Genomic DNA, 112,936 nt, shown 5'->3' with positions numbered 1-112,936 from the left:
GCGGCAAGCCATCGTAATTCTGCGAAATCTGTACGGCTTCCTTGTTAGTCAGAGTTACCTGATGGGCAACCCATGGACCGGCGTGACAGCGCCGACGAGCTCCACCCCTCAGATCAATCCCGGCCGGAGCTTCAGCGTTGCTCAATGGGCATTCATTAAGCAACGCATAAAGGAGTTGCCCGACACGTCCGCTAAGCATCGCCTGGACGTCGCGCTGACGCTTCTTTACGCCACCGGCCTGCGTCTGTCCGAGGTGGTCGCCGCACGCGCCGACGATCTGCGTTGGATGGAATACCCGCCAGATGCGGACGACAGCGTTCCGCTCGAGGGCTGGATGCTGACCGTGCTGGGCAAGGGCCAGCGTCTGCGCGAAGTACCCATCCCAACACACATTGTGGAGCGGATCGGCCATTACTTCGCAAAGCGGGGACTGAGCGACGATGTCACGTCCTCGTCTAACCGGGGGGCCTATCTCCTCGGCAAATCATACGATTGGGAAGAGCGGGTCCCTCAACTTGCCGCCGCGCGCCCGGAAATCCAACCTAAGGAAGGTATCGCCGCAGCCACCCTAGCACGTCAGCTGAAGAGCTTCTTCCAGGAATGCGCCGCCATTCACGGGGAAAACGGCGATAGCCGAGGTGCAGCGCGCTTTGAGAGCGCAAGCACTCATTGGATGCGCCACACTCACGCGTCGCATGCGATCGCGCAGGGCATGCCAATCGAGATCGCCCAGCAGAACCTGGGCCATGCTTCGCTCGCTACGACGACGATCTATGTCACGACGGAGAGGAAGCGCAGGATGAAAGCCGCGATGGTGATCTTTTCCGAAAAGAAACGATAGAACACGTGAGTGTCAGACTCTGACACTCACGCCTGAGGGGAACTCATCCGGCTACAAGCAGATCCCTTGATCGCGCTGCGGCCGACCGCAACCTGTTAGCTCGGCACCTCATCCTCGGAATTCAAAAAGCATCCGGGCAATATCGCGATCAAAGATCAATCTTGAACGGCTACAGGACATAGCTTCGGGTGCTGATACAGGTATGACCGGCGGCCAATGAACCAGAGATGCGCGCGTTAAATCCGGTGGCGAAAATAGCATGGTCGAGCCCACCCTAGGACGCTCAAGGAAGCGCAAGCTCGGCAAGGCCTCAAATGCGATGAGAAGCAGACCCCGCCTCGCGGATGGATAAGCTGACTGAACGCGAGGCCGCATGCGACTCGCTTTTGATCCGGCGCTACTCGGATAATTAGCTCTAGTAGCGTGGGGTACGCCGACTCCCAAATCGAGACGACCGGGCGTGCAAATATAATCGCCGGCGGCCAGGAAGCTCGTACACCTGAATCAGCCCACCTTGTTCAGACACCAGCATGTGCGGTCCTTGGAGCGTATCGGAGGCAAGTGTCCTGAACGCCAGATCGAAGTGCTCGCAAAACGTCGTGGTCCAGAACCCTCCGCTGGCGCTCTGAACAGCCTCACCCTGGCCATTTCCAGACCGCGCTCGATTGCCGTAACCATTCGCCTTTTGCGCGGCCTCTACGTGGCCGGCCGGCAGCGACCACAATGTGCGCACAGTGCAATGTTCGGAGGCCGTTCCTGGAAAGGAGACACTACGGCGCCCGTCTGACCATGGCAGCGAACCGGCGCCCGTTGGCACTCTTTCTGCAACTCAGAAGCATCGGACACCGAGGCGCTCACGCCCAAAGCGCAATATTGTCGCGGCACCGCTCCGGAGCGCCTCGCGCCAGACGAATGGTTACGCATCACCGGCCACTTCACCGCATATGAATCTCCGTGCCAAAGGGAGGACGATGAGGATCGTTATCGGCTACGAGAGAGCCTCGGATTGCTCAAGCTGAGTCGAATGGACGGTACAACGCCACTCAGATGTTTGGTGCCGCATCATTGATGCGGGCCGATACCCGAGTGGATTCGAAAACCAACATTTGCGAAGATAATTCGATCTTTAGTCCCGGCTAAGTATGCCTTTGCGCCTTGACCGCGAATCGGCTCTTTCGGCGCGGCACCGACAAGTAGCTCGCCTCCACGGCCCGATGCTGGACCAAGCTGTCAGAGTCTGACAGGCTCGCGCTATACCCCAGACCGGCGCTGTCGTCGGGACCCTCCGTTAGCTTCAATCTCCACGCAGGCCATCACATTACAAGCCTCGCGCAACGACCGTGCGAACTGCCGCAATAAATCGGGTCCAGCCGGTGCAGATCGGTGCCCTCACTCCAAGACTGCCCTCACTCCAAGACTGCCGTCGATCGCAGCGCCGTCTGCAGACTCTCATGCTAATGTTCGGCACCCACCAATCCCACTCGGACCCTGGTTCTCTTGCCTGCCACCGCGTGTCCCACAAAACGGCTCACCTTGCCGCCTTTTCCTGCTTCGATAATCAGCTTAGCGCTGAAAGAATTCCATGAGCGCCCGGAAGATCACGCACTTACGCGCTGCAGGATCGTGTCCTACGCTGCTGCGCGCCGGATGCGGCACGGTGGTTTGTGGTCTCACGACCAACAGCCCCGTGAGTGCTGTAGTCGGCAATAGAAGGTCTTCGCCCCATTTGCGACTTGGTCAACGCCGGGTACCTCCCACCGAGTTGAAAGACGGCTACGAATTGATACGGCTCTGCTGTTTCATTCGTTTAGGATGAGAAGACTTGTGCCGACGGCTCCTTCGCACAATTCGGCTCACCTTCCCTCGGCGACCGCTTCTTACCCTCTGGGGCACAAATTTTCTCACCTTCCTCGGGAAGTGGGCCTCGCTCATGCGGATGTGTCAGACTCTGACACAAAATCACATATTCAAGCTCCGCCAACCAGTATGCAGCGACCGCTCATTGCGTAAAGAACTTAGCAGCCTTGTCTTTCACAATTTACAGTATGGAATTTCCGAAAGGGCTCGCTAGTCCGTAGGTTTCAAAGGAAAGTGTAAAAGGGACGGCTTTCTATCCATATGGCATTTCATTAAGTTTTTGATCCCATTGCACTGATGACCGTTTGACGTCGCCGAATCGCACGCGCCGCTCGATTCCCAAACAGATCATCGGCAACACAAAGGTGAGCTGTATTGTGATCTCCTTGCTAACACAAAACTTCTCACCTTGAGGAGGCGTCAAGAGGCCATACAGGATCACAATTCGTCTCACCTTCGTGCCTCACACAAGCATTTACGCTCACCCAAATGCCGCACAGGCCCCTTTCGATCCCACGCCTAGGTGAGCTGCGACCGCCGCGGTGAGGCGTTTTGTGATCCCGACTCGAAAATGGGGAGCAGGGTCGACTGTCCAGCCCATTTTTCGTCGTCCCGATCACAAGAGTTCTCACCATCGAGCCCGAACGCCGGTACGATTTCTACCCGCACCGCCCGGTTTTGAGCAAAACGTGTGGCAAAGTCGCGCGCGTCTCGCCGAGACCACAAAGTTCCTCACCTTTCGGGCCACAAATCTCCTCACCGCCCACAAAACAGCTCACCCTGCTGCGACCGCACTTCGGTCATTTTGAGAATAAAAACAGTGGTTTGGGTACGTTGCACAATTCATCTCACCTCGAGCGTCTAGCGCTCAACAATAGTCCTCACCTTCCGACCAAAAGGCCTCACCCAGCCCCACAAAACCCCTCACTTAGCGCACAACATCTCTCACTTTTACGCCCCTAAGTCCTTGTTTTGCTGAGACGGCTGTATCCCTGTTAGTTAGTTGGTTTCTTTTAGTTTCTTAAAAAACCAACACCACCTAACCCCAACATCCCCCCACGGTGAGCCATATTGTGGCGGCCCCACTCGAATGAGTAGGTGAGGATTTTTGTGCGCGGCCAGCTGCGGAACGTGTGGAAATCCGGCAAAACGTCCAGGGAATTCCTGACGTTTTCGCCCCCTGCCCGCTCAACGAAAGGTGAGTCGTTTTGTGCAGAACCTGGGGCCGGTAAGTAAGGTGAGAGATTTTGATTTGACGTCTCACCTTGGGGCCGCTACCGTCCACTCCAACGCTCGGGGGGAGTATGGGGAACGAAATCGGGGCACGGGCAACACCGCGGCAAATGTCCTTGTCGATCTTTGAGGATATGTTCGCCAAGGGCCTGGCGATCACGGAATCCAAGTCGGAAATTGGCTTTCAGCGCAACAACGTCTTCGTCGATATCGGAGATCTTGGTGTCACCGCCCGCAGGGCCGTCGATGCGGCCTTCTTCGTCGTCGCCCAGGAGAAGGGAATCCATACTCTGTACGACGTCGAACTCAGCTATTTCCGCTGGTTGATGCGGTATGACAGCGCGAACTACAAGCATCTCCGTTCCGTGCTCACTGAAGCGCAAAAGGCTGTCGTTCAGGTGACCGATACCCCCGTCGGTGCCGTGCCATCGGAGTCCGACCGCTGGATATCGGTTCATTTGATCGGGACGGTGGCGATCGCGAACGGTCGGATCGTATTCGATGTCCCGACCGTGCTGCAACGGCACATCAAGGATCCGGTGAACTCGCATTGGCTCAGTCTCCGTGTTACGACGGCGTTTACACTGCTCTATGCACGTGCGATCTACGATCATGTCCTTCCTTTCGTATCCGATGGCGTGACGGAGTGGTTCTCAGTGGATGCGATCCGGGCCTGGCCGGGGAAATCTGCGGCGAGCACTGCGGCGTTTAAGTACTTCAAACGGGACTCGCTTGAGCCCGCTGTGCGGCAGATCTGCGAGAAGTCCGACATCGAGATTTCCTACGAGACGCGTACGGCGACACCGTCGTCAAAGAAGATCGAGTTCATCCGGTTCCGGCTGTCGCGCAAGGGTGACGCCCCTCCGGTGGTGCAGGCCCTGATGGGCGCCAAGGAGCTCTACACGACGCTCAAGAACGAGTTCGGGCTCAGCGACAAGCATTTCGATGAGATCCTTGCGAACCGGGAAATATGGACCGACGAATGGATCAACCAGGCGATCGAGTTCACGCGCTTCAACCTGCAGCGGGGCAAGGTCACAAAGAGCCCGGCAGGTTTCTTGATGAAGGCATTGCGTGACAACCTTCGTGTGTCGAGTGCCGAAAAGTTGATTGCCGATCAATTGGCGCAGCGCGAAGCAATGGCGGCGGCGGCGATCAGTGCCAAGGCCGAGGCAGAAAAGACCAAGGCGGACGCCCTGGCGAAGTCGGGAGCGCGGGTGGCGGCGAAACTCGCCGAGGAGGTCCGCGCGGGCCACGAAGCTTTTGTGCTGCTCGAGTCGATGAATGATCGGGAAGACCTGCTGCTCGAGTTTTCGAAGTCACTGCCGGCCGGGATCATCGCGAAAAGGCTGAAGCTGGATCTGTCGGGGCTGACCTATGAGGTGCTTACGGAGATTGAGCCTTTGCACGCTGCGTTTGGGCAGTTCATGTTCGGGAAGGCGAAAGCGGCTGCTGCGGTAGCGCGAAGATAAGGGGCCGGCAAGGGGACGGGCCGGAACTTGACGGCCCTATGCTGGTGTTCGACCGGTTCGTTCAATTGCCCGTATAGCGGGCGCGGCGTCTTTCGAGGAAGGCGGATACGCCTTCTGCAAAGTCCGTAGTAGCAGAGCAGGCCGTGAACGCGTCTCGTTCGGCTGCGAGTTGCGCGTCGAAGCCGTGGCTGAATGATTCGCGGAAAAGCCGCTTCAGCATGCCTTGAGCGAACGGAGCTCCGGACGCGAGCCTCGCGGCCAGCTTACGCGTTTCGTCGGCGAGCGACGCCACGGGTACCACCTTGTTGACGAGCCCGAGGCGCAAGGCCTCCATGGCGTCGATCGGCTCCGAGAGCAGAGCGACTTCGAGGGCGCGGCGCAGGCCGATGACCCGGGGTAGGTTCCAGGATGCACCGAGGTCGCAAGTCGTGCCCAAATTCATGTACGCGAGGTTGAAGCGGGTGTCTTCGGCCGCGATCGCGAGGTCGCAGGCGAGTGCGAGGCTCATTCCGGCGCCGGCGACGGCCCCCTGAAGGCTGGCAATGACCGGCGCGTTCAGGGTGGTGAGGATAGCCAGCGCTTCGTGCATCGGATCGATCAGCGTGGTCGGGATTTTGGCGGCGTCTTCGCGGAACTGCGCGATGTCACCGCCCGCCATAAAGGCACGTCCTTCTCCGCTGATGACGACCACGCGGATTTCCGGGTCGGCGGCGATCGCGCGGCAGGCTCGCAGGAAGGCTGCGGCCATCGTGCTGTCGATTGCATTGAGGACGGTCGGGCGGTTGAAGCGGATGTGGGCGACTACGCCTTCGCGGCCGTACAGGAGGGGAGCGATGGAATCGCTCATCGGGGTCTCCTCAAGGTGAGTGTTTTTGTGGCGCGCTTAGCGCGCGTTGTAGTTGCGGTGGATTTTCTCCATCACCATCAGGTGATGCCCGTCGCGGACGTGATCGTAAGCCGCGATATTCACCGCGCGGAGATAGGCACGCTGGAGACGGTCGTCGAGGATGTCGAGCTCGATGATGTTGATGCATGCCGGATCCTGCTCGAAAGCGCCCAGGCCCGCGAGGCCTGCCCCGACGACCGCGGACATCAGCACGCGATTGACGCCGTCGTGGGCGACGAGCAGCAGGTTGCACCAGTCGTCACGGGCGATCAGGTCGCGCCAGGCGGCGGTGACGCGAGTACCAAAATCGATCCAGCGCTCGCCGCCAATGAAGCGGCCTTCCGGATCGCCGGCCGACTCGTAAGCGTATGCGATCGTCTGCTCAGAGGCGTCCGCAGGGATGTCGGAGAAACGGCTGCCGCGCACTTCCTTGAGGCGCGCGTCTTCCTCGAGCGGAAGGTCGCGGTTACCGAGGACGATGCGCGCCGTTTCGATCGTGCGTGTGAGGCCCGAGCAGAGCGCAAGGTCGAAGCGCACGTCGGCGAGCAACCGGGCGGACGCTGCCGCCTGGCGACGGCCTTCGGCTGTGAGGGGTACGGTGCGCGGGTCGAGCGGTTTGCCCTGCGCATCGAAGTAGCTGACGTCCGCGTGCCGCATCAGATAGATGCGGCGACGGCAGCGCGTGCCGGGCAGCGCAGGCACTCGTCGGACGTTGTCGCTCATGACTTGAGCCCGAGGTATTTCGGGTTGCTTTCGGCGACCTTCTGCCTCGCCACGCTCGCGAGATGTGCTCGTACGGCGTCGCGCATCGTGCCGTCGTCGGCGCGGCCGCTGCGCACCCAGTGAGCCAGCTTGCGGTTCGCGGCAACGAGTGCTTCTCGCAGCGCCGCAGGGTTGTCACCATTGTCGCCGAAGGGTTCGGAAAGCAGCTGCTCCAGCGCCGAGAGTTCCATGCGCTCTGACGCGTCGCCGTTCTTCAACTGGCGCGCCGCGATTGCCAGCGCGTTCGCGATCATCAAGGCCGCATGGCGCTTGTCGGTCGGCAGCGCGGGCATCAGCTCATCGCGAAGCACGCTGCGGGCCGCATCGAGGAGTTCATCGCCGAGGGGGCGTTCGCGCATGTCACAATCCTCCCGTCATTTTCAGTATTTCGTATTCGAGTGCCGGCACGATGTGGCCAGTGAGGGCGAGGAGTAGCGAGTTTTCCTCACCCGAGACATGGCGCTCGACCTGCTGGATCGCGATGATCGCCCAGTGCATGTGGGCCATGACTTCCCAGTAGCTGACACGCTCGCGGTCGAGCGGTTTGCCGGCGACGCGCTCGTAGCCGCGATAGAAATCCTCCCGCGCGCCGATCCCCCCGGCTTCGCGTTCGATTGCCCCAAAACGCCAGCAGCGGGCGCAAAACCATCCGATGTCCTCGAGCGGATCGCTCCAGCCGGCGAACTCCCAGTCGAGGATGCCGGTGAGGCCGTTCTCGTCGACCATGTAGTTGCCGGTGCGGAAGTCGCGGTGGCACAGTACGTAGTCGCCTCGCGGCGGCGCGTCGAGTTCGAGCCAGCGCAGGCCCCATTCGAGGGCGGGATGCGGCGTGTGGTGCGCATCGAGATAGTCGCGGAAGCGCTTCACCGAATGCAGCGCGGGCGCTTCGTCGTGGGTGGGGAGGAAGGCGAGGTCGGCGCGCGGCGGGCGGATCGAGTGGATGCGTGCGAGTTCTTCGCCGAGGCGTTCGGCGAGTCGCACATGGTCGCCGCCGGTCTTCAGGTCCTTCACGAGAACGTGCCCAGCGGCAGTGCCGGCGATGCGGCGCATGACGAAGAACTGGCGGCCGATGATTTCGCGATCCTCGCACAGCCACAGCGGCTCGGGTACTGTGACGCCGGCGGCGAAAGCGGCGTTCAGCAGCGCGAATTCCTGCGCACGGTTGTGGCTCACGGCGACGCCGGAAGGCGAGTCGGTGCGGACGACGAACTCGTGTCTGCCGCCGAAGGCGCCGCCTTCGATCTTGGTACGCACGAGCCAGTTTTCCTGGATCGCGCCGCCCGACAGCAAGCGGGCATCGCTGATCGTGACGCCTCTCGCACCGGCGGCATGGGCGATGAAGCGCGCGAGCGCGTTTTGCATGATGTCGTTCATTGCCCTTGCCCCTCCTGCCGCACACCCTTGATGATCCGTTTGGCGATGCTCCAGCGGTGGACTTCCGACGGACCGTCGTAGATGCGGAAGGCGCACATGACCCCAGAGGTCGGAAGGAGACGAAAATGCTGAAGGTGTTCGTGCTAGGCGCAGTGTGCGCCTGCCTCGGTGCAGTGCGCTTGTCTGATGGCCTCTCGACCGACGCGTTCGACGCCGGCGGGTGCGTGGGTGAGCCAAATTGTGGCGTCATGCCTCTTCCCGTGCAGGCATCGGCCGACCGGGTCTTCGCTGCGTTGGCCGCGAATTGAGCCTTGTGCAGCCCGCGGGCATCTCGCAGCTGTAAAGTAACGGTTCCACCTGCCGCGGGAGCAGCGACGTGATCCATCGACTTCGTGAAGTCCTGCATTTCGTGGCCATATGCGTGCCCTGCCTGACGAGCGGTACGCAGCCATCGGCGGCCGGGGAGCAGTTCGACACCGCCGTCCGCTCCGTCGTGGCCGTGCGTTTTGAACATGCTCCGGGCGATTTCAGCGAAGGCATGGGCGTCTATGTCGGCGACGGCCGCATCTTCACCGTTGCCCATGTGCTCGGGAGCGTGAAGCCCTTGACGCCGGTGACCGTCCTGACGACGAACGACAGCGGCTACTACGGGACGAAGATCGATGCGGTTGTCGAGAAGGTACATCCGAAGATCGACGCTGCAGTCCTGCGCGTGGCTGAGCCGCGCGGCCTATTGCCGTTGCCGCCATGCAGGTCGGCGCGTTCCGGCGACCGCGTCAGCCTTGCACGGCTGAGTGAAGTCGAGCCGGAGCCGGGGAATGCACTCGGCGGCACCTTCTACGTGCTCGAGATCGAGGACCGCGCCTTCGTCGCGCTGCCCGGAATCGAGCATCCGGTGATCCTGGGGCGGGTGGAGCAGGGCTTTTCGGGCACGCCTGTCCTGAGCATGGAAGGCGAATGCTTTTATGGCATCGTCACCGGGAGCCTGGTGATGACGTCGCAGACGAAGGACCGCGTTCGCCGTTTCGAACGCGTAATGCTGCTCGACCCCGCGGTGCTGTCGGATTTCTAGCGAGGGGTGCGGCGTCCCTGACGCCGCCTTGCACAAGGATCCGGCAGCGCGTCGCAACCCGCGGCCCGCGCCGGCTTGGCAAGGTTATCAACACCCCTCTCCACAGCGCTGTCCCCAGCGAATGGGGATAACTTTGGCGATGGGACTATTTCTCCGCGAAGCAGTAGAACAGCCCGTCTCCGCCGGTGCTCTGCAAGGCCGCCTGATTGCAGCCGCCGCGGGTGGGATGGGAGGAGTTCCACGACGTAGACCACGGATGCGGAGTCGGTCCCGAATGGTCGTGATGGCCCAGCATGGCAGAGCCTTCCTCGCCGTTCTTCGTCCAGTTGCCGCAAGTCATGTCCTCGAATGGGGGGCTCGGCGGAAAGGCGGTGCCATCGGGCCGGGACCCCGTGAGCATGTCATGGCGATTCGGCTTTTCGGTCCGTCCGTTGACCATCTGGCCCTTCTCGTCCAGGGCGGTCTCCTTCGTCAGTCTGGACTTGGGCGAGTGGAGCTCCTCGACGTTCTTGGCGATCATGACGCCTTTCGCGTTGTACCAAGGGCCTTTGCCGATGCGGTCGCGCGCGTGGATTGCGCTCGCGTCGTCAAGCTTCGTGCCTTGGGTGCTCAGGTAGGCGCGCCACGTGTGCTTTCCCGCACCCGCGGCCGTGGCCAGTTCCTGGCAGTGCCGATCGGCGCCTTCGAGGCCGCCGAGATTGGCGCCGTCCCCCATGCCGACGCTCGTCACGAAGAACGACATGTCCTTGCCGCCCGCAATCACGCCGGTCGAGCCCAGCAGCAACGCGGCAACGAAGGCCCTTTTCCGTCTGTCCATGACACCCTCCTTCTTCTTGCTTGGTCGGGGAAAATTAGATGGATTCGAGGCCGATCGGTTCTGTCGCCTCCGGCCGGATCAGCGCTTCACTTCAAGCAGCTCGACGGCAAAGGTCAGCGTACTGTTCGGCGGAATAACGCCGGGAATGCCGCGATCTCCATATGCCGTTTGTGCCGGGCAGGTGATGCGTGCGGCGCTGCCGGGTTTCATGCGCTGCAGCGCTTCGGTCCAGCAGGGAATGACGCGATTGAGCGGAAACTCCGTGGGCGTGCCGCGGCTGTAGGAGCTGTCGAATTCCTTGCCGTCGCTTAGCGTGCCCTTGTAATGAACGCGGACCTTGTCCGTCGGGCCGGGAGGCGTGCCCGAGCCGTCGCGGCTAAATTCGATCGTGACGCCGGAGGGCAAGGTTTCGGTGGCGGGTCCCGCGGCCAGGACGGGCAATGCTGCGAGAGTAATCAGGGTGGCGGCGATGAGGCGCATGCAAGAGTCTCCAGTGGATGATCCGGGAGCGGATGTGCGCTCCGCGTGACGACTATAGCGAATATCCGCACGGCAATGCGGGGCCCGGGGCGAGACCACTTGTGACAAGGTTCATCGTGTGGGGCCGGTCGAGCGTAGCCGTCGCTGACGCTCATGGTATCGTATGCCGATACCATGAGCGTCAGCATGTTCTGCGTGCGGTGTTCGGGCACGATGAGGTCATGCTGCCGGAAACGGCTTTGTCGGAAGGTGACCTCAGGATATGAAAATCACACGCGATCTCGTTGCGTTGGTGGCGGGCCTGCTGCTGAGCGCGGCCGGGGGGCAGGCGGCCGAAGGGCGCTTGTCGCCGGAAGAGGTGCCGCAGCCGCTGCGGCCTTGGGTCGATTGGGCCCGCTTCAACGCTCCTCCGCCCGAGTGCCCGAAAGTGCCGGGCGCCTCGACTGAGGCGCAATGTGTTTGGCCTGCGGGACTCGATCTGCAGCTTGCCGCGGGTTCCGGCTCGTTTGCCCTTATGGTCGATGCCTTTGCCGACGGGGTGGTCGTCCTGCCCGGCGACAGCGACAGCTGGCCGCGCGAGGTGCGGATCGACGGGCAGTCTGCAGCGGTGGTCCCCGTCGATGGAAAGCCTGCGGTGCGCGTTGGCGCGGGGCATCGGGTCGTTACCGGGCGATTCGAATGGCGCCAGCCGCCGCTCAACCTGCTGTTGCCGCCGCAGGTGGCAAGGCTCTCCGTGAGCTTGGAGGGCGCGAAATTCGCGGGCCAACCGGACGCGGAAGGACGCTTGTGGCTGCGCGAAACCCAGGACAAGCAGGGTGCGGTCGATGCGCTTGCGGTCAGAGTGTTCCGGCAGTTCGTCGATGAAGTGCCGATGCAGTCGAGCGTACGTTACGAGCTGTCGGTCTCAGGACAGCCGCGCGAGCTTCGACTGCCGCGGGCGATGCTCGACGGCTTCGTGCCCTTGTCTCTGGAGTCAGACCTGCCGGCCCGCATCGAGGCGGACGGTAGTGTGAAGGTCCAGACGAGAGCGGGATCCTGGGCCGTGACCGTCAGTTCGCGCAAGATGAGTCCGACGACCGAGCTGAACCTGGCGGAGACGGCCGCCGAACAGGAAGTCTGGTCCTTCGCGCCGCACAACGAATTGCGCGTCGTGACCCTCGAGGGCGTGCCGGCGGTCGACCCGAAGTCGGTCGGGGTGCCGGCCGCTTGGGCGACGCTGCCCGCGTTCGTCGTGAAGCCGGGCGAGTCCTTGCGCATTACCGAGCGGCAGCGTGGCGACACCGGCGGCAGCGCGGACAGGCTGACCGTCAAGCGGACGCTTTGGCTGGATTTCGACGGCGGCGGCTATTCGGTGCAGGACAAAATCAGCGGGACGGTCGGCCGTAACTGGCGGCTTGATCTGCCCGAGGCCTTCGCGTTGGGCAGGGTGTCGATCAATGGCGTCGACCAGCCGCTGACCCGGAGTCCCGCGGGACGAGGAGTGGAACTGCGCGAAGCGGCGCTGGCGCTGGAAGCCGACAGCCGCATCGAATCGTCGGACAGGGAGCTTCCCGCGAGCGGCTGGAGCATTCCGCCGAGCGCCTGGTCTGCCGAACTCAATCTGCCGCCCGGCTGGCGCCTGATCCACGCATCCGGGGCCGACTCCGTGCGCGGCGAATGGCTGGCGTCCTGGACGCTGTGGGATCTCTTCGGGGTCCTCCTCATCGCGGCGGTGACGTTCCGCGTCGTCGGGTGGGGGACTGCGGCCATCCTGCTCAGCGGACTCGTGCTGACCTGGCACATGCCGCTCGCGCCGAAGTTCGCGTGGCTGGCGCTCGTCGTGCTGCAGGCCATTGCCCGTGCATTGCCCGATCAGGCGAGACTGCGGGGCTGGGCGACCCGGGGCAGTCTGGCGAGTGCCGTGCTGATCGCGATCCTGCTCCTGCCTTTCGCGGTGACGCAGGTGCGGCAGGCGATGTATCCCGCCCTGGAGATGAACTACGCGTATACGGCGAAGCACCAGTATGCCCCGCAGGCGGCGAAACCCGCGGCAGCTCCGGCACCGGCGGAGCTGGAAGGGAAGGCTGAGTCGGTGCTCAAGCGACGCAACGAAGTCGATGCGGCCGGCTCGCGGCTGGGTTCGAGTTCGGTCGACTACGGTGCTTACCGTCGCATCGATCCCAACGTGAAGGTGCAGACCGGACCGGGGATTCCGGATTGGCAATGGACCGTCGTGGCGATGTCCGCGCAAGGCCCCTTGGGGCCGGAGCAGGGACTGCGTCTGACGCTGCTGCCTCCCGCGGCTTCGGCGCTCTGGTCGCTGGCATCGATCGTGCTGTTGGCGATCGCGCTGTGGCGTTGCTGGCCGACCGATCTTGGGCGCCTTGGCGGGCTGGGGCAGCGACTGCGCGGGGTGCTGGGGCGCCGGGCCGCTGCCGTGCTCGTCGTGGTCGGAGCGCTGATGGGTAGCATGCCGGACGAAGCGCAAGCGCAGTCGGAGTTTCCCTCCGAAGCCTTGCTCCAGGAGCTGCGCGACCGGCTGCTCGCCCCGCCGGTGGCGCCCCCGTGCGCGCCCGCCTGTGCCGATCTCGCTGCACTGGACATCAAGGCGTCCGGGAACGCGATCACGCTGAAGCTCGAAATCCACGCCCAGGCCCGGACGCCGGTCGCACTGCCGAGCCCGGGCGCAAACCTGCGTCCGTCATCGGTACTCCTGGCCGGCAAGACGCCGCCGCTGTTCCGGGACGAAGCCGGGCGGATCTGGACCTCGGTCCAGGCCGGCATCAGCATCCTCGAACTAGTGATCCCTGCTCACGTCGATGACCTTCCCCTGCATCTGCCGATGGCGCCGCGTCGGCTCACAACCGAGCTCGACCGGTGGAGCCTCGCGGGGCTGGATGCGCGCGGACTGGCGACCGATACGCTGACGCTCTCACGCTTGCGTGAGGCGGCCGGACAGGGTCGGACCAGGGAATTCAACGGCGGCGCCGAACTGCCGCCGCTGGTCGAAGTCGAGCGTCACCTCGACCTCGGTCAGACCTGGACGCTAAGCACGACGGTACGCCGCCACGGCACCAGCGCCCTGCAGGCAAACGTGCGCATCCCGCTGCTGGAAGGGGAAGCCGTGACCGACCCGGGCGTCACGATCGATGGGGGCGAAGCCGTGTTCGACCTCGCACCGGGAGCCACGCGCAGTTTTGCAAGCGTGCTTGCTCCCGCCCAGGTCCTGAGCCTGCGAACCTCGACCTCTCCGGGCCAGATCGAGCGCTGGTCGGTCACTGCCACGCCGCTCTGGAATGTTCAGTCGTCGGGGCTGATGCCGATCGCCTGGACCGACGGCGCGCGGTGGCAGCCGCGCTGGCTGCCGTGGCCGGGGGAGACCGTCGAGCTGAAGGTGTCGCGGCCGGCGGTGATCGACGGGGCGACGCTGACGATCGACGACGTCAAGTTGGGCGCGAGAGTCGGGCAACGGTCGACAGACATGACCGCGTCCCTGCGGCTGCGCAGCAGCACCGGCGGAAATCATGTCGTCGGGCTGCCGGACGGCGCCGAGCTCTCGTCCGTGCGCATTGACGGCAGCGTGCAGCCCTTGCGTGCCGACGGGAACAAGCTGGCGCTCCCGGTGACGCCCGGCGAGCATTCGGTGCAGATCGACTGGCGCGACCGGGCGGCGATGGATGAGCATTACATTGCCCCGCAGCTCGACCTCGGAGCGCCCGCCGTCAATGCGAGCGTGACGCTTGCGGTGCCGCAGGATCGCGTGGTCCTCTTTACGCGCGGGCCGCTGGTCGGGCCGGCTGTTCTGCTGTGGGGCGTACTCGCGGTAGTGGTAGCCGTGGCATTGGTCCTGCCGCGCGTGCTGCCGACTCCGCTCGGCGTCACGGCATGGGTGCTGCTGGGGATCGGACTGGTGCAGGCTTCGGTCGAGGCGGCCTTCCTGATGGTGAGCTGGTTTGTGGTGTTGGTCGTCCGCCGCGCCTATCCGCCGGCGTCGCCCTGGCGCTTCAACCTGCTGCAGATCGCGATCCTGTTTCTGACGATGATGGCGGCCGGCGCCCTGTTCGACGCCCTGCGGCAGGGCTTGCTCGGTTACCCCGACATGCTCATCACCGGGAACGGTTCGAGTGCCTTCGAGCTCAACTGGTATCTCGACCGGCTCAAGTCCGTGACCCCCGTGGTCGAGGTCTACAGCATCCCCGTGTTCGCCTATCGACTGGCGATGCTCGTGTGGGCGCTCTGGCTCGCGGTTGCGATCACGCGCTGGGCACGGTGGGCGTGGGACTGCTACTCGGCGGGCGGCACCTACTGGCGGCCGCTCGACGGTCTGAGCCGGGCCGGCAAGAAGACCTCGGGCGCGATTGCGGCGTCGGTCGCCGAAGCGCCGCACAAGTCGGGAGACTGAGAGCTCGGCGACACGGAGGTAACGCAATGACGACCAGACCCGTTCCCGTCATCGCCATCCATGGCGGAGCCGGTTCGCGCGGCCCGGGGGAATTCGACCCGAACATCGAAACCGCCTACCGCGATGCCCTGGCGGAGGTCCTGCGCGCCGGACGGCAACTACTGGCCGACGGCGGCAACGCGCTTGATGCGGTCAGCCTGGCGGTGGACCTGCTGGAGGATTGCCCGCTCTTCAACGCCGGTCATGGTGCCGTGTTCACGCGCGACGGTACGCATGAGCTGGACGCCGCGGTCATGGACGGCGCGACGCTGCGGGCTGGTGCCGTGGCGTGTGTGAGCCGCATACGTCGTCCGCTCCGCGCCGCGCGCGCGGTGATGGAGCACAGCAAGCATGTGTTGCTCGTTGGCGCCGGTGCGGAGGCGTTTGCCGAGGCGTTCGGACTGGAGCTGGTCGAGCCGGAGTACTTCTCGACGGAGTTGCGGCGCGAGCAGCTGCGGCGAGCGCAGGCACCGGCGCTCCTCGTGCCGGGGCAAGGTGCGGCGGTGTCGCCGCTGGATGACGAGCTGAAACATGGCACCGTCGGCGCCGTCGCGCTCGACGCACGCGGCCATCTCGCCGCAGCGACCTCCACCGGCGGCGTGACGAACAAGCTGCCCGGTCGTGTCGGCGACTTGCCGCTGATCGGTGCCGGCACCTATGCCAATCGTGTCGCCGCCATCTCCTGCACGGGAACGGGGGAATACTTCATCCGCTATGCGGTCGCCCACGACGTGTGCGCGAGAATCGCCTACGGCGGTCTGACGCTGCAAGCGGCGACCGAGCATGTCGTGATGGAGGTCTTGCCTGCGATCGGCGGCGCGGGTGGCCTGATCGCCGTCGACGCCTACGGCAATGTCAGCCTGCCCTTCAACACCGAGGGCATGTATCGCGGCTACATGCGGGCCGACGATCCCGCGCCGTGGACGGCCTGTCTCGCCGACTAACCGCAGGCCCGGGGCTTCGACAAGGACGCGTCGAAGACCCTGACTTCGCCCCGGTTCTCCTTCGCCTTGTACATCGCGATGTCCGCGAAGCGCAGCAGCTGTTCCATGTTGCGGCAGTGGTCAGGATAGAAGGTGATGCCGACCGAGCCCGAGACCTCGACGACGACGCCGTCCAGATCGAAGGGGTGCTTCAGCGCTTCGAGGACGCGCGTGGGCACCTGCATGACGGGGTCGATGCGGTCGACATCGGTCAGGATCATCGCAAACTCGTCCCCGCCCAGCCGAGCCACGGTGTCGGAACGGCGGCCGCAGGCCACGAGCCGCTCTGCGACCTGCTTGAGGAGCAGGTCCCCTGCGTGGTGTCCGTACTGGTCGTTGACCGGCTTGAAGCGGTCCAGGTCGATGTACAGCAGCGCGACGTGATTGTGCCGCTCGTCCGCCGTTTGTAGCGCGGACTTGAGCTTCTGGTGGAAGAGCAGACGGTTCGCCAGGCCCGTGAGCGGGTCGTGGAAGGCCTGCTTCTGCATCATCTCTTCGAGGCGCTTGCGCTCGGTGATGTTCGTGAACACCGACACGACGCGATCGACGCGCCCGTCGTAGTTACGCACGGCGCTGATCGACAGCCATTCCGGGAAGACGCCGCCGCTGCGCGTGCGGCTCCACACCTCGCCTTCCCACCGACCGTGCTCCTCGACGGCCTGCCGGATCTCGCGGGTGAAGGTCTCATCGTGAGTGTCCGACGAAAACAGGAAGGCGTCGTCGCGGCCGGTCGCCTCGCCGGCCGGGAACTCGGTGATGCTCGTGAACGCCGGATTGACGGCGACGATCCGGTGTTCGCCGTCGGCGACCATGATGCCTTCGCTGACGCTGTCGAAGACGATGCTCGCGAGCCGTTGCGACTCCTCGGCATTCCGGCGCTCCGTGATATCGCGCAGCCATGCGACGATCTGCTTTTCGCCGCGGTCTTCCCAGGCGCCGAGCTTCACTTCGACCGGAAAGAGCGATCCGTCCTTGCGTCGGATGTTGCCTTCGACAGTCAGGGCGCCCCCGGCGGCGAGGCGGGCCCAGATGCCGGCGCCGGGTCGCGCCTCGCGATCGAGGTCCCAGATCCGCAGGTTGAGCAGTTCGTCCCGCGTGTAGCCGGTCTGCACCGTCGCCTGGTGATTGACGTCGACGATCCGTCCTTCGGTGTCGTGCAGAAGCAGGATGTCGCCGCCGTACTCAACGAGCCGGCGGGCGCGTTCGGATTCCAGTTGCTGGCGTACCGCGAGCTCTCCCGGCGCGAGATCGCGCATCATCACGAGCCAGCGTTCGTCGTCGGAACCGAGTCCGCGCATGCGCCGCGCGTGAAGTTCCACCCGCGATTGATCCTGTTGGCCGGTGAGGAACAGCGCGGTCGGAAGTTCGACCGAGGCCGCGCCTTGCATGCGCGCCGCCACATCCAGCGAGGGGTCGAGCTTGGCGTACCAGGGCGCGGCGTCACCCAGACGCACGCCCGTCACGCGCTCGGCGGCCTCGTTGGCGGCGACGATCCGTCCGTCTCGCTCGCAGAGCAAGGCCCCGCAGGGCATGTTCTCGATGAGCTTGGCGATATGGTCCGGCAGATCGCCGCCGGCGCCGATCTGACCTCGCCGCGCGACTGCGACGCGCAGGCGCTGGATGAGCTGCGACACATACAGGCCGGCATGGTCGATCAGCACGAGATCGGCCGCGCCGGCGAGAACGAAGTCGAGTCCCCTGTCCTCCTGGTCGTCCAGGACGATCACCGGACAGCTCACCTGCGACAGCGTCGTTTCGAACGCGCTCTGCGCCGACGGGGCGAAGTGCGCCGCCATATGGACGACGACCTCTGCCTTGCAGCGGGCACTCGCTGCCTTCACCGCGCGAACGTCATCGACGCGCTGCACCGGGAAACCCGCATTCGACAGCGCGGCCATGCGCTGCGACTGCGGATCGGTATCGACGAGCAGGACGCGCGGCAGCGGGCGGGCGGTCCGATCAGTCACGGGGCGGCTCCCCGTAGTCGATCACCGGTCCGATCGGCACCAGGCCGGACGGATTGATGTGCGGGTGGCTGACGAAGTAGTGCTGGACGATGTGGTCGAGGCGGATCGTCGGCTGGATCGCCGGATGGTGGTAGAGCCGGCGCAGGAAGCGCCACAGGTTCGGATAGTCCCAGATGTGCTTGAGCGAGCACTTGAAATGGACGTAGTAGACCGGATCGAAGCGCAGCAAGGTCGTGAAGAGCGCGATGTCCGCTTCGGTCAGCGTGTCCCCGCACAGCCATCGCCGGCGTCCGAGCACGTCGTCCCAATGTTGCAGGGCCGCGAACAAGCCACGCGCAGCTTCTTCGTAGGCTGCCTGGGATTGCGCGAAGCCCGCGCGATAGACGCCGTTGTTGACGGGCTCGTACAAGGCGTCGATCACCGCCTCGATCTCGTCCTGCATTCCCGGCGGACAAAGATCGATGTCCGCATTCCGGGCATAGGGCCGGAACACCCGCCCGAACATGCGGACGATCTCGCGCGATTCGTTGTTGACGATGCGTTTGGTGACCGTGTCGAGGAGCACGGGCACCGTCACCCTTCCATTGCAGCCCGGTTCGGCACGCGCATACACCTGCCACAGGGCCTCGGCGCCGAACACCGGCTCGGGAGAGATCCGGCCAGCGTCGTCCTTGAACTCCCAGCTCTGCTCGAGCATGTGCGGGTGGACGACCGACACCGGAATCGCCGACTCGAGGCCCAGCAGGGCGCGGGCGATCAGCGTTCGATGCGCCCACGGACAGGCGTAGCTGACGTACAGCCGATAGCGCCCTTCTTCCAGCGGGAAGTCGTCGTCGCCCACCTTGGAGCGGAACAAGGTCTTCTGCCGCTCGAAGCGCCCGGCCCCATCGGCCTTGTAGGGGCGGACTTCCCAGCGGCCATCGATCAGGATGCCGGATGCCATGCGCTGCCTTTTGAGACGGTCAGGGGATGGAGACGAAGGGCGTGTCTTTCAGCATCCCCTTGAAGCCTTCGAGCGCTTCGCTGACCCTGGGCCACGAGGGTAAGGCGCGCATCGATTCATACCAGCGATTGAGGTTGGGGTATTGAGTCAGATCGACCCGGATCAGTTCACCCGCCGACAGGATGCCGGCGCCGAAATAGTCGGCGATCGTGAGCTTGTCACCCGCAAGATGCCGACGGCTGGCGAGTACGGAGTCGAGATAGGCCAAGCCGTTGCGCACGCGTTCCTGCCCCCAGTGCACGGTGCACTGTTGCGCCGCGTCCGAGTCGCGCTTGTGATGCGGGAAGAGCTGCGGGTAGATGAGGTTGTAGCCCCAGTCGCGGTAAAAGTCGGAATTCAGGTAGTCGACCATTTCGTCGACGCGCGCCCGTTCCCGCAGGTCCGTCGGGTACGCGGCGGAGCCGGTCTTGGCGGCCAGATACCGTAGGATGGCTGCGCTTTCCGACACGATGAAGCCATCATCTTCGAGCGCCGGGACGAGGCGCTTCGGGTTCACGGAAGGAAAGGAACCGGACAGGTGGGCGCCGGAGAGGATGTCCACGACTTCGGGTTTCAGCTCGATCCCTTCCTCGGCTGCGAAGAGCAGAACGATACGCGACGTGGTCGATGCTGGATGGAAATAGAGCTTCACTTGACCTCCCGAAATGTTCGGCTATCGATGTCGAAAAATGACCTTTTGGAGTGTGCGAGTATCCGGCGCGGCCTCGCCTAGGTCAATTGGCCTATCGTACCGTCCGTCATTACCGGGCCGCGTCGGGCGGGTCACCATTTTTCATTTGTTCACCTTCGCCTTCAGTAATAGGTCCCCGCGTAACCGCGATAAGGATTTCCGTACACGCGTCGCCCCGCCGCGCGGTGCTCGTCCATGAAGCGCTCGATGTGCTCGGGGGTGGCGCCCTTCAGCATTTCCTTCACTTCGCGATTGGGAAGCAACTGCAGATAGCGCACCGGCCTTCCAGCTACGGCAGCGCCTTCGGCCAGGTCGACCGGAATTTCGGTGGGATCGAGGAAGAGCGCTTCGCCGAGCTCCGAATCGTAATGGCGCTCAACGCGCTTCGCGGAATCGAGGATGCCTTCCATGACGTCCCCGAGCGTGCGTCCGCTCATCTTCGCTTGCCATGCCGCGCGCTGGAAAAGCAGTTCGTGCGGGGCGACGCCGGGGCAGGCGCCCTGGTAGGCGGCGGTCAGGCAGTGATCGGCGGCCGCGAGCAGGCGCTGCGTCACGTCGGGCTCCATTTCCAGCAGCCGCAGCACCTGTCCGACCGAGGACCCCTCCATGTAGGCTTCGGGACCCTTGTCGTAGCCGGCGTCGCCCGGATGATGGTGATCGACGCGCCACTCCGGATCGTGGCCCAGGACCGTGCATTCGACGAACACTGCCGGCGCCTTGGGGAGCAGGACGGCGGGCATCGCTTGTCCCGTCCGCGACATCCGTATGACGCCATCCGCGTCGTAGGCGGTACGCGCGAGGCAGCGTTCCCCCTGCCTCGCCGCGTGGACGAACGGGCGCTTGGTGCGTCGCAGGCAGCGCTCGATCTCCCGCATCTCGGGATCCTGCGCGCCCAGAACGAACGTCCACTCCTTGTCTACCATGCGAATCTCCTGCGGCATTTCGTTCAGCGCAACGGCCAGGGGAATACTGTACCGGCACATCGAGGCCGACGGCGCTGTGTTAGCATCCGCGCGGCTTCTGGAGCCCTTTTCGCATGCCTTTGCCTTCATCCTGGATGTCTGTCCTCGCCGAGCTGCGTCTCGACGCCGTGGTCGCGCAACGCGTCTCGAGCATCGAGGCGGAACTCGCCGCACGCGAGGCGGCCGGTAGCGTGGTGCTGCCGGCGTCGATCGATCGCTACCGCGCGCTCGATCTGGTGCAGCCTGGCGAGGTGCGCGTTTGCATCGCCGGGCAGGATCCCTATCACGGCATTTCGACCGTGGCCGGCGGCCAGCAGATGGCCGAAGCGATGGGCCTTTCGTTTTCGGTCCCGCAAGGCGTGCGGATTCCGCCGTCGCTGCGCAACATCTACAAGGAACTCGCGGCAGACCTCGGCGGTGAGATCCGTTCCTCCGGCGACCTCACGGGCTGGGCGCAACAGGGCGTGTTGTTGTTGAACACGATTCTGTCGGTCGAGCTCGACAAGCCGAAATCGCATCACAAGCTTGGATGGGATCTCGTCACCGGTGCGCTGCTGCGGGCGCTTTCGGCGACGCAGTCGGGCATCGTCTTCATCCTCTGGGGCAAGCCGGCCCAGGCTTTGGGTGAGCACATCGTCGGGGACGGCCATACGGTGATCCAGTCGAGCCATCCTTCGCCGATCGGCGGGGCCTGCAACAAGGGCTTCTTCGGCTCGCGGCCGTTCTCGCGGGCCAACCAGGCGCTGGTTCAGGCAGGTCGGTGCCCGATCGATTGGTGACCCCTCCCGCGGCTCAATCCGGGATTTCGGGCTCGACAAGCCGTGCGAGGTGGTCGAGCGACTCCTGCCAGCCGAGGTAGCAAAACTCCGTCGGAATCGCCTCGGGAATGCCTTCCTGCACGACGTTCATTTCCGTGCCGCAAGCGACCGCACGTAGCGTGACCGTCGTGACCATCTCGCCGGGCAGTTTGGTGTCGTCGAACTTGTCGGTGTAGCGGATGCGCTCGTCCGGCATCAGTTCCAGATAGGTGCCGCCGAAGGAATGGCCGTTGCCGGTGCTGAAGTTCCTGAAGGCCATCCTGAACGTGCCGCCAACCTTGGCATCCAGCTGGTCGACCTTGCAGGTGAAGCCGTTGGGGGGCAGCCAGCGGGCGAGCGCTTCGGCGTCGAGGAAGGCGCGGTAGATCTTCTCGGGTTTGGCGCGCATCACGCGGTGCAGGCGGACGGTTCCGGTAGGCATGGTCTCTCCTCTGGTGTGTCGGGATAGTCGAAGGGCGATGTTGCGGACTAGGGAAGCGTCCTCACTTCGTCGCTCGCTCTCAGGTATTTGCACTCGGGGTGTTCGTAATACTTCGGCCGTTCACACTCGGTCTTCATGCAGCGGTACAGCGAGAACTGGGTGCGCGCTCCGCACAGCACCCGCGGATTGTTCTGCTCCTTCTTGTCGAGCTTGGTCAACGTGTTGTCGAGCCTGGTCAGCGGCGGCGACCGGTCCGCGGGCGCTTCTTCGACTGCGGCGGCTTCCCTTGGAGGGGGTGCAGGGGGCGCGGGTTCCGCTGTGGCGGGGGCGGGCGGCGGCGACTCGGCCGCGGGGCCGGATGCCGGCGGTGCAGGCTGCTGGGCCGGCAGCTCTGCGGGAGGTGCCGTGGCGGGCGGCACCGATGGAGTCCGGGGTGTGGCGGGGTGGCCCAGTTCGGCGCTCGCCGTGCTGAAGCGTTGCATCACTTTCGCGTGGCGGTACTCGGACCACATCATCCAGCCGCCGGCCCCGACGGCGATGAGTGCGACCGCTGCGCCGCCGATCAGCACCGTCTGGCGCCAGCCGCCCGCTTTCGCGTCGCGTCGCGAAGAATGAGGTCGGCCGAATCCGTTCGGATCGGGTTCGAGAGCGGACTCGAACGCGGCCCACAAGGCCGGATCGTGGGCGTCGTCGGTGCCGGGCGGGGTTTGAGCGCTGGGCGACCCGACGTCGGGCTGGGCTTCCCGCGCCGGCTCCGCCCGCGGTCCCGGTTCTTGCGGCGACCATGGCTCCGGGCGTTGCCGGAAAGAGCCGTCCACTTTTCCGGCGTCCTGGGGTGGCGGGACGTCCTGGTGGAACGAGCCGGGCTGCTGCCCGCCCGGCTGATGCGCGACCTGAGCCTCGTGCGGTGGTGTCGCCTCGACGGGAGACGTCGCGACGGGCTCCGCGACCCCGCGGCCGCCGAGCAGGATGCGCCTGAACTCGGCCACGCTCTGCGGCCGCTCCTGCGGCCTGACGCTGAGGGCTCGCTCGATCGCCGAAACCAGGGCGACGCTGTAGTTGAGCTGGGGGAAGTTGCGTCCGAGGCGGTCGACGATCTGGGATAGGGGCTCCAGTTGGTCGTCCAGCGCGCGCACCGTGGAGGCCACGGGCGGGTAGCCGCTGACGCAGTAGTAGGCGACTGCGGCGAGCGCGTAGAGATCGGTCCAAGGCCCTTGGCGCAGCTGTGCCGATTCGGCGTACTGCTCGATGGGCGCGAAGCCCGGGTTGAGGACGACGCTTGTCCCCTGCTTGCCCTCGCCAATAACGTGGAGCGCGCCGGAATCGAGCAGCACCGGGCGGCCGTCGGGCTGCAGCAGGATGTGCTCGGGCGAGATGTCCCAGTGATAGCACGAGGCGCCGTGCAGCACATCGAGCGCGTCGAGCAGTGGCAACAACAGGCCGCGCAGCCAGGCTTCATCAGGCGCGTGCGCCATGGACTGGCGCGCGACGTCGACCGTGACCCCCTCGTAATGGGGCATCGCCATATAAGCGGTGCGGTTGGCTTCCCAGAAGCGATACACGCGCATCAGGGCCGGATGATCGAAACGCGCCAGCAGCTTGGCCTCGGTGACGAAGGACTCGAGGCCCGCGCCAAAGCTTTTCGCGTACCCGTCGGAACGCAGCATTACTGCCATGTCCCGGCCGCGGGCCGCCAAGGCGGCGGGCAAGTACTCCTTGATGGCGACCTGACGTCCGAGGCCGTGGTCCATGGCCAGATAGACGATGCCCGATCGCCCCTCGCCGAGGACGGACAGGAGCTCGTACTCGGCGAAGCGGGTACCGGGCGGCAAGGCGTCCCGACTCGGGTCGACCCGGCGCTGGGTCGGTTCCTCTGCGGGGCGAGAACCGTTGAAGGGAGGGAGATCGGAAGGAGAAGGTCGACTCATGGTGCAATCGGCGAGACCGGCGGTCTGCGGGACTGCGCTGAGCCCGAATCGGACTATTGTCGCCGCGAACCTATCCGCCGGCGGAGGCCAGAAGAAATTGACACGCTGCAGCAAGGGTACGCGGCTCGACTGGAATGCGTGAGATTTTTAACTTTTCTCACAAATTCCGGGCACGCGACGGCGGCTCCCGCCCAGGTCGGGCGGGAGCTCGACAGGGTCTTTACTGTAGCGCGCGCTCGAAGTCGGCGATCAGGTCTGCTTCGTCTTCCAGACCCACCGAGACGCGGATCAAGCCTTCGGCGATGCCCATAGCCGCGCGTGCAACCGGCCCTGCCTCCCAGAAAATCGTCGGCGCGACCGGGATGATCAAGGTGCGGGTGTCACCCAGGCCGGTGGCCTTGATCGGCAGGGCGAGGCGGTTGAGGACGTCGACCATCGACGACGGGTCCCGCAATTCGAAGCTCAGCAGCCACGAACCGGCGGCGAAGAGGTCCTTGGCGCGCTCGTGTTGCGCGTGTGACGGCAGGAAGGGGTAATGCACCGCGTCGACTTTCGGATGCCGTTCGAGCCACTGCGCGAGCGCGAGGGCCGTATTGCTGCTCTGCTTCACGCGCAGCGGCAGGGTCTCGCTGCCGATGCTGATGCGATGCGCCTGGTCCGACGACAGCGTGGCGCCCATGTCGCGCAGGCCTTTCTTGCGGATCTGCTGCAGTCCCCAGGCTTTGGGATCGCCTTTGCGATAGGACGCGAAGATGTTCGGGTAGGGCGTCCAGTCGAAGAGCCCGGTGTCCGTCACGGCGCCCCCGAGGGCCTCGCCGTGGCCGGCGATGGTCTTGGTGAGCGAATTGATCACGAGGCTCGCGCCGACCACGCGCGGCCGGAAGAGCGCCGGGGAGGTGATCGTGTTGTCGACGACATAGAGGAGTCCGCGCTCACGGCACAGCTCGCCGATCGCCGCGAGGTCAGCGACCTGGGTGCGCGGGTTGGCGATGGTCTCGACGAACACCATTCGCGTTTCCGGCCGGATCGCGGCGGCGACGGCTTCGACGGAACAGGCGTCGACCTTGTCGACGGCGATCCCCAGGCCCTCAATCGTGCCAAGGAGGCTGTTGGTGTTGCCGAAGATGAAGCGGCTCGCCACGAGGTGGTCGCCCGCGCGCAGCAGCGTGAGCAAGGTCGCTGCGATCGCGCCCATGCCGGTCGAGAAGCAGATCGTCCCCGCGCCGTTCTCCAGCGCTGTGATCTTGGCTTCGAGTGCAGCGGTGGTCGGCGTGCCTTGGCGGGCGTACTGGTAGCCGCCCTTGTAGGTGCCCTGGAAGGCTCCGATCAGGTCCTCGACGCGGTCGAAGCCGTATTGCACCGAGGTGTGGATCGGTTTGTGGATTCCTCCGTGTTCGACGCCGAAGCGACGATCGGAATGGACGTTGTCAGTGCTGAAAGCACGAGTGTCTGCGGGTGATTTCATCGTTCAAGGATATAACAGCCGGGCCCGAACGGCGCGGCCTTGCGGTCTCTTTGAAAGGTTCCGAGTCCGTCACTGCTCCGCGAGCGCGGCTTCGTCCGGCGCGCTCTTGTTCACGGGCGAAGCGTTGGCGGTCGTCGTGATCCGGGCCGCCTGTTGCTGCTTCTTCGCGAACTTTTCGGCGGCGATCGCGAGTGCGTCGAGGGCACCGCCGTGATGGAGCCACGCTTCGACCCATTGCGGTTTGCGGCCCCGTCCGGACCAGGCGAGATCCTGTTTCGACGGATGGCGGTACTTCACCGGTACAGGCGCCTTTTTCTCGGTCGTGCGGCCGGGGTCCGCTTTCATCGGCGGCAGTGCCGCGGCGTCGCCCAGCACTTCCTCCAGCGACCAGCCATACTCGCTGGCCATGCGGGTGAGTTTTTTCAACATTGCCGCTTTGGCGTCCGACTGACGCCGCGCAATCTCTTTCTCGATGCGTGCGTCGAGTTGTTTCAGCTGCGGGAGCGTGTAGGTTCCGAGGTCAGTCTTCATAAGCCGTGGATTATATGGGGGCACAGCTTGAATGATGCCACCGCTGGTGCACGAGCGGTGGCGGAATTGGCAACAACTTGAGCGCGCTTCTCGGACTGACCGTCAGATTCTGACACTTTCGACGCAGCGGAGCGGAAGAAGGGCGTCGCCGCTGATCGATAAATAGGTCCGCCGGGTTGATAGTCTCGGTGCAAATGCGTCCGATTAGTGGATTGGCGGCAACAGTCTTTTGCGGCGCAGCGTCTTAAAGCCAGCGCGCGTTTCGGGCCTAATTCGATCATCAGCAATCCGCCCCTGTAGGTGATACCGATGAAGAGATTCTTACTGCTGCTTTCCGCGTTGCTTTTCCTCATGCCCGCGGTGCATGCGGCCGACGCCGCGAAGGCGCCCGATGCGCTGGTGCGCGAGGTCAGTGACGATGTGCTGACGATCGTCCGCAAGGACCGGTCGATCCAGTCGGGCGACACGCGCAAGGTCGCCAACCTGGTCGAAGACAAGGTGCTGCCGCACTTCAACTTCCGTCGCATCACGATGCTCGCGGTCGGCAAGGACTGGCGCGGTGCGACCCCCGAGCAGCAGGACAAGCTGGTCGAAGCCTTCCGCTCGCTCCTCGTGCGCACGTATTCGAACGCGCTGACGCAGTATCGCGACCAGATCATCCAGTACAAGCCTGCGAGATTCGCCGAGGCCGACACGACGGTGCGCGTGCAGACGGAGGTCCGCCAAGCGGGTGCGCAGCCGATCAGCATCGACTACTCACTCGAGAAGACGGCCGACGGCTGGAAGGTGTTCGACGTGGTCGTGGCTGGCGTCAGCCTCGTCACCAATTATCGCGGCAGCTTCGCTCGCGAGGTCCAGACGGGCGGCATCGACGGTTTGATCCGTTCGCTCGAACAGAAGAACCGGGATGTGGAAGTCGCCTCGACGCGTTGAGCCGCGGACGCGGAGCAAGGCCAATCGCGCCAACGTAGCGTCGGCTCCAGATCAACTGGAGAAACAGGAAGAGCGGACGCCGAGCCCCGCCGGCCGGCAGTCCTTCCGCGGAGGAGCCGTCTCGCTGCGCAACAGCCCCAGCGTCTCCCGGATGACTTCGTCGGGCGGCACGTCGGCGACGAAGGAGGCGACGTGCGTGCAGCCGCGCTGCGTCGTGTTGGCCCCGCACTCGGGGCAGGTGACTCGCCACGAGATCAGGGGACGATGGCGGCTGCGGCTTCCCGCACCGGCGTTGATGAGGTTGCCGCTCCAGTAGATGCCGACGCTTGCGGTGCCGACGGCGTGGGCGAGGTGGAGCGGTCCGGAATCGTTGGCGACGATCAGCGCGGCGTTCGCCAGCACACCGGTGAGGCGGGACAGGGTGCAGTCGGCCCCGAGGTCGATGAAGGGGGAGTGCATGCGCTCCTTGAGGACATCGAGGAGCAGCCGTTCGTCGTCGATCGCCTCTACCGCAACAACAGCGCCCGCTTCGACGAGCGCGTCGCCCACCGCGGCAAAGTTCGCGATCGGCCAGCGCCGCCGCGAATCCGATGCGCCGACGTGCAGCACGACGAGAGGCTGTGCGGCGGGAAGATAAGGCCGCGCCGCGACATGATCCGCCTGCGTCACGGCAATCCGGGCTTCCCACCCGGCCGGACGAGCGCCGGCCAGAGCGACGACCTCGATATAGCGGAAGGTCTCGGGCTGGTAGTCGATGTAGAGAACCGAGAAATCGAGGGCGGCGGCATCCGGCGAGCGTGGCCCGAAGGTATGGCGCGCGCCCAGTTGCTGGATGAAGGCATTCGACCAGCGCCCTGCGTCGTGAAGCTGAAACGCAAGGTCGAAAGCCTCCCTGCGCATCGCGCCGAGGAACGATGCCAGCTCCTGCGCATCCTCGTCGGCGTCGGCGGGCGCGGTGACACCGCGGGCCGTCGGCAATTCGACCACGCGATCGACTGGGCCGGGTCGCCCCGTCAGATAGTCGCTGTGCCAGCGCTGTCCGAGCAGGACGATCTCGGCGGCCGGAAAGCGTAGTCGCAGCGCGTCGAGGGCTGGCAGAGAGAGGATGTAATCGCCGATGCCGTTGGCGCGCAGCACCGCGATCTTGCGAACTGTGCCGGGATTGATCATCGAATCAGCCTGCACCGGCCTCCTTCCAGACCCGCTCGGCGGTGGAGTCTGGATTTGCGGCACGCCCACTGAGGCCGGTGTCTATCCTATTCGGTTATCCGGCGAGTGGCGCGCTCGAGTCATTCCGGACCTGATGCGCGTCGGTCTTCCGGAACGGAGAAATTCGATTGTTCGGCATGACGGGCCTCCTGTGGAAAGACAACCCGAAGAAACGTCGTAGTCGGTCCGCCTGCACATTTCGTTCCCGGGAATCGGAGTCGTACGAAGTTTGATTGGGGGCCTGCGCCAGTAAAGTCGTTGGCTGACCGGTAAGAACTGCCGGCCGTGCCGGATTTCCGCCCCACTGAATCAGGGCCAATCTTTGATACATGCGGCGGACTTCCCGGCCACTAGAATCGGCGTCATTCCAGTTCCGGAGTCATTGCAGGAAGCCACATGGACATCGATCCCAGCGAAGTCATCGAAAGGGCAGCGCGCGCCCAGGAAATCCAGGACGCCAAGGCGAAGCGGCTCAACGCGGTCGTTGCCGTGACGGTGGCCATCATTGCGACCTTCATGGGCATCTGCAAGGTCAAGGACGACAACATCGTTCAGGCGATGCAGCAGGCGCAGGCCGACAAGATCGACCACTGGAGTTACTTCCAGGCGAAGAACATCCGCGCCGACCTCGCGGCCGCGACGACAGTCCAGCTGGATCTCGCCAAGGAAGGCGCGGCGCCGGGCGCGGCTGCGAAATACGACAAGGCCATCGCCGATTACCGCGAACGGCACGACCGCGAGGTGCGCGAACGCGACGCGCTCAAGCTTCAGGCCGAGCACGATCAGCAGACCTACGATCGCTTGAACTACCGCGACGACCAGTTCGACCTCTCGGACGCCCTGCTCGCCATTGCCATCGCGCTGCTCGCGGTCACGGCGCTCACCGGATTCTGGGCGCTCTACTGGGTCGGACTGCTGCCGATCGGTTGCGGCGTCCTGATGGGGTTGGCCGGCTTGTTCGAACTGCCGATCCACCCGGACACCTTGGTGCGCCTGCTGTCCTGACCACCGAGTTGATCCCTCAGCGCCGGCATCGGCACGGCCGTCGCGCAGATCCCGGGAGGTTCGCTCGACCCGAATTCGATCACGAAATTCGTGACGCCGCTGCTGATTCCCCCCCGTCATGCCCAAGGCCGGGCGGCTGGTGCTGCCGGGCGGCCGGGTCGGGGCCTACTACGAGATCTCCGTACGCCAGTTCCGGCAGCAGATCCTCCCCGCGGGACTGCCCATGACGGCCAGATCCTGCAGTTCCGCGTCGTCCTGGCCCTGGCCGCGGACCCGACCACGCCGCCACAGTTTCTGGTGCTGCCGCCCATCGTCCCGCTGCCGGCAGCCGATAGGACGCGCCGCTTGGCGCTTCTCGAAGAGATGTCGAAGTACTTCGCGGATGCCCCGGCCGAAGCCCTGCTCGGCATCGTGGTCGGCAATCCCGCCGAAGCGCCCGCCACGTGCGAGCCACTCCTCTGGGTGGACGACGTCACCGAGAACCCGGCGGCGGGCACCACCGAAGTCTGGGAGATCTACAATACGACCGCCGACGCGCACCCGATCCATGTGCATGAGATCGCCTTCGAGGTCGTCGACCGGCAGGCCATCGTCTTCGACGAAGCGACGCGCCAAGTCAGTCTGGCCGTCGGGTCGGCACCGCGGGCCCGCGAAGCCTGGGAAACCGGCGTGAAGGACACGGTGATTTCCTACCCCGGCGAAGTCACGCGCATTCGCGGGCGCTTCTCCAATCCGGGGCAGTTCGTCTGGCACTGCCACATCGTCGAACACGAGGACAACGAAATGATGCGGCCTTTCCGCATCGGCCCGGAGCAACCCGGTCAGCCGTGAGGTGGGTGCATCGTTGCCAGCGCGCTGACCTGGCTGATCGCCGGAAAGCGCTCCCGGATCTTGACCGCGACGAACTCGCTCAGCGTCTGGTCGGCCTGCCCGCAGCCGTGGCAGCTCCCGCCGAACTTGAGCAGCGCCGTGTCGCCGCGCTCGATGCCGTGCAGCACGACCGACCCCTGATGGTCGGCGAGATGCGGATTGATCTCGGTTTCGAGGAAGTGGCTGAGCTGCAGTTCGAGAGGCGCATCGGGCGGCGGCGCGACGGAGTGCTTGATGTGCGGCGCGACGAGCTTCAGTTGTCGGCCGCCCATCGACTTGTGGCAGGTGATGCGCGCCTCCCGCAGGTAAGACGCATGGGCCGGGTCGAACCACAACGGCAGGCCGTCGATCGCCAGTCGCGTCTCCTGCGGATGTTCGCCGCGGCGCGCGTAGCCGAGCCCCGCATGCGCGAGCGAAGTGCCCGGATGCAGGACGTAGAGGCGAACGCCGGCGCAGTCTGCGCCCTGCTTTGCGAGCATCTGCTTCAGGTGGTCCGAGGCTGCCGGATCGATAGCGATATCGAGTGCGATGTCGTCGTTCATGGCGCGGCTCCCGTTCGTGTCACTCGGCTTCGTCGAGGAAGTTCTTCACCAGCTGCAGGAAGCGCGCGCCGTGCTCGATCTGCGTCCAGTGGCCGCAGCGGCCGAAGACGTGGAGCTGGGCGCGGTCGATCTTGGCCGCGAGCCTGAGCGAGACGTCGAGCGGAACGACGCGGTCGTCGCGGCCGTGGATCACGAGTATCTCGTGGGGCAGGGCGGCAAGGTCCTCGTCGGACATGACCTGCGCGTCGACCCAGCGCTGGCGCGGCGCCGGGAAGACCTTCTCGAAGCGCTCCTGCACGCCGGGCCGGGCGGTCGCACGGTAGCGCATCTCGGCGAGCTCGTCGGTCACGATCGAACGATCAAAAGCCATGATGTCGAGGATGCGCTTCATGTTGTCGAGCGAAGGCGTATAGCCCCATAGCGCGTCGAGCTCGGGCGTGAACTCGAAGGGCTGGCCGCCGCTGCCCATCAGCACGATGCGGCGGAAGCGCTGCGGGTGGCGGATCGCCAGCGCCAGGCTCAGCGTGCCGCCGAAGGAGTTGCCGATCAGGTCGGTCTTTTCGATGTCGAGTGCGTCGAGGAGGCCGATGATCTGCTCGACCCAGGTGTCCATGAGGCGGAATTCGATGTCCGCGGGAGCCTCGGTGTAGCCGAAGCCGACCAGGTCGGGGGCGATGACGCGGTGCTTGGTCGCGAGCTCGGGAATCGCGCCGCGCCAGTTCGCCCAGGCCGTGACGCCGGCGCCGGAGCCGTGCAGCAGCATGACGGGAAAGCCCCTGCCTTGGTCATGATAGTTCGTCGTGATGCTGCCGATCGTGATGCGATGGGCGATTTCGGGATTGCGGTCCATGTCGGGGTCTCCTGTCCTTCTCTCTCTGTTTTGGTGCTTGCGTGAGTGAAGATTATTGTTCGGGTAGATGTACTGTCAACTAAAATTCAATAGAAAATACATCGAAAAACATGGCATAATGCGCCCATGGCAGGAAACAGCATCGGCAAACTCTTTAGGGTGACGTCCTTCGGCGAGAGTCACGGCCCAGCGATCGGATGCGTCGTCGATGGCTGCCCCCCGGGACTCCCGATCGATGTTCGCGTCGTCCAGCGTGCGCTGGACCGGCGCCGGCCGCGCGTGGTCGGCGCCGTGAGTCAGCGCAGCGAGCCGGACGCCGTCGAAATCCTGTCGGGCGTCTTCGACGGACGCTCAACCGGTCAGCCGATCGCGCTGCTGATCCGCAACCGCGACGTGCGCTGGCTCGACTACAGCCGCATCGACCAGCTCTTCCGGCCCGGTCATGCCGAATACACCTACTGGCACAAGTACGGCATCAACGACCACCGCGGCGGAGGCCGTGCATCGGCGCGGGAAACGGCGGTGCGGGTTGCGGCCGGCGCGATCGCGTCGTCGTGGCTCGGCGCAGGCCACGGGATCTCCGTCAGCGCGTGGTTGAGCCGCATCGGCACGCTGGAGCTGCCTTTCCGCGACGCGTCCGATCTAGCAGCGAGCCCGCGCTTCGTTGCCGATGCTCGGCTCGAGCCGAGCGTGGAGGCCCTGTTGGCGGACTATCGCGACAGCGGCGATTCGGTCGGCGCCGAGGTCGCGATCGCGATCCGGCTGCCGGCGCCGCTTGCCGAGCGGGCGGGCGATTGGGGGCACGACTGGCAGGGCCTTCTCGGGCATGCGCTGATGGGCGTCAACGCGGTGAAGGCCGTCGAGTTCGACGAAGCGGAGGACGCCTTGCAGATACGGGTCGCCGTCAAGCCGACGCCGAGCGTGCATCTGCCGCGGCGCACGATCGACAAGGCGGGGCGTCCGGCGGTGCTGATGACGCGCGGCAAACGCGATCCCTGCATCGGGATTCGAGCCGTTCCGGTGCTCGAGGCGATGGTATGGCTGAGCCTCGCGGACATGGTGCTGCGCGAGCGGGCGGTGCATGCCGGCGCACTGACAGGCGGGGACTAAGTCGTTACCATTGGCCGGCGCGATCGGCGTTCGACAGAGTCTGAAATCAGGAATTGACCCCCATGACAGTGAATGCGAAATGGGCTCCCGGGGAGGAACCGACCCTTGCCAACACCGGCTCCGCGGTGACCGGATGGCACCTGGCGCTGACCTCGCTGGAGGCGGCGACGACGGAGTTCGAGTGGGCGATGCTGCGCTGGCGCGAGGCTTTCGACCGCTACAACAGGCAGGCGCTCAACATGCTCGGGCTCGCCACCGTGAGCATCCCCGAGATGTCGATACTCCATATCGTGCGCCTGCATGACCGGGCGAAGCCGGCGAGCATGATCGCGAACCTGCTCAATCGCGACGATGTCCAGAACATCCAGTACAGCCTGCGCAAGCTGATGGGGCTGAAGCTGATCCAGAAGGCGAAGGACGGGTCGGGAAAGAACTCCAACGTCGAGGTCACCGACAAGGGGCGCCAGGTGTGCGACGAGGTGGCCAACATCCGCCGACAGCTGCTGATCGAACAGATCGCACAACTTGAAAACGGTGAGGCGCGCCTGCTGTTCACGGCCAAGACGGTGAGCATGATGATCGGCCTCTATGACGAGGCGGGCCGCGTGTCGACGGGCTACATGGCGCTCGACACGTCGTCAGACGAATAGTTGATGTAAACGGAACATGACAAAAGAAAAAGGCAGCGCCACGCAGCACAAGCCGCCGACGCGTCCGCGTGCATGGCACCTGGGCGCGACCCACCACGAGGCGGTGACCACCGAGTTCGAGTGGTCCGTCTTGCGCTTCTTCCAGGCCTTCGAGCGCTACTGCATGCAGATCGCGCACATCTCGGGCCTCGCCGAGCTGTCCTTCTCCGAGCTGATCCTGCTGCATGTGATCGGGCTGCAGGACACGCCGAAGACCGTCGGCCTGCTCGCGCGCCAGACGAACACCGACTCGGTGACCAACATCCAGTACAGCCTGCGCAAGCTCGTCGGCTACAAGCTCGTCGTGAAGATCCGCGAGGGGCGCAGCAAGGTGTTCACCTACGACGTGACCGACAAGGGGCGCGAGCTGATCAACCAGTACGCGCATTTCCGCCAACTGGTGCTCACCGAGCAGACGAAGTCGATCGAGGCGATCGACAGGAAGCTCTCGGACGCGTCACGCCTGATCAGCATGCTGAGCGGAGTGTACGACGAGGCGATGCGCGTGTCGGCGACCTACAACCCTTACGTCGCTAACGACGAGACGCCGGCGAAGGTAGCGGCGAAAGCACCTGCGAAGGCGCCCGCGAAGCGTGCAACCAAGGCAGCGGCTGAGGCCTCGGCCAAGCCCGCCGCGCGTACGGCGACGAAGGCAAACAAGGCGACAACTGCCAAGACGGCAGGGAAAGCCGCGGGGAAGGCCGCATCGAAAGCGGCCGGAAAAGCCGCCGCCGAGTGACTGGTAGGTGCTCGCCGGGCGGACCGCCGCCGCGGCGAGCGGGACAGCGTCTTCAAGCCGCTGCGGTTTGAGCCTCGCTGCAGGCTTGTGCGATTTCCGCGTAGCGACCCTGGTAGAAGAGCAAGGGATCGCGGACGGGCGAGGTCGCGAGCCTGAGCACGCGTCCGACGAGGATCAGGTGATCCCCGCCGTCGTAACGATGCTCGGTCGCGCATTCGAAAGTCGCTGCGCAGCCCTGCAGCATCGGACTTCCGCCGAGGCCCCGCGCGAGTGCGAGGCCCTCGAACTTCGCGCTCGACGCGCGCGCGAAACGGTCGGATAGCTCACGCTGCGCGCCGCTCAGCACATGCACGCAGAAGTGGCTCGCCGCTTCAAACGCAGGATGGCTGAAGGCGTTCTTCCCCAGGCTCCACAGGATCAAGGGCGGGGACAGCGACACGGCGTTGAAGCTGCTCGCGGTGACGCCAATCGGGCGCTCGTCGGCATCGAGCGTCGTGACGATCGTGACGCCGGTCGCGAACTGCCCGAGCGCCTGGCGCAGTTCCAATGTATCGATCATGTCGGTTCTCCTCAGAAGCGCATCGCATAGCCGACCGAGAGCCAGCGCTGACCCATGTAGAGGTCGGTGACGCCATCGGGGGCCGGGCCGGTTCCATGCACGGTTTCCTTGAAGGAGTGGGCGTAGGCGAGCGACAGCTCGGTGTCCTTGCCGAACGCATAGCTCGCGCCGATTGTCGCGTGGCGCCGGTTGGCCGAAGGTGCAAGCACGCCGAGGAAGCCGTCGCGCGGATCGAGCAGCTTCGTGCCGTGGTTGTAGCCCGCGCGCAGCGTCAGGGCGTCGCTCACCGCATGTGCGATGCCGAAGCGCCACACCGACTGGTCGTGCCAGCCGAAGCCGGGCCCGTCGCGGCTGCCCGGAGGGCCGCCGGCGCTCGTGACGCCGGGGTTGCCAAGCGAGCGCACGTCGCTCCACTCGATGCGCAGGTAGTCGGCGGCGATCGTCGTCGCACCGATACGCCACGCGAGGCCCGCGCCATAATTCGCCGGTACGTCGAGGCCGCCGTGCTCGGCCAAAAGGCCCCGGAACTCGTCCATGCGCGACATGTGGATGCGGCTCGCGTAGGTCGCGCCGAACGTGAGACCCGAGGCAAGCCGGGCGGTCCAGCCGACGCGAACGCCCGCGCCGTAGGAGTCGTCCCGCCCTTCGGGCAGCCCGAGACCACCGGGCCCGTCGATGTCGAGGACCTGCCGTGCGAGCACGAGCCCGGCGCCGATCGCGTTGGCCTCGTCGAGCTTGCGGGCGTAGGACGCAGTCGCGACCATCTGCTTCAGTTCCGAGCGCGGTCCACGCAGGCCCCCGATGTCGTCGCTGTGGCGATAAGCCGTGCCGACGCCGTTGCCGACCACCGACAGCCCGATCGAACTCGTGTCGTCGAGCATGCGGTTCGCGCCGAGTTGGGGGATCACATAGAGACTCTTGTCGGCGCTGCCGTCGAAGCGCGTACCGGCAAAACGCGAGCCGTTGTCGACCTTCAGGAAGGCAGCTCCAAGGTCCAGGCGGTTACCGACCTCGACCATGCCGGCCGGATTGGTCGCACCGGCGAGCCCGTCCTGCGCCAGCGCGATGCCGGCGCCACCCATGCCTTCGGACTTCACGCCGTAGCCGTGGGGGAAGGTGCCCTGGGTGGCCAGCGCGGGCTGCATCGCCAATCCGGCGAGCAAATACGCTATCAGTCGCTTCGGGCTCGGCCTGTCTGATTGAAGCACTGCTGCGCCTAGGCGGCGCGCGTGTCGGCGTGAGGATGTGCGCATCTTCATGGCACCCCTCACGCCGTCGCGACGGCGAAGGATTCGATGAAGCGGTCGGCTTCGACCGGATCGTAGTACCACGGCGCCAGTCCCTTCGGGTCATCGAAGGCGTTCGCGACGCGCGCCGCGAGCCGCGGATTCTCGCCGCAGGCCGCAAAGACCTTCAGCACCTGGGGCGGCGGCGGGAGAAGATGCGTGTTGGTGAAGCGCGTGACCCATTGCGCGTAGTCCCAGTAACGCTCGAAGGTTTCGCTCATCCAGTCGGCGTCGAAGGTGCGAGCGCCGTGTTCGAGGATCGCGTCGAGGTAGACCTTGACGCACTTCGCGGCGTTGTTCGACCCCTGGCCGGTGATCGGGTCGTTGAGCACCAGCACGTCGGCCATTCCGAGCACCCGGCGTCCCGAGGGCAGGGTGCCGACGGGTTTGCGCACGGTCGGCGTGACGCGCCCGACGAGGATGCCGTTGTCGTCGGTGAGGCGCAGCTGCGCGCAACGCGGCGCTTCCCAAGGGAAGAACTCGTGGATCAGTTCGGTTGCGAGCGCGAGATGCTCGGCGGGCGTGGAGACTTCGCTCCAACGGTCCATCGGGCCGCCTTCGATGCATTCGAGGTTGATGATGTCGCAGGGGCCGGTATGCGTCAGCGCCGGGAAGTTCACGTACTCGCCGATCCCCGGGTTGATGCTGATGTTCAGCGCCGAAAAGTCCTCGCGCGGCTTCATTCCGTGGACGTAGGTGAGAGAAATTGTGCGCATCGGGTGGTCGAAGACGCTGCGCTCGGCGTCGCGCTCGAAAAGCCTCCCCAGTTCGCCCTTTCCGGTCGCGACCAGCACCAGATCGCTGCGTTCCGCGTAGCCTTCGATCTCCGCAATGCCGGCTTCCTCGACCACGAGCCTGCCGCCCTTGCGCTGGAAGAGATCCATCCACGCCGGCATCTTGATGCGCTGGTCGACCGACTGTCCGTTCGCCCGCATGCGCGAGCGCCAGTCCACCATCGTCGCGCCGTCGCGCGTGCCCGCGCGCATGTGCACGCCTTCGATCGGCGGACAGTGCTCGTCCCACAGCGTGAGCCCCAGCTCCCGCTCGTAGCCGATCGCCATGTCGTACATGGATTGGCTGGACATCACCTTGCCGGCCGCGATGTCGGCGGCAGACCGATTGGAGACCAGCGTGACGTCGAAGCCCTTGGCGAGCAGGCCGATGCCCAGATGCAGGCCGGCCTGGCCGGCGCCGATGATCGTGATCTTGCGCATGTTGTCGCTCCGTTTTTGCGTTGTCGGGGAGCCCTTTCCGTGAAGGGGCGAACGCAATGTGCGACAGGCGCTGTATCGGGACTATGCGCTCAGTGCATCCTCTGTGCAGGGAGTGCAGAAATGTGAAGGTGAGAGGTTTTGTGGCGAGGTCGTCGAAGGTGTATGGGCGGGCATGATGCATCACGAGCGCACGGCGGCCGATAGCTGCGGGCGCACCCGGCGCCGCCGTGTCGCAGCATTTCGACCGCGCAGTCAGCCAGTTTGCAGCAGGCCGTGGAAAGCTTCAGGGTCTAAGCTCGCCGTCTTGTCACCGCAAGGGCCGGCGGCTGCTTCAATGTCTGGCAAACGACGCAATACCGCTCGGTAAGCCGCAGACCAGTGCCTTGCCGGTCTCGATGCGGCAGTTCACCCCGTCGCCGAGACTGGCCCTGGGCCTTCAGCGCGATCAGGGCGGATTCGGGATCCTGCCTTCAGCGGCGCCTGGATCTCGCGCAATTCATTTCCATTCATCGTCGGTCTCCTCGTGCTTTTCGTCAGTTCGGCCATGATCGTACGACGTCATCGTAAATCCAAGCGCGCCGATCGGACTTGTCCCACCATCGCAGCACGGCAGGACGTAAAATCCGAGCATGACCTCGAATGCAATGAACGAAGCCGCGACGGACGACGAAGCCGCTCCGGTGAAAGAGCCGCGCCTGTGGTGCGACGACGGCTGGACCGCCCGCGTCATCAAGAACATGGATGACGACGGATGGGCGGTCGAGATGATCAAGGATGGCGAGCCCGAGCCCGCCTTGGTCGGCCCCTGGACGATGGGGCGCGACAAGAAGAACCCCAAGCCGCTTGACGCCGCTGCGTTCAATACGCTGGTCAAGACCGCCTCTGAGGTCCTGCGCCGGCACGAGCAACAACTGCATGCGACGCTTCACAAGAAGCTCACCGTGAACACGGAGTCCGGCCCGGTCATCGTCACACTCGACATCGTTGCCGACGAATACGATCCCCATGCGCTGCTGGGGGCCTACGACGCCGCGGGCGACGAGCTGGCCCGGCTGCGCGTGGACGTGGGGTTCAAACTCACCCAGGCCAGCGCGCATGCGTGGCTCGAGGATGACTTCCGCAAGCCTCGCTGATCGGGCTTCGCGGGGGCGCGGGAGAGCCTGCGCGAGCAGTTCGGGTAGGTACGATGAATGCGGTGCTTATCCGAAGTAGCGATGGTGAGCACATGCCCCGCCTCTCCATTCCCCGTCAGACAGGCAAGACATGCGACGCAAGACCATGGGGCTTTCTCAGTGCAGTCTCGGCCCGTATCACCCCTCCCTGATTTTGAGTATTTTTTAGGCAGCACCGGCTCTTTCTGTCCGCGCAAGTGTTCCGAGCCTTTTCGCCCGAGTTGTCCACAGCGTAGCCCACAGAGTCTGGGGGCAAGTACTCGCCCAGCTCCCGAGAAAGGTGAGATGTTTTGTGGTGCCTTAGTGAAGGCTGAGCCCCCGCTCAGCTCGCGCGGCGAAGCGTCGTCGCCGGGCATTCGCCGTAGCGCTTGCGGTACTCCGAGGCGAAGCGCCCGAGCTGGAAGAAGCCCCATCGCGTCGCGACCTCGGTCACGCTGCGTGCCTCGGCCGGGTCCTGCAAGTCGCTCCGGGCGCGCTCCATTCGCACATCCCGCAGGTGGCGCATCGGGCTTATGCCTCTGTACTTTTGAAATCCGCTGTAGAGAGTGCGGCCGCTGACACCGGTGAGCTCGGTCAGGAGCTCGATCGTGATCGGCTCGTCCGCGTGGGCGCGGATGTAGTCTTCCGCGAGCCGGACGTGGCGCGGCAGGACCTCGCGCGCATCGCCACGCAGCGCTTCGCCGAGGCTGCCGGGCTGCCATTCCAGCAGGGTGGTCATCAGGATCTGTTCGAACTGGCTGCGGATCAGCGGCGATTCCAGTAGGGCGGGCGTACGCCGCAGCGTGTCGAGGACGTTGCGTGCAGTGCGCATCCACGCTTCGCCCGCGCCGCGCCGTACGTCCATCGTCGAGCAGAAGCGCAAGGGGCGGGGCCGCGACGGCGAGCCCGCGAGGCTGCGCGCATGGCACTCCAGCGCTTCGCGCTCGAAGCGCACGACCATCTTGTGGCAGTTCCCGCTCCACAGCATGCCCAAGTCGTCGTCGGGCGAATGCACCGTCGCGCACGCGGCGTCGCTGCGTACTGTCTCGCGTCCGATGCGGATCAGGTCGTGGCCGGTGAGCGGCATCTGCACGAGGAAGAAAGACTTGAGCGGGCCGGGCGTCACCTGCACGTCTGCGCCGTAGCTCATCAGGCTGAATCCGACGCGTCCCAAGGTCGCGTGCAGATGTCGGTAGTCCAGCGAGCGGCCGGGCCGGACGAGATCGAGGCGGTGATCGCAGAACACGCCGGCGACGAGCTGACGTGTTTCCTCCAGTTGCCTCGAGCGAAAGTGATCGAAGCCGGTCGCGGTGTGTGGCACCGGTGTCTCCATGGGGCGTCTCCTTGTGCGGGACGATTCTGTTTGTTGCAATCGATTGAAAATCAATCGATTGCAAAGTAATAATCAATTCTCCTGTTTCGTCAACTTCCTCCGCTTGGACAGGGCGCCGTCGCCTTCCGTGCACCTTCGCGCTGTGCGGCACTTGGGCCCGAGCCCCACCTGCCCCCGGCGGTGACCGCGCCCGCCACAAGCGGAATGCACCGCACAACATCGCCTCCCGTGCGGCATCTCGCTGACGCCGCTCCCGCCTGAATGCAAGCCAATCGATGTGTAGTCGACTGATCGTGCACTGCATTACAACAAAAACTAACGTGAAAATGAATTGACTTTCAATTCATCATCGACGATATTTTTCCCGTGGCCGGACATTTCCGGCACCGGGCGCGAGTCCGGACAGCGTGGTGATCGATCAAGAAGCGGACTAGACGGAGACAAAAGATGGACATGAAAAGAACGGTCAAGAAGGCCAACGACGCAGCAGCTCGGCGCCTGTATGCCCCCTATGCGGAAGCCGAGTGGGGCTTCCTGAACCACTGGTACCCCGCGCGCTTTTCTCAGGAAGTGCCCGAAGGCGGCGCGGTCGGCGTGCAGATCTGCGGCATCCCCATCGTGCTGCGTCGTTCGCGCGGCAAGGTCTATGCGCTGAAGGACCAGTGCCTGCACCGCGGCGTGAAGCTGTCGGCGAAGCCGATGTGCCTCACCGAGGACACGATCACCTGCTGGTACCACGGCTTCACCTTCAGCATCGAGACCGGCGAGCTGGTGTCGATCGTCGCCGCGCCCGACGACGAGATCATCGGCACGACCGGCATCCCGACCTTCCCGGTGGAAGAGGTGAACGGGATGGTCTTCGTCTTTGTCCGCAGCGAGGACTGGGACGAAGAGATCCCGCCGCTCGCGCAGGATCTGCCGATCCGCTTCCCCGACAACAACGAACGCTTCCCGCACCCCTTCTGGCCGGACACCCCCAGCGTGCTCGACAAGAACTCCGTCGTGCTGGGCGTGCATCGCACCGGCTACGCGAACTGGCGTCTCGCCTGCGAGAACGGTTTCGACGCCGGCCATCTGCTGATCCACAAGGACTGCACGATCGTCCAGGCGAAGGACTGGGCGGTGCCGCTGGGCATCAAGCCGCTGACCGACCAGGCCACCCAGCTGATCGAGGACGAGGAGGGGCCGAAGGGCTTCATCAACATGTACTTCACCGAGAACTACGAGCCGGTGCTCGTGAATGAGCGGCTGAACGTCAAGGCTTCCGGCTCGGTGCCCAAGTACTTCCGTACCTCGATGTTCCTGCCCGGCGTGCTGATGGTTGAGAACTGGCCGGAGGAGAACGTCGTGCAGTACGAGTGGTACGTGCCGATCACCGACGACACCTACGAGTACTGGGAAGTGCTCGTGAAGCGCTGCCCGACCGAGGAGGACGTGAAGGGCTTCGAGTACCGCTTCAAGAACTTCTACGAGCCGATGGCGCTGCATGGCTTCAACGACTGCGACCTCTTCGCCCGCGACGCGATGCAGAACTTCTACGCGGACGGCACGGGCTGGACGGACGAGCAGCTGGGCGACATGGACTACTCGATCATCACCTGGCGCAAGGTCGCGTCCCGCTACAACCGCGGCATCGCGCCCAAGCCGCGCGGTGTGGCCGGTGTCGTGAAGGGCGCGAGCAACGTGCTTGCCGAGATCCGCGGGCCTGCCGGCGGCTGCTATCGCGAGACCCAGGGCGAATGAGGCATGGCCCGGGGCGCCTCGCCGGCGCCCCGGCCGGAGGAGACGAAAATCATGATGAATTCAGAAGCGGAAAAAACGGCCGTCTGCGAGGTGGAAGTGAATACCGCCACCGTACGCTTCGCGGACGGCGTCGAGCACCAGTTTCCGGTGCGCCGGGATCAGACGATCCTCGCCGCGGCCAAGGAGAACGACGTACGCCTGGTGCACCAGTGCCTGACTGGCAGCTGCGGCACCTGCGTGACGCGGGTCGCGTCCGGCGCGGTGCGGATGAGCACGGCGCGTGGCACCTCCTTGCTGCCGAGCGAGGCGGCGGAAGGTTATCGACTGACCTGCACCTCGTTCTGCGATAGCGATGCGGTGCTGCAGTTCGACTATCCGAGCAGTGTGTTGGACGAGCCGGGCCCCGTGCGCTGCTCGGCGCGGGTCGCGGAAGTGACGTGGGTTGCGAGCAACGTCGTGCGCTTGAGTCTGCGCCTGCCCGAGGACGCGGGCATGGATTTCCGCAGCGGCCAGTATGTGCGCGTGCGGGTCCCGGGGACCGAGGACTGGCGGTCGTATTCGATGGCCTCGACCGCCGCCGATCTGCCCGAGCTGGTGCTGCTGCTGCGCGTGCTCGATGCGGGCGTGATGTCGGACTACTTGCGCTCGCGCGCCCGGGCCGGCGACGCGGTCGAGATCGAAGGGCCCTTCGGCATGTTCCATCTGCGCGAATCCAAGGGCCACCACATCATGATCGCGGGCGGCACGGGGCTCGCGCCGATGCTCGGCATGCTCGAGGACATTCGCATGCGCTCCGGGCGCAAGCCGAAGGTGCTGCTGAGCTTCGGCTGCGCGAGCGAAGACAACCTCTTCTACCTCGACGAGCTGGACGTGCGCGCCGCGTGGTTGCCGGGACTGAAGCTCAAGGTCGCGGTGGCGAATCCGGGGCCGGATTACAAAGGGCTCGTCGGCAACCCGGTGGAAGTGATCACGGCCACCGATCTAAGCGATCCCGCGACCGCCGTCGCCTACCTGTGCGGCCCGCCCCCGATGATCGAGTCCGCCCGCGCGCATCTCGAACGCCTCGGCGTCCCCGCGGAAAACATCTACGCCGAGCACTTCTCGGCCAGCGCGGCCTGACCGGCCCCGTACGTCAATCCTTCATTCAGGGACGGCTTTTGACATGATCAATGTGACTCAGTTGGGATACGCCGGCGTCAACGTCGTGGAACTCGATGCACTCGAACACGTGCTCGGCAAGATCTGCGGCGCGGAGGTCCGGCGCGATGACAACCGGCTGTATGCGCGGGTCGACGAGCGCCATCATCGGATGGCTTTCTATGCCGCGGACAAGATGTCGCTCGCGTACATAGGGCTGGAGGTGGAGTCGCTGGCGGCACTGCGTGCGGCCGAGGACGAGCTGCGCGGCAAGGGGCTGGAGGTGACGCGGGCGACCGCTGCCGAGCGCGAGGAGCGTGCGGTGCTGGACATGATCCATCTGAAGGGGCCGGACGGCGTCCGCATCGAGCTGTATTTCGGTGCGCTCATCGAGAAGCTCCCGTTCAAGCCCGGCCGCGCGATCTCGGGCTTCGTGACGGGCGACTTCGGCCTCGGGCACGTCGTGCTGGCGAGCGCGGATCGTGAGGCGGCGACCCGCTTCTACACCGAGCACTTCAGCTTTCGCCTGACCGACTACATCTTCTGGGACGAGGCCGAGGCGACCTTCCTGCACTGCAATGCTCGCCACCACACGCTGGCGCTGATGAACCCCTGCTTCGGCATGGTTCCGGGCCAGTTCAACCACGTGATGCTGCAGGTCGCCACGATCGACGACGTCGGCCGCGCCTACGACATGGTGCAGCAGATGAAGATCCCGATGGTCATGACGCTCGGTCGCCATACCAACGACCAGATGACGTCCTTCTACATCAAGACCGAGTCCGGCTTTGCCATCGAGTACGGCTACGGCGGGGTCGAGGTCGACGATCGCGACTGGGACGTGAAGGTGTTCAACGCGCCCTGCCTGTGGGGACACGCGTTGGCGGCATAGCAAGGAGCGGGACGGCGGCCTGCCGTTCCGCCTCTGGCTGGTTTCCTCCCGGGCTGTCTGATCGTCAGTCCGTTTGCGCGGCCGGTCCGCGGCCGCGCGCATTTTCTTCGAGAGCACTGCTGTCGAGATGGGGTTTTTCATGGACAGGAACAACGAATTGCTGAGGCTCGCGCAGCCTCTGGTGCTGCCTGCGCCGGGGATTGCGGCACGGGCCTTGAAGGTGACGAGCTCCGTCGTGCCCTGGCTGATCATCGGCGGGCTGCTGTGGGCGGGGCTCTTCGTGAAGCCCGCGGCAGTGGGCAGCACCGTGCAGCCGCCGGTGCTGGAGACGCGCGATCGGATGTTTGGAGTCGCGGCGCCCGGTGACGGCCGGGTGTGGCTCGCGGGGTCGGGCGGGAAGATCGTCGCGGTCGCGCCCGACGGCGGTCTGAGCCTGCTCGCGAGCGGCACGGACCGGACGCTGCAGGACGTCGCGGCGTGGGATGCGCGGCACGGCATCGCGGTCGGCAACGACGGCGTGATCGTCACGACGGCCGACGGCGGCCGGACCTGGAGCGCGGCGAGCGACGTGCCGCGCTCGGAAGTCGCCAACAAGCTGACGCGCGTGCGGGTGGCCGAAGGGGGGCGGGCGGTCGTCGTCGGCGAGATGGGGGCGATCCTCGCGAGCGACGACTTCGGGGCGAGCTGGCGCCGGCTGCGTGACGAGGAGGACGTCGCATGGAACGACGTCGCGCTGCTCGACGCGCGCGAGCTGCGGGTCGTCGGCGAGTTCGGGCGGATGCTCGTGAGCCACGACAGCGGCGCGAGCTGGCGCGAGGCCAAGGCGCCGGTCGAGACCTCGCTGATGGCGGTCGCCTTCCGCGATGCGCGTCATGGCGTCGCAGTCGGGCTGGATGGCGTCGTGGTCACGACCGAGGACGGTGGCGACAGCTGGCGCCTGGCGGAGACCGGCATTCATGACCACCTGCTCGACATCGCCTGGGATGCATCCGGTGCGCGCTGGATCGGCGCCGGGGTGCTGGGGCGCTGGGTCAGTGCGCCGGAGGACGCGAAGGTCTGGAGCACCGGACGTGTCGACGAGCACGACCTCTCCTGGCACACGCGTGTGCTGCCGGCGGGCGGCGAGCTGTGGTTTGCCGGGGCGGGCGTCGGGCGCTGGGACGGCAGTCGCTGGCAACCCCTCGTGAAATAGCGGGCGCAATCAGACCAAAACTCGACCCGACCCCTACAGAGAGACATAAAAAATGATCGAACGTATAGCGGAGTTCTGTATCCACCGCCGCGCCTGGCTGGTCGGCGTGATCGCCACGCTGACCCTGGTGCTGGGCTGGTCTGCGCTGCGCATCGAGGTGCGCACCGTGTTCGAGGACATGCTGCCCTCGAAGCACGAATACGTGCAGACGCACGAGCGCTTCAAGGACACTTTCGGCGGCTCGAACATGGTCACGATCATGTTCGAGGCGAAGGAGGGCGACATCTTCAACCCAGCGCTGCTCGGCAAGGTGCGCGCCGTCACGCTGGGCCTGCGTGAGGTGTCGGCGGTCAATCCCTACCAGATCACCTCGCTCGCCTCGAAGAAGCTGAAGGAGGTGCAGGCCTCGACCGACGGCATCGCGACGACGCCGCTGATGTGGCCGGATCTGCCCGAGGGCGCGGAGGCGATGGCGGCGCTGAAGGAGGCGGTGCTGCGCAATCCGCTGGTCTACGGCCCCTACGTGTCGAAGGACCTGCAGGCGACGCTGATCACCGTCGATTTCATCGATCGCGACGTGGATTACGCGAAGGTCTTCGACGAGGTCCGCAAACTCGTGGCCTCGGTCGAGGACGACTCGGTGTGCATCCGCGTGGTCGGCGATCCCATCCTCTACGGCTGGGTGAACCACTACGTGCCGGAGACCATCGACCTCGTCGCGGCCGCGTTGGCGGTGACGCTGGGGATGCTCTTCGTGCTGCTGCGCACCTGGCGCGGCGTGCTGCTGCCCTTCCTCGCGGGTGTGGTGAGCGCGGTGTGGGCGCTGGGGATCTGCCGCCTGCTGGGCATCCATTTCGAGCCGCTGGTGATCGTCGTCGCGATGCTGATCACGTCGCGCGCAGTGTCGCACTCGGTGCAGATCGTCAATCGCTTCGACGACGAGCTGGAGAACATTGCGAAGGGCTCGGAAAGCGCACGGCATGCGGCGAAGGTGGCGCTCGCGGACCTCTTCCGGCCGGGCATGCTGGGCGTGATCGCCGATGCAGCCTGCATGGCGGTGGTCGCACTGAGCCCGATTCCGATGTTGCAGAAGCTGACGGTGCTGTCGGTAGTGTGGGTGTCGACGCTGACGATCAGCGCGGTGATCCTGACGCCGGTGATGCTGTCCTTCATCCGGCGCCCGCACGGCACGGTGCATGGGCTGAATCTCGCGCCTTGGCTGCGCAAGATCCTCGACCTCGGCGTGTGGATGGCGACCTCGCGCTTCCGCTATGCGGTGATCGGCTGCAGTACGGTCGTGATGGCGCTGTCCGGTTATTACGCCTTCAACCTCAAGATCGGCGACGCGAACCCCGGCTCGCCGATCCTGTGGGGCAACTCCGAGTACAACCAGGACGCGGCCGCGATCAACGCCCGCTTCCAGGGCGCGGACCGGATGTTCGTCGTGCTCGGCGCCGAAGGGCAGCCCGACCTCGTCAAGAAGAACGAGATCCTGACGACGATGAACCGCTTCCAGCGCTTCATGGAGGCGCAGCCGGAGATCGGCGGTTCGGTGTCGATCGCGGACGTGCTGCCGGTCGTGAGCCGCACGCTGCGCGAAGGCAATCCGCGCTACGAGGAGCTCGGCGACAGCCAGGCGACCAACGGCAGCCTGATGGCGGTGCTCGATTCGGTGTCCGAGCCCGGCGACATGGACCGCTTCGTCGACAGCCAGTACGCCAACGGCGCGGTGACGCTGCTCTTCCGCGACCGCAAGGGCGAGACGATCCGCACGGCGGTGGCGCGCATCAAGGAGTTCATCGCCGCGAATCCGCTGGCGCAGGGCTCCTGGCAGCTCGCGGGCGGCCTGATCGGCGTGATGGCGGCGGTTAACGAGGTGATCCTGTCCGGCCAGATCGAGGCGGTGGCGCTCGCGCTGCTGGTGCTGGTCGTGATCTGCACGGTGGTCTATCGCTCCACGGTGGCGGGGATGCTCTTCATGGTGCCGGTGATCATCTCCAACACGCTGACCTTCAGCTTCATGGCGTGGAAGGGCATCGGCATGAACATCAACACCGTGCCGGTCGCTGCGCTCGGCATCGGCCTGGGCGTCGACTACGCCTTCTACATCGCCGACCGCATCAAGGAGGAGATCGCCGCCGGCAGCAGCCCGGAGCGCGCGATCAGTGTCGCGATGCATTCGGCCGGCATGGGCGTCGTCGTGACCGCGAGCGTGCTGATCCTTAGCACCCTGCTGTGGTGGGCGTCCTCGCTTAAGTTCCAGGCGGAGATGGGCCTGCTGATGGCGATCTGGCTCGGAATCTCGGCGATGTCGGCGCTCTTCGTGATGCCCTCCGTCATCTACGTGTTCCGGCCGGAATTCATCTTCGGCAGGCGCGAACGCCCGGTGCTTGCCGGCAAGGTGCCGGTCATGCAGCCGCAGTGCGCGTTCGACTAGCGCAGCGTCGTATTCAAAACAACAAAGACACACCACCCATACAGAGAAGGAGACGATATGAAAAGCGGCAAACGTTCCAAAGCACCCGGCAGAGTGTTGGCGATCGCCGCGGCACTGGCGGCGATCGGGCCGGCAGCGCGCGCGGAGGAGAGCAACTTCAAGGTCGACGGCTACCTGCGCGAGGAGCTGTCGTGGAACACCCTCAACTGGGTGGACACCCCGGGCTACAACGACCGCGGCAAGCTGTCGATGGCGCGCACGACGGCCCGCGTCAACACCGAGTGGCGGGCGATGGACGATGTGACGGTCGTCGGCAAATTCCGCGCGGTGCGCGAGTTCAGGACGCCCTTCCTGAACCACCTCGAGAGGATGGGCGCCAACAACTACCAGTCGGGTTCGCGCGGCGACATCATGGATCTCTACGACAACGGGGAGATCCGCGAGCTCTACGTCGACTTCCCGGTCGGCGACCGCACGAAGGTGCGCTTCGGCAAGCAGCAAGTGGCGTGGGGCGAAACCGACTTCTTCGCCGCCAACGACCTGGTGCACGGCTTCAACTACACGTGGCGCTCCTTCCTCGAACCCGCCAACGAGGAGCTGCGCAAGACGAACGTGATGGCCAAGATCAACGTCGACGTGCCCGAGCTCGACGGCGGTCTCGAAGTGCTGGTTCGCCCGGGCTGGGACGGCTCTAAGGACATCGGCAACGAGCTCGACATCTACGGCGGGCGCTGGTCAAGTCAGCCCTACGCGGGCGTCGATTTCCGCAACATCGATCCCTACGACTACAAGAACAGCGAAGGCAACTACCGGAAGGTGACCGGCGGCTTGCGCTGGAGCGGCGTAGCGGGCGACATCAACTACTCGCTGTCCTACCTCAACACCTTCTGGCCGAATCCGATCCTGAATGCATCGAGCACGCTCAAGCTCTTCGGCCTGCCGGGCGTGCCCTCGGGCGCGAAGACCGTCGGGCGCACGGACACCAAAGGGCTCGCGGGCGACATCATCTATCCGATCGTGGACGTCTTCGGCTTCACCGCGAGCGGCTATTCCGACCGGGCGGATGCGGTGTTCAGCACCGAGATCGCTTACATCAAGGACGCGCCCTACCAGTTCCTCGCGCCGACGCCGACGCTGATCTCGCAGGCGGTCGCGCCGGGCTTCGATGGCATCAAGCGCAAGGACCTGCTGGCGTGGATGCTGCGCATGGACAAGAACATCGCGGCGACCCAGCAGTGGCTGGGCAGCGAGAAGCCGATGTTCTTCTCGGTGCAGCTCTTCGACAAGTGGATCCAGGACTACGACCGCTCCGACCGACTCTTGAACTCGGTGGGCTGGGGCGCGCGCACGAAGGAACACTCCTTCCTGCTGACCGGGATCTTCAGCCTCAGCTACGACAACGGGCGCATCAAGCCCGAGCTCGTCGTCGGCAAGGACCTCACCTACGGCGGCGGCTTCGCGGTGCCGTCCGTGACCACCGAGCTGAGCAAGAACTGGAAGTGGAAGGTCGAGTACGACAAGTTCTGGTCCGACGACTGGCGCGACGGCAGCAAATGCACCTTCCCCAACGCCGCGAGCTGCGACAAGGCGGGCCTCTTCGGCTACTTCCACAAGCGCGACCAGCTCTACACCAGCCTCACTTACCTTTTCTGACTACCTCTTCTAATAAACCACCGCCCAACGGAGACAACCATGACCATCCAACCCAAGGCCCTCGCGCTTTCGCTTTCCGTCGCCTTCGCGGGACTCGCTTTCGATGTCGGCGCGGCCGAACTTCCTGAAGGCACCGTGGTGTCGGCGGAGAACATCGAGCAGATCCGCAACGACACCTTCGAAGGCAAGACCATCGCCAGCTTGCTGACTGAGAAGATGGAGTGGCGGATCAAGAACAACGGCTGGAAGCTGCCGCTCTACAAGTCGAAGGAAATCCCGCTCGACCCGAGCTGGGTGAAGGCTTCCCAGGCCAACGCCGGCAAGACGAAGATCAACGCCGAGACCTGCCAGGTCGACGGCTGGGGCGCCGGCGCGCCTTTCCCCAACATCGACATGAAGGACCCGCAGGCCGCCGAGAAGGTGATCTGGAACTGGCACCTCGGTCAGCTGACGGGTGACGTCGCGATCGTGCCCTACTACACGCAGGTGCTGATCGACGGCGCGAAGGGCGTTCATGCCGAGCCGGTCGCCGAGTTTACGCGCTATGCGATGAAGGGGCGGCTCGCGGGCGAGGCGGTCGAAGGCGACGGCACCGAGCGCGGGCGTCAGCTTCTCTACTTCAAGTCGCCGGCCGACATGAAGGGGCTCGGGACCTACACGGTGCAGTACGACTCGACCAAGTTCAACGACGTGTGGGCCTACATCCCGGCGGTGCGCCGCGTGCGTCGGCTCTCGGGCGGGGCGTGGATGGACCCGGTGGGCTCGTCCGACCAGCTGCAGGACGACCTCGAGATCTTCAACGCGCGCCCCTGCTGGTATCCGGGCTACAAGATGGTCGGCAAGCGCTGGGTGCTGGCGGTCGCGAACGGCAAAAACCCCTTGTGGAACCGCAGCGGCACGAGCTTTGAGGAGAAGTATCCGGTCCTCGAGAACAAGCCGCCGTACTGGAACATGAACAACGACCGCTTCGAGCCGCGCGAGGTGTACGTGATCGAGGCGACGACGCCGTCCGAGCATCCGTACAGCAAGAAGATCCTCTACGTCGACGTCAAATACCCGCGGATCTATTACGGCGAGACCTACAACCGCAAGGGCGAGTTCTGGAAGTTCATGGAGTTCCACTCCTACGTCGGCAAGGCTGAAGACGGCTTCCGCGACGTGCGCACCACGGGCGGCGCGGTGATCGACTTCCAGCGCAATCACGCGACGGTGTCTCTGATCGACGCGGCGACCTGGCGCACCAACATCGCCGGCGTCAGCGCGAAGGACTTCTCGCTGCAGACCTTGCAGGCGGCCGGACGATGAGAAAGACGCACTTTCGCATCGGCCAGATCGTGCCGAGCTCGAATACGACGATGGAGACGGAGATCCCGCGCATGCTGGCCGCGCGGGAGCGGATCCTCCCCGAGCGCTTCACCTTTCATTCGAGCCGCATGCGCATGAAGCACGTGTCGCGCGAGGAGCTGGCGCAGATGGATCGCGAGTCCGACCGCTGCGCCGCCGAGCTGTCGGACGCCGCCGTCGACGTGCTCGGCTATGCCTGCCTCGTCGCGATCATGAGCCAGGGGCGCGGCTACCACCGTGCCTCCGAGGAGCGCCTGCATCAGGTCACGCGCGACAACGGCCATCCCGCGCCGATCGTGAGCAGCGCGGGCGCCTTGGTCGAGGGCCTGAAGGTCATGGGCGCGAAGCGCGTGTCCGTGATCACGCCCTACATGCAGCCGCTGACCGACCTCGTGCTCGACTACCTGGAATCCGAAGGCATCTCGATCGTGCATTCGATCTCGCTCGGGATCCCGGACAACCTCGAAGTCGGCGCGCGCGACCCGATGGCGCTCGTGGATATCGCCCGCGGCCTGAACACCGCGACCGCCGAGGCGGTCGTGCTGTCGGCCTGCGTGCAGATGCCCTCGCTCGCGGCGATCCCCGTCGTCGAGCAGGCACTTGGGCTGCCGGTTGTGTCGGCCGCGGTGTGCACGACCTACCGGATGCTCGACACGCTGGGGCTCGAAAAGCGCGTGCCGGATGCCGGATACCTGCTGTCGGGGCGCCTGTGATGCGCCCGCGAAATGGAGACCAAGTCATGAGAGCTGTTTGCATCGATAGCTTCCGGCCTGCCGCGGACGTCGTCGTGAGCGAGGTCCCGATCCCCGAACCGGGACCGGGGGAAGTCCGTCTGCGCATCGCCTACGCAGGGGTCAATCCCGTCGACTGGAAGATCTGCCAAGGGGCGATGCAGGCAGTGTTCCCGCACCGCTTTCCGCTGACGCTGGGCTGGGACGCGGCCGGCATCGTAGATCGCATCGGCACCGGCGTCTCGCACCTGCGCCCAGGCCAGCGCGCGATGGGCTACTGCCGCCAGTACGGCACGCCGGTGGAGCGAGGCACCTACGCGGAGTATATCTGCGTGCCGGAGGACTTGCTGGTGCGCGTCCCGGACGGGCTGTCGCTGAAGGCCGCCGCGGCGCTGCCGCTGCCCTTCCTGACTGCCCGCCAAGCCTTGATCGAGGCGGGCGGGCTGAAAGCGGGCGAGACCGTCGCGATCGTCGGCGCGGCCGGCGGCGTCGGCTCGCTCGCGGTGCAGATCGCCCGCCTGCAGGGCGCGCGGGTGCTGGCCTATTCGCGGCCGGGCAACGAGGACTACGTCAAGGCACTGGGCGCCGACCGCGTCCTCGATACCTTGTCCCTGTTCGACCCCGGCGCGTCGGGCGGCGAACAGCCGGACCTGATCTTCGACTGCATCGGCGGTGAAGCACTTGCGGCCGCGATCGAACGCGTGCGTAGCGGCGGACGCGTCGTCACGATCGCCGGTCAGCCCGAGGCGCGTCGCGCCGATGAACGCGGCGTGCGTGCCGAACGCATCGTCGCGAAGGCGAATCGCGCGCACCTGGAGCAACTCGCCGAATTGTGTGCGCGCGGCCAACTGCAGCTGCCGCAGATCGAGGCGATGCCGCTGGAAGCGGTGGCCGAAGCGCTGGCCCGCAGCCAGCGCAGCGCGGTGCGCGGGAAGCTCGTGCTGGAGGTGGCGCCGCAGCTCGCGCAGGGCGAAGCGGCCCGCTGATGAGCTATTTACCCCGAACGGCTCTTGGTTGCCGAGCGAATAATCAGAACCCCAAGAGAGGAACAGACATGAACAACGAGAACCTATACGTGACCCTCAAGGCGGGCTTTCCCGCCGACGCGGCAGCGCCCGCGCTCGAAACCGCGGACGCTGTCCGCTACACCTACGGCGACCTCGATCGCGCCAGCGCGCGCTTCGCCGGCGTCATCACGAATCTCGGTCTCCGCCCCGGCGACCGCGTCGTCGTGCAGGTCGAAAAATCCCCCGAGGCGCTTTTCCTCTACCTCGCCTGCCTGCGCGCCGGCGTCGTCTTCGTGCCGCTCAACACCGCCTACCAGCGCGCCGAGCTCGCGTACTTCCTCGGCGACGCGCAGCCCAGCCTGGTGGTCTGCCGTCCGGCCGCCGAAGAAGCGATGCGGGCGATTGCCGGGGAGGCGGGCGTCGCGCACGTGCTGACCCTCGGCGAGGCCGGCGACGGCAGCCTCGCGGACGCCGCGCGCAGCCGACCCGAAGACTTCGCGACCGTCTCGCGCGCCGGCGACGACCTGGCCGCGATCCTCTACACGTCCGGCACCACCGGCCGCTCCAAGGGCGCGATGCTGACCCACGACAACCTCGCCTCGAACGCCCGGACGCTTGTCGCGTACTGGGGCTTCCGGCACGGGGACGTGCTGCTCCACGCGCTGCCGATCTTCCACGCCCACGGGCTCTTCGTCGCCTGCCACTGCGCACTCCTCAACGGCAGTCCGATGCTGTGGCTACCGCGCTTCGACGTCGATGCGGTCATGAAGCTGCTGCCGCGTGCGACCGTCTTCATGGGCGTACCGACTTTCTATACGCGCCTGCTCGAACAGCCCGATTTCGGCCGCGACACCATCCCGGCGATGCGCCTCTTCATCTCCGGCTCCGCGCCGCTGCTGGCGGAAACCCACCGTGAGTTCGAAGCGCGCACCGGCCACGCGATCCTCGAACGCTACGGCATGACCGAGACCGTGATGCTGACCTCCAACCCGCTCGACGCCGCGCGGCGCGCCGGCACCGTCGGCTTCCCGCTGCCCGGTGTCGCCGTGCGCATCGCCGACGGAGAAGGGCGAGCGCTCCCCAACGGCGAAATCGGCCACGTCCAGGTCCGCGGCCCCAACGTCTTCCCCGGCTACTGGCGGATGCCGGAAAAGACGCGCGAGGAATTCACCGCCGACGGATTCTTCCGCACCGGCGACCTCGGCAAGATCGACGAGCGCGGCTACGTCGTCCTCGTCGGCCGCTCGAAGGACCTCATCATCACCGGCGGGTACAACGTCTACCCGAAGGAGATCGAGTCCTACATCGACGAGATCGCGGGGGTGAAGGAGTCGGCTGTGATCGGCCTGCCGCATCGCGACTTCGGCGAAGCGGTCGCCGCGGTGATCGTTCCGGAGCCGGGCGCGGCGCTGCACGACGCCGACGTGATCGGTACCCTCAAGGGCGAACTCGCGAACTTCAAGGTGCCCAAGCAGGTGTTCTTCCTCGACGAGCTGCCGCGCAACGCGATGGGCAAGGTCCAGAAGAACCTGCTGCGCGACCGTTTCGCGGGCGCCGGCGCATGAGCGGCAGCTCCGTCACCGCCACCACCTGCCTCACGATCACCCGCCACGCGGCCCAACAGGCCGCCGTGGCGGCGATCGAGGAGGCCGAACGGCTGGGCGTGTCGGTCAACGTCGCCGTCGTCGACCGCAGCGGTGTGCTGATCGCCTTCCTGCGCATGCCCGATGCGTCACTGCATTCGATCGACGTCGCGATGGACAAGGCCTACACGGCGGCGAGCTTCCGTTTCCCGACCTCGCAGTGGGGCGAAGTGCTGGCCGGCTTCTCCGAGCCGGTGCAGCGCGGGATCGTGCTGCGGCCGCGCCTCGTCGTGTTCGGCGGCGGCGTGCCGATCGAGGCGGACGGGCAGGTCATCGGGGCGATCGGTGTGTCCGGGGCGAGCGAGGACGAAGACGAGCGGTGTGCACGGGCGGGCTGGCGGGCGGTGGTGGACGCCTGATCTGCGGCCGATAAAAGGGGGCGACGCGCCCCCTTTTCAGCTGAAGTAAGCCTCGCTGAAACGGCAACTCCCTGATTTCCAAAGGGCTCGCGGAAATACAAGATATTTTCGCGGCGCCGCGAACCGTTCATACGCCCGGTCGCCTCTTAGGGGGTATCCCTCCAATGAAAGGAACCGTCATGAACAACTTCACCCTTGTCCCGCATGTCGAACAGCAGCAAATGACTTTCGAACCCGCAACTCGGTGACCGTCAAAGGAGAAGATCATGAAATTCCTGCGCCCCGTCCTTTCGCTGCTCCTGGCATCCGCCGCTTCGCTCGCGGCAGCCGGCGAGATCAAGCCCTACTCCCCGACGGAATTCGACAAGCTCACCCAGGCTGGCAAACCGGTCGTGGTGGATGTCACCGCCACCTGGTGCCCGACCTGCAAAGCGCAAAAGCCTATCATCGACAGCTTGATGCAGCAGCCGGCCTATCGGGACGTGACGCTGCTGACGGTGGATTTCGATAGCAACAGCGCCGCGCTCAAGCGCTTCAAGGTCAGGATGCAAAGTACGCTCGTCGCGTTCAAGGGAGAGGCCGAAGTGGGCCGCTCGACTGGCGACACGACAGCGGCGGGCCTCGAGAACCTCATCAAGAAAACGGTCGACTGATGGAGTTCGGCTTCGGCGCCTACGGCCTCGGCTTCCTGGCGGGATTGCTATCGACGCTGTCGCCCTGCGTCCTGCCCCTGATCCCCATCCTGCTGGGCTCGGCGGCGAACGCGCATCCGCGTGCACCGCTGGCCCTGGCAGCCGGTCTGGCGCTTTCCTATGCCGTGATCGGCTCATCGCTGGCTTGGGCCGGGGCGGCGCTCGACGTCGATGCGCGGCTTTTCCGTAACGTCGCCGCCGCGATGCTGGGCCTGCTCGGCATCGTGCTGATGTCGGCCAGCCTGCAACGGCGCTTTGCCGCTGCCACTTCCGGCCTGGGCGACACCGGCAACAGCTTGCTGAACCGGATGCAGCCTGACGGCCTTGGAGGACAGTTCGCCATCGGTCTGGTCCTCGGGGTCGTGTGGAGTCCCTGTGTCGGTCCCACGCTGGGAGCCGCCGTCGTGCTCGCCAGCCAGGGTTCCCAATTACCGCAGATCGCGTTGCTCATGGGCATCTTCGGGCTCGGGGCTGCCTTGCCCATCGTCGCCCTGGCTTACGTGTCGCGCAGCGCCATGAGCCGCATGCGCGGCCGACTCATGCAGGCCGGCAGGAATGGCAAGACCGTGCTCGGTGTCATCATGCTTGCCGTCGCGTTGCTAATCCTCTCCGGTGCCGACAAGGCCGTCGAGGCGTGGCTCGTGGAGCACTCGCCGGCGTGGTTGACGGCGCTGACCACACGTTTCTGATCGGATATTTCTTTCATCATTGCGAACCGCTTTTCGGCGGCCAAGCCTCCTAGTTTCTGAGGACTGTCCTCGAACGCTGATTGATGAAAGGAAACCACATGTTCTACGTCAAAAACCTGCCCAATTGGGAACGCATCATCCGTGTCATCATGGGCTTGATGAGCCTGGCCTACGCGGGCATGAACTGGGGGGGCTCCGGTCTGGCCGTCGGCCTCGCCCTCATGGGTGCGGTGCTGGCCATGACCGGGCTGTTCGGCTTCTGCCCGATGTGTGCCATGGCTGGCCGCAAGCTCAACAAGGAGCGTTAAGCGATGGCAGCCGGCGCAGTCGAACGTGAAGGTTTGATAATCGCCGCTCAGACGGGAGACGCGGTTGCCATCTCCTGTCTGCTCGCGGTTTGCCAAGCCGATGCCCGGCGCTATGCCTACAGGCACTGCCAGGCAAGCGACATCGACGATGCCGTACAGGAGTCGCTGCTGGTGGTCTCCCGCAAGGTTCGGGGATTGAAGGCGGCAGCGGCTTTTTCTGGGTGGCTGTTTACGGTCATCAAGCGCGAGTGTCGCAAGCTTGCACGCAAGATGTTCAAGCACGACCCGCTACCGGAAGACATTGCAGAGGAGCTGCTTGCCCATCGCAGTGACGAGACGCTGCGTATTGACCTCGCCCGGGCGCTGGAATCCTTGCCGGCCCACTACCTGGAGGTGGTCCTGCTGCGCGATTTCGAGGAACTGACGATTGCCGAGATCGCTGAACGCCTGAATGAGCAGCAGGGGGCCATCAAGAGTCGCTTGCACCGTGCCCGAGAACTCGTACGGGAATATATGCTGGGCTCAGAGCGGGTTATGAACGGCTGATCTATCGCGAGCCCCTGCATCACCTCGGGGCTCTGCTTGACGTACTCGCCGATGTATTCCAGCAAAGCGTCGGCGGACGCTGGCAAATCCCTACTGGCGCTCCGATGCCGGGTTCGGATTATCGCGCGGCGCAGATGTTGGGAAGCGCGATTGTCCGCCGATTTGCTTCCGCCCGCGAGCCGGCGAGGGCCGGCCTTCGCCAGCCGCCCTCGCGCTCTTCGACGAGTCAGCTCCGGTTCAGTGGAGGCCCAAGGACACGAAAGCATGGTCCTTGAGCGTTTCCGGCGCCGGATACGCCTTCTTGCTGTGCGCGATCCCCAAGTCGAGGAAAAGCTCGCACAGCTTGTATGCGACGACGCCGGGGTTGAGGATCGGCACCGGCAAACGCTCGGCGAGCCAGGCGTGCGACTGGTGCATCGTGGTCGAGCCGAGCACGATCACGTCGGCGCCGTCCTCGTCGATCGCCGCGCGTGCTGCGGCTTCGAGCTTCGCGAAGACGACTTCCTCCTTGCCCGTGAGCAGCGCCTCGGTGTCGGGGCGGACATCGATCGAGCGGATCGACGCCAGTCGCGATTCGAGACCGCAGTCGCGCAGGCCCTTGCGGTAGAGCGGCAGCCAGCGGTCCCACATCGTCAGGATGCTGAACTTGTGGCCCATCATCGCCGCGAGGTGGAAGGCGCTCTGCCCGGGCGAGAGCACCGGTATCGACAGCCGCGAGCGCAGCGCCGCGAGGCCCGAGTCGCTGACCGTGTTGATGCAGACGGCGTCGAAACCTTCTTCTTCGGCCTGCAACCCGGCCTGGATCACCGACAGCTCCATCAGTGCCATGTCGTAATAGGTGTCGGCGAGCGTCATCGCGCTGCCCGCGCCGACGAAGGCGACCTCGATGTCCGGGCGCTGGATGCCCGGAGGTAGTTGCGACTCGACGAGCGGGCGCGTGGCCTCGCTCATCGGCACCGGGAAGATCATCTTGATGCGTTTTTTCATGCTTTTGTCTCCTCGAGGATCAGGTCAGGCGGCCGCCATCCCGCCGTCCACCGGCAGGGCGGCGCCCGTGATGTAGGACGACTGCGCGGACAGCAGCCACAGCACCGCAGCGCTGACTTCGCCGGGCGCGCCGATGCGGTGCATGGGCACGCCGTCCGAGTACATCTCGTCGTCGCCGCCCGTGACGCGGTCGTAGCTGGGCGTCTTGATCGGTCCGGGGCACACGGCATTGACGCGGATGCCGCGGTCCGCGTAATCGAGCGCGGCGGCGCGGGTCGCGCCCACGATGCCGTGTTTGGCGGCGACGTAGTAGGCAAGTCTCGGCATCGCCTTGAGGCCGAAGATGGAGCTGTTGTTCACGATGCTGCCGCCGCCCGTGAGCATCGCCGCCGCCTCGTACTTCATCATGTAGAGCATGCCCTTGAGGTTGATGTCGATGACCTGCGAGATGTCCTCGTCGGGCGTCTCATGGATGTCGGCGAACTCCCTTTGCAGGCCCGCGTTGTTGAAGGCGCCGTCGAGGCGACCGAAGTGATCGAGGGCGCAGGCGACCAGTGCCCGGCAGTCGTCCGCGCGCGAGACGTCGGTCGGCAGGAAACGGGCGCTGCCGCCCGCCGCCGCAATCTCGCGCACGACCGCCTCGCCGTCGTTCCGGTTGCGATTGCCGAGTACGACGTGGGCGCCGGCGCGGGCCAGCGCCAGGCAGGCATCGCGGCCCATACCGCTGCCGCCGCCCGTGACGACGATGACCTTGCCCTGCAGGTCGAAGGTTTCTGCGATGTTCATGCGGCGACCGCCTTGGCCTTCGCGAGCGTGATGGCCGTGTCCTCGATCATGTCCTCCTGCCCGCCGACCATGCCGCGGCGGCCCATCTCGACGAGGATCTCGCGCGCGGGCACGCCGTACTTCTTCTCGGCGCGCTTGGCGAAGAGGAGGAAGGAGCCGTAGACGCCCGCGTAGCCGAGCGTGAGCGCGTCGCGGTCGATGCGGATCGGGAAGTCCATGATCGGCACGACGAGATCCTCGGCAACGTCCTGAATCTTGAAGACATCGACGCCGGTCGCGATCCCCATCAGGTCGCACACGGCGACGAGCACTTCCATCGGCGTGTTCCCGGCGCCCGCGCCCAAGCCTGCTGCAGCCGCATCGATCCGGGTCGCGCCCGCCTCGATTGCGGCGATCGAATTCGCAACACCCATCGCGAGGTTGTGATGACCGTGAAAGCCCAGTTCGGTTTCGGGCTTCAAGGCCTCGCGCACGGCGGTGATGCGCGCCTTCACCGTGTCCGGGAGCAGGTGCCCCGCCGAATCGGTGACATAGATGCAGTTCGCGCCGTAGGACTCCATCAGCTTTGCCTGCGTTACCAAGCCCTCGGGGCTGTTCATGTGCGCCATCATCAGGAAGCCGACGGTGTCGAGGCCGAGTTTCCGCGCCATCGCGATGTGCTGCTCGGAGACATCCGCCTCGGTGCAGTGGGTTGCCACCCGGATCGTCGACACGCCCAACTCGTGGGCCATCTTCAGGTGATCGACCGTGCCGATGCCGGGCAAGAGCAGCGCCGAGACTTTCGCGCGCTGCATCAGCGGGATTACGGCGGAGAGATATTCCTCGTCGGTGTGGGCGGGAAAGCCGTAGTTCACGGAGCTCCCCCCGAGGCCGTCGCCGTGCGTGACTTCGATCAGGGGCACGCCTGCCGCATCGAGCCCGCAGGCGATGGTCTTCATCTGTTCGAGCGTCATCAGGTGGCGCTTCGGGTGCATACCGTCGCGGAGCGTCATGTCGTGGACGGTGATTTTTTTGCCGCGCAGATCCATGGCGTTCTCCTTCAGGCGGTGACGGGCGATTGGGATTGGGGGGCGAGGGTTTTGAGCACGAGCTCACCCTTGAGGAGCTCCTCGGCGAACATCTCGGCCGTGCGGGCGGCGGCGGCCGTCATGATGTCGAGGTTGCCGGCGTACTTCGGCAGGTAGTCGCCGAGGCCTTCAACCTCGAGGAAGACCGACACCCGTTTGCCGTCGAAGACCGGGCCATTGACGAGCCGGTAGCCCGGCACGTATTGCTGGACTTCCTCGATCATCGCGTGGATCGACGCGGTGATCGCCGCCTGGTCCGGTTCGGATTCGGTCAGGCAGTGCACGGTGTCGCGCATGATCAAGGGCGGCTCGGCCGGGTTGATGATGATGATCGCCTTGCCCTGCTTCGCGCCGCCGACTTTTTCGACGGCGCCGGCCGTGGTGCGCGTGAACTCATCGATGTTTTTGCGGGTGCCGGGGCCCACCGAGCGGCTGGAGACGGTGGCGACGATCTCGCCATAGGCGACCGGCTGCACGCGCGAGACCGCTGCGACCATCGGGATCGTCGCCTGGCCACCGCAGGTGACCATATTCACGTTCATCTCGCCGCGCCCAAGGTGCGCCTTGAGGTTTACCGGCGGCACGCAGTAGGGGCCGATCGCCGCGGGCGTAAGGTCGATCATCAGCACGCCCAACTCGTTCAACTTGCGGCTGTTCTCGGCATGCACGTAGGCACTCGTCGCGTCGAACGCGATCTGGACGCCGTCGGCCTTGACGTGCGGCAGCAAGCCGTCGACGCCGTCTGCGGTGGTCTTCAGACCCATCTCTCGCGCGCGCACCAGGCCGTCGGACGCGGGATCGATGCCGACCATCCACACCGGCTCCAGCACCGGGCTGCGCAACAGTTTCGCCAGCAGATCGGTACCGATGTTGCCGGGGCCGATCAGGGCGCATTTGATTTTCTTCATGATGAATTCCTTCTCTCTTGGGGGGCGGGGCGATTTACGCGAAGCGCACGGAGCAGCCGCCGATGCCGGCGATCGTCAGGCGGAGGTTGTCGCCGGCCTGCACCGGGACCATCGCCCCGAGCGCGCCGGACAGGATGATTTCGCCGGCCTTGAGCGGGATATCGAGGCGGCCCAGCGTGTTCGCGAGCCACACGACGGCATTGACCGGGGAGGCCATCGTCGCGGCGCCGGCGCCGGTCACCGCGACCTCGCCGTTCTTCTCCAGCACCATGCCGCAGGTCACGAGATCGAGGCTTCGCGGATCGACCAGACGCGAGCCGAGGACGAGCGCGCCGCAGGACGCGTTGTCGGCGACGGTGTCCTGGATCTTGATCTTCCAGTCGCGGATGCGGCTGTCGACGATCTCGAAGCAGGCCATCACGCCTTCGGTCGCGGCCAACACGTCGGCGGCGGTAACGCCCGGCCCCTTGAGGTCGCGCTTCAGCACGAAGGCGATCTCGCCCTCGGCCTTCGGCTGGATGAGGCTCGTCATCGGGATCGCCTCGCCTTCGCCATACACCATGCTGTCGAGCAGCCAGCCGAAGTCGGGCTGGTGCACGTTGAGCATGTTCATCACGGCCTTGCTGGTCACTCCGATCTTCTTGCCGACGACCCGGCTGCCCGCGTCGATCCGTCGCGCGAGCATGCGCTGCTGGATGCGGTAGGCGTCTTCGATGCTCATGTCGGGATGGCTGTCGGTGAGCGGCGCCAGCACCTCCTTCGTGGTCAGCGCGGCGTACAGCCCGTCGCCGAGTCTTTCGATGTCTTCCTGTCGCATGCGTGGTCTCTCTCTGTGGTGGGTGTTGCGGGTTTGTCTTCCTGGTTTGTGTTGTTGTTTTACGTCGAAGTTAATGTAAAAGTCAATTGACTTTAAATCTAACGAGAAGGAAACTTAAAGCGCGACTTGAGACGAACTCAACGCGAAGCGGGCGGCAAGTCCTCGACGAGACGCTGTCCCGCATACAAAACCGACAGAGACAAAGAGGGCTTTATGAGCACGATCCACATCGATTTGCTGGGCACCGAGACCCGCTTCCACGACACCGGAAAACACCGCACGCGCTGCATCGAGGCCGGTTCCGGCCCCGCACTGTTCGCCTTCCACGGCGGCGGCGGACACGCCGAGACCTACGCGCGCAACATGACGCGCCTGGCGACTCGCAACCGCGTCATCGCGCCCGATTTCATCTGGCACGGCATGTCGTCGAAGCCGGCCTTCCAGTCCGGCAACTGGCTCAAGCAGTTCACCGGCCAGATCCTCGACTTGATGGACCACTTGGGCATCGAGAAGGCGAGCTTCGAGGGCGAATCGCTGGGCGGCTGGATCGTGATGGACCTCGGCATCCACCATCCCGACCGCGTCGAGAAGCTGATCCTGAACACCGCCTGGGGGATGAACCTCGGCAGCGACAAGGCGGAGGACCTGAGCGCGCTGCGCGAGACCTCGCTCAATGCGCTGCGCAACCCGAGCCGCGAGCTGATCCGCAAGCGTCTCGAATGGCTGATGCCCTTGGGCGGCGTCACCGAAGAGCTGATCGACCTGCGCGTGAAGCTGTGGTCGGACCTCGCGACGCGCGAATCACTGACCGGCTACTACGAGCGTCTCTTCGCGCCCGAATGCGAGCATTTCCTCTACACGCTCGACGACCTCGCCCGCATCAAGGCCCCGACGCTGCTCTTGTGGACCGAGAAGAACCCGATCGCCGGTCCCGAAGCGGCGTTCGCGATGCACGAGGTCATCAAGAATTCCTCTGTCCACATCGTCAAGGATGCGGCGCACTGGCCCCAATGGGAGCGGCCCGAGGAGCACGACCGCGTCGTCCTGGACTTCCTCGCCAAATAAGCCGGCGGCGTGTTGCGGCCCGCGGGTCGCAGCGCCGCGATCCCAGGAGAGTGAAGCAATGGACGATCTGATCAGGATTGGCGCGTCAGAGGCGGCGCGTCGCATCGCAAACGGAAAACTCACTTCGGTCCGGTACACCGAGGCGCTGCTCGCCCGCATCGCCGAGCGTGAGCCGGTGGTGGGCGCCTGGATCCACTTGGACCCGGACGCCGCCCTCGCGCAGGCGCGCGCTGCCGACCGGCGCGCGCCGGCAGGACCCTTGCACGGCGTACCCGTCGGGCTGAAGGACATCATCGACACGGCCGACATGCCGACCGGCTACGGCTCGCCGATCTATGCCGGACATCGGCCTGGGCGAGACGCGCGGTCGGTGGCGCAACTTCGCGCGGCCGGCGCCGTGATCCTCGGCAAGACGGTGACGGCCGAGTTCGCGACCTACCACCCGGGCAAGACGGCGAACCCGCACAACCCGGCCCACACCCCGGGCGGCTCGTCGAGCGGCTCGGCCGCGGCGGTGGCGGATTTCCACACGCCGCTGTCGCTCGGCACGCAGACGGCCGGTTCGATCATCCGGCCGGCGAGCTTCAACGGCATCCTCGGCTACAAGCCGACTTTCGACGACTTCGACTACGGCGGCCTGCATGCGCTGGCGCCCTCGCTCGACACGCTCGGCGTGTTCGCCCGCGACTTCGAGGACTTGTCGCTGTCGCGGCAGGTGCTGTCGCGCCGTCCGGTCCGTGCCGTCGCCGCGCCGGCCGCGTTCGTGCCGCGCATCGGCGTATGCCGCACCCCGATGTGGCCGAAGGGCGACGCGGACATGCAGCAGGCCTACGAGCGCACTGTCGAGCGTCTGGCGAGTGCGGGCGCGGAACTCGCCAAGATTGAACTGCCGGCGGATTTCAAGGCGCTGATCGACGCTCAGACGCTGATCTTCATGGCCGAAGGCGCGCGCCATCTCGAGCGCGAATGGCGGGAGCCGGGCGCGTTGCTGAGTCCCGAACTGCGGGATTTGCTCGAACGGGGCAGGGCGTGCAGCGAATCGGCGGTCGCCGCGGCGCATGCCCTCGCCCTCCGTTGCCGCGCGCAACTGGCAGACCTCATGCGGCCGGTCGACGTGCTGCTGGTGCCGTCCTCGGTCGGCGAGGCGCCGGCCGGCCTATACGCGACGGGCGATCCGGTCTTCAGTCGGATCTGGACGCATCTGCACGTTCCCTGCATCACCTACCCGATCGGGCTGGGCGATCAGCAGTTGCCGCTCGGCGCGCAGGTGGTGGGGGCACACAGGGACGACGACCGGCTCATCGAAATCGCGTGGTGGATGGCCGAGCGCTCGGCCAAGTGGACCTTCGTCGCCTGAGCGAAGGCCTTTCTTGCACCCAAAGGAGGAAGCATGGCAACCCAGCACAAGGAACTCGACGCGCAGCAGCGCGCGTGGTACGAAGCGGCCTGCGCGCGGATCAACCCGGCCCGCATCAAGCAGCTCAACATGCAGCTCGTGGACATCCACAGCCCGACCGGCGCCGAGCGCGCCGCGAGCGAATTCATGGCCGCGCACATGCAGCGCATGGGCCTGAAGGCCGCCTACCAGCCGGTCAATCCGCAGACCGGCAACGCGGTCGGCCGGCTGCATGGAGACGGCAGCGGCCCCGCACTGATGCTCTACGCGCCGATCGACACCCACATCGAAGCCGATCCGGAACACGACCTGCCGTGGGTTGGTCCCGAGCTGCGCGACGACATGAAGCCGCAGGCCCAGGCGCGCGGCGAAACGGTGATCGGCCTCGGCGCGTCCAACCCGAAAGGCATGGTCGCGGCGCTCACGGAGGCGGTCAATGCGGTGTGCGAAGCCGGCATCCCGCTGAAAGGCGACCTGATCCTCGCCTTCGCCGGCGGCGGAATGCCGGTCGTGGTGCCGGAGCGCGGCCACTACGGGCTGTCGAGCGGCGTCACGCACATGATGATGAACGGCGTAACGGCCGACTTCGGCATCATCCTCAAGCCGTGGAATGAGGTGTATTACGAGCACCCGGGCATGTGCTGGTTCAAGGTCACGGTCAAGGGCACGCTCGGCTACTCGGGTATCCCGCGCGGCACGCCCGGCTTCCGCAGCTCGATCGTCCCGGCCGCGCGGCTGATCCTCGAACTGGAGCAATGGCTACCCGAATACACCCGCCGCCACACCTCCGACCAGATCGCCCCGGAAGGCTGGATCGCGAGCGTGCGCGCCGGCTGGCCGGAGCGCCCGGCCTTCCCGGCCGCCGCGACCGAGATCTACCTCGACATGCGGACCAATCCGCAGCAGAGCACCGCATCGGTGGAGGCCGAGTTTGGCGCAGCGATGCGCGGAATTATGGCCCGTCACCCGGAGATCGACGCGGAATGGGCGATGATCGCGGCCGTGCCGGGCTCCCGCACCGATCCGTCGAACTGGATCGTGCAGAGCTCGGAGCGCGCGTGGAGCGAAACCCACGGTGGCGAGCGCTATCCAGGTGCCCCCAAACTCTCCGGCCAGACGGATGCCGCGGCGATCTGCAAGCTGGGGCTGCCGCTGGTGCGTGTCGGCTATCCGTGGATCGGCGACAAGGACATGCCCGAGGAGTTTTCCGACGGCCTGGGCGGCATGGGTGTAAGCCATATCCCCGACCTGATCGACCCGATCAAGGCCGTGATCTACTCGATCATCGACACCTGCACGCGCAGTCGCCAGGAAGTGGGGCTCGCCGGCTAATCTTCAAGGACACAATGTCAAACAACGTGACTGTTTTCGCTGCTGAAACAACTTTCGACAAGACATGACCTAAATTGGACTATTGAGCCGGGATTCTGCTGTCACGCGTCGGTCATGGTTTCTCCGGCAGACGCGTGACAGGGCCGGTTATTGCGAACTGCGACCAGGAGCGCGCGGTGACGCGGAACGTCCATGGAATACGCCGCAGTTGAAAGCAGGCACAGCGCCCAAGTGTTTGCCGAGCAGGTGGGGCTGCTCTACAAGAACGCGCCCTTGGCCTATTCGGTCACGCTTGTAAATGGGGCCATCCTTGCGCTGGTTCAGATATCCCACGTTGCGCTGATTCCCTTGCTTGGCTGGTACTGCGCATTGGTGTCGGCGACCGCCTTGCGCGCGCTGATCGTGGCGTGCCGCGCCCGAGCCCGCTCCGATCCCGGCACCGCGCCACGATGGAATGCCGCCTATGTGGTCGGTACCGCAATCGCCGGCAGTGTCTGGGGCGCAGCCTCTTTCGTCATGGTGCCCAGTCCCTCGGTGGCTCACGAGGTGTTCGTCGCCTTCGTGCTCGCCGGCATGTCGGCGGGCAGCATTACCGTGCTGGCCTTCAGGATGGAGGCCTGCCTCGCCTTTCTGTTCCCGACGCTGCTGCCGCTGGTGGTCCACTACCTGATGCTCGGCACGACGCTGCACATGGCGATGGCCTTGATGACCGCGATATTCCTGATCGCGATGCTCGTTTCCGCATTGAACTTTAATCGTTCGGTGCGTGCGTCCTTGACGTTGCGCTTCGACAAGCGCGACCTGGAAGATGAGATCAAGCGGCGTGACCAGGCCGAGCAGGCGCTATTGCTGGAAAAGGATCGGCTGCAGGCGGTGCTGGGCTCGATCGGCGAGGGCGTGGCGCTGATCGACGCCAGGGGCTGCATCGAATACCTGAATCCCGTCGCGGAAAAGATCTGTGGCTGGCCTTCTTACAGAGCCTTGGGCCGCCCGGCGAGTGCCGTGTTCGAGAGCTTCGACCGTCATCTGCACGAACGCACCACCACCGCCATGGAAGACACCGTGCATGCTGCGCGTCAGATCACGAAGCAGACGGTGATGTATCTCAACGGCGGGGACAAGCGCATCATTGAAGAGTTGGCGACGCCGCTTTACGGCCGCCATCGCAGGGTCGTCGGAGCGGTCTCGATCCTGCGCGACGTCACCGAATCACTACTGGAGGCGGAGCAGCTGGCTTATGCCGCCGACCACGACGCGCTCACAGGGCTGCCCAACCGCGGCTTGCTGCAAAACCGTCTGGAACAGGCCATCGCCCGCGCCCAGCGCAGACAGGAGCGCTTTGCGCTGTTGTTCCTCGATCTCGATCGATTCAAGGAGATCAACGACACGATGGGACACGCGGCGGGCGACGCCTTGCTGGTGGAAGTGGCGAGGCGCCTGAGCGACACGGTGCGGGAGGAAGACACGATCGCCCGGCTGGGTGGCGACGAATTCGTCGTCATCGTCGAAGGGCCGGCGCAGGAACATCACGTCAGAGCGCTCGTCAACAAGATCCATCGCATCCTGTGCGAGCCGTACCGGCTCGGTTCCGAAATCGCGACGGTCTCGGTCAGTATCGGCATCAGCTTGTTCCCCGAGGACGGCCACGACCCGGAAGCGCTGCTGGGCCACGCCGATGCGCGCATGTACTGCGCAAAGAACGGATAGGCGTTCGCCTTACGGTTTCGTGGCGCCGGAACCGGAAAGAATCGCCTGCACGCGTTCCGGCGTCGACGGGTGCGTCGACAGATACCCCGCCTTTTCGTCCTTCGACCGGTCGAGCCGTTGCAGGATGTCGGCAAAACGTTGCGGGCCGATGCCCAGACGGTGCAGCACGTCGACGGCGTGCCGGTCGGCTTCGCGTTCGAAGTCCCGCGAGTAGCCGAGTTCGGTGAGCATCAGCGGAAGCGCGGTGACGGCCGAAGACACGGATGAAACGTCCCCGACCACCAACGTGGCGATGAGCCCCATGAAGGAGGCCTGGATCGAGCCGCGCATCGCGTGACGGTAGCGGATGTGACCGATTTCGTGAGCCAGCACGGCGACGATTTCTTCGTCGTGCTGCGCCAGATGCACGAGCTGGTCCGTCACGACGATGGTTCCCGCCGGCAAGGCCAGGGCGTTCGCGCCGATGGTGTCGGCGGCGTCGCGGAACAGGACACGCACTGGCGGGTCTTGCGGCACCTCTTTCAGCAGCGGGGCGAAGGCGATGAGCAGGCGCTGCTGTTCCTCTTCGGGCAGGCGGCTGGCCTTGAAGGCGTGGCGGTCGAGGATCTCCAGCACCATGCGGTCCGCGTGGCGGTTGACCTCGGCGGGCAGCGCAAAGGCCGCGATCTTGGCGAGCGCCGGCACGCCCAATTGCACGCTGCCCCAGACGAAGGCGACCGTGAGCGCCAGGCCGAGGAGGACATAGCGCAGCTTCGATTCGAGCAGATGGATCAGTCCGCCTGCAGACAAGCGCTGCGCGGCAAGCTGGTCGACCGCGTCGTTGTCCTCCGTTTCGAAGCTCGCGCCGTCGGGAAAGCGCAGGAAGCGCGGCGTGTTGCCGACACGGGACGAAAAGTCGACGCGTTCGAGTGCGATCGACGCCAGCAAATCCCCGCCGGACTGCGCTGCCACCCGTGCGTGACCGTCTTCGATAAGGAGGCTCGCGCGGTGGCTGCGCGAGCTCTTGCCATCGAAGAAACGGCCTTCGAGTCGCATCAGATGCCCAGGTCCACGTCGAACAGGTCGCCGATCTCGCCGCCGACCGCCGACACCTGCTCGCGCTGTGCGGCCGCGAACTCGCCCAGATCGCTGTCGGCGACCAAGCCGATGTGCTGAGCGGCGTAGCGTGCAGTCCGCACCTTGGCCCAGGGGTAGAAGAGACCAGCAGTGAGGCCGATGGCGAGCGTGTTGGTGACCATCAGCATCACGTAGGAGCCGAAACGGTAGTTCGCCTGGAGCGCGATCGTGCCGAGGGTGGTGTGGTTGTAGCGCAGGTTGGTGTACATCACGTTGGAAACCGCGAAGATCACCGGATAGGTCGCGACCATCGCCAGCGGCATGAGCGGCGGGAAGACCTTGGCAAAGAGCATGGACAGCAGAAAGCCGCCGATCGCGGTGCCGATCAAGGCCAGCGCGATCCGGTAGAACGGGCCGGGGCCCGCGTGGAACTCGAAGGGTTCGACGCCGTAGCGGCTATTGCCGATGACGAACTGCTGTTGGCGGTGCATCGCGTAGGGCATCAGGAGGCCGAGACTGAGTACGCCGAGGAACGGCCACATCAGGAAGACCTTGTAGGCGTCGCCGAGACTGCCGTCGAAGCCGAAACGCACGCCGCGCCACGCGGCATTCTGGTTCCGGAAAGCCAGCCCGCGCACCATGACCCACGGGAAGATGCCGAGGAAGCCCAGCATCAGCAGCGCCCCGATGGGCGGCGCGAACTTGTTCGCGAGCGAGTAGGTCGCCAGCAGGGCAAAACCGATCAGGCGCCCCTTGAGGATCTTCACGGGATCGGCGAGGTATTCGAAGCTGGTGCCGTCGCAGCGCGTGTTGCCATAGAAATAGCGTAGCGTGCGCACCTTGGCCCAGGCGGAATAGATGCCCAGGGTGACGATGCCGAGGACCAGGTTGACGATCCAGATGCGGAAGAACTCGAAGCCGTTGCCCGTGAATTCGAAGTCGAGCTCACGCGGCTCGGCGGCGGTCACGGGCGTTGCGACGAAGGGAGCGCGCGGAGCGGCGGGGGCGGATTCGAGACCCGTGGCGCGCGGGGCGGAGACAGGTTGCGCGCCGGCCTCAGGGTTCGCCAGCGTGTTCGCCCTCTCGTTCACCGACTCGTCCGTCGTCTCGTCGGCCGGTTCCTCGATCCGCAATTGAGGGGTGGTCTGAGTTGCCGCGGTCGGTGCAGGGGGCACCGCAACTGCCGGCGGCGCCGACACCGAATTCAGGCTCACCGCCATACCGATACCGGCGAGCCGCTGCCGGTAATCGTGGGCCACCGTCTGGTCGAGATTGCGCTTGAGCACGACGCGCGGATGGCCGAAGATCCTTTCGACGTCCTCCACCGGCAGGCGGAACACCTCGCGGAAACGCTGCATGACCTCTTCGCGCGTGAAGCCCGCAAGAATGTCCCCCTGGAACACCAGGTCGTAAGTCGCTTCTGCCATCACTCCCCCGAAAATTGCCGACGCCGCCACCTGACGCGCGCCACAGTTGGCGTATGACGGGATGGTAGCATTCCGAAACTTTCGGCGTCATGACAAACGCCGTGCCGTATGTCCTCGCGCTGCGCCAGGCTTCGGTCAGCGGAGCGAGTCGAGGAACTCCGACACCAGGTTGAGGACGGTCCCCGGGTTTTCACGGTGCGGCACGTGATAGGTGTCCGGGAGGATCTCAACCTGCGACGGGCCGGCGGAAAGTTGCCCGATCATCTCGGGATGGCACGTCGAGCCGTATTCGTCATGAATCCCTTGGAGGGCCAGTACCGGACAGCTCACGCTCGGCAGCACGGGGGCCAGCGACCACGACGCGAAGTCCGGATGAAGCCAGCTTTCGGTCCAGGCTTCGAGCACCCACCGGGCCTTGTCGCCGTGATACTTCGCGAGCCGCCCGATTTGCGTCTCGTCCTTGAACTGCTCTTTCGCCACCGCGATGCTTTCAAGCGTCCGGTCTTCGGGGAAGACCTGCGCCGACTCGGTGATCAGCGCTTCGCAATCCGCGGTGAAGGCCGCGGCGCAATGGATCGCCATGCCGCCGCCGACGCTGTGCCCTAAGGCGATGAATCGCTGGAAGCCAAGCTGCTCGCGCACGATGGGGAAGTAGGCCGTGGCCTCCTCGGCGACGAAGTCCAGCGCCGGGCGGCCAGTGCGAGCGTCGGATTTGCCGAACCCGAGGCGGTCGTAAGCGATAGCCCGTCGTCCGGTGGCCGCGCTGAGGTTTGCCGGAAAGTCGCGCCACAGCTCGACGCAGCCCAGCGAGTCGTGGAAGAGCACGATGGGCGTGTCGGATCGGGAAGCCGCTGTCGCGTTCGACGGTGTCCACGAGCGGGCGAAGATTCGTCCCAGAGGATGTTCTATCCAATGGTCGTGGGAAAGGATGCCGGGGGTTTGAAGGTCGGTCATTGTCTTTGATCTCTCGTCGGTGCCGGGGTTGTCCGTCTCATGCGGGCCTTCCCTTTCATCGATTTTGATTCACGTTGACGTAAACGTCAATATGTTGTCGGAACTCTCCGCTCGGGCGCCAGGCTGAAGGGGCGGGATGCGGAAACGATGCGCGTTACGCAGGACAGGACAATTTGTCGCGCGTCACGCGCCTGAGCTCGCAGGCGATCGCGTCGACGTAAGCATCCTGGAGTCCGTGCTCGGCCAGTGCGCGGTCGAGCGCAAGGACGTAGTCGGCGTTGGTTCCGAATATCCCGGTCGCCTCCGCTGCGATCTGCGCGACTGTTTCGACCGTCGTGTCGGGGTCGTAGAGCGGCCGTTCGGGATTGATGGTGAAGGTCATCGCTCTGACCTCGCGCCCGTCTTCGAGGATGACCGGCGCCCAGAGCGGATGGTAATCACCGCTCGCCATCTCCCGCATCCAGAGCAGGCGTAATTCGGCGGCGATCTGATCGTCGTGCAGGCGTAGCGCCACGCCCTGCACCTGTCCGCCGGGCTCCAGTGCGAGCACTCGGCCGGGGCGGTCGGGGCTGCCACGGTGGGAGACCGAGCGTAGGCAGAAACTCCGATGCCAGCCGTCAAGGGATGCCGCCTGCCGCTCTTCGAAGGCGAAGAGCGGGTTCCAGATCAGCGAGCCGTAAGCGAAAACCCAGATCGCGCCCTCGGGTCGCGCACGCCACGCAATTTCGAGCGAACGGTCGAGTTCGGCGTCGCTCCACCAAAAATCCGAAGGCAGGTCGGAGTTGCGGCGGAAGCTGCTTGCCAGGAGGTTTTCGCGGGTCAGGATCGTCATGAATACGGCCGAGCGGTTTTGGTCTTCGCCGAAACATTAGCGCGAAGTCGAAGCACTCTGCTGCAAACTTTAGCAAAGCCCGACGCACTTCGGCCGTCAGGCGCTGACCGGCTCCCGCACCAACTGATCGCGCCGGGCGAGGCCCGGGAAGAGCCGTATCCAGGCTGCGGCGACTAGCAAGGTGCCGACGCCGCCCACGACCACCGAGGCGACCGGCCCGAACCATGCCGCGGTCGCGCCGGACTCGAATTCGCCGAGCTGGTTCGACGCGCCGATGAAGATCGAATTGACCGCGGAGACGCGGCCGCGGATCTCGTCCGGGGTGTCCAGCTGCACGAGGGATTGGCGGATGACGACGCTGATGTTGTCGGCCGCACCGGTGACGGCCAGCGCCAGCAGCGAAAGGCCGAAATGGCTCGAGAGACCGAACACTACCGTCGCCAGACCGAACACGGCTACGGAGACGAGCAACAGCGGTCCGGAACGGCGGCGCACCGGCCAGCGCAGCAGCACCAGCGAGACGGCCAGCGCCCCCACGGCGGGAGCGGCCCGCAGCAGGCCGAGGCCCTCGGGCCCGGTGTGCAGGATGTCTCGCGCGAATATCGGCAGCAGGGCCGTCGCGCCGCCCAGCAGCACCGCGAAGAGGTCGAGCGAGATCGCGCCGAGAAGCGGCTTGTTCCGCCAGAGGAAGGTGACGCCGGCGAAGGCCGATTCCAGCGTGATTGCACCGGCTGCCGGCTGATGCTCGTAACGGACCCCTGCCATCAGCGCGCCGGCCACCGTCAGGAGCGCCATGCTTGCGGCGTACACATGCGCAGCGCCGGCAACGTAGAGCGCGCCACCGAGGGCCGGGCCGGCGATGACTGCGGTCTGCATGCCGCTCGCGGCCAACGCGATGGCCTGGCTGAGGAGTTCGGGCGCGACCAACAGCGGAATAAGCGCCTGCTGGGCGGGACTCTGAAACGCGCGGGCGACCCCTAGCACGACCGAAACGCCCAGGATCAGCTCGCGGCTCGCAAAACCCTGCGTCGTCGCAGCCAGCAGCAGGAGCGCGACTGCGGCCTGGAGCAGCATGCAGGTGGTAAAGATCCGATTGCGCCGGAGACGATCCGCGACGTGGCCTGCCGGCAGCGTCAGGAGGAAGGCCGGCACGAACTGGAAGAGGCCGACCAGGCCCAGATCCCAGGCACTGCCCGTGAGGTCGTACATCTGCCATCCGACGGCCACCATGAGCATCTGGTTGGCAATCGTGCCGACGAAGCGGGAAATCCAGAATTTGACGAAGCGGGGTTGGCCGAAGAGTCGGCGCAGGGTGGGGGTCTGCATTTAAGGGAAATTCAGGGATTGGGGGAGGAGCGTCGCGGCTGCGGCACCCCGGGATATCTTTTTTTTTAGGAATTTTCCGCGGGAACTGCGGTTTGGTCGTTCTGTTCGCGCCACTGCGCATAGGAGATACGCGGCGCGTTGAAGCGATCGGTGCTGCGGCAATAGACCGAGGGCGACCCGAGGCGACCGAGCGGAGCGAAGCCTTCGATATGAAGCCGCGGCCCGACGAGGTGATCGGCCAGGTGGAACATCACGACTTCGCCAACGTACACCTTGTTGGTGCCGAGGGGGATGGTGCTATGCAAGCGGCATTCGAGGCTCACCTGGGCTTCGGCGACCCTGGGCACCTGGATGTGGACCGACGGCGCCGCCGTGAGCCCAGCGGCGGCGAGTTCGCTTTGGTCGGGCGGGAAATCCGCGGCGGAAATGTTCATCGCGGCGAACAGGTCCTCCGTGACCATGTTCACGACGAATTCCCCGGTCGCCTCGATGTTGACGGCGGTGTCCTTGAGCTGGCCCGCGTCGTTGCTGCCGACGCTGATCATCACATACGGAGGGTTGGAGGCGACGGCGTTGAAGAAGCTGAACGGGGCCAGGTTGACGGTGCCGGCTGCGTTCACGCTCGTGACCCAGGCGATGGGCCTGGGCACCACGACGTTGGTGAGAAGCTTGTAGTTATCGGCTGCCGAATGGCGGGAAGGGTCGATTTGCATCGGGCTCTCGGCGTTGGGGGAGGGTAGTATCGTAACGCCTTTGTTCCTCCAGGACGCGCCGGCGAAACTCTCCGCCGCTGAAGCCTCCATCCCTGGGGCTTGGCACGACGCAGGGCGTGTCTGACCCGCATCCAAGCACAAAAACACTCACCATGCCGGTCCCAGGCCGTGAAGGCCTTTGTGCCCGCCGCCAGGGGCGAATGCGGCACGATTTGAAGGTGAGAGATATTGGGCTGCGGGAGATCAGGTCACTCCTCGCGCGCCAGCTCCTCGAGACGCCGCGGGGACCCCGCCGCGACGCCCAGACCGTCCAACGCCGGCCGTCCACAGGGCTCAGCTCCGACGCTCGCGGCAAGGTCTGCCAGTTCGGGCGGAAAGTACAGCACGAGTTCGCAGTGCAGGCGCCCGATGTTTTCGTGTCGCATCAGCACGGCCGTCGTTGCATTGCGCTCCTGCGCCGCGAAGAGTGCGCTCACGTGTTCGAGTGCCTCCCCGGCGAACATCGCATCGCCCAGATTTGCAGCGAACCATTGCTCCATGTGGCCTCCGTTGCGTCGCCAAGCTGCTATGTGTAGGCACCAACCGGCGCGACTGTTACCTTTTCCCCTGATCGACACTCTAATCGCCACGAACATTGAGGAACAGGAAGCCGCAATGAAACTACAGATCGTATCCGACATTCATCTCGGGCTGGCGCCGTGCGAGGTTCCTGAGACAGGCGCGGACCTGTTGATCCTGGCCGGAGACATCCACCGTCCGCGCGAAGCGATCGAGTGGGCATCCGCGTTGAAGCGGCCCGCGATCTATGTGGCGGGGAACCATGAGTATTATGGCTCCAGCGTCCCCGCGACGAACCGCCTGCTGCAAGAGCTGTCTCGCGATACCACCGTAACGGTGCTCGACTGCGAAGAAAAGCGCATCGACGATGTGCGCATCCTGGGTGCGACGCTGTGGACGGACTTCCGTCTGATGGGAGATGGTGCGCCGCGAGAACGGTCCATGGACGAAGCCGTCCGTTTCAGCCGCGACTTCAGCCGTATCGCTATTGACGAGGCCCAGAAGGAGGTCTTCACACCCGCGCACTGTGCGGCGCTGTTCGAGCATCATGTCCGCTGGCTGGAGGCTCGACTCTCGGATCCGTTCGACGGGGTCACGGTTGTGGTGACTCATTTCGCGCCGGCTCGCGGCAGCATCGCTGAACGCTTCGCTGGTTCTCCCCTCAATGCCTGCTTCATCTCCGACCTCGAGGCCCTCGTCGCGACCAGCGGTGCCGCGCTGTGGATACACGGCCATACCCACGACAGCTTCGATTATCGGGTCGGCGCCACGCGCGTGCTCGCGAACCCGCGCGGTTACGTACTGAAGGGCGTTGCCGAAAACGCCCGCTTCGATCCCGGCCTGACGGTACAGGTGACCTAAGGGCAGGAGGTCGCGCCGGCGATCAGCTGGATGAGCGAGCGGTTTGTCCATAAGATGAATCAAAAATATTGCTTTTGACGGGGCGAGCCAATAACATATATTGGCACAAACATAATTCTCAAAAATATTTCGACCCCACAGAGGTGACTGTTCGTCATGGACATCCCGTTGCTGTTGCTTTCGTCGTTCATCATTGCCGTCACAGGCTTGTTCTTTTTCATCTGGTCCCTGCGCAGGGGACTTCTCGACCCGGATGCTGCCGGGGCCAAGGTCATCTTTTCACCCGGCGAGATCGGGCGGGTCGAGGAGCCGGCCGCGACGGGAGTTGGGCAACGCGAGCTGCAGCGGACGATGACGGCTTCGCACGGCGAACCGGACGCGGACGAACTGCAGGCACGGCTCGCCGCCGATGCCTCGTCGGCCCGCCCGGCCTTCGTGCTGCTCGGTTTCGCGGTCTTCTGGCTGCTGGTCGCTTCGCTCGCGGGCCTGACCAGTTCGATCAAGCTTCATGAGCCCGACTGGCTGACGCAATACGCCTGGCTCAGCTTCGGACGCATCCGCACGATCCATCTGAACGCGGTTGCCTACGGATGGGCACCGATGGCAGCGCTCGGCGTCGCGTTGTGGATGATGCCGCGCCTGCTGAAGACTCGACTCGAAGGCGCTCGCTTTGCCGTATGCGGCGCCGTTCTTTGGAACATCGGTCTCGCGATCGGCATCGGCTGTATCGCGGTCGGCATCAACGACGGCATGGAGTGGCTGGAAATCCCGGGGCAGGTCGGCGTGCTGTTCGCGGTAGGCGGGGCGATGATCGGCCTGCCGCTGGTGTTCACGCTGCGCCGGCGCAAGGTCGAGCACCTCTACGTGTCGGTCTGGTACATGGGGGCGGCGCTCTTCTGGTTCCCCGTCCTCTACATCGTCGCGAAACTGCCCAATCTGCACTTCGGCGTTGAGCAGGCAACGATGAACTGGTGGTTCGGCCACAACGTGCTGGGGCTCTTCTATACGCCGCTGTCGCTCGCCGCCGTCTATTACTTCTTGCCCAAGGTCATCGGCCGGCCGATCCAGTCCTACAACTTGTCGCTGATCGGTTTCTGGTGCCTCGCGTTCTTCTACGGCCAGGTCGGCGGTCACCATCTCGTCGGCGGTCCCGTGCCGGAGTGGCTGGTCACGCTGTCGATCGTGCAGAGCATCATGATGATCGTGCCCGTCGTCGCGTTCTCGCTGAACCAGCACTTGACGATGCGTGGGCACTTCGCGGCGCTGAAGCATTCGCCGACACTGCGCTTCGTCGTGCTGGGCGGCATGATGTACACGCTGAGCTCGATCCAGGGCTCGTTCGAAGCGCTGCGCAGCGTCAACACCGTCACCCACTTCACGCATTTCACCGTCGCGCACGCTCACCTCGGCCTGTACGGCTTCGTGACGCTGGTGATGTTCGGCGCGATCTACTTTGCGATGCCGCGCATCGTGTCGCGCGAATGGCCTTATCCGAAGCTCATCGCCGTGCACTTCTGGCTGGTTGCGATCGGTTTCGCGATCTACTTCGTGTCGCTCACGACGGCCGGACTGCTGCAGGGCTTCGCGATGCTCGACGCCAGCAAGCCGTTCATGGAGTCCGTGCGCGTCACGCTGCCCTGGCTGGAAGGCCGCTCGATCGGCGGTGCGTTGATGACGCTCGGCCACCTCGCGTTCGCCGCCCACTTCCTGCTGATGGCGCTGGCCCGCGGGCCCAGGCGCAGCGGCGCCGCCATTCTCCGTCCTCTCGCCCGGACCGCCTGAACCATGGAAAACCACGTCAAACTGATCTCGGGCGCAATGGTGACGCTCGCCATCGCCACCGCTTCGCTGGTCGTGCTGCCCTATCTGCAGCTTCGCCACGAACCGCCCACGCCGGGCCTGAAGCCCTACACCGAAGTGCAGCTGCGCGGACGGCAGGAGTACATCCGCCAGGGCTGCGTCTACTGCCATTCGCAGCAGCCGCGCGACCCCTCCCAGGCGCCGGATGACAAGCGTGGCTGGGGCCGGCCCTCGGTCGCGGGCGACTATTACTACGACCGCCCGCATCTGCTCGGCACGATGCGCACCGGCCCGGACCTGCTCAATATCGGCGCGCGCCAACCGAGCCCGGACTGGCAGCTCGGCCACCTCTACCAGCCGCGTGCCTATACGCCGGGCAGCATCATGCCGGCCTACCCCTTCCTGTTCGAGGTCAAGAGCGAGGCCGGGCCGGGCGACAAGGTCGTCGCGCTGCCGCCGCAGTTCGCTCCGGCCGGCGGGGTCGTCGTCGCCACCCAGGAGGCGCAGGACCTCGTCGCCTATCTCCTCTCGCTCGACCGGACCTTCCCGGCGCTGGCGCCGCTCGCCGACGCGAGCCCGGCCTCCAAATGACCCGCAGCCACGTTCCCGACATGCAAGCCAAGACCCGCAACGACCATCCCCAGCGGCGCGAAAACCTCGATCCGCATGAATCCTTCAACCCTGTGCCGCGCCTGATGCTGGGCCTGATCGGCCTGCTGCTGATCTGGGCGGTCTACTACATCTACACGGCGCATCCCACTACCCGTCCCGCCCTCGGAGACCGCCGCAACCCGGAGGTGCTCGCGGCCATGCCTTCCAAGGCCGTGGACGGCGGCCAGATCTTTGGCGCCAATTGCGCCGCCTGCCATCAGGCGACGGGCACGGGCATTCCTCAGGTTTTCCCGCCGCTGGCGGGTTCGGCCTGGGTCAACGGCGGCGAACAGGTCGTGATCCAGATCCTGCTGCACGGGATCAACGGCAGCATCGAAGTCGCCGGCAACACCTACAACGGCGTGATGCCGGCCTTCGGCGACAAGCTCGGCGACTCGGAGATCGCGGCGGTCGCGAGCCACATCCGGAGCCAATGGGGCAACCAGGGCGCGCCGGTCACGGAGGAATCCGTCGCGGAGCAGCGCAAGCGCACCGCCGAGCGCAAGGCGCCATGGAACGGCGGCGCCGAACTCGCCACGCTGAAATAAGGCTGTCGCGCCACCAGCCATGCGAACTGCCATCACCTGCGCGCTGATCCTGCTGCTGGGCCTCGCGGCCTTCTCGGAGGTCAGCGCTGGCTTCCGGGTCGTCACGAGCGAGGCCGCACGCCGCCTCGACGTGCGCGAACATGCGCCGCAGATCCCGGACGCGATGCTTGCCGCGCCCGGCACGACTGCCTACTCGCTGCGCAGCGATCTCGCGCGGGACGGCCGCATCGCGCTCGTGGACTTCATCTACACTCGCTGCGAGTCGGTGTGCAGTGTGCTCGGCACCGAATTCCAGCAACTGCAGCAGGAAATCCAGAAGCAGGGGCTGCAGGACCGCGTACGGCTGATCAGCATCAGCTTCGATCCCGCCGACGACGCCGACGCATTGTCGCGCCACGCAAGCCGCATGCATGCCGATGCCTCCGTCTGGCGCTTCGCGAGCGTGGCCGATACGCAGGCCTTGCGCCCGCTGCTCGACGCCTTCGGCATCGTCGTCGTGCCTGACGGCATGGGCGGCTTCGTGCACAACGCCGCGATTCACACGCTGCGGCCGGACGGTCGACTCACCCGCATCGACGACCTCGGCGCGGCCCGCATTGCGTTGCGTTCCGCGCTGGCCCGCGCAGAGATTGCGTCACGATGAGCCCACTCCAATATGCGCTCCTCGGCGCGGCGCTCCTGGCAACAAGCACCGCGCCGGAGCTGCGCCCCTGGCTCGAAGCCGACATGGCGCGCCACATGCTCGTGCAGTTTCCGCTGCTGATCCTCGCCGGCGCCGCATTCGCGTCCGCGTTGCGGCCACGCGTGCGCGGTGGTGGCGCTGCTATCAACGCACACGGCCTCGCAGGGCTGCTGCTCTGCCTGCTGGTCTCGGCGTTCTGGATGATTCCGCGGGCCCTCGATCAGGCCCTGCTGTCGTCCGCGGTGGAAGTCGCGAAGATCGCGACGCTGCTCGCGGCCGGGGGCGCGCTACGCCTGTCATGGCGCCCGGCCGGGCTCGTCGTCCAGACATTCTTCGTCGGCAACTGGGCCTGGATGACGGCCGTCATCGGACTCATCTACCAGGACCTGAGCGCGCGCCTGTGCAACGGGTATCTGCTTGATCAGCAGGTCATCGCCGGACAGGGGCTCGTCGCCCTGGCGATTGTCTTGCCGACGGCATTCGTCGTCGTGCTCGCGAAGCGAGGAGTGCTCGCAGGCAGCGCGCTCGAAAAGGCTGAGACCTGTCCGCCCGGAAGCACTGCGCGCTAGAGAAATTCGGTCGCCAGAACCGTTGATCGCTCAGCCCACCACCCGCGCGAGCAGTGTGATCGGTAGCGCGACCGTACGGCCGAGCAGGTCGAGCACTTCGCCTTGCAGGCGGTTCCAGCGCACGCCCGGGGTCACCCGCGGCTCGCCTTCGAGATCGGGATCACAACGCATCTCGGTCCAGCCGGTGTAGTCCTTCACCGGAGGAACTTTGCGGGGAAGGTTCTGGAACTCGGGCAAACGCTTGAAAACGGTCGTAGGCAACTCGTTGACCACATCGATAACATTTCGCCCCTAGCCTTCGCCGAAAGGCTTCGAGGTCATGAACAGGTGACCGTCCTTCGTTTCGATGAAGGCTTGCTGGTTCACGACGGTGAGCGAAGCAATTTCCTCCGCGTAAGGGCGCGTACCTACCCAGCGCGCGCTCTCGAACGTCGCTCCGTTATCTATCGAGACACGGAATGCCGATACATCGTCGTAGGGGATGAAGATGAAGTTGCCATCATCGTCCGCATGTCTGAATTTCTGCAAAAAGACTCGAGCGAATTGGTGCATGACGCGGGTTCTGATACCGCGTCTGATGTCCACGTAATCGATTGCACCTTCGCAGGCATATCCTTCCAGTTCCAGATGCCGGTGATCGTCGAAGCGATAGACGATCTGCGTCGCAGGCTTTCGTGGAGGCTCTGCGCGGCTTGCGGGGAGCAGCGGAATCAGGCCAACAATCGCCAGGAGCGCAGCGAGCCAACGAGCAGGCACCTTAAGCCGATCGCGCGCCAGCCCCTTAAGAGCCGCGGCGAGTGCCAACGTCCACATGGGAATCCACCACATCAGCGCAGTATTCACAGCGTGCGCGACGGGCCGTTTAGCCCACCGCCCGCGCAATCAGCGTGACCGGTAGCGCGACCGTACGACCAAGCAGGTTGAGTACTTCGCCTTGCAGGCGATTCCAGCGCACGCCCGGGGTTACCCGCGGCTCGCCTTCGAGATCGGGATCACAGCGCATTTCGGTCCAGCCGGCGTAGTCCTTCACCGGAGGAACTTTGCGGGGAAGGTTCTGGAACTCGGGCAAACGCTTGAAAACGGTCGTAGGCAACTCGTTGACCACATCGATAACATTTCGCCCCCAGCCTTCGCCGAAAGGCTTCGAGGTCATGAACAGGTGACCGTCCTTAGTTTCGATGAACGCTTGCTGGTTAACGACGGTAATGGCGCCAATCTTCTGCGCATGCATGCCTCCTCCGACCCACCAGGCATCCTGAAATGTTCGACCATGGTCATACGATACGCGAAACGCTGAGGGTTCGTGATAAGGCACGAAGATGAAATCACCATCGTCGTCCGCGTGAACGAAACGGGGCAGAAAGACTCGGGCGAACTGCTCGATCATCGGCGAGTCGATCCCTCGCTTGTCGTCGACATAATTGATTGACCCCTCGCAACCATAGCCTTCCAGGGTCAGATATCGGTGATCATCGAATCGATAGACGACCTGTCTGGAGGGCTTTCGCGGCGGCTCCGCATGACTCGCCGGGAGCAGTGGAATCAGGCCTCCAATCGCTAAAGCCGCCGCGAACAGTCGTGCAGCGGGCTTCATCCGGCCATGTTCGAGCAACGCGCAGACCGCGGCGAGTGTCAGCGTCCAGGCGGGAATCCACCACATCAGTGCAGTATTCACATTGCATCCTTCATTGTCCGTGAGCGACCGGGAACAGCGATTGTTCCCTCCGGGCGTTCTCGTACGCGTGTTCCAGCGTGCGCCGCTGGCGCCGCAGATCCCGCATCCGTTCGTCCCATTCGCGCTGCGGCCACTGGCTGCGCTCGCGTTCGAGGCGGGCGATACGCTCATCGATCGCCTGCAGTTCTCCACTGGCGTAGTTGGCCATAGTGCTCTCGTTGACGATGCCCGAGAGGGCTGGAGGCTTGTTCATCTGCCGCTTCAAGTCTGGCGGCAAGATGCCCTTTGTGTAGTAGTCACGGTCGAATTCCAGCTCACTGAACCGCCAATCTGCTAGTCGCAGCAACCCCTGCCAGAACGGCCCGCCGTCCACCTTGGTCTCGTCATAGCTACGGCAACGCCCGACGGCCAGATCGAAGGCCATCGCGCAGCGCGCGGCATTCTCGTCGAGGACGATTGCGGAGTGGTTGGAAATCTCCGTTGCCGTGTCGCGGGCCTGTTCGCGCAACTCCTCGCTGCTCATGTAGCGGGTGATCATCAGGCCGTCGCCCACCTTGACCGCCCGCGTCAATCGCCAGGGCTTGCCCTGTGCGGTGAAGGCAGATTGGACCGCGGCAAGTTCGCGCGGCGGCAAGTCGTGGACGTGTCCAGGTAGCGCGCTCGGGATGCCGCTGCGCGGATCGGGGGCAGTATGGGTGGTGAGGTTTCCGCCCTTCTGGGCCGCCGCTGCTGCATAGACGCCCCAGTCCGACGAACCCAGCGTATGGCAACCGTCGGGGAGCTTGAAAGTGTATTTCAGGTCAGGCAGGGCTTCGGCATTGATATCGCGCGAGACTCCGGTGGGAACATCGTTGTTCGTGCCGATTTGCATGCCGCTGCGCTCCAGGTCCGGCAGTCTCACTCGTCCCGGGGCCATATGCATTGGCCGCCCTTCCAGGAAGATGCGCTGTGCGAAGGCCGGCCCGAGCCGCATTGCGACCTCTGGTGGGACTCCCTGCCAGCCGATGCCCTGCACGTTGCGCAGCGACACCGTCATGTCGTGGGGGCAGAAATAGTTGTACACCTTGCCGTGGTTGTCGCGCACGTGGTCGGGTTTGCCGACGGCCTCGCGGCTAGCGTAGCCCTTGGCGGCGAGCTCCGCCGTCGTGGGACCTGCCATGCGCTGCTTGGCGATGAGCTTGCAGAAGTTCGCCAGCGTTTCGGTTCGGGCGCGCGTCGACTGTTGCGGTCCGAAGGACTGCATGGATTCGAGCCGTGGCGCTTCGAGGCTGTAGGGCGAATGGTTGAGGATGAGACAGTCGGCGGGGCGACACGCGGGCGTGGCCTGGGCAACCAGAAAGTTGGCGAGGATCGACACCAGCGTGCCTTGACTGTGGGCGACGAGGTTGATCGAATCGTTCTCTGTCTTCTCGTTTGCCCGAATCTTGATGATCAGGTTCGCCAGCCGCTGCGCCGCGTTGACGAAGTAGATGCGGTGCGGGTTGTCGTAGACCGGGTGACTGAGATCGTCGCCCACATGGCGGGAGGCCCAGCGCGCGAGGCCGAGGATGTCGCCGCCCGGCCCCCACAGGTCGATCAGGTTGGTGGTCGCGTTCGCGAAGACGCCGCCATTCTTGGCGAAGTGCTCGTCGAGGCGGTTGTTGAAGCAGTCGACATTTTCGAAGCCGCGCTTCGGCTCGCCCTTGCCGTCGATGTAGTAGGCATCGTAGGGAGCATCCGCGTTGGCCTGGCCCCGTCGGCGCAGTTCTTCCCGGTAGCGCGCCTGGTCTGATTCGTAGGTGGCGCGATCGACCGGCCGGTAGCCCCAGTAGAAGGGAATGATTGGATTGTAGCCTTGGGCGTCGGCACGACGCTCGTAGCTTGTGATGCGATTATTCTTGCAGGCCTTGGGGATGTCCCAGTCGCCCGGGGTCAGATCCTGGCGGCCAAGCCGCAGATTGAGGCCCGCGCAAAGGCCGCGCGCCTGGGTTGCGTAGGCTTCGCCGACATCATTGACGCCATGGACGAGGATGACCACGCCGGGCATCGGGCGCGGCATCTGGACGCGCACTTCGGGTGCCGTGGATTTGGGCACCGTGGTCGTCGTACGGATGACTTCGCCTTTATTGCGTGCCTGCTCGATGCGCCGATTGGGGGAAAAATTCTTCATGGCTTTGACGTTTGGCTAAGCTTCATCGGGCAGTACTTCAATGGCCACGTGCTGAAAATGTGCGGCGTCAACGATGTCGGCGTGTCCATGAGCGTCGGTGCGGCCCTCGATCACACGGCCGTCTTCGAGCGTCATGCGGAATCGGCGGCTGACGATGGGATCCTCACTCCCTTCCCAGGTCAGGGTCGGCCTGCGGTGGAAGGCATCGACGGGCATGAATGAAGGGGCGTCATAGCTCAGGCTCGTGGGGCCGCTGAAACTCTTCTTGCTCGCATGCACCGTGATCGTCCCCGGGCACGCGACCGTGATCCCGCCGTCGATGGTGATGCTCGCGCCGCCTTCGACGGCGAGCACGATGCGTTTGGCGGCGGCGAAGTCGATGTGGGCGTTGGCGCTGACGAGTTTGAGGTCCTGCTTCGCTTGCAGCTTGAGTTCGTCGCTTTGCGCCTGCAGGTCGATGTCGTCGCGGGCGGCGATGAGGCGGATGCCGGAGTTCCCTTCGCCGGGGCGGATCGCGCCGGCGACGAGGCCGATGGCCTGGCCGGTATGGAGGCGCGCCTTGCCGCCGATGGCGAGGTTGGTGTCGGCGCCGCTCATGAAGGCGACGGTTTCGCCGGCGGTGAATTGGAGGTTCTGGCCGGCGACCAGACCGAGGTCGCCGCGGGCGCTCTGGACGAGCATTGGTTCAGCGAGGTGTGGGAGCTTGTCCCGGTCGATCGTTACGTTGCCGGCGGCGGCATCACTCGCGGCCTGATCGCTGTTCCCGCCGTCGACCATGCCGGAGGCCGCGTGGACGAAGGCGGCAAGGGGAGCGTGGTCGGGGCTCCCGATGCTGGCGCCGGCAGCGGTGGTGCCGAGGGCGGCGGCGAGTTGCACGGTCTGGTGGGTTTTGGCGGCGCGCGAAAGGGTGTCGGCGAGCGTGCAGGCTTGACGCAGGAGCGCCAGGCCGGGGGCGAGGTCGCCGGCGGGCTCTGAATCGCTGCGCAGGCCCCAAGTGCTCATCAGTACGCCGCGGCCGCCGCGCAGCGCCCCCCAGGCGTCGGTGCGCAGCTCAGCCCCGATGCCACGGAAGGAGCCGCGGTAGTTGTCGGTCTGGTGGACGAGATGGCCGAGGTTGAGTTCGGAGGCGTGTTGGGTGGTCTTGAGCTGGACGCGTTGCTGGCCGTCGCTGTCGTCGAAGACCAGCTGGTTGTAGCCCGACCCGCCGAATTCCTTGGTCTTGAAGCCGGTGAGTGCAGCCGGATGGCGGTGCGGGACGGGGGCAGCGCCGTGCCACGCGGGGCTGTTCCCAGCGGTGAGATTGGCTTGGCCTCCGGGATGGTGATCGGTGGCAGCGTCGAACGCGCGGGTGTCGCACGCCTCACCGGGAGCGCCGCCGGGGGTCGGAGGCTCGCCGCCTTCGCCGCGGCCGTTGTAGAGCGCGCCGAGGATGACCGGGCGGTCGATGTCGTGGCCGAGGAAGCCGACCAGCACTTCCTGGCCGATGCGCGGCAGCCACTGCCAGCCCATGCCGGGGCCGGCCTGGCGAGTGGCGACGCGGACCCAGCAGCTCGTGCGGTCGTCGGGCGCGTCGCCTTGCTGCCAGTGAAAGCGCACCTTGATGCGGCCGAGAGCATCGCACCACAATTCGTCCGCGCCGTTCGGCGTGGTTTCGCCGTGCGGGCCGACGACGATCGCGCTCATCGGCCCCGGAGAGGTCGGGCGCGCGTTCAATCGCGCTCCGGTGTCGTCTTCGAGCTGCGGGCGCCAGGGGACGTGGCCGCGCAGGGCCTCGAAACGGTTCGCGTAGCCGCGCTCCGCGGCGAGCGCGAGGACTTCGGCGGGGAGTCGCCGCGGGGCGCGGACCGGTTCGATCACGTCGCCCGTCGCGAGTGCCTGCAGGTCGTCGGTGAGAAGTTCGGCGGCGGCGAGGCGTTTCGTGATGCCGGCGATCGATTCGCCGGTGAGGTTGTTGATGCCGATATGCAGCACGTCGGTGACGGCAAAGCGGCGATCGCGTTCCGCATCCCCCGCGCCGACGGCGCCGGCGAGTGCGTCGAGCGGCGAGCCCATCAGGTCGAACGCGCCTCCGGGGCGTAGACTACGGACAGTAGCGCGGCCGAGGAAAGTTTCGCTGCGCGCCTCGGCCGCTTCTATCAGGAGGCGTTGGGCTCGCTCGGCCTCATAGACGTTCGCGAAGGCGTAAGGTCCGGCGTCATCGTAGGCTTCGAGGTGTGGGGCGTGTTCGCCACCGACGTCGAGCGCGGTCGGAGTGCTTGCTGCGACCGCGCGCGCCGCCTTGTAGTCGTGGCTGAGTCCGGTTGCGAGCGCGATCGACAGGCGCCGCTGCGCGCCGAAGGCGACGACGCTGTCTTGCGCCTCCTGGGAATCCGCCCGGTGAAAGCGCAGGCCGAGGCCGCCGTTGGCGTGGGCTGAGAGCGGGTCTTCGGGAAAGCGCGTGCTGTCGGCGAAAAGCCGCAGGCGGTGGCCAGAGGGCGCCGCGGCATCGTCCTCCACATACCAGCCGAGCCCTTCTTCGGCGAGGAGCCGCGACATGAAGGTGTAGTCCGATTCGCGGTACTGCACGCAGTAGCTGCGCGGGCGGACGTCTGCGAGAAATTCGGCAACTTCCTCGCTCCAGTGCCAGGCGGCGTGGTCCGCGTAGTCGGCGAAGACCGCTTCGACGATCGCGATCACCGATTTTTCCTGGAACACGCGGTTGTGGCGGCCGCGCGTGAGGAGCCAGCTCCAAGGGACGACGACAATCCGATAGCGCGCGAAGCCGCCGTCCGCGCCCAGCGCGAGGGCCGCGCGCACGAGGCCGCTGCGGCCGACACGGCTGCCGTCGGAAGTCGTCGCGTGCAGCGTCACCGCCTGGCCGAGCATCGCGTCGAGCGGGATGAAGGCGTCGGGAGACAGGAGATCGATGCACAGCTCGAAGCCCGCCGACAGGCGCTCGCTGCCCCAGCAGGATTCCACCGGCAACTCCAGGTCCGCGTCCCGCCAGCTCAGGGAGAAGAGGCGGGTGTCGGACGTGAAGGGAAGCATGGCAGGGGCGCGGATTTGATGAAACCGGCATCCTACCGGTTTTCATGCCAATGACAATATGCAGAATGCAATATGCCAGAGCGCCGCAATCTGAAGGTGAGATAAATTGGGCTGAGGGAGGGGCTGAAAATTACGGCACGACGACGAAGTCCGGATTGGCAACGGCGAAGGCAGCATCGCGATCCGGTGCGGGCGGGTAAATCCATTTCGTCGTGATTTCCCGTTTGAGCGACTTGGCGTCCTCCCGCAGCAACGAGACCTGAGGGTCCCAACCCTCAGTGTAGAGCGCGCCCCACGGCCCTAAATCCAGGCAGGTCACATACTTCGGCTGGCTATAGGGGTGCAGCGGCAAATCGACCAGCTCCGCCGCCGCGTTATGACCGGCCAGACGGCCAAGCCGGTCATGCTCATTCTGGAACGGCTGAGAACATCTGTCGGGCAAGGCGGCCCTAACCCACGGCAACTTAGCGCCCTCTCCGGCGTCTGTAAGATTCAGCACCCGTGCTACGACAAAGAATACGTCACCCACCAGAGAGACAACGCAATGAAACGCTATACGAAGAGTGAAGCCGCCATCGCCGCTTTGACGCCGGAGCAATTCCGCGTCACCCAGCAAAGCGGAACCGAGCGCCCGGGCACGGGGGAGTATCTTCACAACCACGCGCCGGGAATCTATGTGGACGTCGTATCGGGCGAACCGCTGTTCGCATCCAGCGACAAGTTCGAATCGGGCTGTGGCTGGCCGAGCTTCACGAAACCGATCGTCCCGGCGTTCGTCAGCGAACTGCGCGACACTACCCACGGCATGACCCGCACCGAAGTGCGCTCGGCCCATGGCGACAGCCATCTGGGGCACGTTTTCCCGGACGGCCCGCGCGACCGCGGCGGACTGCGTTACTGCATCAATTCGGCGTCCCTGCGCTTCATTCCACTCGACCGGATGGAAGCCGAGGGCTATGGGGAATACATCGGCCAGGTGGAGGTGTGACCATGGCCAATTCCCAACGCGCCATACTCGCGGGCGGATGCTTCTGGGGCATGCAGGATCTGATCCGGCGTCTGCCCGGCGTCCTCTCCACCCGTGTCGGCTATACCGGCGGCGAGGTGCCCAATGCGACCTATCGCAATCACGGAAACCATGCGGAAGGCATCGAAATCCTGTTCGATCCCGAGCGAATCAGCTATCGGCGCCTGTTGGAGTTCTTCTTCCAGATCCACGATCCGACCACCCGCAATCGTCAAGGCAACGACACCGGCCCGTCCTATCGTTCGGCGATCTACTACGTCGATGAGCAGCAGCGGCAAGTCGCGCTCGACACGATCGCCGACGTCAATGCGTCCCGGCTGTGGCCGGGCCGGGTCGTGACCGAGGTCGAGCCGGTCGGCGATTTCTGGGAAGCCGAGTCTGAGCATCAGGACTATCTCGAACGCTATCCTGGCGGCTACACCTGCCACTTCCCGCGTGCCGGCTGGGTCCTCCCGAAACGCGCCGCGACCGACGCCGGGTAGCGGCTTTCGTCACTCTCCCCTCAGGCGGGCTCGTCCGGAAATACCTGCTGGTAAAGAGATTCGGTCGCGAACGCCATGACGGGGAGGGTCACCGTGAGCAGCAGGGGCACGATGATGGACACGATGACGGTGCCTCCCAGGATCAAGCTCCACGTCATATTTGCCGCAATGCTGCGAAAAATGGCGCGAACGCTCGCGGTGACCGCGACGACCAGGTTGGCTCGCCGCTCGATCAGAAGCGGAACGGCATACGCGGTGATGCAGAAGACGATCACCGCGAACAGGCTGCCGGCGACCGCTGCCCCCAGATGGAAACGCATCAGCTCGCCGGACAGGGGAAACATCATCTTCCATCCCGCGTAGCTTCGCCCGAGCATGAAACTGTAGAGAATCCCCGCGTCCGTCACCCAGATCACGAACAGGAAGAGGCAAACCACGAGCAGGCCCCAGAGCGCCCGAGGCGATTGCCGAAAGCCTTGGGTGATGTCCCGCCAGCTTGGTTTGCGCCCGCTGCGCAAGGCCCTCGAAATGCCGAAGAAGCCGGCCAGCAGCGCCGGCGCGATCAGCAGGAATCCGCCGATCAGCGGCAAGCCCATCGGTGCCAGTCCCGCCGCCGACAGCAGCGAAATGATGCCGACGCCGAGGATCGCGAAGCTGCCCGAGAACGCCACGCAGAGCGGAGCAACGCGCAGAAAGGTGCGCAGGCCGCAGGACAAAGCTTCGAGCACTTGTCCCGGCCGGATGCGTCGAGGTTCCGGACGACCGCTATTTGCTGGCATGCGGCACCATGAAGAGGAGGTGGGTTTAAAGATGCATCAAAGTTGACTCTTTTGCAACGCCTTCCTATATTCGAACGGACGGTCACCTGTCGCCCCTGCATATTCTCCAGCCGACGAAAACATTATGGGTCATGTTCAATCCGTGTTCGCGCAGCCTCCGATTGCCGGCCCGTTCATGGATCGATGCCAACCGGATCTCTCGCTCCTCGTGCAAGGCGGGCGGCATCGGCGGCTGGCGGCGGGGGAATCCCTGTGGTTCGCCGGCGAGCGCGCAAGCCACTTCGCGGTGCTGGAATCGGGCGTCGTGCAGGTCCGGCGAATGACGCCGACGGGAGAGGGCATCGTCATCGGCCTGTTCCGGAGCGGCGAGGCGATCGGCCTCGCGGCCGCGCTCGAGGATGTCGCCTACCCAGCCGACGCGATCGCAGTCGGTGGCCCCGTCGACGTGGTGGCGATCCGTGCCGACACCTTGCGCGAATCCCTGCGCAGCTCGATCGACGTGGGACTCGCCGTCAATCGAGCGCTGCTGCAGCACAGCGCCGCGCTGCGGGCGAAGATCGACATCGTCAGCGCCGGTTCGGTGCCACGCCGCCTCGCTGCGCTGATGCATTACCTGATCGAACGCTTCGGCCACCAGACCGACTCGGGCAGCATCCTTGTCGACGTGCACCTCGCGCGCGAGGACATCGCCCAACTCGTCAGCGCGCGCGTCGAGACGGTCATCCGCATCCTCAGCCGATGGCAGAAGGCCGGCTGGATCACGCCGCGGCCGGGCGGCATCGAGATCGAGCGCGCCGACATGCTGCGCCGGATCATCGATCCCTGACTGCCATCCGGAGCGCGCTCGCGCTCAGCGTTCGAGCAGCTTGAGCTTGTCCTTCACCGTCGCCCAGAACCCAGCGTCCTCGGGCGCCGGCTTGACCTGGACGATCGGCTGCCATTGCTTCGCCAGCTCTTCGTTGAGTGCGATGAAGTGCCGCTGGTTCGCCGGCATGTCGTCCTCCGAGAAGATCGCATCGACCGGACATTCGGCGACGCACAAGGTGCAGTCGATGCACTCCCGCGGATCGATCGCGAGGAAATTGGGCCCTTCGCGGAAAGCGTCGACAGGGCAGACATCGACGCAATCCGTGTGTTTGCACTTGATGCAGGCTTCAGTTACTACGTAAGTCATGATTCGTCTCTCGTTCGGAATGGGGCTGCGTCTGCAGCGCGAGACAAATCTAGGCGATAGGCGAAAAAGCCTGAATGACAAAAATCATTTTGGAGGCAGCGAGCTGCACCGAAGCCTTTCGTTCCAGTCTTCTATGGAGTCCGGTCCCGCGACTAGCCCGAGCTTCCCAGAATGGAGCGGCGCGCGCGCTCGTGCGGGTCGATCGCCGGCTGCGATCCCGTTGCGAGTGCGGGCCGGAATGCGACTCCTGCCGCGGGCAACGCAAGGATTAGCTGGCGCGCGAGTTCATGCGGATCCGTCGGCGTTTGCGCCTCGGTTACCGTCGTGGTGGGGATAGCCGCTGAATGTTGTGTCGCGCTCAGTATCAACTGCCGCGCCTGCTCGTGAGGATCCATGGGGCGGCCGGGATCGGCCAGCGCGGTGTGGGCGGAAAGGACGAGGGCGATGCCGGACAATGCCAGGATCGATTTCATGATGAGTCTCCTGTTGGGTGAAGCAGTCGGGGTGAAACAGTTGGCGGACGGTACCGTTGGCGCTCGGCGCGGTTCCGCCGGGAAATTTCTGTTATCCGTTCATGGCGCGAGAGAGAAAGGCCCGGTGCAGCCAGCGTGGCGTTGCCCACGTGAGGATCACGAGGGCCTTGTTCGCCCAGCCCGACACGACGCTGATGCGTCCGGCATGCAAGGCGCGGATGCCGGCACGCACCACGGGGGTCGGCTGCATCATCAAGCCCTTCAACGCGGGGGTGAGCTTCATCTGCGCCGCGCTGGCGAAGCGGGCGAACTCCTCACCGAAGCCGCTCGACGCGCCCGTGACGAGCACCCATGATTTGTCGGTTGTGGGCATTTTGCTTACCTGCGGTCAGTGGTGGAGAGGTGGCTGTAGAGGCGGTCGCTGCTTGCATGTGACGCATCCCACCCGCCCCCCAAAGCCCGGAAGGAGGCAATGGCGGCGCGTGCCGCCTCCGTTTGCGCCTGTGCTTTCGCATCGCGCGCCTGCAGCAGGTTGCCGTCGGCATCGAGCACCTCGATCAGGCTGACGACGCCACCCTGGTAGGCGGCAAGCGAGTTCTCGCGCGCACGGGCGAGAGAGGATTCACCCCGCGCCAGGATGCCGACCTGGGCCTCGCGTTTGACGAGCGCGGAGAAGGCGTTCTCGACATCTTCGGCTGCCCGCAGCACGGCCAGCCGATAGGCCGCCAGGGCTTCGGCCTCCTGGCCGCGCGCGGCGGCGATCTGCGCGTCGACACGGCCGAAGTCGAAGAGGCGCCAGCGCAGTCCGAGGACGCCCTGGGCCTGGCTGGCGGCGCCGGTGAAGAGGTTGCCGCTCGCGATCGCCGTAGCGCTGCCTACCAGTGCAGCGAGCGAGAACTTGGGGTAGTACTCCGAGATCGCGACGCCGATGCGCGCACTGGCGGCCGCCAGGCGCCGCTCGGCGACGATGAGATCCGGCCTGCGGCGAATCATCTCGGCCGGGGTGCCGGTCTCGGCCAGACCCGGAGCGACCGGGACCGGCGCCACCGGCGTCAGCGCCGCGCGATTGGTCCCCGGCTGCACCCCGAGCAGCACGTCCAGCGCGTTCATCGCCGAATCGAGGCCGGCTTCCAGGACCGGGATCTGCGCCTCGGCCTGGGTGAGCGAACCTTCGGCCTGGTTCATCTGGAGCTCGGCGGCGACTCCCTTCTCATACTGGAGCCTGACCGTGGCGAGCAACTGGCGGCGGGTCTCCACTTGCTGTCCAGCGATCGCGATGCGCGCTTGCAAGCCCCGGATCGTGACGTACACATCCGCCGCCTGCGCGGCCACGGCAAGCCGTGTCGCCACTGCGCCGGCTTCGGAAGCCTCGTACGCCGCGCGTGCAGCTTCTTGCCCTCGCCGCAGTCCGCCGAACACGTCGATCTCCCAGCTCGCACCGAGGTTGGCCTCGTAGGAGTTGCCGCTGCGATCGAAGCCGGGCGTGGTGTCGAGCACCTGCCCCAGCGGGGTCTCGACCGACTGATAGCCTCGTGCAGCGTTTACACTCACGTTGGCCGCCGGAAGCAGCGCCGCATCGGCGTAACGCAATGACGCGCGCGACTGGGCGACCCGGGCCGCCGCTTGCGCGATGTCGAGGTTCTGTTCGAGGGCCAGGGAGATGAAGTGCGTTAGCTGCGGGTCGTCGAAACCGGCCCACCAGGTCGTGAGGTCTGCCTTGTGCTGAACCTGCCGGTGATCGATACCTTGCTGCCCGAGGAAAGCGGACGACAGCGCGATCTCGGGCGGCTGGTAGGCGGGGCCGACGGCGCAGCCCGTCAGGACGCCGATACTTAAAAGCAGGGCGAGAGAACGGGGATGGGCGGGCATGTGAGTCCTCAGGGGAGTTGAGTTGTTGTGACTAAAATCAATAATAGTCACACGTTGGTGACTGTCAACTAAAATCGTCACTAGTTGAAAAGATAGGACATGTGAGGTACTGTTTTCTTATGAGCCAAATCCCGTCTTCCGCCCCCGCGTCGCGTGGGCCAGCCGACCACAACGTTCGAGACCAGATCGTCGAGGCGGCCGGCGAGCACTTCAGCCACTACGGCTACGAGAAGACCACGGTCTCCGACTTGGCCAAGGCGATCGGCTTTTCCAAGGCTTATATCTACAAGTTCTTCGATTCCAAACAGGCCATCGGCGAGGCCATCTGCTCGAAGACCTTGAGCGCCATCATTGCGGCGGTCGAAGAGGCGGTGGCCGTTGCGAGCACGCCGACGGAAAAATTTCGCCGAATGTTCAAGACCTTGGTGTCGACCGGCGTCGGTCTGTTCTTCAACGATCGCAAGCTGTACGACATCGCAGCGTATTCGGCCGGCGAGGGCTGGCCGTCCGCCCGCGCCTACTGCGAACGCATCCGGCAGATCCTGATGGAGATCGTCCGAGAGGGCCGGGAGAGCGGCGAGTTCGAGCGCAAGACGCCGCTGGACGAGACCGTGCATGCGATCGATCTGGTCATGCAGCCCTATGTGAATCCGCTCTTGCTCCAGTACAACCTCGATGTTGCGGAGGAGGCGCCGGCGCAGCTTTCGAACCTGGTGCTGCGCAGCCTCGCGCCTTAGAAGATAGAAGAAGTGTGATGTGACTATTGACAATAATAGTCACTAGATAGAGCATGGAGGCCTTCGCGTTCCCGGAGGTCGCCATGCTTCAGCGCCGCAATATTCCCTTCCTCGCCCTCGTCGGTCTGCTGCCGCTAGCGCTCGCAGCCTGCAACAACGCCACTTCTTCAACGGATCCACGGACCCAGACTCCCGCCGTGCGAGTGGGGGCGGTGGAGGCCGCGGTCCGCGTCGAGCGTTCCTTCACCGGTGTCGTTGCGGCGCGGGTGCAGAGCGACCTGGGCTTCCGCGTTCCCGGCAAGATCCTGGAGCGCCTGGTCGACACCGGTCAGGCCGTCAAGCGCGGCCAGCCGCTCATGCGCATCGACCCCACCGATTTGCGGCTTGCCACCCGCGCCCACGACGAGGCTGTAGCCGCGGCCACGGCACGCGCGCGCCAGACGGCGGACGACGAGGCGCGATACCGCGATCTCGTCGCGGGCGGTGCGGTGTCGGCCTCTGCTTACGACAAGATCAAGGCCGCCGCCGAGTCGGCACGGGCGGAGCTTAAAGCGGCCCAGGCCCAGGCCGACGTTGCCCGGAACGAAACCGGCTACACGGTCCTGCTGGCGGACGCGGACGGCGTGGTGGTGGAGACCCTGGCGGAGGCGGGCCAAGTCGTCGGTGCCGGTCAGGTTGTCGTCCGGGTGGCGCATGCCGGGCGCCGCGAAGCCGTCATCGAGCTCCCCGAAACCCTGCGCCCGGCGGTCGGGTCGGTGGGGCGCGCAGCCTTGTACGGCAGCGGGCTCACCGGCGCGGCGAAACTGCGGCAGTTGTCGGATGCCGCCAACCCCCTGACACGGACCTTCGAGGCGCGCTATGTGCTGGAGGGCCGCCTGGCGGATGCACCGCTGGGCTCGACCATTTCCATCCAGCTCCCGTCCGACCGCGCTACCCCGGCCCTGCAGGTCCCGATCGGCGCAATCTTCGATCCGGGCAAAGGGCCCGGCGTATGGCGGGTCGAAGGGGAGGGCGGCGAGGGGCCCCGGGTCAGCTGGCGCGCCGTGCAGCTGGCCGGCCTGAGTAGCGAATCCGCCTCGGTCGTCGCCGGCCTGGTAGCGGGCGATCGCGTCGTCGTGCTCGGCGCGCATCTGCTGCACGAAGGCGAGCAGGTACGACTCGCCGACGGCGGAGAAAAGAAATGAGCGCCTTCAACCTCTCCGCTCTCGCCGTCCGCGAGCGCTCGGTCACCCTCTTTCTGATGATCGCGATCTTCATCGCGGGGATCGTGGCCTTCCTGACGCTAGGCCGGGCGGAGGACCCCGCCTTTACCATCAAGCAGATGACCGTGGTCACCGCCTGGCCTGGGGCCACGGCCAAGGAGATGGAAGAACTGGTCGCCGAGCCGCTGGAAAAGCGCATGCAGGAACTGCGCTGGTATGACCGGACCGAGACTTTTACGCGACCGGGCCTGGCCTTCACCACGGTGTTCCTGCTCGACAGCACGCCGCCCACCGAGGTCCCCGAGCAGTTCTATCAGGCGCGCAAGAAACTCGGCGACGAGGGGCTCAGGCTGCCGCGTGGCGTCATCGGTCCGATGGTGAACGACGAGTACGCCGACGTGACCTTTGCGCTTTATGCCCTGAAAGCGAAGGGCGAGCCGCATCGGCAGCTGGTGCGCGACGCGGAGACCATGCGCCAGCGACTGCTTCACGTGGCGGGCGTCAAGAAGGTGAACATCATCGGCGAGCAGGCCGAACGGATTTTCGTCGAGTTCTCTCATGATCGCCTCGCGACTCTGGGCGTCTCGCCGCGCGACCTTTTCGCGGCGCTGAACGGGCGCAACTTCATGACGCCCGCCGGTTCGATCGAAGCCAAGGGCCCACAGGTCTTCATCCGCCTGGATGGCGCCATCGACGATCTGGAAGCGATCCGGAACTCGCCGGTCGCGGTTCGCGGCCGGACGCTGAAGCTCGGCGACATTGCCGAGGTGAAGCGGGGCTACGAGGATCCGGCCACCTTCCTGATCCGCAACAACGGCGAGCCGACCTTGCTGCTCGGCGTGGTGATGCGCGAGGGTTGGAACGGCCTCGATCTCGGCCGGGCGCTGGAGGCGGAAGCGGCAGCGATCAACGCTGAGATGCCGCTCGGCATGAGCCTCTCCAAGGTCACGGACCAGTCGGTCAATATCCATTCGGCCGTCGGCGAGTTCATGGTCAAGTTCTTCGTTGCCCTCGGCGTGGTGATGCTGGTCGGCTTCCTCAGCATGGGATGGCGTGCCGGCATCGTGGTCTCGGCCGCGGTTCCTCTGACGCTGGCCGCGGTCTTCATCATCATGGCGGCGACCGGCAAGAATTTCGACCGCATCACGCTGGGCTCCCTGATCCTCGCCCTGGGGCTGCTGGTCGACGACGCGATCATCGCCATCGAGATGATGGTCGTGAAGATGGAGGAGGGCTACGACCGCATCCGGGCAGCGGCCTACGCGTGGAGCCATACCGCCGCGCCGATGCTCTCCGGCACGCTGGTGACGGCGATCGGCTTCATGCCGAACGGCTTCGCCAAGTCGACCGCCGGCGAGTACACCAGCAACATGTTCTGGATCGTCGGCATTGCGTTGATCGCCTCGTGGATCGTTGCCGTGGTGTTCACGCCCTACGTGGGGGTGAAGCTGCTGCCGAACTTCGAGAAGCATGCGGGCGGGCACGGGGCCATCTACGCCACGCCGAGCTACGAGCGCTTCCGCCGACTGCTGGGAGGGGTGATCCGGCGCAAATGGCTGGTTGCGGCAGGCGTGATCGGCGCCTTCGTTGTCGCGGTGCTGGGCATGGGCGCGGTCAACAAGCAGTTCTTCCCGACCTCCGACCGGCCGGAAGTGCTAGTCGAGGTGCAGATGCCCTATGGCACCTCGATCGAGCAGACGAGTGCCGCGACGGCGAAGGTCGAAGCCTGGCTAGCGAAGCAGAAGGAGGCCAGGATCGTGACGTCCTACATCGGCCAGGGCGCTCCGCGCTTCTTCCTGGCGATGTCGCCCGAATTGCCCGATCCGTCGTTCGCCAAAATCGTCGTCCTCACGGGGAATGACAAGGAACGGGAAGCCCTCAAGTTCAGACTGCGCGAGGCGGTCGCCGACGGGTTGGCGCCCGAGGCGCGGGTGCGCGTGACCCAGATCGTGTTCGGCCCCCCTTCACCCTTTCCCGTGGCCTTCCGCGTTATGGGGGCGGACCCGGACAAGCTGCGTGACATCGCGGCGCAAGTGCGTGGCGTCATGCAGGCCTCTGCACAGATGCGAACGGTCAACACCGACTGGGGCGAGCGCGTGCCCGCATTGCATTTTTCGGTCGATCAGGACCGGCTCCAGAGCCTCGGCCTCAGCTCCAGCGACGTGGGGCAACAGCTTCAGTTCCTGCTGAACGGCATCCCGGTGACCGATGTGCGCGAAGACATCCGTTCGGTGCAGGTCACGGCCAGATCGGCCGGAAGCACACGGCTCGATCCGGGCAGAATTGCCGATTTCACGCTGGTCGGAGCGGCCGGCCAGCGGATTCCGCTGTCGCAGGTCGGCAGCGTGGAGGTGCGCATGGAAGACCCCATCCAGCGTCGTCGCGATCGCACGCCGACGATCACCGTGCGGGGTGATATTGCCGAGGGCTTGCAGCCGCCGGACGTGTCCACCGCCGTGATGAAGGATCTTCAGCCGATCATTGCGCAGCTCCCGGCCGGCTACCGGATCGAGCAAGCGGGCTCCATCGAGGAATCCGGCAAGGCCAATCGCGCCTTGGCGCCGCTGTTCCCCATCATGATCGCCCTGACGCTGATCACCATCATCTTCCAGGTCCGCTCGATCTCCGCAATGGCGATGGTGTTCGCTACCGCGCCGCTGGGCCTCATCGGGGTCGTGCCTACGTTGCTCGCGTTCGGGCAGCCGTTCGGCATCAACGCGCTGGTCGGCCTGATTGCGTTGTCCGGGATCCTGATGCGCAACACGCTCATCCTGATCGGCCAGATTCGCGGCAACGAGAAGGAGGGATTGGCGCCTTTCGACGCCGTGGTCGAGGCTACCGTGCAGCGCGCGCGTCCGGTCATCCTCACCGCGCTCGCCGCGATCCTGGCCTTCATACCGCTGACCCAGTCGGTGTTCTGGGGCACGCTGGCCTATACCTTGATCGGCGGCACCTTCGCCGGGACAGTCTTGACTCTGGTGTTCCTGCCAGCCTTGTACGCGATCTGGTTCAAGATCAGGCCGGCGGCGGGGGATGGGCAAGCCGTTCCGGCGATGCGAACGGACGCTATGGCGGCCTAGCGGAAGGAATCTGGATTTAGCCGAAGAAGCGGGCGCGAGTCTCGTCGGGAATCGGCATTCCGGTGGCGGCCGCGCGCTTGAGCAGTTCCCAGTAATAGCGGTAGGAGGCGCGGTCGTGGAGCTTGCCGGCATGCTGGATCGGGCCCCAGTGGACATCCTGGGCTGCCGTGAGGATGCTGGCGGCTTCCTCGACTTCCGAGAAGTCCGGTCGCATCGCTTCGATGATCGGCTGGATCTGGTTCGGGTGGATGCTCCACATGCGCAGGTAGCCGAATTCCCGGCGAGCCCGCTCGGCGTCACGGCGGATGTAGTCGATATCCTTGAGTTCGGTCGTCACGTTGTGAGACGGGACAACGCCGTTGGCCAGGGCCGCGGCGGCGATGTCGCACTTGGCGCGGACGATCAGCGGGTGCTCGAACTGACCGGGGCTGCGCATCGCCGAACCGGGGATCGCGCCGTGGTGGCCGCTGACGAAGTCCATGAGCCCGAAATCCAGCGATTCCACGCTGTCGAGGGCGGCGATCTCCCAGGCGTCGCGCAGGGCGCCGTGGGTTTCGATCAGCACATGCACGGGAATCTCCCGCTCGATGCCGTGTTTGCGCTCCGCCTGGCGGAGCGCCTCGATCTGCTGCGCCGCATCGGCAGCACTGCGCGGCTTCGGCAAGGTCAGGAAGGCCATGCGGGCGCCGGCCTTGCCGACCAGGATGTCCACGTCCTGTTCCCAGTGCGGGTGGGTGACGTCGTGGATGCGTGCCCCGACGCGGCCGAAGCGGTTGTCGTTCGACATGATGATGGAGGCCGCCATCGCTGCATGCTCGCTTTCCGCGCCGGAGCGCGCTCCATCCTCGCAGTCGCAGGTAATGTCGAAGACCGGTCCCAGCTCCTGCTGGACTGAGAGGGCCTTGAGCATCAGCTTTTCGCTGCCGGCATAGTGGTCGACGGCAGGCAGGACGGGAAAGGGCTTTTCGCCCTGGAAGAGGACGTCGTCAGGCAGCGTTTTGGAGTGCATGGACTAAATCGGCGAATGATGGGTGAATGAAATTAGCAGAATCAGGGCGACGAGTTCCTTGAACTATAAGTCAGCAATGCGGGTTAGGGGTTGCCCATTCCGAAACTCTGGCGAGGGCCTTGTGGTCTTCTTCCCCCGAGGCTCGCCGTCAGGGGAAGAAGAAACGAGTGCTGCCTGATCAGGCAGTCGCGGCAGAGAGCACCGGCTTTGCCTGCTTGCTCATGCGATAGCCGATCCCCAGCAACGCGAACCAGACCGGTGCCACATAGAGCGCCACACGGGTACTCGGGTCGATGGCCAGAAGTGCGCCAACGGCGACCATGAAGCCGACCACCACCCAGTTCATGTAAGGCGCGCCCGGCATGCGGAAGGCCACTGCCTTGGCTTGCCCGGCTGCCACCGCCTTCCGGTAGCGGCGGTGCGCGATCATGATGATCGACCAGGTCCACAGGGCGCCGATCAGCGAGATGCTCGTCACCCAGGTGAAGACCTCCTCCGGCACGAGGTAATTGAGCACCACGCCGATGCTCATCAACGCAGTCGAGAAGGTGATCGCATTGGACGGCAAGTGATTGCGATTGACTTTGCCGAATGCTTGCGGCGCCTGACGGAACTGGGCCAGGGTATAGAGCATGCGTCCGGTACTGAAGATGCCGCTATTGCAGGACGACGCCGCCGCCGTGATCACGACGAAATTGATGATGCCGGCCGCCCCCGGAATGCCGATGCGTTCGAAGACGAAGACGAAGGGACTGACACCGGGCTTGAGTTCGTTCCACGGCACCAAGGCCATCATGACGACAAGGGCACCGATGTAGAAGGTCAGGATGCGCCAGATCACGCTGTTGGTGGCGCTCGGCAGGACCTTTGCGGGGTTCTGTGCTTCGCCGGCCGTCACGCCGATCAGCTCGACACCTTGATATGCGAACATCACCATCTGCAGCGTGAGCACGACGCCAAGGATGCCGAAGGGCATGAAACCCTGGTGGCTCCACAGGTTCGAGAAGCTCGCAGTGTGACCGAGCGGCGTGATGTCGAAGAAGATGATGGCGAGGCCGATCAGGATCATGGCGATGATCGTGACGACCTTGATCAGCGCGAACCAGAACTCGAGTTCGCCGAATATCGCCACCGAGATCCGATTGACCGCGTACAGCACGCTCAGGGTGACCAGCGCCGGTATCCATTGCGGCACGTCGGGAAACCAGTAATGGATATAGACCGCGACCGCCGTGATCTCGGCCATGCCAATGGTCACCCAGGTAAACCAGTAGGACCAGCCCGTGGCGAAGCCCGCGAAAGGCCCCACGAATTCTTCGGCATAGGTGGCAAAGGAGCCGGCTACCGGACGATAGAGCAGCAATTCCCCCAGGGCGCGCATGATGAAGAAGATGATCAAGCCGCCAAGGGCATAGCTCAGCAACAGTCCCGGGCCAGCAACGGAGATGGCACGCCCGGCGCCGAGAAACAGGCCGACGCCGATCGCTCCGCCGATGGCGATCATCTGGATGTGCCGGTCCTTCAAGCCGCGATGGAGATCCCGCGCTTCGTGCGCTCGCTCTTCGGCAAGCAGTGCTTTTACATCAGTCATGAAAGACTCCTTTCGATCCGGACCCACCGGATCGGACGATGGGAAGAAGCGTCAGCCCAAGCGGGCGACGACCTCGATTTCGACCTTGGCGTCGCGTGGCAGACGTGCCACCTGAACGGTCGAGCGCGCCGGCTTATGGCTACCGAAACGACGCTCATACACGGCGTTAAGACGCGCGAAGTCGTTCAGGTCCTGGACGAAGACCGTACTCTTGACGACCTGGTTGAGCGAGGCGCCGGCTGCCGCCAGCACGGCCGACAGGTTGTCGAAGACCTGTTCTGCCTGAGCCTCGATATCGAGATCGATCAACTCGCCACTGGCCGTGAGCGGAATTTGTCCCGAGGTATAGAGCCATCCGTCGACCGCGATGGCCTGGACGTACGGCCCAATGGCTCGCGGTGCGGCGGATGTTTCAATGACTTGCATTACTTTGTCTCCTTTGTGTTGTGCCGGTCGAGGATGAGGGTATGCCGGTGAATTACCCAGTGAATGCATGTCGGTTCAGCAATGCTCGTGCCAGCTTTCTTATCCTTTTAAAAACAGGAATTTATAAACATTTTTGTCGCCCGAAAACTCGATGTGTATCGATTTCATTACGCAGAGTCTTCAGTTTTTCCGAATTTATTTAGATAAAGCATGTTTATCAAACGTTTACGCGTTTTGTCTTATTTCTGATACGCTGTCTCGAATTGATTACAGGCGGCAAGATGCGTATTGACGTCTTCTTCTCTGACCGTGTTGGCATTGCCCAGGAAGTCCTGGCCGAGCTCGCCCGGCGCCGGCTGAACGTGACCGCGGTCGAGGTGGAGCCGCCCCACATCTACATCGAGGCGCCGGCGGTCGACGCCGCCGCGCTCAGGGAATTGCGCACCCAGTTGCTGCAGGTAGCCGGCGTGAGCAGCGTCGAGCCGGTCGGCATGTTGCCCGGAGCGCAGCGCCGGCTGTACCTCGATGCGCTGCTCGCTTCGCAGCCCGATCCGGTATTGGCTGTCGACGAATCCGGCATCGTCGTCGTCGCCAACAGCGCTGCGGTGGCAGCCAGCGGCATCGGCGAGGGCAGCCTGATCGGCAGTTCGATGCAGGAACTGATCGGCAATCCGGCGCTGCTCGGCGAGTTGATCGACCGCGGCTACCATCTCCCGGTTTGCGAAATCGACATGAACGGCGAGCCCTACATGCTGGAGACCATGCCCCTGCACGAAACCGGGGGCCGAGTCGCCGGGGCCGTGATGACGCTGCACGCGCCGAGCCGTATGGGCGAACGCCTGAGTGCCCTGCACAACTACGATGCGGGTGGCTTCGACGCCATACTCGGCAGCTCGCCGGAAATAGAACAACTCAAGCAGCGCGCCGCCCGCATGGCGATGGTCGATGCCCCGCTGCTGATCACGGGCGAGACGGGCACTGGCAAGGAATTGCTGGCCCATGCCTGCCACGCGGGCAGCGGGCGCAGCAGCGAACCCTTCTTTGCCTTGAACTGCGCCGCCCTGCCGGAAAATCTTGCGGAGAGCGAGCTCTTCGGCTATTCCGCCGGCGCCTTCACCGGCGGCTTGCGGGGCGGCAAGCCCGGCCTGCTTGAATTGGCCGACGGCGGCACGGTATTTCTCGACGAGGTCGGCGAAATGTCGCCCTATCTGCAGGCCAAGCTGCTGCGCTTCCTCAACGACGGCAGCTTTCGTCGAGTCGGCGGTGACCGCGAGGTCAAGATGAATGTACGTATCATCAGTGCGACTCACCGCTCGCTCGAGGACATGGTGATCAGCGGCCATTTCCGCCAGGACCTGCTCTTCCGCTTGAACGTTCTCAGCCTGCATGTGCCACCCTTGCGTGAACGCCCCGGCGACATCCTGCCACTCGCTCAGTTCTTCTTGAGTCGTGCCTGCGCCCAGGCCTCGCGTCCCGTCATGCGGCTTACCCAGGCGGCCTGCGCTGCCATGCTCAGCAACCCTTGGGTCGGCAACGTCCGGCAGTTGCAGAATGTGATTTTCCGTGCCGTGACGATGGCCGAAAGGACCATCATCAACGTCGACGACCTGGAACTCGCCCAGGTTGCGACGCCCGTACAACCCGGCGAAAGCAACGACGTCACCACCCTGGACGAAGCCGTCGCGGATTTCGAGAAGAGCCTGCTACAACGCCTGCACCGGGAGTTCCCATCCAGTCGACGCCTGGCCAAGCGGCTTGGTGCCTCGCATTCAGCCATCGCCAATCGCCTGCGACGTTACGGAATTTCGTAAACGAGGAGCCTGGATGGCTGGATGGATGTTCGGTACAGCGGAGCATCCGGGTGCGCTGAGGCCTGCATGGACATCGCCTTCGACGGCGCGCGCGGGAATATGGTATTCAGGAGGAGTTCCAAAAAGGAAGGCACGGGTCATGTCATTGCCGGATTCCGATCCCCGGGTGTTTTTCGCCGCCGAGCGAACCTTGCTGGCCTGGCTGCGCACAGGCATCACGATTATCGGACTCGGCTTCGTCGTCTCGCGCTTCGGCTTGTTCCTGCAACTGGTCGCGAGCTCGCGACAGCTGCATCCCGCGCTCTCCGTGTCGTGGGTATCGGAAGCGCTGGGCATCGGATTTGTCCTGGCCGGCGCTCTCGCGATCGGCATCGCGGCCTTGCAACATCGGAGGTTCGTGGCAACCTTGCCCCTCCATGACCTGCCGTCCGGCTACTCGAGATTGTTTGCGCTCGCGCTGTCTTCTTTCGTGGCCGCGCTTGGTCTGGCGCTGGCGGCTTATCTCTTCTTCGTGGGGAGCTGAAAGCCGTCTCGACATCATGTCCGATACCAACAAGAGCTACCGTTCGCGCTACCTATTGATCGCCTTGGGAGTCCTTCTGACGCTCCTGGCGCTGTCGGGAATCGGCACCTATGACTTCGCGACCTGGGTGATGGAAGTGTTCCCGATCTTCATCGTCGTTCCGGTCCTGTGCGCGACTTACCGGCGCTTCCCGCTGACGAACCTCTTGTACGTGTGCATCTTTCTGCACGCGCTCGTCCTGATGGTCGGCGGGCATTACACCTATGCGCGGGTCCCGATCGGCTTCGAAGTCGCGGAAGCTTTCGGGCTGCACCGCAACCCCTATGACAAGCTCGGCCACTTCTTCCAGGGCTTCGTGCCGGCGCTCGCCGCGCGTGAGATCTTGATCCGCGGCGCCTTCGTCAATGGGCGACGCATGCTGAACTTCCTCGTCGTGTGTGTGGTGCTGGCGATCAGCGCGAGCTATGAGTTCATCGAGTGGGGCGCTGGGCTGGCGATGGAGCAGGGGGCCGACGAGTTTCTCGGCACCCAGGGCGATCCGTGGGATACGCAGTCGGACATGTTCATGGCGCTCGTCGGGGCGGTCGTTGCTGTTGCCGGTTTTGCGCGGCTGCAGGATCGGGAGATCGCGATGCTGCCACGGCAACGACAATAGAGTTCTCGCCGCTTACGTCGGATCTACTTGCGACGTTGGAGCTCCGGAATCGCTGCCGCAAACATCCCTTGCTTCGTCCCGCTGCGAAATGCCTGGTGTGCGATACCTCATCCACAAGATCTGGGGATAACTCGCGGGATAAGTGCTTTCGGACGGCGGCAAAGTGCCGGGGTGACGAGGGGATTGGATTGTTGCCTCAAAATGAAGCAGAACGCTCGACCAACGTCGGCTGATGGCCTGCTTCGTCGCGACACGGCCCCCGCAGCAGCGCGCGCAATTGAGGTTGACAGCGTCAAGCACATCATTGATGGGGCGACTCCGTCTGGTTTGTCGGGCCTCGAGAGGTCGGCGGAGTCCGAGGTTCGCATACGAGCCAATGACTGGCAGCGTTTCCTGTGACAACTCCCGCCTCCTCCTGGAAATCTGACTAGAGCTCCCAACCCTGCCCAACTTTAGTCAGGCGCGGCCCCAACCCGTCTTGATCAATATCGTCCACAAGGGACGCCTTCACAAAAAACACATTACGAAGGACGTCTCGCGGACGCTGCGAAGCGCGCTTCGCAGCCATCAAGACTGGATGGGGACACCAGATGGACTCGAGTATCACCGTTTCACGAGGCCGTGCGGCTTCCGATATCAGCGGCACCGACGGCACGGCCGTCGTCAGGACCTGGGCGCTGGTCGGCGCCGGTTTCATAACTTCATGCTGTACCTGGTCTAACGCTGGGTGACGGCGCCGTATTTCGGGCCGACCGAGCTTGCGGGGGTCGAGGTGCCGCTGAATTTCAAGATCGACGTGCGGTGATTGGCTTCTGCATAAGGCGGCGCTACCTCGTCCCGGTCGCTTGGGCCGGAGCGCTTGTCACATAGCGTCCCTGCTTGCCGGGGGCATCGGGGAAAGTCGGCGCCCTTGTCGGCCGCTGCGGGACAGGCCAGCCAGAGCGCGTGGCCCACTGCGCGATGTCTGGAATGGGACCGGGCTGGTCGCCGGCAGGGCAGTCGTATAGGCAGTACCACGTGTCGGCGTCCTTGCCGATCACGGGCTTGCGGTCGCCAAAGCGCGCCCAGCCGACGAAAGGCCGAATGTAGGTGCCGTGTGGATGGCTTTTCGTCTTCGGCGCATAGCTAGTCACGTCGATGTAGGGACGCATGTCGTCGTACAACTGATAGCCCCATTCGCGGCATCCGAAAATCGGCTTGACGGGGTCTGTCGCCTTGAACTTTGGCCCGTACTTATAGAACTCGTCGGTCGCCGACCACGGGGAGGGCATTTCGTCGGTACTGCAGAACGTCGGCGCCCAGTCGACGCTGGAGTCGCCAAAGCCGTGAAACCAGTCGGAAACCGGATACTGTCTGTCGCTTTTCGAGTCGCCTTCCGACAGGACAAGGAGAATCAGTCGTCCGACGGTAGCCAGTTGCCCCTTGAGGGGGCGCTCAACCATGTTGGATGAAATAACGACGCCGTCTTTATTGAACTCCAAAGGAGTGAGACTGTGACTTTCCCTTTCCCCGAAGGGGGTAAAGGTGTAGGTTGGATCGACCATGGCCAAATAGTTGTATGTCGGCATGTGGACATCTGCTGGCTGCGCATTGAATTTTATTGCGCTCTGCTTCATTTCTGACCAGTTGCCTCCCACAAGTCTCATCCAATATCGCAGTTCCCAAGGCCGATCCAGCCGGCGTGCAACCCAGGGATTTTTCTCATCAGACACCTTGGACGGCGGCGAGGGGGCTTGAGCGAATGCGTTCGTGGCGAGAGCAAGGTACAAGGCAGTATGGGTAATGCAGCGTAGCAAAGTCATAGGATTCTTGGCTCGCGCACTGTGATATGCAAATGGTTCGCATGCAGTTGTTCATTTGATTTGCCTTTTCCATTCACATTCGGTCGCTGCATATTCGGCTCGGGCGGCTGATTGTCGTGTGTATTGAGATCCATGTACCACGGGTCAAAGAGCTGATTCACGTTGCCATCCCTGAGCAGGGACTCCCGAAAGTCCTTGACCGATCGGGGCTCGCCATTGCGAACCTCATCGACCCAGCGCCGTTGGGCCATGCCGGCCAGAAGTTGAGCCGTTTCAACTTCCGCCTTGGACGCACCTTGATTAAGCAATGCCGCGACCTTCTTTCTTGATGCTTCCAATTCAGTGAATAGGCTTTTCTCCTGGGTGCTGACGTTTGGCGTATGCACGGCCTTTGACTGTCGTAGCTCCTCACGGTTGAGCCTGATGTTGTCTACGTAATTAACATCCAGGCCCAGCCCAGCCCGGTGAGCAATGCTGCCCAGCAGGGGACGCCAGCACGAAGTAACGTTGAGGGACGTCGTGCCGTTTTCGACTGCTGCATGTAAGAGCGCCGCATAGCCGGCAGGATGCACGCGCGTCAGTCCGTCGCTCAAGAGCTCGTAATCGGTGATGTTGTCGCGCGGGTTCTCGGAGTCGGAGAACACGATCTTGACGCGGATAGCGCCCTTTCCAGGTGTGGCGGGAAGGTCGAGGATCAACGACGGATGCGCGAGCGGACCATAGATGCTTGCGACCGCTGTGCGGATTTCCGGCAGTGTGATGTTGGGCAATAGGCTAAGTGCCTCTGCCGACGTGTAGCGGTGTGAGACCTTCATCCAGATATTGCCGGTCAGGGGAGCCGTATATTCGTCGGTCCCTGCTTGCTGCGCGGAAGCGTTCACTAACGTTGGACGATCGCTGTCCTGATGCTTTCCTCCTTTTTCTTTGACCTTCACCACGATGTCGCGTTGGGTGGGCCTGACCGCATAGACCGGTGCAGTGCGGTAGGAGGGGTGGGCATCGCTATTGAGAAATAGCGAGACCGTCGAGCCGGCATCGACGACAACCTCGATCTTGCCGTTTCCGCCGGACACCTTCGCTGGCTTGTTAGCGTATACGGGCAGAACCTTCCCATTGACCGCCACGGCATAGGGAATCTTCAATTGTGCCGAGGTGGCTCGTGTATCGAAGATGTAGGTCACCTTGCGTTTCGGTGTCACCTGCAGCAGGTTAATGGGCGGATTGATCTGCGTCTGACCGTTTGCGAAAGTGTTTGTCGATGTCATTTTATCAGCAGCACTCGATATCTGAATCGTCACCCGCCTCACACGGTTCAGTGGTTACGTGTTCCCAATAGAGGCGGAGATTCTGCGGATCGGCCGTCGCGATTTGCTGCGTCAGCCCCTTTTTGTCCGTGATCCCGCGGAGGACGGTACCGTCGGCCAACTCGACGCGGTACGGTAGGTCTGGCATGGGCTGGCCGGTCATGCTATCGACGGCCTTGAATTGTTCGGTGTAGATCCTGGCTCTCGAATCCGGCAGCGCGCCCAGCTTCGTTTGGCCTTTCGCTGGGCCGATGAACGCATTCCCCGACCCCTTCACCGAAAAGGTCCCCGGACACGCAAAGGTGATATCGCCGCCTTCCAGTGTGACGCCAGATTGCCCGGCCTTTAGCGCGATACGCTCCTTGGCGGAGATGCGGATTTCGTCGTTCGAGCTGGTGATCGTCACCGAGTCGTCGGCGAGGATCTCCATCGCGTCGGTATGGGCCTGGAGGCTCAGCGTGCCTGCAGCGGCGATCACCTTGATGCCGCCGGAGTGGCTGAACCAGCTGGCGTCTTCGCCGACGGCGGCAGCGAGGGTGTGGCGGGCGGTGGCGTGCAGGTCGTGCTGCGCGGTCGAGTGGAAATGTCCGCCGGCAAAGGCGAGGGCGCTGGCGGGCGTGTTGAGGCCAATGTCGGCGGGGCTTTCGGCGAGGAGGAGCGGGTCGGCGAAGCGCTCGGTGGGGGCGCCCGGTTCGCGGCTCGCCGGGGCGGCCTTCGTCGCGGCTTGGCCGCCGACGCTGCCTTCGTACTTGCCGCGGTGTGCCGGATCGATCGTGTCGGCGAAAGCGCGCAGTTCGACGTTGGCGGCGAGCGCGCCGGCGCCCTGGGCGGCAGCGGCGTTCGACAGGGCTTCGGCGCTGCGCTCGGCGGTGCGCAGCCGCTCGACGGCCTCGGCCGCGTCCATCTGAGTGCTTGTCGCCAAGGGCCGGCTGGTCGCCGAAATGAGCAGGCCTTCGCCGGCCCTGACCGCGAGCCAGCCGTCGGTCCGCAGTTCGAAGCCTTCCCCGCGCGCTGCGCCGCGCGTGGAGCTTTGGGGCGATTGGTGAATGGCACGACCGAGCACCAGTTCGCTCGTGCCGTGGCTCGTTGAAATGCGGGTGCGCAACTGATCCGGCGTATCGTCGGCGACCCACTGGTTGTAGCCCGCTTCAAAGTTGTGGCTCATCCAGCCGGACAGGACGCCGGGATGGTTGGCGGCCGCGTCCACTCCCGCGCTGAACGGAGGGAGTTGTTCACCGTTGTAGAGCTGGCCGACAACGATCGGGCGGTCCATATCCGCGTCGAGAAAATCGACTAGCACTTCGGTGCCGATGCGCGGGACGAAACTCGTCCCCCAATTCGGCCCGGCGAGCCACTCGGCGACGCGAACCCAGGTGCCACTGGCGGCATTGCCCGGGGCGTTGCCGTCGGGCGAACGGCTATCCGCCGACGTCGGGGCGGCGAGACCACCGGGGTTGGGGGCGAGGCCGCGTTGCCAGTGAAACTGGATCTTGATGCGATGATCGCGGTCGGTGGTGAGCGGCGCCTCGGGGAGTCCGACGACGAGGGCGGTTTGCGGGGCCGCGACTGGTTTGACGCGGGGCAGGGGGACGACGGGCACGTCCGCCGGCTGAGCCACGAAGGCGTTGCGATAGGTGCCGGCCTCGACGTCCGGTGCGTCCAGCAGTGCCGCGACCTGAGCGCCGAGATTGTTGGCCCCGTGGTGCGTGACCGCGAGGCTGGCGAAGCGGCCCGGATCGGCCGAGTGCAGATCGTGCTGCGTAAGAGCGAAGGTGCGGCCGGCAGCAAGGGCACGGACCCGGCCTGTGCCTTCGAATTTCCGGTAGCGGGATTCGTGGGCGCTCAGTGCGAGGTCGGTCCGCAGGGTGGCGGCTGCGGCGTCTTCGAAGCGATAAGCATTTGACCCGTCGTAGATCTCCAGTGAAGGCAGTTCGCCGTTGTCCTGCGGGCTCGCCGCCGCGCTGGCGGTGGCGCCCACACGCTTGTAGTCCCATCCGCAGAGGGTGACCGCATTGGGGGCAGGCTGGCGAATCTCGTGCAGGGACTGGATGGTGTCGCTGCCTTCGGTGGCGTCGTTGCGATGAAAGCGGATGGTGGCCTGCGGGCAGGGCGGCAGGGTCGCATCGCGATCGACCAGGACCAACCGGTGCCGCGCGCGGCCCGAACCGTCGCCGGAGATGACATCCTGATCGTGCTCGAAATGGAAGGACAAGCCTTCGTCAGCGAGCACGCGCTGGAGGAATTCGAGATCGGACTCGCGATACTGCGTGAGGCGACTGTGACGCCGGAGCGGTTGCGTGACTTCACTGCGCCAATCGGCCGACGGGTAACGGGCGAAGATCGTTTCGGTCAGCGTGACCGCATCGACATCCTGGTAGAGGCGGCAGTCGCGCCGTTGGCGCAGAAAGGCGAGCCACGGCTCGATGACGAGGCGATAGCGGGCGAGGCCGCCATCGGCCCCCAACTGCATCGCCTCCGTGACGTAGCCGTGCCAGCGCCGCCCGCTCCCGTCGGCGAGCAGGAGACGCAAGGACACTTCTTCGCCAAGAAGCGGGTTGAGCGCGAGGTGCGCGTTGGTCGATACGCAATCGACTTCAAACCGGAACGGCTCCGACAGCGCTTCGCGTCCGCCGAAGCGCTCGACGACGAGGGCTGTGTCCGGCAGCGGGGTGGTCAGCTCCAGCAGACGGGCGTGCTGGGAGAGCAGCGTGTCGAACAGGTCGCGCAGGTCGATCATCGGTAGGCGGCAGAGGGGATTTTTCGAAGGATGCGAATTGCATCACATGAGGGGTGTGATCGCAAGTCGAATGGAATATATGAGGAAGGTGAGGGCCATGTCCCGCCTTTCCATGGCGTGCCGGGCAGGCCGGGCGGGCCAGATTTTCGTTGCGCCCCACGACATCCTCCACGTCGATGTCGAGCCGCTCGACGAGGCCGGGGTCGAGTAGATGCTTACCGCGGCTGTACGACGTGCTGCCGTTGCGGCACGTGGCAGGCGCCGGACCGAATCATTTGGACTACGAGAAGCTGCGGCTCGGGATGGTCTTGCGAGACAGGAATGCGCATTACCGGCTGCGCGACATTCAGCGCCGCCGCTTCACCGGCGCCGTCTCACAATGTGGCTTGGGGCCGGGCAGGGAGGCGATCATCGACGACGTCGTCAGCCGGCTGCCGGAGATGGCAGGGAACCCGCCGTGATCGACGGGATGCGCCGGTCGGCGGAACGTCTCCGCTGACCGGTAGGCGTAGCTGTCCTACGAGCGCTGGCGCGTCACGGCAAAGGCCGGCGGCTGTTTCAGTGTCTGGTAGACGACGCAGTAGCGTTCGGTAAGCCGTAGCAGTGTGTCGAGCTGTTCTTCGCTGGCGTCGGTGTCGAGTTCGAAAGTCAGGCGGATCTGCTGGAAACCGACCGGCACATCCTTCGCCAGTCCGAGCGTGCCGCGGAAGTCGAGGTCGCCCTCGGCCTTCAGCTTCGCATCGCGCAGCTCGATCCCGAGCGCGGTGGCGACGGCATTGAGCGTGACGCCGGCGCAGGCGACGAGCGCTTCGAGCAGCATGTCGCCCGAGCAGGCGGCGAGCCCCGTTCCGCCGGTCGCCGGGTGCAGGCCGGCCTCGACCAGCGCCTTGCCGGTTTCGATGCGGCAGCTCACGCCGTCGCCGATCCGGCCCTGGGCCTTCAGCGTGATCAGGGCAGTTTCTGGCTCCTGTCGGTAGCGGTCCTTGAGCGGTGCCTGGATCTCGCGCAATTCGTCGCTTTTCATCGTCGGTCTCCTCGCGTTTTTGTCGGTTCGATTAGGGTTCGGCGCCCGGTCAGTTACTCAGCGGCATCGACTCCCGCCATGCGCGCCCGCCGGGCGGCATCTTCGGCACGGGCCGCTTCGATGACCTGCATGACTTCATCCAGGTCGGCGAGCTTCTCGTCACGCTTGAACTGTCCGGTCAATTCGATATCCGGGTGCAGGCTGCCGGACTCGTAGAGCGACCAGATTTCCTTGCCGTAATCGGTCGCCAGAAGCTCCGGCGCGAACTGGCCGAAATAGGCGGCGAGGTTGTCGACGTCCCGCTCCAGCATGCGGCTGGCGTTGTTGTTGGCCGCGGCGTCGATTGCCTGCGGCAGATCGATGATCACGGGTCCGTCCGCATCGACCAGGATGTTGTATTCGGACAAGTCGCCGTGGACGATGCCCGCGCACAGCATGCGCACCACCTGCCGCACCAGAAAGGCGTGGTGACGACGTGCATCGTCTTCGCTCATCGCGATGTCGTTGAGCCGCGGCGCCGGTTCGCCGTCGGCGTCGGCCACCAGTTCCATCAGCAGCACGCCTTCGTGGAAATTGTATGGCGTCGGCACGCGCACGCCGGCCGCGGCGAGGCGATACAGCGCGTCGACCTCGGCACTTTGCCAGGCCGCCTCCTGCTCCTGCCGACCGTAGCGCGAACCCTTGGCCATCGCGCGCGCCTGCCGGCTGTTCTTGACCTTGCGGCCTTCGGTGTAGTCGACCGCCTGGCGGAAGGCGCGCTTGTTGGCCTCCTTGTAGACCTTGGCGCAGCGCACTTCGTCGCCGCACTCGACGACGAAGACCATCGCCTCCTTGCCGCTCATCAACTGACGCGTGACGCGGTCGACGAGGCCGTCAGTGACCAGCGGCTCGATTCTGCTTGGCGTCTTCATGCCTTCGGTGAGCTCCTGTGCAACTTCGCGTAGCCCGTGAACGGTGCATTGGCCTGGCGCAGTTTCGGGGGGAACACCCGCATCATCGCGGGCGCAACCGCGCAGTTTACACCCTTACGGCGTCGAACCACGATTTGCGTCGTGGCCTGCGATCAGCGCGAGGGTAGGAAGAAAAAGCCCGCTTTCGCGGGCCGAATCTCCGATTTCACTCTGAGGTTAAGTGCGCTCTTGCGTGCCCCCAGCGCCGCTCACCCGTTCAGTCGGAATTGCACCGGTGTGAGTGGACAATGTGAAGTTCGAACGGGAGTGTGCGCATGTGTCTGCAATAGATAGGGCAGAGCGAAGGACGTATTGTCGTTCTCCAGCTGCGCAACCAGGCTGCAGATAAGGCCGGCAGGCATGTCCACAGCAAGTGTGGATAACTCGACGGATAAGTCCGTAGAGACGGTCTTAAAAGGCCGCCGCCGCAGGGAAATCTCTCCGTGCCTCAAAATGAGGCGATTAGCGGTTCCCCGACGACGTGGGACAGGTCGCGGCGCTGGTATCCTTGATCCCCATGATCAGCATCGATGTCGCGCCGGCAGCATTCGCATCCCGTCCGCTCTTCGAACCGATTGCGGGCCTGCTGGCGCGCTTCAAGTCGGCGCACTTGCCCGATGTCGATGCGCTGAATTGCCTGTTTGACGAAGTCGCTCCCGCCGCGAGCTCCGGCGCGGGGAAGCGCGTCCGTTTCGTGATCCCGCGCGACGAGGAGCCGGCCTACGAGGAACGGATCTTTGCCACGGGCGAAGTCCCGACCCGTCCCGACGACTGGCACGACTTCTTCAACGCGATGGCGTGGTGCGTCTGGCCGCGCGCCAAGGCGACGTGCAACGCGCTGCACCTCGCGCAGATCGCGGCGCGTCGGGAGGCGGAGCTTCCCGGCCGCGGTTCGTGTCGCGATGCGCTCACGCAGTTCGACGAGTGCGGCATCGTGGTCGTGTCGGCGAGCCCGCAGATCCCGGCCTTGCTGGTCGGTCATCGTTGGGAAGACGTGTTCTGGGAGCGAAGGGCCGAACTGCAGGAGACGACCCGCTTCCTCGTCTTCGGCCACGGCAGCTGGGACCAGCTGCGGCACCCCTTCTTCGGCCTTTGCGCGAAGGCGATCTACCGTAGCGTCGATAGCGATTGGCTGGCGCTTTCGCCGGATGACCAGCAGGCGGAGGCCGACCGCTGGCTCGCGGGCCATCTGCACGAGCAGACAGCACAAAACTTCTCACCTCGCCGGCTGGCGCCCTTGCCGCTGCTTGGGATTCCCGATGTAACGCCCGACAACGCCGAGCGCGGGTATTACCGGGACACGCGCCAGTTCCGGCCGCGGCGGGGCTAGGTGTTGGACAGCGTTCCGCCGCCGGTCATCCCGACAATGCCGAGAAATTCGCGGCGCGTCGACGGGTCGTCGCGGAAGGCGCCCAGCATGCGGCTCGTGACGAGGCCCGCGCCGGGCTTATGCACGCCGCGCGTCGTCATGCACTGATGCGCCGCCTCGATGACGACCGCAACGCCCTTGGGCTGCAGTACGCTCTGCAGCGTGTCGGCGATCTGCACCGTCATTTTCTCCTGGATCTGCAGCCGCTTCGCATAGACCTCGACGAGCCGCGCGAGCTTGGAGATGCCGACGACGCGGTGGTTCGGCAGATAACCGATGTGGGCCTTGCCGATGATCGGCACCATGTGGTGCTCGCAATGGCTCTCGAAGCGGATGTCGTTCATCACGATCATCTCGTCGTAGCCTTCGACTTCGGAGAAGGTCGTCGCGAGGATTTCCGCCGGGTTCTGCAGGTAGCCGGAGAAGAATTCCTCGTAGGCGCGGACGACGCGCCCGGGTGTGTCGAGCAGGCCTTCGCGCTCGGGGTCGTCGCCGGCCCAGCGGATCAGCGTGCGCACCGCTTCCTCGGCGTCGCTGCGCGCCGGTCGTGGTGTGAAGGGATCCGGTTGTGAGTTCTTTGCGTTTGCCATGGAAGCCTCGCAGACAGTAGGTTCATCGGGATCGGGCCGTCTGGAACTCGGGCAGCCGCACGATCTCTGACGGTTCGAACCGCGGCGAGGCTCCCGCGTTCCGCTCAGCTCTCGGTTTTCAGCACGCCGCGGCGGATCTGATCGCGTTCGAGCGACTCGAACAGCGCCTTGAAATTGCCCTCGCCGAAGCCTTCGTCGCCCTTTCGCTGGATGAATTCGAAGAACACCGGCCCGAGCACGCATTCCGAGAAGATCTGCAGCAGCAGCCGACGTTTGCCGCCTTCGGTCGTGCCGTCGAGCAGGATCGCGCGCGACTGCAGCGCGGCCGCGTCTTCGCCGTGCCCGGGCAGGCGCTCGTCGAGCATTTCGTAGTAGGTGGCAGGCGGTGCGGTCATCAGCGGCACGTCGGCCGCGCGCAACTTGTCGACGGTCGCCAGCAGGTCGTCGGTGAGCAGCGCCACGTGCTGAATGCCTTCGCCATTGAAGCGCATCAGGAACTCCTCGATCTGGCCGCTGCCCTGGGAGGACTCCTCGTTGAGCGGGATGCGGATCTTGCCGTCGGGGGCGGTCATCGCCTTCGAGGTCAGCCCCGTGTATTCGCCCTTGATGTCGAAGTAGCGAATCTCGCGGAAGTTGAAGAGGCGCTCGTAGAAGCCTGCCCAGTAGCTCATGCGGCCGCGGTAGACGTTGTGCGTCAGGTGGTCGATGAGCTTCAGCCCGTGGCCGGCGGGGTGGCGGTCGACGCCTTCGACGAAGCGGAAGTCGATGTCGTAGATGGATTCGCCGTCCTTGAAGCGGTCGATCAGGTAGAGCGGCGCGCCGCCGATGCCCTTGATCGCCGGCAGGCGCAGCTCCATCGGGCCGGTCGGAATGTCCACGGGTTGCGCACCGAGTTCGAGCGCGCGGCGGTAGGCGAGGTGCGAGTCGCGCACGCGGAAGGCCATGCCGCAGGCCGAGGGGCCGTGTTCGGCGGCGAAATAGGCGCCGATGCTCTTCGGCTCGCTGTTGATGATGAAGTTGATCTTCCCCTGGCGATAGAGGACGACGTCCTTCGAGCGGTGCTTGGCGACGAGCGTAAAGCCCATCGCCTCGAACAGCGGTTCGAGGACGTTCGGCGTGGGCGATGCGAACTCGACGAACTCGAAGCCCGTCAGGCCCATCGGGTTTTCGAAGAGGTCGGCCATGGCAGTGCTCCCCGATTGCGTTGATGGAAGTGTCGACGTCATCGGCGCGTGGCAGTTCGACCGATCGGAGGCGAACCAGAAGGCGGTGCGAGCGGCTAGTACATGCGGTGCCGGAACAGCCAGCCTGCCAGGAGCATCGTGCCCGCGCCGATCAGGGCCATCGGCCAGAACTGGTCGAGCAGGATGTCGAAGCCCGCCCCTTCGAGGAAGACCTTGCGCAGGATGATCAGGAAGTAGCGCAGCGGATCGAGGTAGGTGAAGAGCTGCACGAGCTGCGGCATGTTGGCGATCGGCGTCGCGAAGCCCGACAGGATGACGGCCGGGACCATGAACAGGAAGGCGCCCAGCAGGCCTTGTTGCTGGGTGGCCGAGAGGGCCGAAATCAGCAGGCCGGTGCCGACGCCGGAGAGCAGGAACAGG

Annotated in this window: 105 protein-coding genes (2 of these 105 running past the window's edge); 50 read left to right on the top strand and 55 right to left on the bottom strand. The window is 64.9% G+C overall.

Annotated features, from left to right (window positions below; all coding sequences use genetic code 11):
* On the top strand, nt 1-841 hold the end of the coding sequence (locus VJ673_RS09970) for a site-specific integrase (RefSeq protein ID WP_324125935.1). The gene continues 911 nt to the left of window position 1, outside the view; 841 of the gene's 1,752 nt are visible here — the last part of the coding sequence; its start codon lies off the left edge, out of view; the stop codon is at nt 839-841.
* Between the two features lie 3,200 nt (nt 842-4,041).
* Entirely contained in the window at nt 4,042-5,403 is a 1,362-nt protein-coding gene (locus VJ673_RS09965; RefSeq protein WP_324125934.1) for a replication initiation protein, read from the top strand.
* A gap of 61 nt (nt 5,404-5,464) precedes the next feature.
* Here the strand turns inward: VJ673_RS09965 and VJ673_RS09960 are convergent, their stop codons facing one another.
* From VJ673_RS09960 to VJ673_RS09945, 4 genes are read right to left on the bottom strand one after another with little or no spacing between them, the layout of a single operon-like run.
* Complete coding sequence (locus VJ673_RS09960) at nt 5,465-6,250, bottom strand: enoyl-CoA hydratase/isomerase family protein (RefSeq protein ID WP_324125933.1); 786 nt, start codon at nt 6,248-6,250, stop codon at nt 5,465-5,467.
* 36 nt (nt 6,251-6,286) lie between these two features.
* Complete coding sequence (locus VJ673_RS09955; protein WP_324125932.1) at nt 6,287-7,012, bottom strand: histidine phosphatase family protein; 726 nt, start codon at nt 7,010-7,012, stop codon at nt 6,287-6,289.
* Nucleotides 7,009-7,410 carry a DUF6285 domain-containing protein gene (locus VJ673_RS09950; protein ID WP_324125931.1) on the bottom strand — a complete coding sequence of 134 codons (402 nt, stop codon included), beginning with the start codon at nt 7,408-7,410 and terminating at the stop codon, nt 7,009-7,011. Before VJ673_RS09950 ends, VJ673_RS09955 begins: the two co-directional genes overlap by 4 nt.
* Nucleotide 7,411: 1 nt before the next feature.
* Nucleotides 7,412-8,425: a phosphotransferase family protein gene (locus VJ673_RS09945; protein ID WP_324125930.1), complete on the bottom strand. Its 1,014-nt coding sequence runs from the start codon at nt 8,423-8,425 to the stop codon at nt 7,412-7,414.
* A gap of 125 nt (nt 8,426-8,550) precedes the next feature.
* Here VJ673_RS09945 and VJ673_RS09940 point away from each other — a divergent pair, with 125 nt between their 5' ends.
* Both VJ673_RS09940 and VJ673_RS09935 read left to right on the top strand, forming a co-directional pair.
* Nucleotides 8,551-8,733 carry a hypothetical protein gene (locus VJ673_RS09940; protein WP_324125929.1) on the top strand — a complete coding sequence of 61 codons (183 nt, stop codon included), beginning with the start codon at nt 8,551-8,553 and terminating at the stop codon, nt 8,731-8,733.
* 68 nt (nt 8,734-8,801) lie between these two features.
* On the top strand, nt 8,802-9,497 hold the full coding sequence (locus tag VJ673_RS09935; RefSeq protein ID WP_324125928.1) for a S1 family peptidase: 696 nt from the start codon (nt 8,802-8,804) through the stop codon (nt 9,495-9,497).
* Between the two features lie 145 nt (nt 9,498-9,642).
* Here VJ673_RS09935 and VJ673_RS09930 read toward each other — a convergent pair whose 3' ends face one another.
* Nucleotides 9,643-10,314 carry a hypothetical protein gene (locus VJ673_RS09930; RefSeq protein ID WP_324125927.1) on the bottom strand — a complete coding sequence of 224 codons (672 nt, stop codon included), beginning with the start codon at nt 10,312-10,314 and terminating at the stop codon, nt 9,643-9,645.
* A 78-nt stretch (nt 10,315-10,392) separates the two neighbouring features.
* Nucleotides 10,393-10,794: an FKBP-type peptidyl-prolyl cis-trans isomerase gene (locus VJ673_RS09925; protein WP_324125926.1), complete on the bottom strand. Its 402-nt coding sequence runs from the start codon at nt 10,792-10,794 to the stop codon at nt 10,393-10,395.
* 262 nt (nt 10,795-11,056) lie between these two features.
* Here VJ673_RS09925 and VJ673_RS09920 point away from each other — a divergent pair, with 262 nt between their 5' ends.
* Nucleotides 11,057-15,175, top strand: a complete 4,119-nt coding sequence (locus VJ673_RS09920; RefSeq protein ID WP_324125925.1) for a hypothetical protein — start codon at nt 11,057-11,059, stop codon at nt 15,173-15,175.
* A 26-nt stretch (nt 15,176-15,201) separates the two neighbouring features.
* Nucleotides 15,202-16,158, top strand: coding sequence for an isoaspartyl peptidase/L-asparaginase family protein (locus tag VJ673_RS09915; RefSeq protein ID WP_324125924.1), 957 nt, complete (start codon nt 15,202-15,204; stop codon nt 16,156-16,158).
* Here the strand turns inward: VJ673_RS09915 and VJ673_RS09910 are convergent.
* The 4 genes from VJ673_RS09910 to VJ673_RS09895 form a co-directional block, all read right to left on the bottom strand.
* On the bottom strand, nt 16,155-18,164 hold the full coding sequence (locus VJ673_RS09910) for a diguanylate cyclase domain-containing protein (protein WP_324125923.1): 2,010 nt from the start codon (nt 18,162-18,164) through the stop codon (nt 16,155-16,157). The genes VJ673_RS09915 and VJ673_RS09910 overlap by 4 nt on opposite strands.
* Nucleotides 18,157-19,107, bottom strand: a complete 951-nt coding sequence (locus VJ673_RS09905; RefSeq protein ID WP_324125922.1) for a glutathione S-transferase family protein — start codon at nt 19,105-19,107, stop codon at nt 18,157-18,159. The genes VJ673_RS09910 and VJ673_RS09905 overlap by 8 nt, the downstream gene beginning before the upstream one ends.
* 19 nt (nt 19,108-19,126) lie before the next feature.
* Nucleotides 19,127-19,798: a glutathione S-transferase family protein gene (locus VJ673_RS09900; RefSeq protein WP_324125921.1), complete on the bottom strand. Its 672-nt coding sequence runs from the start codon at nt 19,796-19,798 to the stop codon at nt 19,127-19,129.
* A gap of 161 nt (nt 19,799-19,959) precedes the next feature.
* Nucleotides 19,960-20,760, bottom strand: coding sequence for a TetR family transcriptional regulator (locus VJ673_RS09895; protein WP_324125919.1), 801 nt, complete (start codon nt 20,758-20,760; stop codon nt 19,960-19,962).
* Between the two features lie 113 nt (nt 20,761-20,873).
* On the opposite strand from VJ673_RS09895, the gene ung reads away from it, so the two are divergent.
* Nucleotides 20,874-21,578 carry a uracil-DNA glycosylase gene (gene ung, locus VJ673_RS09890; RefSeq protein ID WP_324125918.1) on the top strand — a complete coding sequence of 235 codons (705 nt, stop codon included), beginning with the start codon at nt 20,874-20,876 and terminating at the stop codon, nt 21,576-21,578.
* Nucleotides 21,579-21,591: 13 nt separating this feature from the next.
* Here ung and VJ673_RS09885 read toward each other — a convergent pair whose 3' ends face one another.
* From VJ673_RS09885 to VJ673_RS09870, 4 genes are all read right to left on the bottom strand, one after another.
* The gene (locus tag VJ673_RS09885) at nt 21,592-22,038 is read right to left on the bottom strand and encodes an SRPBCC family protein (protein WP_324125917.1); all 447 of its coding nucleotides are present in this window, start codon (nt 22,036-22,038) and stop codon (nt 21,592-21,594) included.
* 47 nt (nt 22,039-22,085) lie between these two features.
* Complete coding sequence (locus VJ673_RS09880; protein WP_324125916.1) at nt 22,086-23,870, bottom strand: serine/threonine protein kinase; 1,785 nt, start codon at nt 23,868-23,870, stop codon at nt 22,086-22,088.
* 316 nt (nt 23,871-24,186) lie between these two features.
* The gene (locus tag VJ673_RS09875) at nt 24,187-25,431 is read right to left on the bottom strand and encodes a cystathionine gamma-synthase family protein (protein WP_324125915.1); all 1,245 of its coding nucleotides are present in this window, start codon (nt 25,429-25,431) and stop codon (nt 24,187-24,189) included.
* Nucleotides 25,432-25,500: 69 nt separating this feature from the next.
* Nucleotides 25,501-25,962: an H-NS histone family protein gene (locus VJ673_RS09870; protein WP_324125914.1), complete on the bottom strand. Its 462-nt coding sequence runs from the start codon at nt 25,960-25,962 to the stop codon at nt 25,501-25,503.
* A 309-nt stretch (nt 25,963-26,271) separates the two neighbouring features.
* Between VJ673_RS09870 and VJ673_RS09865 the strand changes: the two genes are divergently transcribed.
* Nucleotides 26,272-26,895 carry an MlaC/ttg2D family ABC transporter substrate-binding protein gene (locus VJ673_RS09865; protein WP_324125913.1) on the top strand — a complete coding sequence of 208 codons (624 nt, stop codon included), beginning with the start codon at nt 26,272-26,274 and terminating at the stop codon, nt 26,893-26,895.
* A gap of 51 nt (nt 26,896-26,946) precedes the next feature.
* On the opposite strand, the gene VJ673_RS09860 is transcribed toward VJ673_RS09865, so the two are convergent.
* A complete protein-coding gene (locus VJ673_RS09860) occupies nt 26,947-28,080 on the bottom strand; it encodes a glycosyltransferase family 9 protein (protein WP_324125912.1) in 1,134 nt (377 codons plus the stop codon).
* Nucleotides 28,081-28,500: 420 nt separating this feature from the next.
* Between VJ673_RS09860 and VJ673_RS09855 the strand changes: the two genes are divergently transcribed.
* A complete protein-coding gene (locus VJ673_RS09855) occupies nt 28,501-29,109 on the top strand; it encodes a DUF4337 domain-containing protein (RefSeq protein ID WP_324125911.1) in 609 nt (202 codons plus the stop codon).
* A gap of 345 nt (nt 29,110-29,454) precedes the next feature.
* Entirely contained in the window at nt 29,455-29,940 is a 486-nt protein-coding gene (locus VJ673_RS09850) for a multicopper oxidase domain-containing protein (protein ID WP_324125910.1), read from the top strand.
* Here VJ673_RS09850 and VJ673_RS09845 read toward each other — a convergent pair.
* Both VJ673_RS09845 and VJ673_RS09840 read right to left on the bottom strand, forming a co-directional pair.
* Nucleotides 29,931-30,521: a NifU family protein gene (locus VJ673_RS09845; RefSeq protein ID WP_324125908.1), complete on the bottom strand. Its 591-nt coding sequence runs from the start codon at nt 30,519-30,521 to the stop codon at nt 29,931-29,933. The genes VJ673_RS09850 and VJ673_RS09845 overlap by 10 nt on opposite strands.
* Before the next feature lie 19 nt (nt 30,522-30,540).
* Nucleotides 30,541-31,371 carry an alpha/beta fold hydrolase gene (locus tag VJ673_RS09840; protein WP_324125907.1) on the bottom strand — a complete coding sequence of 277 codons (831 nt, stop codon included), beginning with the start codon at nt 31,369-31,371 and terminating at the stop codon, nt 30,541-30,543.
* 126 nt (nt 31,372-31,497) lie between these two features.
* Here VJ673_RS09840 and aroC point away from each other — a divergent pair, with 126 nt between their 5' ends.
* The 3 genes from aroC (at nt 31,498) to VJ673_RS09825 (ending at nt 33,909) form a co-directional block, all read left to right on the top strand.
* Nucleotides 31,498-32,481 (top strand): chorismate synthase, encoded by a 984-nt coding sequence (aroC, locus tag VJ673_RS09835; protein ID WP_324125906.1) that lies wholly within the window; start codon nt 31,498-31,500, stop codon nt 32,479-32,481.
* Between the two features lie 62 nt (nt 32,482-32,543).
* Nucleotides 32,544-33,131, top strand: coding sequence for a winged helix DNA-binding protein (locus tag VJ673_RS09830; protein WP_324125905.1), 588 nt, complete (start codon nt 32,544-32,546; stop codon nt 33,129-33,131).
* 16 nt (nt 33,132-33,147) lie between these two features.
* The gene (locus tag VJ673_RS09825) at nt 33,148-33,909 is read left to right on the top strand and encodes a winged helix DNA-binding protein (protein ID WP_324125904.1); all 762 of its coding nucleotides are present in this window, start codon (nt 33,148-33,150) and stop codon (nt 33,907-33,909) included.
* A gap of 52 nt (nt 33,910-33,961) precedes the next feature.
* On the opposite strand, the gene VJ673_RS09820 is transcribed toward VJ673_RS09825, so the two are convergent.
* From VJ673_RS09820 to VJ673_RS09810, 3 genes are all read right to left on the bottom strand, one after another.
* The gene (locus VJ673_RS09820; RefSeq protein ID WP_324125903.1) at nt 33,962-34,468 is read right to left on the bottom strand and encodes a flavin reductase family protein; all 507 of its coding nucleotides are present in this window, start codon (nt 34,466-34,468) and stop codon (nt 33,962-33,964) included.
* 11 nt (nt 34,469-34,479) lie between these two features.
* Entirely contained in the window at nt 34,480-35,613 is a 1,134-nt protein-coding gene (locus VJ673_RS09815) for an OmpP1/FadL family transporter (RefSeq protein ID WP_324125902.1), read from the bottom strand.
* Between the two features lie 122 nt (nt 35,614-35,735).
* Nucleotides 35,736-36,968 carry a styrene monooxygenase/indole monooxygenase family protein gene (locus tag VJ673_RS09810; protein WP_324125901.1) on the bottom strand — a complete coding sequence of 411 codons (1,233 nt, stop codon included), beginning with the start codon at nt 36,966-36,968 and terminating at the stop codon, nt 35,736-35,738.
* 629 nt (nt 36,969-37,597) lie between these two features.
* Between VJ673_RS09810 and VJ673_RS09805 the strand changes: the two genes are divergently transcribed.
* On the top strand, nt 37,598-38,101 hold the full coding sequence (locus VJ673_RS09805; protein WP_324125900.1) for a hypothetical protein: 504 nt from the start codon (nt 37,598-37,600) through the stop codon (nt 38,099-38,101).
* Between the two features lie 361 nt (nt 38,102-38,462).
* Here VJ673_RS09805 and VJ673_RS09800 read toward each other — a convergent pair whose 3' ends face one another.
* Nucleotides 38,463-39,452, bottom strand: a complete 990-nt coding sequence (locus VJ673_RS09800) for an AraC family transcriptional regulator (RefSeq protein WP_324125899.1) — start codon at nt 39,450-39,452, stop codon at nt 38,463-38,465.
* Nucleotides 39,453-39,899: 447 nt separating this feature from the next.
* On the opposite strand from VJ673_RS09800, the gene VJ673_RS09795 reads away from it, so the two are divergent.
* The 15 genes from VJ673_RS09795 to VJ673_RS09725 all read left to right on the top strand — a co-directional run bounded on the left by VJ673_RS09795 (nt 39,900) and on the right by VJ673_RS09725 (nt 55,825).
* The gene (locus VJ673_RS09795; RefSeq protein ID WP_324125898.1) at nt 39,900-41,195 is read left to right on the top strand and encodes a Rieske 2Fe-2S domain-containing protein; all 1,296 of its coding nucleotides are present in this window, start codon (nt 39,900-39,902) and stop codon (nt 41,193-41,195) included.
* A gap of 51 nt (nt 41,196-41,246) precedes the next feature.
* The gene (locus tag VJ673_RS09790; RefSeq protein WP_324125897.1) at nt 41,247-42,314 is read left to right on the top strand and encodes a 2Fe-2S iron-sulfur cluster binding domain-containing protein; all 1,068 of its coding nucleotides are present in this window, start codon (nt 41,247-41,249) and stop codon (nt 42,312-42,314) included.
* A 43-nt stretch (nt 42,315-42,357) separates the two neighbouring features.
* Nucleotides 42,358-43,224 carry a VOC family protein gene (locus VJ673_RS09785; protein WP_324125896.1) on the top strand — a complete coding sequence of 289 codons (867 nt, stop codon included), beginning with the start codon at nt 42,358-42,360 and terminating at the stop codon, nt 43,222-43,224.
* 139 nt (nt 43,225-43,363) lie between these two features.
* Complete coding sequence (locus VJ673_RS09780; RefSeq protein ID WP_324125895.1) at nt 43,364-44,416, top strand: WD40/YVTN/BNR-like repeat-containing protein; 1,053 nt, start codon at nt 43,364-43,366, stop codon at nt 44,414-44,416.
* Nucleotides 44,417-44,468: 52 nt separating this feature from the next.
* A complete protein-coding gene (locus tag VJ673_RS09775) occupies nt 44,469-46,853 on the top strand; it encodes an efflux RND transporter permease subunit (RefSeq protein WP_324125894.1) in 2,385 nt (794 codons plus the stop codon).
* 57 nt (nt 46,854-46,910) lie between these two features.
* Nucleotides 46,911-48,506, top strand: coding sequence for a DUF1302 family protein (locus VJ673_RS09770; protein WP_324125893.1), 1,596 nt, complete (start codon nt 46,911-46,913; stop codon nt 48,504-48,506).
* 39 nt (nt 48,507-48,545) lie between these two features.
* Complete coding sequence (locus VJ673_RS09765) at nt 48,546-49,811, top strand: DUF1329 domain-containing protein (RefSeq protein WP_324125892.1); 1,266 nt, start codon at nt 48,546-48,548, stop codon at nt 49,809-49,811.
* Nucleotides 49,808-50,563 (top strand): maleate cis-trans isomerase family protein, encoded by a 756-nt coding sequence (locus tag VJ673_RS09760; protein WP_324125891.1) that lies wholly within the window; start codon nt 49,808-49,810, stop codon nt 50,561-50,563. The genes VJ673_RS09765 and VJ673_RS09760 overlap by 4 nt, the downstream gene beginning before the upstream one ends.
* 26 nt (nt 50,564-50,589) lie before the next feature.
* Entirely contained in the window at nt 50,590-51,567 is a 978-nt protein-coding gene (locus VJ673_RS09755) for an NADP-dependent oxidoreductase (RefSeq protein WP_324125890.1), read from the top strand.
* Nucleotides 51,568-51,635: 68 nt separating this feature from the next.
* A complete protein-coding gene (locus VJ673_RS09750) occupies nt 51,636-53,153 on the top strand; it encodes a malonate--CoA ligase (protein ID WP_324125889.1) in 1,518 nt (505 codons plus the stop codon).
* Nucleotides 53,150-53,590 (top strand): GlcG/HbpS family heme-binding protein, encoded by a 441-nt coding sequence (locus VJ673_RS09745; RefSeq protein WP_324125888.1) that lies wholly within the window; start codon nt 53,150-53,152, stop codon nt 53,588-53,590. The genes VJ673_RS09750 and VJ673_RS09745 overlap by 4 nt, the downstream gene beginning before the upstream one ends.
* Before the next feature lie 266 nt (nt 53,591-53,856).
* Entirely contained in the window at nt 53,857-54,243 is a 387-nt protein-coding gene (locus VJ673_RS09740) for a thioredoxin family protein (protein WP_324125887.1), read from the top strand.
* Nucleotides 54,243-54,971 (top strand): cytochrome c biogenesis CcdA family protein, encoded by a 729-nt coding sequence (locus VJ673_RS09735; protein WP_324125886.1) that lies wholly within the window; start codon nt 54,243-54,245, stop codon nt 54,969-54,971. Before VJ673_RS09740 ends, VJ673_RS09735 begins: the two co-directional genes overlap by 1 nt.
* Before the next feature lie 98 nt (nt 54,972-55,069).
* On the top strand, nt 55,070-55,279 hold the full coding sequence (locus VJ673_RS09730) for a YgaP family membrane protein (RefSeq protein ID WP_324125885.1): 210 nt from the start codon (nt 55,070-55,072) through the stop codon (nt 55,277-55,279).
* 3 nt (nt 55,280-55,282) lie between these two features.
* The gene (locus VJ673_RS09725) at nt 55,283-55,825 is read left to right on the top strand and encodes an RNA polymerase sigma factor (protein WP_324125884.1); all 543 of its coding nucleotides are present in this window, start codon (nt 55,283-55,285) and stop codon (nt 55,823-55,825) included.
* Nucleotides 55,826-56,062: 237 nt separating this feature from the next.
* Here VJ673_RS09725 and VJ673_RS09720 read toward each other — a convergent pair whose 3' ends face one another.
* From VJ673_RS09720 to dmpE, 5 genes are read right to left on the bottom strand one after another with little or no spacing between them, the layout of a single operon-like run.
* Nucleotides 56,063-56,812 (bottom strand): aspartate/glutamate racemase family protein, encoded by a 750-nt coding sequence (locus tag VJ673_RS09720; RefSeq protein ID WP_324125883.1) that lies wholly within the window; start codon nt 56,810-56,812, stop codon nt 56,063-56,065.
* Between the two features lie 24 nt (nt 56,813-56,836).
* Complete coding sequence (locus VJ673_RS09715; RefSeq protein WP_324125882.1) at nt 56,837-57,598, bottom strand: SDR family NAD(P)-dependent oxidoreductase; 762 nt, start codon at nt 57,596-57,598, stop codon at nt 56,837-56,839.
* Complete coding sequence (gene dmpG, locus VJ673_RS09710; RefSeq protein ID WP_324125881.1) at nt 57,595-58,626, bottom strand: 4-hydroxy-2-oxovalerate aldolase; 1,032 nt, start codon at nt 58,624-58,626, stop codon at nt 57,595-57,597. Before dmpG ends, VJ673_RS09715 begins: the two co-directional genes overlap by 4 nt.
* A gap of 11 nt (nt 58,627-58,637) precedes the next feature.
* Entirely contained in the window at nt 58,638-59,576 is a 939-nt protein-coding gene (locus VJ673_RS09705) for an acetaldehyde dehydrogenase (acetylating) (protein WP_324125951.1), read from the bottom strand.
* Between the two features lie 31 nt (nt 59,577-59,607).
* Entirely contained in the window at nt 59,608-60,390 is a 783-nt protein-coding gene (dmpE, locus tag VJ673_RS09700; protein ID WP_324125880.1) for a 2-oxopent-4-enoate hydratase, read from the bottom strand.
* Nucleotides 60,391-60,603: 213 nt separating this feature from the next.
* On the opposite strand from dmpE, the gene VJ673_RS09695 reads away from it, so the two are divergent.
* The 4 genes from VJ673_RS09695 (at nt 60,604) to VJ673_RS09680 (ending at nt 65,890) form a co-directional block, all read left to right on the top strand.
* Nucleotides 60,604-61,455, top strand: coding sequence for an alpha/beta fold hydrolase (locus VJ673_RS09695; protein ID WP_324125879.1), 852 nt, complete (start codon nt 60,604-60,606; stop codon nt 61,453-61,455).
* A 58-nt stretch (nt 61,456-61,513) separates the two neighbouring features.
* A complete protein-coding gene (locus tag VJ673_RS09690; RefSeq protein ID WP_324125878.1) occupies nt 61,514-62,812 on the top strand; it encodes an amidase in 1,299 nt (432 codons plus the stop codon).
* Between the two features lie 33 nt (nt 62,813-62,845).
* Complete coding sequence (locus VJ673_RS09685; protein ID WP_324125877.1) at nt 62,846-64,183, top strand: M20 family metallopeptidase; 1,338 nt, start codon at nt 62,846-62,848, stop codon at nt 64,181-64,183.
* Nucleotides 64,184-64,375: 192 nt separating this feature from the next.
* Complete coding sequence (locus VJ673_RS09680; RefSeq protein ID WP_324125876.1) at nt 64,376-65,890, top strand: diguanylate cyclase domain-containing protein; 1,515 nt, start codon at nt 64,376-64,378, stop codon at nt 65,888-65,890.
* Between the two features lie 9 nt (nt 65,891-65,899).
* Here VJ673_RS09680 and VJ673_RS09675 read toward each other — a convergent pair whose 3' ends face one another.
* The 7 genes from VJ673_RS09675 to VJ673_RS09645 all read right to left on the bottom strand — a co-directional run bounded on the left by VJ673_RS09675 (nt 65,900) and on the right by VJ673_RS09645 (nt 72,737).
* A complete protein-coding gene (locus VJ673_RS09675) occupies nt 65,900-66,925 on the bottom strand; it encodes a M48 family metallopeptidase (protein WP_324125875.1) in 1,026 nt (341 codons plus the stop codon).
* Nucleotides 66,925-68,373 (bottom strand): YjgN family protein, encoded by a 1,449-nt coding sequence (locus VJ673_RS09670; RefSeq protein ID WP_324125874.1) that lies wholly within the window; start codon nt 68,371-68,373, stop codon nt 66,925-66,927. Before VJ673_RS09670 ends, VJ673_RS09675 begins: the two co-directional genes overlap by 1 nt.
* 135 nt (nt 68,374-68,508) lie before the next feature.
* Nucleotides 68,509-69,327, bottom strand: coding sequence for an alpha/beta fold hydrolase (locus VJ673_RS09665; protein ID WP_324125873.1), 819 nt, complete (start codon nt 69,325-69,327; stop codon nt 68,509-68,511).
* 154 nt (nt 69,328-69,481) lie between these two features.
* On the bottom strand, nt 69,482-70,159 hold the full coding sequence (locus VJ673_RS09660; RefSeq protein WP_324125872.1) for a gamma-glutamylcyclotransferase: 678 nt from the start codon (nt 70,157-70,159) through the stop codon (nt 69,482-69,484).
* A 96-nt stretch (nt 70,160-70,255) separates the two neighbouring features.
* Nucleotides 70,256-71,485 carry an MFS transporter gene (locus tag VJ673_RS09655; protein WP_324125871.1) on the bottom strand — a complete coding sequence of 410 codons (1,230 nt, stop codon included), beginning with the start codon at nt 71,483-71,485 and terminating at the stop codon, nt 70,256-70,258.
* 65 nt (nt 71,486-71,550) lie between these two features.
* Nucleotides 71,551-72,198, bottom strand: a complete 648-nt coding sequence (locus tag VJ673_RS09650; protein ID WP_324125870.1) for a flavin reductase family protein — start codon at nt 72,196-72,198, stop codon at nt 71,551-71,553.
* Between the two features lie 248 nt (nt 72,199-72,446).
* Nucleotides 72,447-72,737 carry a hypothetical protein gene (locus tag VJ673_RS09645; RefSeq protein WP_324125869.1) on the bottom strand — a complete coding sequence of 97 codons (291 nt, stop codon included), beginning with the start codon at nt 72,735-72,737 and terminating at the stop codon, nt 72,447-72,449.
* Nucleotides 72,738-72,852: 115 nt separating this feature from the next.
* Between VJ673_RS09645 and VJ673_RS09640 the strand changes: the two genes are divergently transcribed.
* The 6 genes from VJ673_RS09640 to VJ673_RS09615 all read left to right on the top strand — a co-directional run bounded on the left by VJ673_RS09640 (nt 72,853) and on the right by VJ673_RS09615 (nt 77,867).
* Complete coding sequence (locus VJ673_RS09640; RefSeq protein WP_324125868.1) at nt 72,853-73,617, top strand: metallophosphoesterase family protein; 765 nt, start codon at nt 72,853-72,855, stop codon at nt 73,615-73,617.
* 156 nt (nt 73,618-73,773) lie between these two features.
* Nucleotides 73,774-75,399 carry a cbb3-type cytochrome c oxidase subunit I gene (locus VJ673_RS09635; protein WP_324125867.1) on the top strand — a complete coding sequence of 542 codons (1,626 nt, stop codon included), beginning with the start codon at nt 73,774-73,776 and terminating at the stop codon, nt 75,397-75,399.
* Between the two features lie 3 nt (nt 75,400-75,402).
* Entirely contained in the window at nt 75,403-76,008 is a 606-nt protein-coding gene (locus tag VJ673_RS09630; protein ID WP_324125866.1) for a cbb3-type cytochrome c oxidase subunit II, read from the top strand.
* Entirely contained in the window at nt 76,005-76,616 is a 612-nt protein-coding gene (locus VJ673_RS09625) for a c-type cytochrome (RefSeq protein WP_324125865.1), read from the top strand. Before VJ673_RS09630 ends, VJ673_RS09625 begins: the two co-directional genes overlap by 4 nt.
* 19 nt (nt 76,617-76,635) lie before the next feature.
* On the top strand, nt 76,636-77,259 hold the full coding sequence (locus VJ673_RS09620; RefSeq protein WP_324125864.1) for an SCO family protein: 624 nt from the start codon (nt 76,636-76,638) through the stop codon (nt 77,257-77,259).
* Nucleotides 77,256-77,867 (top strand): hypothetical protein, encoded by a 612-nt coding sequence (locus VJ673_RS09615; RefSeq protein WP_324125863.1) that lies wholly within the window; start codon nt 77,256-77,258, stop codon nt 77,865-77,867. Before VJ673_RS09620 ends, VJ673_RS09615 begins: the two co-directional genes overlap by 4 nt.
* Nucleotides 77,868-77,897: 30 nt before the next feature.
* Here VJ673_RS09615 and VJ673_RS09610 read toward each other — a convergent pair whose 3' ends face one another.
* The 6 genes from VJ673_RS09610 to VJ673_RS09585 all read right to left on the bottom strand — a co-directional run bounded on the left by VJ673_RS09610 (nt 77,898) and on the right by VJ673_RS09585 (nt 85,160).
* Entirely contained in the window at nt 77,898-78,128 is a 231-nt protein-coding gene (locus tag VJ673_RS09610; RefSeq protein ID WP_324125862.1) for a hypothetical protein, read from the bottom strand.
* A 30-nt stretch (nt 78,129-78,158) separates the two neighbouring features.
* Nucleotides 78,159-78,710 carry a T6SS immunity protein Tli3 family protein gene (locus VJ673_RS09605; protein ID WP_324125861.1) on the bottom strand — a complete coding sequence of 184 codons (552 nt, stop codon included), beginning with the start codon at nt 78,708-78,710 and terminating at the stop codon, nt 78,159-78,161.
* 19 nt (nt 78,711-78,729) lie between these two features.
* Nucleotides 78,730-79,542, bottom strand: a complete 813-nt coding sequence (locus tag VJ673_RS09600) for a T6SS immunity protein Tli3 family protein (protein WP_324125860.1) — start codon at nt 79,540-79,542, stop codon at nt 78,730-78,732.
* A gap of 10 nt (nt 79,543-79,552) precedes the next feature.
* Nucleotides 79,553-81,691, bottom strand: coding sequence for a T6SS effector phospholipase Tle3 domain-containing protein (locus VJ673_RS09595; RefSeq protein ID WP_324125859.1), 2,139 nt, complete (start codon nt 81,689-81,691; stop codon nt 79,553-79,555).
* A gap of 15 nt (nt 81,692-81,706) precedes the next feature.
* On the bottom strand, nt 81,707-84,718 hold the full coding sequence (locus VJ673_RS09590; protein WP_324125858.1) for a type VI secretion system Vgr family protein: 3,012 nt from the start codon (nt 84,716-84,718) through the stop codon (nt 81,707-81,709).
* A 130-nt stretch (nt 84,719-84,848) separates the two neighbouring features.
* Nucleotides 84,849-85,160, bottom strand: a complete 312-nt coding sequence (locus VJ673_RS09585) for a hypothetical protein (RefSeq protein WP_324125857.1) — start codon at nt 85,158-85,160, stop codon at nt 84,849-84,851.
* 102 nt (nt 85,161-85,262) lie between these two features.
* Between VJ673_RS09585 and msrB the strand changes: the two genes are divergently transcribed.
* Nucleotides 85,263-85,706 carry a peptide-methionine (R)-S-oxide reductase MsrB gene (gene msrB, locus VJ673_RS09580; protein ID WP_324125856.1) on the top strand — a complete coding sequence of 148 codons (444 nt, stop codon included), beginning with the start codon at nt 85,263-85,265 and terminating at the stop codon, nt 85,704-85,706.
* A gap of 2 nt (nt 85,707-85,708) precedes the next feature.
* A complete protein-coding gene (gene msrA / locus VJ673_RS09575; RefSeq protein WP_324125855.1) occupies nt 85,709-86,227 on the top strand; it encodes a peptide-methionine (S)-S-oxide reductase MsrA in 519 nt (172 codons plus the stop codon).
* 20 nt (nt 86,228-86,247) lie between these two features.
* Here msrA and VJ673_RS09570 read toward each other — a convergent pair whose 3' ends face one another.
* A complete protein-coding gene (locus VJ673_RS09570; protein ID WP_324125854.1) occupies nt 86,248-86,955 on the bottom strand; it encodes a DUF2189 domain-containing protein in 708 nt (235 codons plus the stop codon).
* Nucleotides 86,956-87,181: 226 nt separating this feature from the next.
* Between VJ673_RS09570 and VJ673_RS09565 the strand changes: the two genes are divergently transcribed.
* A complete protein-coding gene (locus tag VJ673_RS09565) occupies nt 87,182-87,832 on the top strand; it encodes a Crp/Fnr family transcriptional regulator (RefSeq protein ID WP_324125853.1) in 651 nt (216 codons plus the stop codon).
* Nucleotides 87,833-87,856: 24 nt separating this feature from the next.
* On the opposite strand, the gene fdxA is transcribed toward VJ673_RS09565, so the two are convergent.
* From fdxA to VJ673_RS09545, 4 genes are all read right to left on the bottom strand, one after another.
* A complete protein-coding gene (fdxA, locus tag VJ673_RS09560) occupies nt 87,857-88,180 on the bottom strand; it encodes a ferredoxin FdxA (protein ID WP_324125852.1) in 324 nt (107 codons plus the stop codon).
* Nucleotides 88,181-88,332: 152 nt separating this feature from the next.
* Nucleotides 88,333-88,653 (bottom strand): hypothetical protein, encoded by a 321-nt coding sequence (locus VJ673_RS09555; RefSeq protein WP_324125851.1) that lies wholly within the window; start codon nt 88,651-88,653, stop codon nt 88,333-88,335.
* Between the two features lie 91 nt (nt 88,654-88,744).
* Entirely contained in the window at nt 88,745-89,026 is a 282-nt protein-coding gene (locus VJ673_RS09550) for an SDR family oxidoreductase (RefSeq protein WP_324125850.1), read from the bottom strand.
* Nucleotides 89,027-89,031: 5 nt separating this feature from the next.
* Nucleotides 89,032-90,522: a TolC family protein gene (locus tag VJ673_RS09545; RefSeq protein WP_324125849.1), complete on the bottom strand. Its 1,491-nt coding sequence runs from the start codon at nt 90,520-90,522 to the stop codon at nt 89,032-89,034.
* 119 nt (nt 90,523-90,641) lie between these two features.
* Here VJ673_RS09545 and VJ673_RS09540 point away from each other — a divergent pair, with 119 nt between their 5' ends.
* Genes VJ673_RS09540 through VJ673_RS09530 form a run of 3 tightly spaced genes read left to right on the top strand, consistent with a single transcriptional unit; the run spans nt 90,642 to nt 95,541 of the window.
* Nucleotides 90,642-91,259 carry a TetR/AcrR family transcriptional regulator gene (locus tag VJ673_RS09540; RefSeq protein WP_324125847.1) on the top strand — a complete coding sequence of 206 codons (618 nt, stop codon included), beginning with the start codon at nt 90,642-90,644 and terminating at the stop codon, nt 91,257-91,259.
* A gap of 53 nt (nt 91,260-91,312) precedes the next feature.
* Nucleotides 91,313-92,443: an efflux RND transporter periplasmic adaptor subunit gene (locus tag VJ673_RS09535; RefSeq protein WP_324125846.1), complete on the top strand. Its 1,131-nt coding sequence runs from the start codon at nt 91,313-91,315 to the stop codon at nt 92,441-92,443.
* Nucleotides 92,440-95,541, top strand: a complete 3,102-nt coding sequence (locus VJ673_RS09530) for an efflux RND transporter permease subunit (protein WP_324125845.1) — start codon at nt 92,440-92,442, stop codon at nt 95,539-95,541. The genes VJ673_RS09535 and VJ673_RS09530 overlap by 4 nt, the downstream gene beginning before the upstream one ends.
* Before the next feature lie 16 nt (nt 95,542-95,557).
* Here the strand turns inward: VJ673_RS09530 and VJ673_RS09525 are convergent, their stop codons facing one another.
* The 3 genes from VJ673_RS09525 to VJ673_RS09515 all read right to left on the bottom strand — a co-directional run bounded on the left by VJ673_RS09525 (nt 95,558) and on the right by VJ673_RS09515 (nt 98,567).
* Nucleotides 95,558-96,550 (bottom strand): HpcH/HpaI aldolase/citrate lyase family protein, encoded by a 993-nt coding sequence (locus tag VJ673_RS09525; protein WP_324125844.1) that lies wholly within the window; start codon nt 96,548-96,550, stop codon nt 95,558-95,560.
* Between the two features lie 178 nt (nt 96,551-96,728).
* The gene (locus VJ673_RS09520; protein ID WP_324125843.1) at nt 96,729-98,141 is read right to left on the bottom strand and encodes an amino acid permease; all 1,413 of its coding nucleotides are present in this window, start codon (nt 98,139-98,141) and stop codon (nt 96,729-96,731) included.
* Between the two features lie 51 nt (nt 98,142-98,192).
* Nucleotides 98,193-98,567 (bottom strand): RidA family protein, encoded by a 375-nt coding sequence (locus VJ673_RS09515; RefSeq protein ID WP_324125842.1) that lies wholly within the window; start codon nt 98,565-98,567, stop codon nt 98,193-98,195.
* Nucleotides 98,568-98,830: 263 nt separating this feature from the next.
* Here VJ673_RS09515 and VJ673_RS09510 point away from each other — a divergent pair, with 263 nt between their 5' ends.
* The 3 genes from VJ673_RS09510 to VJ673_RS09500 all read left to right on the top strand — a co-directional run bounded on the left by VJ673_RS09510 (nt 98,831) and on the right by VJ673_RS09500 (nt 101,556).
* Nucleotides 98,831-100,378 carry a sigma-54-dependent transcriptional regulator gene (locus tag VJ673_RS09510; RefSeq protein WP_324125841.1) on the top strand — a complete coding sequence of 516 codons (1,548 nt, stop codon included), beginning with the start codon at nt 98,831-98,833 and terminating at the stop codon, nt 100,376-100,378.
* Nucleotides 100,379-100,517: 139 nt separating this feature from the next.
* Nucleotides 100,518-100,901 carry a YidH family protein gene (locus VJ673_RS09505; protein WP_324125840.1) on the top strand — a complete coding sequence of 128 codons (384 nt, stop codon included), beginning with the start codon at nt 100,518-100,520 and terminating at the stop codon, nt 100,899-100,901.
* Between the two features lie 16 nt (nt 100,902-100,917).
* The gene (locus VJ673_RS09500) at nt 100,918-101,556 is read left to right on the top strand and encodes a DUF2238 domain-containing protein (RefSeq protein ID WP_324125839.1); all 639 of its coding nucleotides are present in this window, start codon (nt 100,918-100,920) and stop codon (nt 101,554-101,556) included.
* A gap of 827 nt (nt 101,557-102,383) precedes the next feature.
* On the opposite strand, the gene VJ673_RS09495 is transcribed toward VJ673_RS09500, so the two are convergent.
* The 3 genes from VJ673_RS09495 to VJ673_RS09485 form a co-directional block, all read right to left on the bottom strand.
* Nucleotides 102,384-103,172 (bottom strand): hypothetical protein, encoded by a 789-nt coding sequence (locus VJ673_RS09495; RefSeq protein ID WP_324125838.1) that lies wholly within the window; start codon nt 103,170-103,172, stop codon nt 102,384-102,386.
* A gap of 182 nt (nt 103,173-103,354) precedes the next feature.
* The gene (locus VJ673_RS09490) at nt 103,355-104,656 is read right to left on the bottom strand and encodes a hypothetical protein (protein WP_324125837.1); all 1,302 of its coding nucleotides are present in this window, start codon (nt 104,654-104,656) and stop codon (nt 103,355-103,357) included.
* Complete coding sequence (locus tag VJ673_RS09485) at nt 104,628-107,399, bottom strand: type VI secretion system Vgr family protein (protein WP_324125836.1); 2,772 nt, start codon at nt 107,397-107,399, stop codon at nt 104,628-104,630. The genes VJ673_RS09490 and VJ673_RS09485 overlap by 29 nt, the downstream gene beginning before the upstream one ends.
* 275 nt (nt 107,400-107,674) lie before the next feature.
* Between VJ673_RS09485 and VJ673_RS09480 the strand changes: the two genes are divergently transcribed.
* Nucleotides 107,675-107,860: a hypothetical protein gene (locus VJ673_RS09480; protein ID WP_324125835.1), complete on the top strand. Its 186-nt coding sequence runs from the start codon at nt 107,675-107,677 to the stop codon at nt 107,858-107,860.
* A 56-nt stretch (nt 107,861-107,916) separates the two neighbouring features.
* Here the strand turns inward: VJ673_RS09480 and VJ673_RS09475 are convergent, their stop codons facing one another.
* Nucleotides 107,917-108,423 (bottom strand): OsmC family protein, encoded by a 507-nt coding sequence (locus VJ673_RS09475; RefSeq protein ID WP_324125834.1) that lies wholly within the window; start codon nt 108,421-108,423, stop codon nt 107,917-107,919.
* A gap of 53 nt (nt 108,424-108,476) precedes the next feature.
* Complete coding sequence (locus VJ673_RS09470) at nt 108,477-109,334, bottom strand: PA4780 family RIO1-like protein kinase (RefSeq protein ID WP_324125833.1); 858 nt, start codon at nt 109,332-109,334, stop codon at nt 108,477-108,479.
* A 556-nt stretch (nt 109,335-109,890) separates the two neighbouring features.
* Here VJ673_RS09470 and VJ673_RS09465 point away from each other — a divergent pair.
* Nucleotides 109,891-110,703, top strand: a complete 813-nt coding sequence (locus VJ673_RS09465) for a DUF3025 domain-containing protein (protein WP_324125950.1) — start codon at nt 109,891-109,893, stop codon at nt 110,701-110,703.
* Here VJ673_RS09465 and folE read toward each other — a convergent pair.
* The 3 genes from folE to VJ673_RS09450 all read right to left on the bottom strand — a co-directional run.
* Nucleotides 110,700-111,332 (bottom strand): GTP cyclohydrolase I FolE, encoded by a 633-nt coding sequence (gene folE / locus VJ673_RS09460; RefSeq protein WP_324125832.1) that lies wholly within the window; start codon nt 111,330-111,332, stop codon nt 110,700-110,702. The two genes, VJ673_RS09465 and folE, sit on opposite strands and share 4 nt — an antisense overlap.
* A gap of 104 nt (nt 111,333-111,436) precedes the next feature.
* A complete protein-coding gene (gene hppD / locus VJ673_RS09455) occupies nt 111,437-112,516 on the bottom strand; it encodes a 4-hydroxyphenylpyruvate dioxygenase (protein ID WP_324125831.1) in 1,080 nt (359 codons plus the stop codon).
* A gap of 95 nt (nt 112,517-112,611) precedes the next feature.
* A protein-coding gene (locus VJ673_RS09450) for an ABC transporter permease (RefSeq protein WP_324125830.1) crosses the window boundary here: on the bottom strand, nt 112,612-112,936 show its final stretch. The gene runs 785 nt beyond the window's last position; the window shows 325 of its 1,110 coding nt (coding positions 786-1,110); the start codon falls outside the window, past its right edge; its stop codon occupies nt 112,612-112,614.

The organism is Aromatoleum sp. (assembly GCF_035254505.1).
GTDB lineage: Bacteria > Pseudomonadota > Gammaproteobacteria > Burkholderiales > Rhodocyclaceae > Aromatoleum.
This window is presented reverse-complemented; position numbering and strand designations above follow the sequence as displayed.

Excerpts from the sequence above, each read along its gene's own strand:
- VJ673_RS09965 (WP_324125934.1), top strand. The coding sequence starts at position 4,042 with ATGTCCTTGTCGATCTTTGAGGATATGTTCGCCAAGGGCCTGGCGATC.
- VJ673_RS09960 (WP_324125933.1), bottom strand. The coding sequence starts at position 6,250 with ATGAGCGATTCCATCGCTCCCCTCCTGTACGGCCGCGAAGGCGTAGTC.
- VJ673_RS09955 (WP_324125932.1), bottom strand. The coding sequence starts at position 7,012 with ATGAGCGACAACGTCCGACGAGTGCCTGCGCTGCCCGGCACGCGCTGC.
- VJ673_RS09950 (WP_324125931.1), bottom strand. The coding sequence starts at position 7,410 with ATGCGCGAACGCCCCCTCGGCGATGAACTCCTCGATGCGGCCCGCAGC.
- VJ673_RS09945 (WP_324125930.1), bottom strand. The coding sequence starts at position 8,425 with ATGAACGACATCATGCAAAACGCGCTCGCGCGCTTCATCGCCCATGCC.
- VJ673_RS09940 (WP_324125929.1), top strand. The coding sequence starts at position 8,551 with ATGCTGAAGGTGTTCGTGCTAGGCGCAGTGTGCGCCTGCCTCGGTGCA.
- VJ673_RS09930 (WP_324125927.1), bottom strand. The coding sequence starts at position 10,314 with ATGGACAGACGGAAAAGGGCCTTCGTTGCCGCGTTGCTGCTGGGCTCG.
- VJ673_RS09925 (WP_324125926.1), bottom strand. The coding sequence starts at position 10,794 with ATGCGCCTCATCGCCGCCACCCTGATTACTCTCGCAGCATTGCCCGTC.
- VJ673_RS09920 (WP_324125925.1), top strand. The coding sequence starts at position 11,057 with ATGAAAATCACACGCGATCTCGTTGCGTTGGTGGCGGGCCTGCTGCTG.
- VJ673_RS09915 (WP_324125924.1), top strand. The coding sequence starts at position 15,202 with ATGACGACCAGACCCGTTCCCGTCATCGCCATCCATGGCGGAGCCGGT.
- VJ673_RS09905 (WP_324125922.1), bottom strand. The coding sequence starts at position 19,107 with ATGGCATCCGGCATCCTGATCGATGGCCGCTGGGAAGTCCGCCCCTAC.
- VJ673_RS09895 (WP_324125919.1), bottom strand. The coding sequence starts at position 20,760 with ATGGTAGACAAGGAGTGGACGTTCGTTCTGGGCGCGCAGGATCCCGAG.
- ung (WP_324125918.1), top strand. The coding sequence starts at position 20,874 with ATGCCTTTGCCTTCATCCTGGATGTCTGTCCTCGCCGAGCTGCGTCTC.
- VJ673_RS09885 (WP_324125917.1), bottom strand. The coding sequence starts at position 22,038 with ATGCCTACCGGAACCGTCCGCCTGCACCGCGTGATGCGCGCCAAACCC.
- VJ673_RS09875 (WP_324125915.1), bottom strand. The coding sequence starts at position 25,431 with ATGAAATCACCCGCAGACACTCGTGCTTTCAGCACTGACAACGTCCAT.
- VJ673_RS09870 (WP_324125914.1), bottom strand. The coding sequence starts at position 25,962 with ATGAAGACTGACCTCGGAACCTACACGCTCCCGCAGCTGAAACAACTC.
- VJ673_RS09865 (WP_324125913.1), top strand. The coding sequence starts at position 26,272 with ATGAAGAGATTCTTACTGCTGCTTTCCGCGTTGCTTTTCCTCATGCCC.
- VJ673_RS09855 (WP_324125911.1), top strand. The coding sequence starts at position 28,501 with ATGGACATCGATCCCAGCGAAGTCATCGAAAGGGCAGCGCGCGCCCAG.
- VJ673_RS09845 (WP_324125908.1), bottom strand. The coding sequence starts at position 30,521 with ATGAACGACGACATCGCACTCGATATCGCTATCGATCCGGCAGCCTCG.
- VJ673_RS09840 (WP_324125907.1), bottom strand. The coding sequence starts at position 31,371 with ATGGACCGCAATCCCGAAATCGCCCATCGCATCACGATCGGCAGCATC.
- aroC (WP_324125906.1), top strand. The coding sequence starts at position 31,498 with ATGGCAGGAAACAGCATCGGCAAACTCTTTAGGGTGACGTCCTTCGGC.
- VJ673_RS09830 (WP_324125905.1), top strand. The coding sequence starts at position 32,544 with ATGACAGTGAATGCGAAATGGGCTCCCGGGGAGGAACCGACCCTTGCC.
- VJ673_RS09825 (WP_324125904.1), top strand. The coding sequence starts at position 33,148 with ATGACAAAAGAAAAAGGCAGCGCCACGCAGCACAAGCCGCCGACGCGT.
- VJ673_RS09820 (WP_324125903.1), bottom strand. The coding sequence starts at position 34,468 with ATGATCGATACATTGGAACTGCGCCAGGCGCTCGGGCAGTTCGCGACC.
- VJ673_RS09815 (WP_324125902.1), bottom strand. The coding sequence starts at position 35,613 with ATGCAGCCCGCGCTGGCCACCCAGGGCACCTTCCCCCACGGCTACGGC.
- VJ673_RS09810 (WP_324125901.1), bottom strand. The coding sequence starts at position 36,968 with ATGCGCAAGATCACGATCATCGGCGCCGGCCAGGCCGGCCTGCATCTG.
- VJ673_RS09805 (WP_324125900.1), top strand. The coding sequence starts at position 37,598 with ATGACCTCGAATGCAATGAACGAAGCCGCGACGGACGACGAAGCCGCT.
- VJ673_RS09800 (WP_324125899.1), bottom strand. The coding sequence starts at position 39,452 with ATGGAGACACCGGTGCCACACACCGCGACCGGCTTCGATCACTTTCGC.
- VJ673_RS09795 (WP_324125898.1), top strand. The coding sequence starts at position 39,900 with ATGGACATGAAAAGAACGGTCAAGAAGGCCAACGACGCAGCAGCTCGG.
- VJ673_RS09790 (WP_324125897.1), top strand. The coding sequence starts at position 41,247 with ATGATGAATTCAGAAGCGGAAAAAACGGCCGTCTGCGAGGTGGAAGTG.
- VJ673_RS09785 (WP_324125896.1), top strand. The coding sequence starts at position 42,358 with ATGATCAATGTGACTCAGTTGGGATACGCCGGCGTCAACGTCGTGGAA.
- VJ673_RS09780 (WP_324125895.1), top strand. The coding sequence starts at position 43,364 with ATGGACAGGAACAACGAATTGCTGAGGCTCGCGCAGCCTCTGGTGCTG.
- VJ673_RS09775 (WP_324125894.1), top strand. The coding sequence starts at position 44,469 with ATGATCGAACGTATAGCGGAGTTCTGTATCCACCGCCGCGCCTGGCTG.
- VJ673_RS09770 (WP_324125893.1), top strand. The coding sequence starts at position 46,911 with ATGAAAAGCGGCAAACGTTCCAAAGCACCCGGCAGAGTGTTGGCGATC.
- VJ673_RS09765 (WP_324125892.1), top strand. The coding sequence starts at position 48,546 with ATGACCATCCAACCCAAGGCCCTCGCGCTTTCGCTTTCCGTCGCCTTC.
- VJ673_RS09760 (WP_324125891.1), top strand. The coding sequence starts at position 49,808 with ATGAGAAAGACGCACTTTCGCATCGGCCAGATCGTGCCGAGCTCGAAT.
- VJ673_RS09755 (WP_324125890.1), top strand. The coding sequence starts at position 50,590 with ATGAGAGCTGTTTGCATCGATAGCTTCCGGCCTGCCGCGGACGTCGTC.
- VJ673_RS09750 (WP_324125889.1), top strand. The coding sequence starts at position 51,636 with ATGAACAACGAGAACCTATACGTGACCCTCAAGGCGGGCTTTCCCGCC.
- VJ673_RS09745 (WP_324125888.1), top strand. The coding sequence starts at position 53,150 with ATGAGCGGCAGCTCCGTCACCGCCACCACCTGCCTCACGATCACCCGC.
- VJ673_RS09740 (WP_324125887.1), top strand. The coding sequence starts at position 53,857 with ATGAAATTCCTGCGCCCCGTCCTTTCGCTGCTCCTGGCATCCGCCGCT.
- VJ673_RS09735 (WP_324125886.1), top strand. The coding sequence starts at position 54,243 with ATGGAGTTCGGCTTCGGCGCCTACGGCCTCGGCTTCCTGGCGGGATTG.
- VJ673_RS09730 (WP_324125885.1), top strand. The coding sequence starts at position 55,070 with ATGTTCTACGTCAAAAACCTGCCCAATTGGGAACGCATCATCCGTGTC.
- VJ673_RS09725 (WP_324125884.1), top strand. The coding sequence starts at position 55,283 with ATGGCAGCCGGCGCAGTCGAACGTGAAGGTTTGATAATCGCCGCTCAG.
- VJ673_RS09720 (WP_324125883.1), bottom strand. The coding sequence starts at position 56,812 with ATGAAAAAACGCATCAAGATGATCTTCCCGGTGCCGATGAGCGAGGCC.
- VJ673_RS09715 (WP_324125882.1), bottom strand. The coding sequence starts at position 57,598 with ATGAACATCGCAGAAACCTTCGACCTGCAGGGCAAGGTCATCGTCGTC.
- dmpG (WP_324125881.1), bottom strand. The coding sequence starts at position 58,626 with ATGGATCTGCGCGGCAAAAAAATCACCGTCCACGACATGACGCTCCGC.
- dmpE (WP_324125880.1), bottom strand. The coding sequence starts at position 60,390 with ATGCGACAGGAAGACATCGAAAGACTCGGCGACGGGCTGTACGCCGCG.
- VJ673_RS09695 (WP_324125879.1), top strand. The coding sequence starts at position 60,604 with ATGAGCACGATCCACATCGATTTGCTGGGCACCGAGACCCGCTTCCAC.
- VJ673_RS09690 (WP_324125878.1), top strand. The coding sequence starts at position 61,514 with ATGGACGATCTGATCAGGATTGGCGCGTCAGAGGCGGCGCGTCGCATC.
- VJ673_RS09685 (WP_324125877.1), top strand. The coding sequence starts at position 62,846 with ATGGCAACCCAGCACAAGGAACTCGACGCGCAGCAGCGCGCGTGGTAC.
- VJ673_RS09680 (WP_324125876.1), top strand. The coding sequence starts at position 64,376 with ATGGAATACGCCGCAGTTGAAAGCAGGCACAGCGCCCAAGTGTTTGCC.
- VJ673_RS09675 (WP_324125875.1), bottom strand. The coding sequence starts at position 66,925 with ATGCGACTCGAAGGCCGTTTCTTCGATGGCAAGAGCTCGCGCAGCCAC.
- VJ673_RS09670 (WP_324125874.1), bottom strand. The coding sequence starts at position 68,373 with ATGGCAGAAGCGACTTACGACCTGGTGTTCCAGGGGGACATTCTTGCG.
- VJ673_RS09665 (WP_324125873.1), bottom strand. The coding sequence starts at position 69,327 with ATGACCGACCTTCAAACCCCCGGCATCCTTTCCCACGACCATTGGATA.
- VJ673_RS09660 (WP_324125872.1), bottom strand. The coding sequence starts at position 70,159 with ATGACGATCCTGACCCGCGAAAACCTCCTGGCAAGCAGCTTCCGCCGC.
- VJ673_RS09655 (WP_324125871.1), bottom strand. The coding sequence starts at position 71,485 with ATGCAGACCCCCACCCTGCGCCGACTCTTCGGCCAACCCCGCTTCGTC.
- VJ673_RS09650 (WP_324125870.1), bottom strand. The coding sequence starts at position 72,198 with ATGCAAATCGACCCTTCCCGCCATTCGGCAGCCGATAACTACAAGCTT.
- VJ673_RS09645 (WP_324125869.1), bottom strand. The coding sequence starts at position 72,737 with ATGGAGCAATGGTTCGCTGCAAATCTGGGCGATGCGATGTTCGCCGGG.
- VJ673_RS09640 (WP_324125868.1), top strand. The coding sequence starts at position 72,853 with ATGAAACTACAGATCGTATCCGACATTCATCTCGGGCTGGCGCCGTGC.
- VJ673_RS09635 (WP_324125867.1), top strand. The coding sequence starts at position 73,774 with ATGGACATCCCGTTGCTGTTGCTTTCGTCGTTCATCATTGCCGTCACA.
- VJ673_RS09630 (WP_324125866.1), top strand. The coding sequence starts at position 75,403 with ATGGAAAACCACGTCAAACTGATCTCGGGCGCAATGGTGACGCTCGCC.
- VJ673_RS09625 (WP_324125865.1), top strand. The coding sequence starts at position 76,005 with ATGACCCGCAGCCACGTTCCCGACATGCAAGCCAAGACCCGCAACGAC.
- VJ673_RS09620 (WP_324125864.1), top strand. The coding sequence starts at position 76,636 with ATGCGAACTGCCATCACCTGCGCGCTGATCCTGCTGCTGGGCCTCGCG.
- VJ673_RS09615 (WP_324125863.1), top strand. The coding sequence starts at position 77,256 with ATGAGCCCACTCCAATATGCGCTCCTCGGCGCGGCGCTCCTGGCAACA.
- VJ673_RS09595 (WP_324125859.1), bottom strand. The coding sequence starts at position 81,691 with ATGAAGAATTTTTCCCCCAATCGGCGCATCGAGCAGGCACGCAATAAA.
- VJ673_RS09590 (WP_324125858.1), bottom strand. The coding sequence starts at position 84,718 with ATGCTTCCCTTCACGTCCGACACCCGCCTCTTCTCCCTGAGCTGGCGG.
- msrB (WP_324125856.1), top strand. The coding sequence starts at position 85,263 with ATGAAACGCTATACGAAGAGTGAAGCCGCCATCGCCGCTTTGACGCCG.
- msrA (WP_324125855.1), top strand. The coding sequence starts at position 85,709 with ATGGCCAATTCCCAACGCGCCATACTCGCGGGCGGATGCTTCTGGGGC.
- VJ673_RS09565 (WP_324125853.1), top strand. The coding sequence starts at position 87,182 with ATGGATCGATGCCAACCGGATCTCTCGCTCCTCGTGCAAGGCGGGCGG.
- fdxA (WP_324125852.1), bottom strand. The coding sequence starts at position 88,180 with ATGACTTACGTAGTAACTGAAGCCTGCATCAAGTGCAAACACACGGAT.
- VJ673_RS09555 (WP_324125851.1), bottom strand. The coding sequence starts at position 88,653 with ATGAAATCGATCCTGGCATTGTCCGGCATCGCCCTCGTCCTTTCCGCC.
- VJ673_RS09550 (WP_324125850.1), bottom strand. The coding sequence starts at position 89,026 with ATGCCCACAACCGACAAATCATGGGTGCTCGTCACGGGCGCGTCGAGC.
- VJ673_RS09545 (WP_324125849.1), bottom strand. The coding sequence starts at position 90,522 with ATGCCCGCCCATCCCCGTTCTCTCGCCCTGCTTTTAAGTATCGGCGTC.
- VJ673_RS09540 (WP_324125847.1), top strand. The coding sequence starts at position 90,642 with ATGAGCCAAATCCCGTCTTCCGCCCCCGCGTCGCGTGGGCCAGCCGAC.
- VJ673_RS09535 (WP_324125846.1), top strand. The coding sequence starts at position 91,313 with ATGGAGGCCTTCGCGTTCCCGGAGGTCGCCATGCTTCAGCGCCGCAAT.
- VJ673_RS09530 (WP_324125845.1), top strand. The coding sequence starts at position 92,440 with ATGAGCGCCTTCAACCTCTCCGCTCTCGCCGTCCGCGAGCGCTCGGTC.
- VJ673_RS09525 (WP_324125844.1), bottom strand. The coding sequence starts at position 96,550 with ATGCACTCCAAAACGCTGCCTGACGACGTCCTCTTCCAGGGCGAAAAG.
- VJ673_RS09520 (WP_324125843.1), bottom strand. The coding sequence starts at position 98,141 with ATGACTGATGTAAAAGCACTGCTTGCCGAAGAGCGAGCGCACGAAGCG.
- VJ673_RS09515 (WP_324125842.1), bottom strand. The coding sequence starts at position 98,567 with ATGCAAGTCATTGAAACATCCGCCGCACCGCGAGCCATTGGGCCGTAC.
- VJ673_RS09505 (WP_324125840.1), top strand. The coding sequence starts at position 100,518 with ATGTCATTGCCGGATTCCGATCCCCGGGTGTTTTTCGCCGCCGAGCGA.
- VJ673_RS09500 (WP_324125839.1), top strand. The coding sequence starts at position 100,918 with ATGTCCGATACCAACAAGAGCTACCGTTCGCGCTACCTATTGATCGCC.
- VJ673_RS09495 (WP_324125838.1), bottom strand. The coding sequence starts at position 103,172 with ATGAAGCAGAGCGCAATAAAATTCAATGCGCAGCCAGCAGATGTCCAC.
- VJ673_RS09485 (WP_324125836.1), bottom strand. The coding sequence starts at position 107,399 with ATGATCGACCTGCGCGACCTGTTCGACACGCTGCTCTCCCAGCACGCC.
- VJ673_RS09475 (WP_324125834.1), bottom strand. The coding sequence starts at position 108,423 with ATGAAAAGCGACGAATTGCGCGAGATCCAGGCACCGCTCAAGGACCGC.
- VJ673_RS09470 (WP_324125833.1), bottom strand. The coding sequence starts at position 109,334 with ATGAAGACGCCAAGCAGAATCGAGCCGCTGGTCACTGACGGCCTCGTC.
- VJ673_RS09465 (WP_324125950.1), top strand. The coding sequence starts at position 109,891 with ATGATCAGCATCGATGTCGCGCCGGCAGCATTCGCATCCCGTCCGCTC.
- folE (WP_324125832.1), bottom strand. The coding sequence starts at position 111,332 with ATGGCAAACGCAAAGAACTCACAACCGGATCCCTTCACACCACGACCG.
- hppD (WP_324125831.1), bottom strand. The coding sequence starts at position 112,516 with ATGGCCGACCTCTTCGAAAACCCGATGGGCCTGACGGGCTTCGAGTTC.